This is a genomic window from Sphingomonas kaistensis (assembly GCF_036884275.1).
Lineage (GTDB): Bacteria > Pseudomonadota > Alphaproteobacteria > Sphingomonadales > Sphingomonadaceae > Sphingomicrobium > Sphingomicrobium kaistense_A.
In genome coordinates this window covers 2324702-2438343 of sequence record NZ_CP145607.1, presented here as the reverse complement: position 1 = coordinate 2438343, position 113642 = coordinate 2324702, and the positions used below count along the sequence as shown (strand labels likewise).

At 66.2% G+C, this 113642-nt stretch carries 106 protein-coding genes, 2 tRNA genes and 1 pseudogene (2 of these 109 running past the window's edge); 60 read left to right on the top strand and 49 right to left on the bottom strand.

Annotated elements, in window-relative coordinates; genetic code table 11:
* The 3 genes in view from guaB to V6R86_RS11890 are tightly spaced (at most 26 nt apart) and all read left to right on the top strand, a layout consistent with a single transcriptional unit that may run on beyond the window.
* Positions 1-1240, top strand: partial view of an IMP dehydrogenase gene (gene guaB, locus V6R86_RS11900; RefSeq protein WP_338504766.1) — the 3' portion only. It extends 239 nt beyond the left edge of the window; the window shows 1240 of its 1479 coding nt (coding positions 240-1479); its start codon lies beyond the left edge, outside the window; the stop codon is at positions 1238-1240.
* A gap of 3 nt (positions 1241-1243) precedes the next feature.
* Positions 1244-2398: an RsmB/NOP family class I SAM-dependent RNA methyltransferase gene (locus tag V6R86_RS11895; protein ID WP_338504765.1), complete on the top strand. Its 1155-nt coding sequence runs from the start codon at positions 1244-1246 to the stop codon at positions 2396-2398.
* A gap of 26 nt (positions 2399-2424) precedes the next feature.
* Positions 2425-2922: a tetratricopeptide repeat protein gene (locus V6R86_RS11890; RefSeq protein WP_338504764.1), complete on the top strand. Its 498-nt coding sequence runs from the start codon at positions 2425-2427 to the stop codon at positions 2920-2922.
* On the opposite strand, the gene rsmA is transcribed toward V6R86_RS11890, so the two are convergent.
* The 4 genes from rsmA to V6R86_RS11870 form a co-directional block, all read right to left on the bottom strand.
* The gene (rsmA, locus tag V6R86_RS11885; RefSeq protein WP_338504763.1) at positions 2909-3730 is read right to left on the bottom strand and encodes a 16S rRNA (adenine(1518)-N(6)/adenine(1519)-N(6))-dimethyltransferase RsmA; all 822 of its coding nucleotides are present in this window, start codon (positions 3728-3730) and stop codon (positions 2909-2911) included. The two genes, V6R86_RS11890 and rsmA, sit on opposite strands and share 14 nt — an antisense overlap.
* On the bottom strand, positions 3727-4728 hold the full coding sequence (gene pdxA / locus V6R86_RS11880; RefSeq protein WP_338504762.1) for a 4-hydroxythreonine-4-phosphate dehydrogenase PdxA: 1002 nt from the start codon (positions 4726-4728) through the stop codon (positions 3727-3729). Before pdxA ends, rsmA begins: the two co-directional genes overlap by 4 nt.
* Positions 4729-4766: 38 nt before the next feature.
* Positions 4767-6116 (bottom strand): peptidylprolyl isomerase, encoded by a 1350-nt coding sequence (locus tag V6R86_RS11875; protein ID WP_338504761.1) that lies wholly within the window; start codon positions 6114-6116, stop codon positions 4767-4769.
* A gap of 80 nt (positions 6117-6196) precedes the next feature.
* Positions 6197-8440 (bottom strand): LPS-assembly protein LptD, encoded by a 2244-nt coding sequence (locus tag V6R86_RS11870; RefSeq protein ID WP_338504760.1) that lies wholly within the window; start codon positions 8438-8440, stop codon positions 6197-6199.
* 150 nt (positions 8441-8590) lie between these two features.
* Here V6R86_RS11870 and V6R86_RS11865 point away from each other — a divergent pair, with 150 nt between their 5' ends.
* The 3 genes from V6R86_RS11865 to ndk all read left to right on the top strand — a co-directional run bounded on the left by V6R86_RS11865 (position 8591) and on the right by ndk (position 11000).
* Positions 8591-10066, top strand: coding sequence for a leucyl aminopeptidase (locus V6R86_RS11865; protein ID WP_338504759.1), 1476 nt, complete (start codon positions 8591-8593; stop codon positions 10064-10066).
* Positions 10063-10500, top strand: coding sequence for a DNA polymerase III subunit chi (locus V6R86_RS11860; protein WP_338504758.1), 438 nt, complete (start codon positions 10063-10065; stop codon positions 10498-10500). The genes V6R86_RS11865 and V6R86_RS11860 overlap by 4 nt, the downstream gene beginning before the upstream one ends.
* A gap of 77 nt (positions 10501-10577) precedes the next feature.
* Positions 10578-11000 carry a nucleoside-diphosphate kinase gene (gene ndk, locus V6R86_RS11855; RefSeq protein WP_338504757.1) on the top strand — a complete coding sequence of 141 codons (423 nt, stop codon included), beginning with the start codon at positions 10578-10580 and terminating at the stop codon, positions 10998-11000.
* A 120-nt stretch (positions 11001-11120) separates the two neighbouring features.
* On the opposite strand, the gene V6R86_RS11850 is transcribed toward ndk, so the two are convergent.
* The 3 genes from V6R86_RS11850 to purM are packed head-to-tail and all read right to left on the bottom strand — an operon-like array spanning position 11121 to position 13442.
* On the bottom strand, positions 11121-11402 hold the full coding sequence (locus tag V6R86_RS11850; RefSeq protein WP_338504756.1) for a DUF1294 domain-containing protein: 282 nt from the start codon (positions 11400-11402) through the stop codon (positions 11121-11123).
* The gene (purN, locus tag V6R86_RS11845) at positions 11399-12364 is read right to left on the bottom strand and encodes a phosphoribosylglycinamide formyltransferase (RefSeq protein ID WP_338504755.1); all 966 of its coding nucleotides are present in this window, start codon (positions 12362-12364) and stop codon (positions 11399-11401) included. The genes V6R86_RS11850 and purN overlap by 4 nt, the downstream gene beginning before the upstream one ends.
* Entirely contained in the window at positions 12357-13442 is a 1086-nt protein-coding gene (gene purM, locus V6R86_RS11840; RefSeq protein ID WP_338504754.1) for a phosphoribosylformylglycinamidine cyclo-ligase, read from the bottom strand. Before purM ends, purN begins: the two co-directional genes overlap by 8 nt.
* A gap of 64 nt (positions 13443-13506) precedes the next feature.
* On the opposite strand from purM, the gene V6R86_RS11835 reads away from it, so the two are divergent.
* From V6R86_RS11835 to V6R86_RS11820, 4 genes are read left to right on the top strand one after another with little or no spacing between them, the layout of a single operon-like run.
* A complete protein-coding gene (locus V6R86_RS11835) occupies positions 13507-14775 on the top strand; it encodes a heavy-metal-associated domain-containing protein (RefSeq protein ID WP_338504753.1) in 1269 nt (422 codons plus the stop codon).
* A 1-nt stretch (position 14776) separates the two neighbouring features.
* Positions 14777-15403, top strand: a complete 627-nt coding sequence (locus V6R86_RS11830; protein WP_338504752.1) for an HdaA/DnaA family protein — start codon at positions 14777-14779, stop codon at positions 15401-15403.
* A complete protein-coding gene (locus V6R86_RS11825; RefSeq protein ID WP_338504751.1) occupies positions 15400-17547 on the top strand; it encodes an RNA degradosome polyphosphate kinase in 2148 nt (715 codons plus the stop codon). The genes V6R86_RS11830 and V6R86_RS11825 overlap by 4 nt, the downstream gene beginning before the upstream one ends.
* Before the next feature lie 9 nt (positions 17548-17556).
* A complete protein-coding gene (locus tag V6R86_RS11820; protein WP_338504750.1) occupies positions 17557-19017 on the top strand; it encodes a Ppx/GppA family phosphatase in 1461 nt (486 codons plus the stop codon).
* A gap of 4 nt (positions 19018-19021) precedes the next feature.
* On the opposite strand, the gene V6R86_RS11815 is transcribed toward V6R86_RS11820, so the two are convergent.
* On the bottom strand, positions 19022-19306 hold the full coding sequence (locus V6R86_RS11815) for an I78 family peptidase inhibitor (protein WP_338504749.1): 285 nt from the start codon (positions 19304-19306) through the stop codon (positions 19022-19024).
* Complete coding sequence (locus V6R86_RS11810) at positions 19303-19980, bottom strand: HRDC domain-containing protein (protein WP_338504748.1); 678 nt, start codon at positions 19978-19980, stop codon at positions 19303-19305. Before V6R86_RS11810 ends, V6R86_RS11815 begins: the two co-directional genes overlap by 4 nt.
* A 63-nt stretch (positions 19981-20043) precedes the next feature.
* Between V6R86_RS11810 and V6R86_RS11805 the strand changes: the two genes are divergently transcribed.
* The 4 genes and pseudogenes from V6R86_RS11805 to V6R86_RS13885 form a co-directional block, all read left to right on the top strand.
* A tRNA-Asp gene (locus tag V6R86_RS11805) sits at positions 20044-20140 on the top strand.
* Positions 20141-20235: 95 nt separating this feature from the next.
* A complete protein-coding gene (locus V6R86_RS11800) occupies positions 20236-20427 on the top strand; it encodes a hypothetical protein (protein WP_338504747.1) in 192 nt (63 codons plus the stop codon).
* Between the two features lie 164 nt (positions 20428-20591).
* A complete protein-coding gene (gene aspS / locus V6R86_RS11795) occupies positions 20592-22376 on the top strand; it encodes an aspartate--tRNA ligase (RefSeq protein ID WP_338504746.1) in 1785 nt (594 codons plus the stop codon).
* Between the two features lie 802 nt (positions 22377-23178).
* Positions 23179-23292 (top strand): annotated as a pseudogene (locus V6R86_RS13885) (PEPxxWA-CTERM sorting domain-containing protein); the annotation flags it as partial.
* Between the two features lie 106 nt (positions 23293-23398).
* On the opposite strand, the gene greB reads toward V6R86_RS13885, so the two are convergent.
* The gene (gene greB / locus V6R86_RS11785; RefSeq protein ID WP_338504744.1) at positions 23399-23893 is read right to left on the bottom strand and encodes a transcription elongation factor GreB; all 495 of its coding nucleotides are present in this window, start codon (positions 23891-23893) and stop codon (positions 23399-23401) included.
* 9 nt (positions 23894-23902) lie between these two features.
* Complete coding sequence (locus V6R86_RS11780) at positions 23903-25843, bottom strand: lytic transglycosylase domain-containing protein (RefSeq protein ID WP_338504743.1); 1941 nt, start codon at positions 25841-25843, stop codon at positions 23903-23905.
* A 102-nt stretch (positions 25844-25945) separates the two neighbouring features.
* Between V6R86_RS11780 and dapA the strand changes: the two genes are divergently transcribed.
* On the top strand, positions 25946-26821 hold the full coding sequence (gene dapA / locus V6R86_RS11775) for a 4-hydroxy-tetrahydrodipicolinate synthase (protein ID WP_338504742.1): 876 nt from the start codon (positions 25946-25948) through the stop codon (positions 26819-26821).
* Here the strand turns inward: dapA and V6R86_RS11770 are convergent.
* The 9 genes from V6R86_RS11770 to fmt all read right to left on the bottom strand — a co-directional run bounded on the left by V6R86_RS11770 (position 26818) and on the right by fmt (position 37517).
* Positions 26818-28068, bottom strand: coding sequence for an N-succinylarginine dihydrolase (locus tag V6R86_RS11770; RefSeq protein ID WP_338504741.1), 1251 nt, complete (start codon positions 28066-28068; stop codon positions 26818-26820). The genes dapA and V6R86_RS11770 overlap by 4 nt on opposite strands.
* Positions 28065-29084 carry an arginine N-succinyltransferase gene (locus tag V6R86_RS11765; RefSeq protein WP_338504740.1) on the bottom strand — a complete coding sequence of 340 codons (1020 nt, stop codon included), beginning with the start codon at positions 29082-29084 and terminating at the stop codon, positions 28065-28067. The genes V6R86_RS11770 and V6R86_RS11765 overlap by 4 nt, the downstream gene beginning before the upstream one ends.
* Positions 29081-30289: a hydrolase gene (locus V6R86_RS11760; RefSeq protein ID WP_338504739.1), complete on the bottom strand. Its 1209-nt coding sequence runs from the start codon at positions 30287-30289 to the stop codon at positions 29081-29083. The genes V6R86_RS11765 and V6R86_RS11760 overlap by 4 nt, the downstream gene beginning before the upstream one ends.
* 110 nt (positions 30290-30399) lie before the next feature.
* Complete coding sequence (locus tag V6R86_RS11755; protein WP_338504738.1) at positions 30400-30813, bottom strand: hypothetical protein; 414 nt, start codon at positions 30811-30813, stop codon at positions 30400-30402.
* A gap of 71 nt (positions 30814-30884) precedes the next feature.
* Positions 30885-33491, bottom strand: a complete 2607-nt coding sequence (locus V6R86_RS11750; protein ID WP_338504737.1) for an EAL domain-containing protein — start codon at positions 33489-33491, stop codon at positions 30885-30887.
* Positions 33492-33650: 159 nt separating this feature from the next.
* Positions 33651-34583: a cysteine synthase A gene (gene cysK, locus V6R86_RS11745; protein ID WP_338504736.1), complete on the bottom strand. Its 933-nt coding sequence runs from the start codon at positions 34581-34583 to the stop codon at positions 33651-33653.
* Complete coding sequence (locus V6R86_RS11740) at positions 34580-35869, bottom strand: MFS transporter (protein WP_338504735.1); 1290 nt, start codon at positions 35867-35869, stop codon at positions 34580-34582. The genes cysK and V6R86_RS11740 overlap by 4 nt, the downstream gene beginning before the upstream one ends.
* Positions 35866-36618 (bottom strand): tRNA pseudouridine(38-40) synthase TruA, encoded by a 753-nt coding sequence (truA, locus tag V6R86_RS11735; protein WP_338504734.1) that lies wholly within the window; start codon positions 36616-36618, stop codon positions 35866-35868. The genes V6R86_RS11740 and truA overlap by 4 nt, the downstream gene beginning before the upstream one ends.
* Positions 36615-37517, bottom strand: coding sequence for a methionyl-tRNA formyltransferase (gene fmt, locus V6R86_RS11730; RefSeq protein WP_338504733.1), 903 nt, complete (start codon positions 37515-37517; stop codon positions 36615-36617). Before fmt ends, truA begins: the two co-directional genes overlap by 4 nt.
* Positions 37518-37564: 47 nt before the next feature.
* On the opposite strand from fmt, the gene recR reads away from it, so the two are divergent.
* The 4 genes from recR (at position 37565) to V6R86_RS11710 (ending at position 39788) form a co-directional block, all read left to right on the top strand.
* On the top strand, positions 37565-38161 hold the full coding sequence (gene recR, locus V6R86_RS11725; protein ID WP_338504732.1) for a recombination mediator RecR: 597 nt from the start codon (positions 37565-37567) through the stop codon (positions 38159-38161).
* A 9-nt stretch (positions 38162-38170) separates the two neighbouring features.
* The gene (locus V6R86_RS11720) at positions 38171-38755 is read left to right on the top strand and encodes a hypothetical protein (RefSeq protein ID WP_338504731.1); all 585 of its coding nucleotides are present in this window, start codon (positions 38171-38173) and stop codon (positions 38753-38755) included.
* Positions 38756-38816: 61 nt separating this feature from the next.
* The gene (locus V6R86_RS11715) at positions 38817-39275 is read left to right on the top strand and encodes an EF-hand domain-containing protein (RefSeq protein WP_338504730.1); all 459 of its coding nucleotides are present in this window, start codon (positions 38817-38819) and stop codon (positions 39273-39275) included.
* 96 nt (positions 39276-39371) lie between these two features.
* A complete protein-coding gene (locus V6R86_RS11710) occupies positions 39372-39788 on the top strand; it encodes a BLUF domain-containing protein (protein ID WP_338504729.1) in 417 nt (138 codons plus the stop codon).
* Here V6R86_RS11710 and trmFO read toward each other — a convergent pair.
* From trmFO to V6R86_RS11695, 3 genes are read right to left on the bottom strand one after another with little or no spacing between them, the layout of a single operon-like run.
* Positions 39785-41131, bottom strand: a complete 1347-nt coding sequence (gene trmFO, locus V6R86_RS11705; RefSeq protein WP_338504727.1) for a methylenetetrahydrofolate--tRNA-(uracil(54)-C(5))-methyltransferase (FADH(2)-oxidizing) TrmFO — start codon at positions 41129-41131, stop codon at positions 39785-39787. The two genes, V6R86_RS11710 and trmFO, sit on opposite strands and share 4 nt — an antisense overlap.
* Positions 41132-41166: 35 nt before the next feature.
* On the bottom strand, positions 41167-42453 hold the full coding sequence (locus V6R86_RS11700; protein ID WP_338504725.1) for a sugar transferase: 1287 nt from the start codon (positions 42451-42453) through the stop codon (positions 41167-41169).
* A gap of 25 nt (positions 42454-42478) precedes the next feature.
* The gene (locus tag V6R86_RS11695) at positions 42479-43750 is read right to left on the bottom strand and encodes a nucleotide sugar dehydrogenase (RefSeq protein ID WP_338504723.1); all 1272 of its coding nucleotides are present in this window, start codon (positions 43748-43750) and stop codon (positions 42479-42481) included.
* Positions 43751-43940: 190 nt separating this feature from the next.
* Between V6R86_RS11695 and V6R86_RS11690 the strand changes: the two genes are divergently transcribed.
* Positions 43941-44333, top strand: a complete 393-nt coding sequence (locus V6R86_RS11690; protein WP_338504721.1) for a hypothetical protein — start codon at positions 43941-43943, stop codon at positions 44331-44333.
* A 61-nt stretch (positions 44334-44394) separates the two neighbouring features.
* Here the strand turns inward: V6R86_RS11690 and V6R86_RS11685 are convergent, their stop codons facing one another.
* From V6R86_RS11685 to V6R86_RS11670, 4 genes are all read right to left on the bottom strand, one after another.
* The gene (locus V6R86_RS11685; protein ID WP_338504720.1) at positions 44395-45843 is read right to left on the bottom strand and encodes an AMP nucleosidase; all 1449 of its coding nucleotides are present in this window, start codon (positions 45841-45843) and stop codon (positions 44395-44397) included.
* A 35-nt stretch (positions 45844-45878) separates the two neighbouring features.
* Positions 45879-45952 (bottom strand) — tRNA-Gly (locus V6R86_RS11680).
* Between the two features lie 101 nt (positions 45953-46053).
* Positions 46054-48627: a TonB-dependent receptor gene (locus V6R86_RS11675; protein WP_338504718.1), complete on the bottom strand. Its 2574-nt coding sequence runs from the start codon at positions 48625-48627 to the stop codon at positions 46054-46056.
* A gap of 201 nt (positions 48628-48828) precedes the next feature.
* Positions 48829-49485 carry a queuosine precursor transporter gene (locus V6R86_RS11670; protein ID WP_338504716.1) on the bottom strand — a complete coding sequence of 219 codons (657 nt, stop codon included), beginning with the start codon at positions 49483-49485 and terminating at the stop codon, positions 48829-48831.
* A 109-nt stretch (positions 49486-49594) separates the two neighbouring features.
* Here V6R86_RS11670 and V6R86_RS11665 point away from each other — a divergent pair, with 109 nt between their 5' ends.
* From V6R86_RS11665 to V6R86_RS11645, 5 genes are all read left to right on the top strand, one after another.
* Entirely contained in the window at positions 49595-50359 is a 765-nt protein-coding gene (locus tag V6R86_RS11665; protein WP_338504715.1) for an SDR family oxidoreductase, read from the top strand.
* A 62-nt stretch (positions 50360-50421) separates the two neighbouring features.
* Positions 50422-51414, top strand: coding sequence for an adenosine kinase (locus V6R86_RS11660; protein WP_338504713.1), 993 nt, complete (start codon positions 50422-50424; stop codon positions 51412-51414).
* The gene (locus V6R86_RS11655) at positions 51411-51986 is read left to right on the top strand and encodes a TIGR00730 family Rossman fold protein (protein WP_338504712.1); all 576 of its coding nucleotides are present in this window, start codon (positions 51411-51413) and stop codon (positions 51984-51986) included. Before V6R86_RS11660 ends, V6R86_RS11655 begins: the two co-directional genes overlap by 4 nt.
* Positions 51987-52013: 27 nt before the next feature.
* Complete coding sequence (locus V6R86_RS11650; RefSeq protein WP_338504710.1) at positions 52014-53300, top strand: NupC/NupG family nucleoside CNT transporter; 1287 nt, start codon at positions 52014-52016, stop codon at positions 53298-53300.
* A gap of 42 nt (positions 53301-53342) precedes the next feature.
* Complete coding sequence (locus V6R86_RS11645; RefSeq protein ID WP_338504708.1) at positions 53343-54287, top strand: isopenicillin N synthase family dioxygenase; 945 nt, start codon at positions 53343-53345, stop codon at positions 54285-54287.
* A 295-nt stretch (positions 54288-54582) separates the two neighbouring features.
* Here the strand turns inward: V6R86_RS11645 and V6R86_RS11640 are convergent, their stop codons facing one another.
* Positions 54583-54957 (bottom strand): hypothetical protein, encoded by a 375-nt coding sequence (locus V6R86_RS11640; protein ID WP_338504706.1) that lies wholly within the window; start codon positions 54955-54957, stop codon positions 54583-54585.
* 6 nt (positions 54958-54963) lie between these two features.
* Between V6R86_RS11640 and V6R86_RS11635 the strand changes: the two genes are divergently transcribed.
* Positions 54964-55353, top strand: coding sequence for a hypothetical protein (locus tag V6R86_RS11635; protein WP_338504704.1), 390 nt, complete (start codon positions 54964-54966; stop codon positions 55351-55353).
* Here V6R86_RS11635 and V6R86_RS11630 read toward each other — a convergent pair.
* Together V6R86_RS11630 and V6R86_RS11625 are read right to left on the bottom strand one after the other, a co-directional pair.
* Positions 55345-55653, bottom strand: coding sequence for a hypothetical protein (locus tag V6R86_RS11630; RefSeq protein WP_338504702.1), 309 nt, complete (start codon positions 55651-55653; stop codon positions 55345-55347). The genes V6R86_RS11635 and V6R86_RS11630 overlap by 9 nt on opposite strands.
* A gap of 139 nt (positions 55654-55792) precedes the next feature.
* Positions 55793-56242, bottom strand: coding sequence for a cytidine deaminase (locus V6R86_RS11625; protein WP_338504701.1), 450 nt, complete (start codon positions 56240-56242; stop codon positions 55793-55795).
* Between the two features lie 290 nt (positions 56243-56532).
* Here V6R86_RS11625 and V6R86_RS11620 point away from each other — a divergent pair, with 290 nt between their 5' ends.
* Positions 56533-58218, top strand: coding sequence for a bifunctional metallophosphatase/5'-nucleotidase (locus tag V6R86_RS11620; RefSeq protein ID WP_338504699.1), 1686 nt, complete (start codon positions 56533-56535; stop codon positions 58216-58218).
* A 20-nt stretch (positions 58219-58238) separates the two neighbouring features.
* Here the strand turns inward: V6R86_RS11620 and V6R86_RS11615 are convergent, their stop codons facing one another.
* Positions 58239-59072 (bottom strand): methyltransferase, encoded by an 834-nt coding sequence (locus V6R86_RS11615; protein ID WP_338504698.1) that lies wholly within the window; start codon positions 59070-59072, stop codon positions 58239-58241.
* 149 nt (positions 59073-59221) lie between these two features.
* Between V6R86_RS11615 and V6R86_RS11610 the strand changes: the two genes are divergently transcribed.
* Positions 59222-60946, top strand: a complete 1725-nt coding sequence (locus tag V6R86_RS11610; protein WP_338504697.1) for a putative bifunctional diguanylate cyclase/phosphodiesterase — start codon at positions 59222-59224, stop codon at positions 60944-60946.
* On the opposite strand, the gene V6R86_RS11605 is transcribed toward V6R86_RS11610, so the two are convergent.
* Positions 60940-61866 carry an L-threonylcarbamoyladenylate synthase gene (locus tag V6R86_RS11605; RefSeq protein WP_338504695.1) on the bottom strand — a complete coding sequence of 309 codons (927 nt, stop codon included), beginning with the start codon at positions 61864-61866 and terminating at the stop codon, positions 60940-60942. The two genes, V6R86_RS11610 and V6R86_RS11605, sit on opposite strands and share 7 nt — an antisense overlap.
* A 49-nt stretch (positions 61867-61915) precedes the next feature.
* Here V6R86_RS11605 and V6R86_RS11600 point away from each other — a divergent pair, with 49 nt between their 5' ends.
* On the top strand, positions 61916-63592 hold the full coding sequence (locus V6R86_RS11600) for an acyl-CoA dehydrogenase (RefSeq protein WP_338504693.1): 1677 nt from the start codon (positions 61916-61918) through the stop codon (positions 63590-63592).
* Positions 63593-63670: 78 nt separating this feature from the next.
* Here V6R86_RS11600 and V6R86_RS11595 read toward each other — a convergent pair whose 3' ends face one another.
* Positions 63671-64024 (bottom strand): GntR family transcriptional regulator, encoded by a 354-nt coding sequence (locus V6R86_RS11595; protein ID WP_338504691.1) that lies wholly within the window; start codon positions 64022-64024, stop codon positions 63671-63673.
* Positions 64025-64063: 39 nt separating this feature from the next.
* Entirely contained in the window at positions 64064-64651 is a 588-nt protein-coding gene (locus tag V6R86_RS11590; protein ID WP_338504690.1) for a nitroreductase, read from the bottom strand.
* A gap of 105 nt (positions 64652-64756) precedes the next feature.
* Here V6R86_RS11590 and V6R86_RS11585 point away from each other — a divergent pair, with 105 nt between their 5' ends.
* From V6R86_RS11585 to V6R86_RS11520, 14 genes are all read left to right on the top strand, one after another.
* On the top strand, positions 64757-66406 hold the full coding sequence (locus V6R86_RS11585; RefSeq protein ID WP_338504688.1) for a peptide MFS transporter: 1650 nt from the start codon (positions 64757-64759) through the stop codon (positions 66404-66406).
* 16 nt (positions 66407-66422) lie between these two features.
* On the top strand, positions 66423-67814 hold the full coding sequence (locus V6R86_RS11580; RefSeq protein ID WP_338504686.1) for an amidohydrolase: 1392 nt from the start codon (positions 66423-66425) through the stop codon (positions 67812-67814).
* The gene (locus V6R86_RS11575; protein WP_338504684.1) at positions 67811-69202 is read left to right on the top strand and encodes an amidohydrolase family protein; all 1392 of its coding nucleotides are present in this window, start codon (positions 67811-67813) and stop codon (positions 69200-69202) included. The genes V6R86_RS11580 and V6R86_RS11575 overlap by 4 nt, the downstream gene beginning before the upstream one ends.
* Positions 69199-69861: an NnrU family protein gene (locus V6R86_RS11570; RefSeq protein WP_338504683.1), complete on the top strand. Its 663-nt coding sequence runs from the start codon at positions 69199-69201 to the stop codon at positions 69859-69861. Before V6R86_RS11575 ends, V6R86_RS11570 begins: the two co-directional genes overlap by 4 nt.
* Positions 69862-69882: 21 nt before the next feature.
* Positions 69883-71223, top strand: coding sequence for a phosphoglucosamine mutase (gene glmM, locus V6R86_RS11565; protein ID WP_338504682.1), 1341 nt, complete (start codon positions 69883-69885; stop codon positions 71221-71223).
* Positions 71223-71423, top strand: a complete 201-nt coding sequence (locus tag V6R86_RS11560) for a DUF1272 domain-containing protein (protein ID WP_338504681.1) — start codon at positions 71223-71225, stop codon at positions 71421-71423. The genes glmM and V6R86_RS11560 overlap by 1 nt, the downstream gene beginning before the upstream one ends.
* Positions 71424-71448: 25 nt before the next feature.
* On the top strand, positions 71449-72630 hold the full coding sequence (thiD, locus tag V6R86_RS11555) for a bifunctional hydroxymethylpyrimidine kinase/phosphomethylpyrimidine kinase (protein ID WP_338504680.1): 1182 nt from the start codon (positions 71449-71451) through the stop codon (positions 72628-72630).
* Positions 72631-72644: 14 nt separating this feature from the next.
* On the top strand, positions 72645-74879 hold the full coding sequence (gene parC / locus V6R86_RS11550; protein WP_338504678.1) for a DNA topoisomerase IV subunit A: 2235 nt from the start codon (positions 72645-72647) through the stop codon (positions 74877-74879).
* Positions 74880-74931: 52 nt separating this feature from the next.
* Positions 74932-76950, top strand: coding sequence for a S9 family peptidase (locus V6R86_RS11545; RefSeq protein WP_338504677.1), 2019 nt, complete (start codon positions 74932-74934; stop codon positions 76948-76950).
* A 90-nt stretch (positions 76951-77040) separates the two neighbouring features.
* Positions 77041-78114: an ionic transporter y4hA gene (locus V6R86_RS11540; RefSeq protein WP_338504675.1), complete on the top strand. Its 1074-nt coding sequence runs from the start codon at positions 77041-77043 to the stop codon at positions 78112-78114.
* 16 nt (positions 78115-78130) lie between these two features.
* Positions 78131-78913, top strand: coding sequence for a thioesterase family protein (locus V6R86_RS11535; protein WP_338504673.1), 783 nt, complete (start codon positions 78131-78133; stop codon positions 78911-78913).
* 78 nt (positions 78914-78991) lie between these two features.
* Positions 78992-79774 carry a phosphoribosylaminoimidazolesuccinocarboxamide synthase gene (purC, locus tag V6R86_RS11530; RefSeq protein WP_338504672.1) on the top strand — a complete coding sequence of 261 codons (783 nt, stop codon included), beginning with the start codon at positions 78992-78994 and terminating at the stop codon, positions 79772-79774.
* A 223-nt stretch (positions 79775-79997) separates the two neighbouring features.
* The gene (locus V6R86_RS11525) at positions 79998-80561 is read left to right on the top strand and encodes a porin family protein (RefSeq protein WP_338504671.1); all 564 of its coding nucleotides are present in this window, start codon (positions 79998-80000) and stop codon (positions 80559-80561) included.
* 120 nt (positions 80562-80681) lie between these two features.
* Positions 80682-80852, top strand: a complete 171-nt coding sequence (locus V6R86_RS11520; protein WP_338504670.1) for a hypothetical protein — start codon at positions 80682-80684, stop codon at positions 80850-80852.
* On the opposite strand, the gene ilvC is transcribed toward V6R86_RS11520, so the two are convergent.
* Positions 80849-81811 carry a ketol-acid reductoisomerase gene (gene ilvC / locus V6R86_RS11515; RefSeq protein WP_338504668.1) on the bottom strand — a complete coding sequence of 321 codons (963 nt, stop codon included), beginning with the start codon at positions 81809-81811 and terminating at the stop codon, positions 80849-80851. The genes V6R86_RS11520 and ilvC overlap by 4 nt on opposite strands.
* Positions 81805-82728: a tRNA (adenosine(37)-N6)-dimethylallyltransferase MiaA gene (miaA, locus tag V6R86_RS11510; protein WP_338504666.1), complete on the bottom strand. Its 924-nt coding sequence runs from the start codon at positions 82726-82728 to the stop codon at positions 81805-81807. Before miaA ends, ilvC begins: the two co-directional genes overlap by 7 nt.
* Between miaA and serB the strand changes: the two genes are divergently transcribed.
* Positions 82721-83593: a phosphoserine phosphatase SerB gene (gene serB, locus V6R86_RS11505; RefSeq protein WP_338504665.1), complete on the top strand. Its 873-nt coding sequence runs from the start codon at positions 82721-82723 to the stop codon at positions 83591-83593. The genes miaA and serB overlap by 8 nt on opposite strands.
* Here the strand turns inward: serB and V6R86_RS11500 are convergent.
* Complete coding sequence (locus V6R86_RS11500; protein WP_338504663.1) at positions 83590-84459, bottom strand: SPOR domain-containing protein; 870 nt, start codon at positions 84457-84459, stop codon at positions 83590-83592. The two genes, serB and V6R86_RS11500, sit on opposite strands and share 4 nt — an antisense overlap.
* A gap of 118 nt (positions 84460-84577) precedes the next feature.
* Between V6R86_RS11500 and V6R86_RS11495 the strand changes: the two genes are divergently transcribed.
* From V6R86_RS11495 to V6R86_RS11485, 3 genes are read left to right on the top strand one after another with little or no spacing between them, the layout of a single operon-like run.
* Positions 84578-85297: a ParA family protein gene (locus tag V6R86_RS11495; RefSeq protein ID WP_168068920.1), complete on the top strand. Its 720-nt coding sequence runs from the start codon at positions 84578-84580 to the stop codon at positions 85295-85297.
* A 15-nt stretch (positions 85298-85312) separates the two neighbouring features.
* The gene (locus V6R86_RS11490; RefSeq protein ID WP_338504660.1) at positions 85313-85984 is read left to right on the top strand and encodes a hypothetical protein; all 672 of its coding nucleotides are present in this window, start codon (positions 85313-85315) and stop codon (positions 85982-85984) included.
* Between the two features lie 12 nt (positions 85985-85996).
* A complete protein-coding gene (locus V6R86_RS11485; RefSeq protein ID WP_338504659.1) occupies positions 85997-87328 on the top strand; it encodes an SPOR domain-containing protein in 1332 nt (443 codons plus the stop codon).
* A gap of 10 nt (positions 87329-87338) precedes the next feature.
* On the opposite strand, the gene V6R86_RS11480 is transcribed toward V6R86_RS11485, so the two are convergent.
* Genes V6R86_RS11480 through V6R86_RS11470 form a run of 3 tightly spaced genes read right to left on the bottom strand, consistent with a single transcriptional unit; the run spans position 87339 to position 89838 of the window.
* Complete coding sequence (locus V6R86_RS11480) at positions 87339-88217, bottom strand: aspartate carbamoyltransferase catalytic subunit (RefSeq protein ID WP_338504658.1); 879 nt, start codon at positions 88215-88217, stop codon at positions 87339-87341.
* An 11-nt stretch (positions 88218-88228) separates the two neighbouring features.
* The gene (gene ruvX / locus V6R86_RS11475) at positions 88229-88702 is read right to left on the bottom strand and encodes a Holliday junction resolvase RuvX (RefSeq protein WP_338504656.1); all 474 of its coding nucleotides are present in this window, start codon (positions 88700-88702) and stop codon (positions 88229-88231) included.
* On the bottom strand, positions 88699-89838 hold the full coding sequence (locus V6R86_RS11470) for a DUF3089 domain-containing protein (protein WP_338504654.1): 1140 nt from the start codon (positions 89836-89838) through the stop codon (positions 88699-88701). The genes ruvX and V6R86_RS11470 overlap by 4 nt, the downstream gene beginning before the upstream one ends.
* Before the next feature lie 95 nt (positions 89839-89933).
* Between V6R86_RS11470 and V6R86_RS11465 the strand changes: the two genes are divergently transcribed.
* The 9 genes from V6R86_RS11465 (at position 89934) to V6R86_RS11425 (ending at position 101122) form a co-directional block, all read left to right on the top strand.
* On the top strand, positions 89934-91790 hold the full coding sequence (locus tag V6R86_RS11465; RefSeq protein WP_338504653.1) for a DUF885 domain-containing protein: 1857 nt from the start codon (positions 89934-89936) through the stop codon (positions 91788-91790).
* Positions 91791-91989: 199 nt separating this feature from the next.
* Complete coding sequence (locus V6R86_RS11460; RefSeq protein WP_338504651.1) at positions 91990-92721, top strand: alpha/beta hydrolase; 732 nt, start codon at positions 91990-91992, stop codon at positions 92719-92721.
* A gap of 74 nt (positions 92722-92795) precedes the next feature.
* Positions 92796-93401 (top strand): hypothetical protein, encoded by a 606-nt coding sequence (locus V6R86_RS11455; RefSeq protein ID WP_338504650.1) that lies wholly within the window; start codon positions 92796-92798, stop codon positions 93399-93401.
* A 54-nt stretch (positions 93402-93455) separates the two neighbouring features.
* Positions 93456-93758 (top strand): Asp-tRNA(Asn)/Glu-tRNA(Gln) amidotransferase subunit GatC, encoded by a 303-nt coding sequence (gatC, locus tag V6R86_RS11450; protein ID WP_338504648.1) that lies wholly within the window; start codon positions 93456-93458, stop codon positions 93756-93758.
* Complete coding sequence (gene gatA, locus V6R86_RS11445; RefSeq protein ID WP_338504647.1) at positions 93758-95239, top strand: Asp-tRNA(Asn)/Glu-tRNA(Gln) amidotransferase subunit GatA; 1482 nt, start codon at positions 93758-93760, stop codon at positions 95237-95239. The genes gatC and gatA overlap by 1 nt, the downstream gene beginning before the upstream one ends.
* Complete coding sequence (locus V6R86_RS11440; RefSeq protein WP_338504646.1) at positions 95236-95391, top strand: hypothetical protein; 156 nt, start codon at positions 95236-95238, stop codon at positions 95389-95391. The genes gatA and V6R86_RS11440 overlap by 4 nt, the downstream gene beginning before the upstream one ends.
* Positions 95384-96859: an Asp-tRNA(Asn)/Glu-tRNA(Gln) amidotransferase subunit GatB gene (gene gatB, locus V6R86_RS11435; RefSeq protein WP_338504644.1), complete on the top strand. Its 1476-nt coding sequence runs from the start codon at positions 95384-95386 to the stop codon at positions 96857-96859. The genes V6R86_RS11440 and gatB overlap by 8 nt, the downstream gene beginning before the upstream one ends.
* A gap of 2 nt (positions 96860-96861) precedes the next feature.
* Positions 96862-98511: an alkaline phosphatase family protein gene (locus tag V6R86_RS11430; protein WP_338504642.1), complete on the top strand. Its 1650-nt coding sequence runs from the start codon at positions 96862-96864 to the stop codon at positions 98509-98511.
* A gap of 694 nt (positions 98512-99205) precedes the next feature.
* Positions 99206-101122, top strand: a complete 1917-nt coding sequence (locus V6R86_RS11425; RefSeq protein ID WP_338504641.1) for a putative bifunctional diguanylate cyclase/phosphodiesterase — start codon at positions 99206-99208, stop codon at positions 101120-101122.
* A 61-nt stretch (positions 101123-101183) separates the two neighbouring features.
* Here the strand turns inward: V6R86_RS11425 and V6R86_RS11420 are convergent, their stop codons facing one another.
* The 4 genes from V6R86_RS11420 to V6R86_RS11405 are packed head-to-tail and all read right to left on the bottom strand — an operon-like array spanning position 101184 to position 105964.
* The gene (locus V6R86_RS11420; protein ID WP_338504639.1) at positions 101184-101585 is read right to left on the bottom strand and encodes a VOC family protein; all 402 of its coding nucleotides are present in this window, start codon (positions 101583-101585) and stop codon (positions 101184-101186) included.
* A 12-nt stretch (positions 101586-101597) separates the two neighbouring features.
* Positions 101598-103634 (bottom strand): RNA polymerase sigma factor RpoD, encoded by a 2037-nt coding sequence (gene rpoD, locus V6R86_RS11415; protein WP_338504637.1) that lies wholly within the window; start codon positions 103632-103634, stop codon positions 101598-101600.
* A gap of 14 nt (positions 103635-103648) precedes the next feature.
* On the bottom strand, positions 103649-105493 hold the full coding sequence (gene dnaG / locus V6R86_RS11410) for a DNA primase (protein WP_338504636.1): 1845 nt from the start codon (positions 105491-105493) through the stop codon (positions 103649-103651).
* 15 nt (positions 105494-105508) lie between these two features.
* Positions 105509-105964: a GatB/YqeY domain-containing protein gene (locus V6R86_RS11405; RefSeq protein ID WP_338504635.1), complete on the bottom strand. Its 456-nt coding sequence runs from the start codon at positions 105962-105964 to the stop codon at positions 105509-105511.
* A gap of 109 nt (positions 105965-106073) precedes the next feature.
* Between V6R86_RS11405 and carA the strand changes: the two genes are divergently transcribed.
* The 4 genes from carA (at position 106074) to V6R86_RS11385 (ending at position 112085) form a co-directional block, all read left to right on the top strand.
* Positions 106074-107237 carry a glutamine-hydrolyzing carbamoyl-phosphate synthase small subunit gene (carA, locus tag V6R86_RS11400; protein WP_425335961.1) on the top strand — a complete coding sequence of 388 codons (1164 nt, stop codon included), beginning with the start codon at positions 106074-106076 and terminating at the stop codon, positions 107235-107237.
* 319 nt (positions 107238-107556) lie between these two features.
* Entirely contained in the window at positions 107557-110892 is a 3336-nt protein-coding gene (gene carB, locus V6R86_RS11395; protein WP_338504631.1) for a carbamoyl-phosphate synthase large subunit, read from the top strand.
* 76 nt (positions 110893-110968) lie between these two features.
* Positions 110969-111442, top strand: coding sequence for a transcription elongation factor GreA (greA, locus tag V6R86_RS11390; protein ID WP_338504630.1), 474 nt, complete (start codon positions 110969-110971; stop codon positions 111440-111442).
* Positions 111443-111455: 13 nt separating this feature from the next.
* On the top strand, positions 111456-112085 hold the full coding sequence (locus V6R86_RS11385; protein ID WP_338504629.1) for a rhomboid family intramembrane serine protease: 630 nt from the start codon (positions 111456-111458) through the stop codon (positions 112083-112085).
* Between the two features lie 4 nt (positions 112086-112089).
* Here V6R86_RS11385 and V6R86_RS11380 read toward each other — a convergent pair whose 3' ends face one another.
* From V6R86_RS11380 to V6R86_RS11360, 5 genes are all read right to left on the bottom strand, one after another.
* Positions 112090-112302: a DUF4170 domain-containing protein gene (locus V6R86_RS11380; RefSeq protein ID WP_338504627.1), complete on the bottom strand. Its 213-nt coding sequence runs from the start codon at positions 112300-112302 to the stop codon at positions 112090-112092.
* Between the two features lie 110 nt (positions 112303-112412).
* Positions 112413-112730 (bottom strand): hypothetical protein, encoded by a 318-nt coding sequence (locus V6R86_RS11375; protein WP_338504626.1) that lies wholly within the window; start codon positions 112728-112730, stop codon positions 112413-112415.
* Positions 112723-113076: a hypothetical protein gene (locus V6R86_RS11370; RefSeq protein ID WP_338504624.1), complete on the bottom strand. Its 354-nt coding sequence runs from the start codon at positions 113074-113076 to the stop codon at positions 112723-112725. The genes V6R86_RS11375 and V6R86_RS11370 overlap by 8 nt, the downstream gene beginning before the upstream one ends.
* A complete protein-coding gene (locus V6R86_RS11365) occupies positions 113073-113477 on the bottom strand; it encodes a phage holin family protein (protein WP_338504622.1) in 405 nt (134 codons plus the stop codon). The genes V6R86_RS11370 and V6R86_RS11365 overlap by 4 nt, the downstream gene beginning before the upstream one ends.
* Positions 113431-113642, bottom strand: partial view of a hypothetical protein gene (locus V6R86_RS11360; RefSeq protein ID WP_338504621.1) — the end only. Its footprint extends 448 nt past the window's final position; the window shows 212 of its 660 coding nt (coding positions 449-660); its start codon lies beyond the right edge, outside the window; its stop codon occupies positions 113431-113433. Before V6R86_RS11360 ends, V6R86_RS11365 begins: the two co-directional genes overlap by 47 nt.

Sequence of the window (113642 nt, the reverse complement as noted above, 5' to 3'; positions counted from 1 at the left end):
CGTCGAGGAGCAGGCCGACGCGGTGCGCAGCGTCAAGCGGTTCGAGAGCGGGATGGTGGTCAATCCCTTCACCCTCGCCCCCGACCAGACGCTGGCCGAAGCGCTTGAGTTGATGAAGCGGCACAAGATCAGCGGCGTTCCGGTGGTCGAGGCTTCCGGGCGGTTGTGCGGCATCCTGACCAACCGCGACGTGCGTTTCGCCGGCAATCCCGCCCAGCCGGTCAGCGAACTGATGACCCGCGACAATCTTGCCACCGTTGCCCCCGGCACCAGCCGCGAGGAAGCGCAGCGGCTGCTTCACCAGCGGCGGATCGAAAAACTGATCGTGACCGATGAGGCAGGGCGCTGCGTCGGGCTGATCACCGTCAAGGATATCGAAAAGGCAGTGGCCTCACCCAACGCGACCAAGGATGCCGAGGGACGCCTGCGCGTCGCCGCTGCCTCTACGGTCGGGGACAAGGGCTGGGAGCGCTCGTCGGCGCTGATCGAGGCGGGGGTCGATTGCATCGTCATCGACACCGCGCATGGCCACAACATCGACGTTGCCCGCGCGGTCGAGCGGGTAAAGTCGGCGTCCAACAGCGTGCAGGTGATCGCCGGCAACGTTGCCACCGCCGAGGCCGCCAAGGCGCTGGTCGATGCGGGCGCGGACGCGATCAAGGTCGGGATTGGGCCGGGATCGATCTGCACCACGCGGATCGTCGCGGGCGTCGGGGTGCCGCAGCTTTCCGCCATCATGGCCGCGAGTTCGGCGGCGCGCGACGCGGGCGTGCCGGTGATCGCCGACGGCGGCATCCGCACTTCGGGCGACCTTGCCAAGGCGCTGGCGGCAGGCGCGTCGAGCGCGATGATCGGGTCGCTGCTGGCCGGCACCGACGAGACGCCGGGCGAGCAGTTCCTGTATCACGGCCGCGCTTACAAATCGTACCGCGGTATGGGCTCCTTGGGCGCGATGAGCCGGGGGTCGGCCGACCGCTATTTCCAGCAGGACATCAAGGATACGATGAAGCTGGTGCCCGAAGGTATCGAGGGGCAGGTGCCTTACAAGGGCCCGGTGCGCGACGTGGTTCACCAGCTGGTCGGCGGTGTAAAGGCGGCGATGGGCTACACCGGGTCGAGCACGATTCCCGAGATGCAGCGCCGTGCCAAGTTCGTCCGGATCACCGGCGCTGGCCTTAGCGAAAGCCATGTTCACGACGTGGCGATCACCCGGGAAGCCCCCAATTACCCGACGCGCTGACCCGTGACTCCGCAAGCACGGGTGCAGGCGGCGATCGAGATCGTCGACCAGGTGATCGCTTCGGCACGGGAGGATGGCCCGCCGGCCGATGCGATTGTGTCGGCCTATTTCAAGACGCGGCGCTACGCCGGGTCCAAGGACCGCCGCGCCGTGCGCGAGTGGGTATTCCGCGCGATCCGCCATTCCGCCGAAGTCCCTGCGAGCGGGCGAGCGGCGCTGTTGCCGATCGCCAGCGAGTGGTTCGGGGGCGAGGGGCATGGTCCTGCGCTAGCCGGCGACGACGAGCCGCGGGCAGGGGAGGGCGTGGTGCCACGCTGGGTGCAGCCGCTGCTGTCGCCTTTGGTCGAGCCCGATGAATGGCCCGCGCTGGTCGAGCGGGCGCCGGTCGATCTGCGAGCCAACCTTGCTCGCACGACCCGCGACGAGATGGCGGCACATTTCGGTGCGGCGCCGACGCCGCTCAGCCCGTGGGGGCTGCGCTTGCCCGCCGACAGTGCGGTCAGCACCGACGAGGCGTTTGCCGACGGCATGGTCGAGGTGCAGGACGAAGGCAGCCAGTTGATCGCACTCGCCTGCGATCCGGCTGCGCGGGAGGTCATGGTGGATCTGTGCGCAGGGGCGGGCGGCAAGGCGCTTGCGCTGGCGGCGGCCAATCCGGCCGCGCGGATCGTCGCGTGCGACACCAGCCGGGCGCGGCTGGCGAAACTGGCGCCGCGTGCCGAACGGGCAGGGGCGGCAATTGAGAACCGCCTGCTCGACCAGCCGCGCGAGGCCGAAGGGCTGGCCGATCTGTCCGGTGCCGCCGATCTGGTGCTGGTCGATGCGCCCTGCTCGGGCTCGGGCACGTGGCGGCGCAACCCGGAAGGACGCTGGCGGCTGACGCCCGACCGGCTCGATCGGCTGGCGGAACTGCAAATGCGCGTGCTCGATCTTGCAGCGCCGCTGGTGAGGCCGGGCGGGACACTTGTCTATGCGGTCTGCTCGCACCTAGCCCGCGAAGGCCGCGATCAGGCGCAGGCCTTCCTCAGCCGCCATTCAGGCTTCGAGCCCGAGGATACTCCCATGGACGTCGGGCGTTTGGACGGAATGGGCCGGCTTCTCACGCCGGGACATGATGGGACCGACGGCTTTTTCATCGCGCGGTTCCGTGCCACATGAGGGCGAACCCCGCCTGGGAGACGATGATGCGTTTGCTTCCGATTGTTGTTGCGCTTGGGGTGATGGGGGCGACGATCGCCAGTTCGGGCGAGACACAGGTCCCCGACGCGCAGATCAATGCGCAGTCGCTGCAATGGCAGAAAGCGGGCGAAGCGGCGTTGGCGGCCGGCCAATATCAGGCGGCCGACGATGCGCTGGAAACGGCGCTGATCATCGATCCACGTAACCGCGGCGCGTTCGTGTCGCTGGCGCGGGTAGCGCAGAAGCAGAAGCTTTATGGGCAGGCGATCCGCTTCACCAACAAGGCGCTGGCGCTGGAGCCCAACGATCCGGTCGCGCTTGGCGTTCAGGGCGAAGCGATGGTGGAGCTTGGCGCGGTCGGACGCGCCCAGCAGAACCTCGCCAAGATCAAGAGCCTGTGCGGTGCCAAACCCTGTGCGCCGGCGACCAGCCTGTCGGCGCTGATCCAGCGCGGGCCGGCAATGGCCAAGGCCGAACCGCCAGCAGCTCCTAAGAAGAACTGAGGACGCGGGCGAGGGCGACCCATTCGTCCACGCCGACCGTCTCCGCCCGCCGCTCGGCCGCGATGCCGAGCGCCGGCAGCGCGTCGAGGGCGTAGGGAACGCTCTTGAGGCTCTGGCGCAACATCTTGCGGCGTTGGCCGAAGGCGGCGGCGGTGAGGCATTCGAGGACGGGGTGGCTTACGCCCTCGGGCTCGGCGGCGGGCACGATATGGACTACCGCCGAGGCGACCTTGGGCGGTGGCACGAAGGCCGAACGGTGAACTGGAAGCGCAATGCGCGGGACCGCGCGCCATTGAGCCGCCACCGCGAGGCGTCCAAAGGCGTCGTCGCCGGGCTTGGCGACGATGCGATCGGCCACTTCCTTCTGGAACATGAGCGTCAGGCTCGACCACCAAGGCGCCCATTCGGCACCGAGCCAGCGCAGCAGCAGGGCGGTGCCGACGTTGTAGGGTAGGTTCGAGACGACATGCGCGCCGCGGCCGACCAGGGGCTCTTCGGCGATCTTGAGGGCGTCGTCCTCGATCAGGGTAAGCTTGCCGGGAAACAGCCCTCCAAGCTCGGCCAGCGCGGGAAGGCAGCGACGATCGCGTTCGACGGCGGTGACACGTGCGCCGGCATCGAGCAGCGCGCCCGTCAGGCCGCCGGGGCCGGGGCCGACTTCATAGACCGATGCGCCGTCGAGATCGCCGGGAATGGCGGCGATGCGGGCGAGAAGCTGACGGTCGAGGAGGAAGTTCTGGCCTAGCGCTTTCGACGCGGACAAGCCGTGGCGGGCGATCACCTCGCGCAGGGGCGGTAGCGTGGTCAACCGTGAAGGGCGCGGTGCTGCGCGCAGCTTGCGGCCATGCGGATCGCCGCCGCCATCGCACGCGGATCGGCACGGTCCTGGCCGGCGATGTCGAAGGCGGTGCCATGGTCGGGCGAGGTGCGGACGATCGGCAGGCCGAGCGTCATGTTGACGCCTTCCTCGAAGTGCAGCGCTTTCAAAGGGATCAGCGCCTGATCGTGATACATGCAGAGCGCGGCGTCGTAGCGGGCGCGGGCCGCGGTGTGGAACATGGTGTCGGCGGGGTGCGGGCCGGTGACGTCCCAGCCTTCGGCGCGCAACGCGGCGATGGCGGGTTCGATCACATCGCGTTCTTCGCTCCCCAAGGCACCATTCTCGCCCGCATGGGGATTGAAGCCGGCGACCGCGAGACGCGGGTTGGCAATGCCGAAGTTGCGTTGAAGGCCGCGCAGGGTCACCCGCCCGCGCGCTTCGATCAAGGCGCTGGTCAGCCGCTCGGGCACGTCCCGCAGCGGCAGGTGAGTGGTGACCGGCACGGTGCGCAATGTCGGTCCGGCGAGCATCATCGCGACATTGCCGGACGACACGCCGCAACGTTCGGCGACGAATTCGGTCTGGCCCGGGTGATTGAAGCCGATGGCGTAGAGCTGGTGCTTGGCGACCGGGCCGGTGACCACGCCGGCGCAGGTGCCCGAGCGGGTCAGGCCGACGGCGAGTTCGAGGCTGTCGAGACTGCAATGTGCGCCGGCCGTAGTGGGCTGGCCGGGCAGGCTTGCGGCAGCGGCGGGCACGGCGAGCAGCGGCAGGCCGTGCTCGAACGCGTCGATGGCTTCGGCCGGGTTGGACAGCACGACGACTGGGCCATCCCAGACTTCGGACAAGCTGCGCGGATCGCCGACGGCGACGAACGGCGGCAGGCCGAGCGCGTGGCGGCTGTCCCACGCCTTGGCTACGACTTCAGGGCCAATCCCCGCAGGATCGCCAAGCGAGACGGCAAGCAGGGGCGGAGGCAGGCTCATCGCCAGCCCCCTAACGCTTGCCGGCCGTCTCGGCCACCTTAGCGATAGTCGATGACGGCGTCGCGGCGGAGATCGCGAAGATAACGGCGGGCGCGGGCATTGACGCGCTCTTCCTGAAGCTGCGCGAACACCGCATCGGCATTAGGCGCATTGGCGCTCTGTTCTTCGTCGCGGCCGCAGATCACCAGCACGCGAACGCCATCGGCAATGCTGCCGAACGGGCGCGTTGCCTGACCGACCTGCATCGGCAGCATCATTTCCTGCAAGGCCGCCGGCAGGTCACGAAGCTTGACGCTGTCCGACTGGACCACATCGCCCCTGAAGTCGGCCGCGACCTTGTCGGCACCGCCGCACCCACCGATATTCTGGGTGGCGGCAGCGAAGCGCTCCAGTTGCGGATTGGCCGCCGCAGCGGTGGTGCCGGCCGGGAAGGTGATCGACACCTGCTTCAGCGACAGCACGGCATTGCGCGGATCGGCGGTCAGCACCTTGCGGGTGTCCTGCACGGCGATGATCGAGATGCCGCCCTGGACGGGGATCGGCTGGCTGAGCTGGCCGGGCTGCATCTGTGTCAGCGTCTGGGCGATCGGCTCGGGAAGCTGCTCGGGACGGATCCAGCCAAGGTCACCACCGACGGCGGCGGCGGAGGACTGGCCGAACTGGCGGGCGTAGCCGGCAAAGCTCGCGCCCTGGCGGAGTGCGGCAACGATCTGCTGCGCCTGCTGCGCGACCTGCGCCTGATTGGCGGTGGTCGCTTCGAGATAGATTTCGCCGACGCGGTATTCCTGCGTGCCCTTGGACGCATTCATGCGGTCGATGAAGGCCTTGACCTCGTCGTCACCGACGCTGACGCCGCTTTCGATCTTCTGGCGCTGGAGGCGCTGCCAGGCGATTTCGCCCTGGATCTGGCGGCGGATCGAGTTGATCGAACTGCCATTCTGCTTGAGATACCCAGCGAGCTCGTTGGGCTTGCGCTTGGTGTTCTCGGCGACGCGGGCGACGGTGCGGTCGATGTCGGTCGGACTGACCTTGATCCCGGCGGCATCGGCGGCCTGGATCTGAAGCGTTTCGTCGATGAGGTTGCTCAGCACCTGCACGCGCAGCCGCTCTTCCTCTTCCTTGGGAATCGGCTGGTTGTTCGCCAGCGCAAGGAGGGCGAGGCGCTGGTCGATATCGGTCTGAGTGATGACTTGCCCGTTGACGATGGCGCTTGCCTTGACCACCGAGGGAATCGGGCGGCCGAGCACGGTGACCGTCTGCGGCAGGTTGAGACCCGACGAGCTGTTACGCGCCGCAGGCTGCTGCTGCGCTTGCCCACTCTGCGCTGCCGCGACACTGGCGAGCGACGCCAGGAGAGCGGTCGTGAAAAGCGTCTTGGCCTTTGCCATAACGAGCCTTGTATCCCTTGTTATTTCAAGCAGTTCACGGCGCCTTGCCAGCCCCGCGCTGAACCGGCGATGAGCGCCGTTTAGCGGCTCAAGCCCTTCAAGGACAGGCGGAAACTGAAGGTGCTGCCCTCAGCCCGGTCGCCAAGCCGCTCATAATCGCGGCGCCAGCTGATGCCGAAAGACAGGCAGTCGTCTTCGTAATCGAGGCTCAGGCGATGGCGGACGGCGTTGACGCCGTCGGCGATGCTGAGCGGATCTTCGTCGGCGTTGGTGAGATCGAGCACGGTCGCGCCGAACACCGACCAGAAGCGATGGAATTTCCACCGGCCGGCAAGCCGCAGCTCTTCCTTGTCCTGCAAGTCCTCGATCGACTGATCGACATTGCGGTTGAGGCGCAGATAATCGATCCGCGCATAGGTTTCGGTGGTGCCGACGGTCAGATCGACCTCGTTGCGGCGGACCGCGAAATTGTCCTTGTCCAGCCGGAAGCGGTGGGTGAGGTCGACGAAACGGCCGACCTTGACCCGGGTGCGGCCGACGAAATCGGACCAGCGGTCGGTCAGGCCCGTACCGTTGGGAAAGATCTGCGCGTCGCGGTTGAGGCGGTAGGACTGGCCGATATTGCTCGACACCGCCCAGCCGGGCCGGTCGAGGGTCCAGTCGAGGCCGTAGGTGATGCGACTGCCGTCTTCCCAGCGGTCGTAGCCGGGGAAGCGGTTGAGCGCGAAAAGGTTGCTGTCTTCGAGGTCGACCGAGCGGCTGTCCTCGTTGGGAAGGCTGATGTTGGCGGTCGGCGGGGTTATCACCAGCTGGGCGCGGGGTGTGAGTCGCTGGATGCCGCCGAGCAATTCGCCGGTCAGCGGCCAGCGAACTTCGGCGGCGGCGGCGGCGATCTCGCGTCCGCGCCAGCCTTTCTCGCCGCGATAGATGGCGGCGCTGGTGAGCTCGTTGTCGTCGCTATGATAAAGGTCGCCGCGGGCATAGCCGGTCAGCAGGATCTCCTGCCCCATGGTGGTCAGGCGGCGCAAGTCCCAGCGGGCACCGGCAAAGGCGCGCTGGCTGTCCTGACCTTCGCGGCGGAACACGGCGAGGCTGTTAGCCTGAAGCTCGACCCGGCCGCCCAGCAGCGGGTCGGTCAGGCGGACGCGGGCGTCGATGGCGGGAAGGGCGAAGGGGATGGTGCTCTGAATGTCGTTCTGGCGAACACCCTGAAAGGCCCAGCCGGCAATGCTGATGTAGCTGTCGAGGTCGATCCGCTCGAGGTCGAGAAAGCTGCGATAGCGGTCGTCGCGATTGAGGTCGTAGAAGCGCGCCACGTCCTTGTCGGTGGCGGCGCGGACTTGGCCGGTCAGGCTCCACAGGGGCGAGAACTGAAACTTGCCGTTGCCCTCGATGTAGGCGCGGAGGCCGCGATTGGTGCGGCTGTCGTCATAGCTCGATTTGTCGCCGTAGGTGACGAAGGCGCCGAGCGAAAAGGCCCCGAGGCTGTTGAGTTCGCGGTAGCGCGCTTCGACCGCCGGATTGACCGAGGTGTAGAGGTGCGGCGTTACCGTGATGTCGCGGTTGGGCCCGAACCGGGTGAGATAGGGCAGCGACAATTCGCCGCCGAGCCGCCGGCTGTAGCGGAGTTCGGGGAGAAGAAAGCCCGAATAGCCTTCGCCCCCGCTGCTGGTGCCGAGGCTGAAGACCGGGAGCAGGGGCAGGGTAATGCCGAACAGTTCGAACCGGCCGCGCTCGAAGCGGATGCGCTCGGCAGCCTGGTCGTAGCGGACCCGGGCGGCGAGGATCCGCCAGCTGGGCTTGCGTGGGCAGCCGGCTTCGTTGTCGATCCGGCACGGGCTGTAGACCGCATTCTCGAGCGTGGTGACGTTACCGGTGCGGGTCGCCTTGTCGGCGGCGAGGCGTCCGCCGCTTTCCAAAACGACGAGCAGATTATCCACCGTGGCATCGCGCAGCGCGTCGTCGAGCACGACGCGTTCGGAGATCAGCCGGTCGCCCTGCGGCTGGACCACCACCACGTTGCCGGTCGCGACCACTTCGCCCGAGCGGCGGTCCCAGCGCACCTGGTCGGCGGCGACAAAGGTGCCTTCGCGATTGATCCGAACCTGGCCGGCGGCGGTGACGACCTCGTTCTCGCTGTCATAATCGACGCGATCGGCGGTGAAGGCGATTTCCTGGTCTGCCGCCGCGAGCGGCTGCGGCTCGGCAGGAGGCACCTCGGTTTCAACAGCCGGAGCGGCGATGTCCTGCGCCCAAGCGCGATCCGGCGCGGCAAGCGCGAGCACCAGCGGAAGCGCCGTCCAGGCCGTGACGCCGTATCGCACCCTTTATGTCTGCCTTGATCCGCTAGTGAGCCCGTGAAAGGCCAGCCTATTGCAGCCTTCGCCAGCCGGGGCAACGGGCTTGGCAGCGCGGGGGGCGCGGGCCTAAGGACACGGCAACCCTTCTTTTTCCCATTGCAGGTGTTCCTTCCCATGCAGATCCGCTTCGCCGACGCCGCTCCTTCCGGCAGCTATGCCCTGGTTCTTCCCGTCGCCGGCACCGAGCGCGGCAACCTCGCGTCGCTCGGCGAGCATCGCGCGGCGGCCGAAGCGGCGGCGCGCGGGCAGCGGTTCGAGGGCGAAGCGGGTGCGGCCGCGGAAACATGGATCGGCGGCGGCGGCGAAGCACAGGTCCGCCGGCTGGTGCTGATCGGGACCGGCACGGGATCGGACGGCGCGGCGGCCGAGAAGCTCGGCGGCACGGCGGTCGGTCGGCTGCTGACGTCGGGCGAAAAGACGCTGGTGATCGATCTTACCGGCGCCAAGTTCGATGCCGACGCCGCCGCGCGTCTGGCGCTGGGAGCGGCGGCGCGGGCGTGGCGCTACGACCGCTATCGCACTAAGCTCAAGGACAAGCAGAAGCCGAGCGTCGAGGAAGTCGTGATCGTCGGCGCGCCCGCCGACGCCGGGGAGCGCTGGAGCGAGCGGTACGAAGGCGTGCTGGCAGGCATCAAGCTGACCCGCGAACTCGTCACCGAACCCGCCAACATTATTTATGCCGAAACCTTCGTCGAGCGGGTGAAGAAGGCCGCCGAGGGTACCGGGCTTGAAATCGAGGCGCTGGGTCAGGCCGAGATGGAGAAGCTCGGCATGGGCTCGCTTCTGTGCGTCAATCAGGGGACCATTCGCGAGCCACGTTTGCTGGTAATGCGCTGGAACGGCGGCGGCCATCCGACCGACAAGCCGCTGGCGCTGATCGGCAAGGGCGTCACCTTCGACACCGGCGGCATCTCGATCAAGCCGGCCGCCGGCATGGAATCGATGAAGTGGGACATGGGGGGCGCCGGTGCGGTCGCTGGCGCGATGGTCGCGCTTGCCAGTCGCAAAGCCAAGGCCAATGTGATCGGCCTGTGCGGGCTCGTCGAGAACATGCCGTCGGGCAGCGCAACGCGTCCGGGCGACGTGGTCACCTCGATGAACGGGCAGACGATCGAGGTCATCAATACCGACGCCGAAGGCCGCCTCGTGCTGGCCGACGTCATGACCTATGCCCAGCGCGAGCTTGGCGCCAAGCGGCTGGTCGATCTCGCAACGCTGACCGGCGCGATGCTGATCGCACTCGGGTCCGAGCATGGCGGGTTGTTCTCGAACAACGACACGCTGGCGGGTGAGCTTGCCGCGGCGGGCACCGAGACCGGCGAGAAATTGTGGCGGATGCCGCTGGGCGACGCTTACGACCGCCTGATCGACAGCCCGATCGCCGACATCAAGAATGTCGGTCCGCGTGAAGGCGGCTCGATTACCGCCGCGCAGTTCCTGCAGCGCTTTGTCGAGAAAGGCGTCGAATGGGCGCATCTCGACATCGCCGGCATGGTCTGGAGCGACAAGCCCGGCACCACCTACGAAAAGGGCGCGACCGCGTTTGGCGTGCGCCTGCTCGATCGCTTCGTGGAGATGACGGCCGAGTGAGAGTCGATTTCTACCAGCTGGCCGGCGCGCCCGTCGACGAAGTGGTGGCGAGCATCGCCGCCAAGGTCGTCGAGGGCGGCGAGCGGCTGCTGGTGGTGATGGCCGACGAGGGCGCGCTCGCCCGGATGGACCGGCTGCTGTGGGATCAGGGGGAAACCGATTTCCTCGCCCACGGCATCGCCGGGGAAGGCGAGGATGCGCGGCAGCCGATCTTGCTATCGACCACGCCCGATCCCGCCAACGGCGCCCGCAATCTGCTGGTCGCCGACGGCGAATGGCGCGAAGCGGCGCTGACCTTCGACCGGGCTTTTTACCTGTTCGACGAAGCCAATCTCTTCGAAGCGCGGCAGGCGTGGAAGCTCCTGTCCGGGCGCGAAGGCGTAGAACGAAATTATTGGGCCCGCGAGGACGGGCGCTGGACACGCAAGGCCTGAACCTTGCCCTTCGCCCGGCCTCCGGCTAGGGGCGCGCGCAATCCTTCAACCCACCCAAACACGAACGGAGCTTTCCCGTGGCCGTCACGCGCACCTTTTCGATCATCAAGCCCGATGCCACCCGCCGCAATCTGACCGGCGCGGTCACCAAGATGCTGGAAGAAGCCGGCCTTCGTGTCGTTGCGTCCAAGCGCATCCACATGACCCGCGAGCAGGCCGAAGGCTTCTACGGCGTCCACCGCGAGCGTCCGTTCTTCAACGACCTCGTGTCGTTCATGATCTCGGGCCCGGTCGTCGTCCAGGTGCTGGAAGGCGAAGACGCCGTGAAGCGCAACCGCGACATCATGGGCGCGACCAACCCCGAGAACGCCGATGCCGGCACCATTCGCAAGGAACTGGCCGAATCGATCGAAGCCAATTCGGTGCATGGATCGGATTCGGACGAAAACGCCAAGATCGAGATCGACTATTTTTTCAAGCCGGAAGAGATCGTCGGCTGAGCCTGAGCTCTAAGCCGGAACAAGGGGCCCGCTGGAGCGATCCGGCGGGCTTTTTCTTAATGGCGCTAGATCTTTGGCGCAGCGTTGCGAAGGCGCAACGTCAGATGCTGCTGGCGCCGATCATATGAAGCTAGGCATCACTATCAAACCTGCCACGACCCCGACCTGTACCATCGCGATGAGGGTCAGGTAGGTCGAGAAGGGCTGCTTCCGGGTCTTGTGGCGAAGCAGGTGGCGGGCGGCGAAGGCGGCGGGGGTGCCGCCGATGAAGGCAAGGGCGAGGAGTTCGCTTTCGCTGACCCGCCATTGCCCGAATACAGCGCGCTGCTTGTCCTGGCGGAAGCGATAGAAGGTCCAGGCATTGATGAGGCCGAGCCAGCCGAGCGCCTCTAGCGAGGTCAAAACTCGTCCGCGGCGCGCATGAATCTGGTCAGGCGCGGCGGAGCGACGGTGCGCCAGCTGCGCTCGAGCCAGTCGCGCACGTCGTCCCAATCGGTGTCGGGCCGGTTGAGCTTGACCCCGAGCCAGCCGCTCGCGCCATAATATTTGGGCCAGTAATAGGTATCGGGGCGAGCTTCGATCAGGCCGGTCATCTCGTCCGCGCCGCTCGATTTGACGAGCAGGCCGATGGCGTCTTCGCCGTGATGGCGGTCGGCGAGGATGGCGAACAGCTTGGCGGATTTTTCGGTGCCTACCGCCCAGCCGGGGCTGCCGTGGCTGGTCTTGCGGCTGACTTCCGCGAGGGAGGCGGCGAGGGCATCGACCTCGGCCTCGATCCAGTTCGCATCCTGATGCCGCGAGACATAGGCGGACAGGGTGGCAGGATAGAGCTGGTGCTCGGCGAGGCGGACGCGCTGCGCCAGCGTGTCTGGTGTGTCGCCGGGGCGGATGGCGACCGCGACCTGACCAAGAATTTCGCCCGCATCGACGTCCTCGGTGACGAGGTGAACGGTGCAGCCGGCGTCGCTGTCGCCGGCCTCGAGCGCCCGGGCATAGGTGTCGAGGCCGCGATACTTGGGCAGCAGCGAGGGATGGATGTTGAGCAGGCGGCCGTGCCAGCGTTCGACGAACGTCGGGGTGAGGAGGCGCATGTAGCCGGCGAGGGCGACGGCGTCGGGTCGTGCGGCGGTGAGGGCGTCGTGCAGCGCTTGGTCGAAGGCTTCGCGGGACAAGCCCTTATGGCTTTGCGACCAGGTGGGGACGCCTTCGGCCTCGGCGAGCGCGAGGCCCGGGGCGTCGGGATTGTTGGACGCGACCAGCACGATCTCGAAGGCGGCTTGCGGCAGGCGGCTGGCGTAGAGCAGGGCGGCCATGTTGCTGCCTTCGCCCGAAATGACGACGGCGACGCGGGCGCGCTCAGCCATGATTGTGCGTGGCGCTCCAGGCGCCGCGGGCGCTCCAGCTTTCGTCGGGACCGCGAACGGTGCAGCCGCGAGAGCCAGCTTCGATGCGGCCGATGCGATGCACGGTTTCGCCGGCCTTGGTGAGCGCATCGGTGACCGCATCGGCTTGGTCCGCTGCCACCACCACGGCCATGCCAATCCCGCAGTTGAAGGTGCGGGCGAGCTCCTCGGGCTCGATCGACCCGCCGGCCTGAAGCCAGGCAAAGAGTGGCGGAAGCTCCCACGCGGACGCATCGACCATCGCGTGGCAATCGTCGGGCAGCACCCGCGGAATGTTCTCGAGCAGGCCGCCGCCGGTGATGTGAGCGAGGCCGTGGATTCGCCCGGCGCGAACCTCGGGCAGCAGGCTTTTCACATAGATCCGAGTCGGCTCGAGAAGCAGGTCGCCGAGCAATCGCTCGGGCATAAAGCGCGCGGGGCGATCGAGCTTCCAGCCGTTCACTTCGATCAGGCGGCGGACGAGGCTGAAGCCGTTGGAATGGACGCCGCTGCTGGCGAGGCCGAGGAGCACGTCGCCGGGGCGGATCGCCACGCCGGTCAATTGCTCGCCCCGCTCGACCGCGCCGACGCAGAATCCTGCGAGGTCGTAGTCGCCCGCCGCATACATGCCGGGCATCTCCGCCGTCTCGCCGCCGATCAGCGCGCAGCCGGACTGAAGACAACCTTGCGCGATCGACGCGACGACGGCTTCGGCGACGCCTCCGTCGAGCTTGCCGGTCGCGAAATAGTCGAGAAAGAACAGCGGCTCGGCGCCTTGAACGATGAGATCGTTGACGCACATGGCGACCAAGTCGATGCCGACCCCGTCGTGGCGCCCCAAGTCGATCGCCAGCTTGAGCTTGGTCCCGACGCCGTCATTGGCGGCGACCAGCAGCGGGTCGGTGAAGCCCGCGGCCTTGAGATCGAAGAAGCCCCCGAAGCCGCCGAGATCGGCGTCCGCCCCCGGCCGACGCGTGGCCTTGGCGAGCGGCCCGATGGCCTTCACGAGCGCGTTGCCGGCGGCGATGCTGACGCCCGCCTGTTCGTAAGTCAGCCCCATGGCGCCCCGCCTAGCCGAGAAGAGCCTTGGAAATCGAGTCTCAAGCTGCTTTGAGGGCGCAGACATGCCGCGACGCCCTTTGCGCCTTCTGGTTTTCACGCTTGGCCTTGCCGGGCTTGGCACCGCCGTGTTCGCCCAGCTCGAGAGCGGGGAACGCGGCATTCCGCCTATCGACAGCGCGAGCACGCTGGAGATCGGCGGGATCAAGGTCGATGTCGCGGGCAAGGATGCCGAAAGCGCGCGGCTGGCCGGGTGGCGGCTGGCGCAGCGACAGGGCTTTGCCGCCTTGTGGGCCAAGATGCACAGCCGGCCGATGAGCGAGGCGCCCAAGCTGCCCGATTCGACGCTCGACGGGATCGTCAGCTCGATCGCCATCGAAGAAGAGCGGATCGCACCCGGCCGTTATATCGCGACGCTGCAGGTGCTGTTCGACCGTTCGCGTTCGGCCGCGCTGCTCGGGGCCGAGGGGCCGGTGCAGCGTTCGGCGCCGATGCTGCTGATTCCGGTGCTGGTCAGCGGCGGCACGGCGACCACGGTGGAATTGCGCAATCCGTGGCAGCGGGCGTGGGCCGAATATCGCACCGCCAACAGCGCGATCGATTATGTCCGGGTGTCGGGGCAGGGGATCGATCCCTTGCTCGTGACCGCCGGCCAGGTGCGCCGCCCTGGCCGGGCGATGTGGCGCAATCTGGTCGATTTCTACGGTGCCGCCGACGTGCTGGTCGCGACCGCACACGTGCGGCGGCTATATCCGGGCGGGCCGTCGGTTGCGACGTTCACCGGCTCCTTCGGGGCGGATCGCCGTCCGCTCGGCAGCTTCACCTTGCGCGCCGACAGCAGCGCCGACCTGCCGCGGATGATGGCGGAAGGCGTCCAGCGGATGGACGCGCTGTACACCAGCTGGCTGGCATCGGGCGGGCTCACGCCCGACCAGAGCCTGCTTCCCCCACCACCGCCGCCGGTGACCGAAGAAATCGAGGAAGAAGCGCCCGCGGCGCCGGTCGACCAGATCATCCAGATCGCGGTGAGCTCGCCTTATTCGCCGGTCGGCTGGCTGCGTTCGATCCCCGGCGTGGGGTCGGTCCAGGAGATCGGCGCGCAGGTGCTGGTGGTGCGCTTCCGCGGTTCGCCCGGCCAGCTTGCCGCGGCGCTGAACGCGAGGGGCTGGCAGACCAGTTCGGCGAGCGGGGTGTTCACCATCACCGGCTATGCCCCGCCGCCCGCCGCGCCGGCGCCGCAGCCGGCCCAGCCCGCTCAACCCGCGCAGCCTCAGCCGCAGCGCCCGGCGCCCGAGCCGATCACGCCCGTTCCCACCAATCGCCCGGGGGAATGAGGTGAGGGGGCCCGACCAGATCGCGCTCCCGCTAGATTGGCCGCAAGGGAGCGACGACAGCCGCTTCATCGTCAGCACGGCGAATCAGGCAGCGTTCGACCATTTCCAGCGCTGGTCGAGCTGGCCGGTGCGGGCGACCATTCTCACCGGGCCGCGCCGCTCCGGTCGTTCACTGCTAGCGCGCAATTTCGTTGCGCGGGTCGGCGGACGATTGTTCGATCCGGCCGACCGGCATGACGAGGAAGCGCTGTTCCATGCTTGGAATCAGGCGCAGGAGACCGGACGCCCGCTGGTGATGGTTGCCGACCGCGCGCCGCCCGGCTGGGCCGTTTCCTTGCCCGATCTGCGCACCCGCCTGGCGATCACCCCAGTCATCGCCATCGAACAGCCCGACGATGCCTTGTTCGCTGCCCTCGTCCGCCGCCTGTTCGCCGATCGCGGCCTGCATCTTCCGGACGAAGCGTTGCGTTATGTGACCGAGCGGGTCACGCGCGATTACTGGACGGCGGAGCGGGTGGTGGATGCCATCGACCGCTTCGCCATTGCCGCCAGCGCGCGGCTGACCTTGCCGACCGTTCGCCGCGCGCTGATCGCCGGCGGGCTGATCGACGGAGGAGGAGACGAGTGAACGCGCCGGCCGAGATCAGGACCAACCGTCTGAAGGAAGGCGAAAGCCGCTACTTCAACCGTGAGACGTCGTGGCTGGCGTTCAACCGCCGGGTGCTCGAGGAAGCGGCCAATCCTGCGCATCCCCTGCTCGAGCGACTGCGATTCCTGTCGATCAGCGGCTCCAACCTCGACGAATTCTTCTCGGTTCGGGTCGCGGGCCTCAAGGAGCAGCAGCTCGAAGGGCTGGAGGAGCGCAGCTACGACGGGCAGACCCCGGCGGCGCAGCTCGAGAAGATCAGCGCCGAGGCCGATGCGTTGATCGCCGAGCAGCAGCGGACCTGGCTCGAGCTTGCCAAATTGCTCGGGCAATCGGGGGTCGAGGTGGTCACGCCCGACGCCCTCGCCCAGGAAGAAAAGCTGTGGCTGCGGACCTTCCTGACCGAACAGATCCTGCCGGTCCTGACCCCGCAGGCGGTCGATCCGTCGCACCCGTTCCCGTTCGTCCCCAACCTCGGCTTCGCTTTGGTGTTCGCGATGGTCGACAGCGCGGACAAGGAGCCGGTCAGCGAAGTGCTGATGATCCCGCCGTCGGTGCCGCGCTTCCTGCGCCTGCCGGGGACGGCGACGCGGTTCATCTCGATCGATGCGGCGATCGCGTCGCACCTCGACGTGCTGTTCCCCGGTTTCGAATTGATCGCCGCGGGGGCGTTCCGGGTGCTGCGCGATACAGATATCGAGATCGAGGAGGATGCCGAAGACCTGGTTCGGACCTTCCGCTCGGCGATCAAGCAGCGGCGACGGGGGCGGGTGATCCGGCTCGAATTCTCGCACGGCACGCCGGTCGCGTTGGAGAACCTCGTCCGCGAGGGCGTCGGGGCCGAGCACGCGCTGATCGCCGAAAGCTCCGGCGTGATCGGAATCGCCGACGTCCAGCAACTGGTCGAGATCGAGGGCCACCCCGACCTGCGCTTTGCGCCCTTCAAGCCGCGTTTCCCGGAACGCGTGAAGGAGCATGGCGGCGACTGTTTCGCGGCGATCCGCGACAAGGATTTCGTGGTCCACCACCCGTACGAAAGCTTCGACGTGGTGGTCGCGTTCTTACGCCAGGCGGCGAGCGATCCCGACGTGGTGGCGATCAAGCAGACGCTTTATCGCGCGGGCAAGCAGTCGGCGATCGTCGATGCGCTGGTCGCGGCTGCCGAAGCGGGCAAGTCGGTGACCGCGGTGGTGGAGCTCAAGGCGCGCTTCGACGAGGAGCAGAACCTGCTGTGGGCAAGCCGGCTGGAGCGGGCGGGCGTGCAGGTGGTCTATGGCTTCACCCAGTGGAAGACCCACGCCAAGGTGTCGATGGTGGTCAGGCGCGAGGGCGGCTCGTTCCGCACCTACTGCCATTTCGGGACCGGCAATTACCACCCGACCACCGCGCGCTTCTACACCGACCTTAGCTTCTTCACCGCGTCCAAGCGTGCCGCCCGCGATGCGGCCAAGCTGTTCAACTTCATCTCGGGCTACGTCACGCCCAAGGGCCTCGAGATCCTGGTGATGAGCCCGATCAGCCTGCGCGAGAGACTGACCGGCTGGATCGACTCCGAGATCGCCAATGCCAAGGCTGGCAAGCCTGCGGCGATCTGGGCCAAGATGAACAGCCTGGTCGACCCGCGGATCATCGAAAAGCTGTACGAGGCGAGCGAGGCAGGGGTGAAGATCGAGCTCGTCATTCGCGGCATCTGCTGCCTGCGCCCGGGTCTCGCCGGGCTGTCGAGCAACATCCGGGTCAAGTCGATCGTCGGCCGCTTCCTCGAGCATAGCCGGGTGTGGTGCTTCGCCAACGGGGCGCGGATACCGCACGGCAAGGCGCGGATATTCATCTCCTCGGCCGACTGGATGCCGCGCAACCTCGACCGCCGGGTGGAGGTTGCGGTGCCGCTGGAGAACAGCACCGTTCATGCCCAGGTGCTAGACCAAGTGATGGTCGCCAATTTGATCGACAATCAGCAGAGCTGGCTGCTCGACGGCAGCACCGGTCAATACCGGCGGGTGGCGGACACCAAGAAGCCGTTCAACCTCCACACCTATTTCATGACCAATCCGTCGCTATCCGGCCGCGGGCAGTCGCTGGAGGGCAAGAAAGTGCCGAAATTGAAGCTGGAACAGGGCGGGTAAAGAACGAACATGGCAAAACGCAGCTTCGGTCCGGTGGGAATCATCGACATCGGCTCCAACTCCATTCGCTTCGTGGCTTATGCCGGGTCGGAGCGGGTGCCTTCGACCCTGTTCAACGAGAAGGTCTCGGCCGGCCTTGGGCGCGAACTCGCCTCGACCGGGCGGCTGCCCGACAAGGCGATGGACCAGGCGATCGAGGCGCTGGCCCGTTTCCGCCTGCTCGCCCGCGAGATGAAGCTGAAGCGGCTCGACGTCGTCGCCACAGCGGCGGTGCGCGATGCGGAGAATGGCGATGAGTTCCTTGCCCGCGCGCGGCAGGCCGGGGTCGAGCCCACGGTAATCACCGGCGAGGAAGAAGCGCGGCTCGCGGCGCTTGGGGTTATCTCCGCCATTCCGCACGCCAAGGGCGTCGTGGCCGATCTTGGCGGCGGAAGCCTTGAGCTGACACCAGTTGCCAATGGCGAGGCAGGACCGGGCATCTCGCTCCCGCTTGGCGTCCTGCGGGTCGGTCCGGAGGCGAGTGCCAAGCAGTTGGCGGCGACGCTCAAGAAAGCGATCCCGCCCGCCATTCTTGCCGCCGGAGCCGAACGCACGCTGTATCTCGTCGGCGGCTCGTTCCGCGCTTTTGCGCAGCTCGACCAGCAGGAAGCAGGGTCGCCGCTTCACGTCGTCCACGGGCACGCTATCGAAGCGGACCGGGCGCGCGAATTGCGCGATATCATTCGCAAGACCTCGCCCGAGCAACTGAAGCAGCGCTTCGGCCTGTCCACCACGCGGGCGCAGAATGCGCGCCCGGCGGCTGCGGTGCTCGATGCCCTGTTCCGAGTGCTCGAACCGGCGAAGGCGGTCGCCAGCGCATACGGCCTGCGCGAAGGCCTGCTTTACGATCATCTGGCGGAGGCGCGCCGGGCGGAAGACCCTTTATTGGCGGCCGCCCTTGAGGCGGGCGAGAAACTGGGCCGCTTCGGCGATCACGGCGCCGAGCTCGACGGCTGGATCGCGCCCTTGTTTCCCGACGACGATGATGCCGCGCGGCGGCTGCGGCTGGCGGCCTGCCTCCTGGCCGATGTCGCTTGGGAAGCGCATCCCGACTTTCGCGCCTTGTGGGCGGTCGATATGGGCGTGCATGGCAATTGGGTCGGGATCGACGCCGAGGGACGGACGATTATCGGCCGCACCTTGTGGTCGGCGTTCGGCGGCGACGGGCCGTTCAACCGCACGCTGGCGCAGCTGGTGGAGCAGCGGGTGCTCGATCACGCGGGCCAGTGGGGCGCGGCGATCCGACTCGCGCAGCGGCTATCGGGCGGGACGGAGAAATTGCTCGAGCGTTGCCGGATCGGGCTGGAGGACAATGACGTCGTCCTGCGCCTCGCGAAAAAGGATGCGCGCCTTTACAGCGACATCGTCGCGCGGCGGCACCGCCAGCTGGCCAATCTCATGGGGCTGACGGCGCGGATGGAGCTGGCCTGATCGCTCAGCCGCAGCTGAGGCGCTCGACCTTGTTCTGCGCGTCGAGATAGACGCGGACGCGGTCGCCGCGGAAGTCCATCGTCACCATCGATCCGGCCGCTACCCACTGCAGCGTCTTCGCGCCCGACGTCGACTGGATGCGTGCGCCAAGGTCGGCGGTTGCCGATTGTCCGACAAATTGCTGCAGCTGCGCGTCGCTGCACATGCCGCCGGCGGGTTCGGCCGGGCCGACAGTGGCGCAGGCCGCGATCAGCGGGGCGGCGAGGTCGGAGACGATCAATTTCTTCACGCGACGTGCTCCTCCTGAGTGCGGGTCATCTTGAGCTTGCCGTTCATCGTCGCGAACGCCAGCCGACCCTCTACCAGGTCCAACGCATCGCGGCCGAATTCGTCGAACCGCCAGCCGCTGAGGATCGCAAGGTCCTTGCGTACTCCGGCGGCGAGGGCTTCCAGTTCATCCGAGCGGGCAATCAGCTTAGCCGCGACGCCGGTTTCCTTGGCCTTGATCTTGAGCAGGAGCTTCAGGAGATCGGCGACAAGCGCGCCATCCTTGGTCAGGCCGGGGCGGCTGGGACCGCGCTCTGGCAATTCGTCGGGGCCGAGTGGCTCCGCGCCATCGAGCGCCGCCATCAGCCGCGCGCCGATGTCGTTGTTGCGCCAGCCCGCCGACAGGCCGCGGACCTTGGCGAGATCGTCCTGCGTCTTGGGCGGATGGCCGGCGATGTCGGCCAGCGTGTCGTCCTTGACGATCCGGCCGCGCGGCAGGTTTTTGCCGCGTGCTTCCTTCTCGCGCCAGGCGGCGAGGACCTTGAGGCGGCCCAACACCTGCGGATTGCGGCTCGGCAGCTTCAAACGCTTCCACGCATCCTCGGGATCGAAGGCGAAGCTCGACGGGTCGGCCAACCGCTCCATCTCCTCGTCGAGCCACAGCCCGCGGCCGGTCTTGCGCAGCTTGGCGACCATCTTGGGAAAAATGGTCGCAAGGTGGGTGACGTCGCCGATGGCATAGTCGATCTGCCGCTTGTCGAGCGGGCGGCGGCTCCAGTCGGTGAAACGCGCGCCCTTGTCGAGGGCGTGGCCGAGCATGGATTCGATGAGGTTCGAGTAGCCGACCTGCTCACCATAGCCGAGCGCCATGGCCGCGATCTGCGTATCGAACAACGGCTGCGGCGTCTTGCCGGTGACGTTGTAGACGATCTCGAGGTCCTGGCCGCTGGCGTGGAAGACCTTGAGCACGTCCTCATTGTCGACCAGCAGATCCCACAGCGGCTGCAAGTCGATACCCTCGGCCATCGGATCGATCGCGGCGGCTTCGTCGACCGAGGCGATCTGGATCAGGCAGAGTTCGGGCCAGTAGGTGCTTTCGCGCATGAATTCAGTGTCCACGGCCACGAAGTCGTGGGTGGCTAGGCGCTCGACCAGGGCGGCAAGGGTGCCACTGTCGGTGATAAGGGGATGAATCTTCATGTTCCTGCGGCCTGTAGCGGGGCAACCCCAAGTTGACAAAAGGGGAGGGGTGGGGAAAGCGCCGCGCCATCCATTCACCGTCACGACGACTTTAGCGGACGACCAATATGCACGCCTATCGCACCCACCATTGCGGCCAGCTTCGCCAGACCGACGTCGGCAACGATGTCCGCATCTCGGGCTGGGTACATCGCAAGCGCGATCACGGCGGCGTGCTATTCGTCGACCTGCGCGATCATTACGGATTGACGCAGGTGGTGGTCGATGTCGACAGCCCGGCGCTGGCGGTGCTGGAAAAGCTGCGGGTGGAAAGCGTCGTCACCATCGATGGCACCGTCAAGACGCGCGCCGAAGGCACCACCAATGCCAACCTCCCGACCGGCGAGATCGAAGTCTACGCCCGCGGCGTCACCGTCCAGAGCAGCGCTGCCGAACTGCCGATGCCGGTGGCGGGCGAGCAGGAATATCCGGAGGATATCCGCCTTCGCTACCGCTATCTCGATCTGCGCCGCGAGCGGCTGCACTCGAACATCATGCTGCGCTCGAACGTCATCGCGTCGATCCGCCGCCGCATGGTCGAGCAGGGCTTCACCGAATTCCAGACCCCGATCCTGACCGCGTCGAGCCCCGAGGGCGCGCGCGATTATCTGGTCCCGAGCCGGGTTCACCCGGGCAAGTTCTACGCGCTTCCGCAGGCGCCGCAGATGTTCAAGCAGCTGCTGATGGTCGCGGGCTTCGACCGCTATTTCCAGATCGCGCCCTGCTTCCGCGACGAGGACGCCCGCGCCGACCGCAGCCCCGGCGAATTCTACCAGCTCGATTTCGAGATGAGCTTCGTCACGCAGGACGACGTGTTCAACGCGATCGAGCCGGTGCTGGCAGGCGTGTTCCGCGAGTTCGCGGGCAAGCGTCAGGTCACCGAGGGGGCGTTCCCGCGTATCCCGTACCGCGAATCGATGCTGAAGTACGGCAGCGACAAGCCAGACCTGCGCAACCCCATCGTCATCAGCGACGTCGGCAGCCACTTCGAAGGTTCGGGCTTTGGCCTGTTTTCGACCATCGTCGGCAAGGGCGGTTTCGTCCGCGCGATCCCGGCACCGAACACGGCCGACAAGAGCCGCAAGTTCTTCGACGATATGAACGAGTGGGCCCGCGGCGAGGGCTATGCCGGGCTCGGCTATGCCACCCGCAAGGGCGGTGAGTGGGGCGGCCCGATCGCCAAGAACCACGGCACCGAGGGCATGGACAAGCTCGCCAATGAGCTCGGCCTTGGGCCGGACGACGGCCTGTTCTTCGCCGCCAGTGGTAAGGAACTGGAAGCCGCCAAGCTTGCCGGTGCCGCGCGCACGCGGGTCGGCCAGCAGCTCGGCCTGATCGACGAGAACCGTTTCGACTTTTGCTGGATCGTCGATTTCCCGATGTTCGAATATGACGAGGACGCCAAGAAGGTCGATTTCAGCCACAACCCCTTCTCGATGCCGCAGGGCGAGCTGGAAGCGCTGGAGACCAAGGATCCGCTCGACATCCTGGCTTGGCAGTATGACATCGTCTGCAACGGGGTGGAACTGAGCTCCGGCGCGATCCGGAACCACCGCCCGGACATCATGTACAAGGCGTTCGAGATCGCCGGCTACACGCAGGAGCAGGTCGACACCAACTTCTCGGGCATGATCAATGCCTTCAAGTTCGGCGCGCCGCCGCATGGCGGATCGGCGCCGGGGATCGACCGGATCGTCATGCTGCTGGCGGGCGAGCCCAACATCCGCGAGGTCGTGGTCTTCCCGATGAACCAGAAGGCCGAGGATCTGATGATGAACGCGCCCGCCGAAGTCAGCGCGAAGCAGTTGAAAGAGCTGAGCATCAAGATCGTCGGCGACGGGCCGAAGAGCTGAGGCAGCACTCCGGGCGTCGACCCGGAGCCCTTCCTTCCTCAAGCGGGGAAGACTGAAATCGGCTTGCCGATTGTGCGGCGGTCGGTTGCCGTCCAAGCCCATATTCTGCTCGCCGGCGTCGCCATCGGTGAAAACTGTTAGCGACCTAACGCTTCCGGCAAGCATGGATGGGCATTCAGGGCCGAACCTTGAGCAAAATGCTGACCAAAAAGACACTGACTCCGCCAAATGTGCGGAAACAAGACAGCAGGACGATATTAACCACGCATCCTGAATTGAAACGGATTTAATGGAGATTTAACGGGGCGAGGAACTCAAAGGAAAGCTGTTCATGACCAAGCTCACCCTCTCTCTTGCTGCCGTTGCTACCCTTGCCATTGCCGCTCCGGCCTCGGCCACCGTGGAGGTCGGCAGCAGCACCGGCTGCGCCAGCGGACCGCTTGCCCCGACCGCCAACAAGTGCGCCGGCTATTTCTCGGGCAATACCATGAGCGGTCAGAGCGGGAGCGTCGCCCAGCAGCAGAATGCCATCAATCAGCTGATCGGCGCCGGCCAGTACACCGTGAACTGGAACGCCCTGCAGGCCGCTGGCAGGGTCGTGTCGGGTAGCGATCTCAACGCGCTGAACGCCCTGCTCGCCAATGCTGGCGGTCAGGTGATTCTCGGGTTCCACTGGGGCAACGCCCCGGGCCCGCAGGGCAACGTGTCGGCCATCTACCTGTGGGACAACGTCCGTGCGGGCGACATTCGCCTGACCGACACGCAGGGCTATTCGAATGCCGTCCTGTATCGCTCAGCGGCGGTCGCCGCGGTTCCCGAGCCGGGTACCTGGGCGCTGATGCTGGTCGGTTTTGGGGCAGCCGGTGCCTCGCTCCGCCGCCGTCGCAGCCACAAGGTCATCCCGCAGTTCGCCTGATCGGGACGGGCCGGCCGGTCCTTTACAGCCGTCCACCGGTCCAACCGCTGTATTACCTATCGGTCCGCGTCGCTCCCCCGAGCGCGCGGACCGAACTATTTCATGGCTATCGACGCTCCGACGCGGGGTAGTCGATCGCCATCACTTCCCAGCTCTTTTCGCCGGCCGGTAGACGCACGATGCGCTCGTCCCCGACCCGCGCGCCCACCAGCGCCCGGGCCATGGGACTCCCCCAGGCGATCCGCCCGGCGCCGGCGTCGGCTTCATCGTCGCCAACCAGAGTCAGGATGCGGCGCTCGTCCTCCTCGTCGGCAAGTTCCACCGTGGCGCCGAACCGCACCACGTCGCGGTCGGGCTGGCTCGCTGGGTCGACCACCTTGGCGTTCTTCATGACCTTGGAGAGATAGCCCAAGCGGCGGTCGATCTCGCGCAGGCGCTTGCGGCCGTAGATATAGTCGCCGTTTTCCGAGCGGTCGCCATTGCCCGCCGCCCAGCTGATCGTCTCGACCAGTTTGGGCCGCTCGGTCCCGAACAATTGTTCATATTCGCCGCGGATCCGGGCAAATCCTTCGGGGGTGATGAACCGGGGACGATCGCTCATCCCAGCGTCCTAGCCGAGGCGGGCCTTCCCGAGGAAGTGGCTGAGCTGACGCGGGGTGGTCGCGCGGGGATTCATCCGGTCGTAGACCACCGTATTTTCCAGCACGCGCTGCACGTAGCCGCGGGTTTCGGAGAAGGGGATGTCCTCTATCCACGCGACCACGTCGGCGCCGGGCGCACGCGGGTCGCCGTTGTTGCGCACCCACTTGCGGACGTTGCCGGCCCCGGCGTTGTAGCTCGCCACCGCCAGCACATAATTGCCGCCCCATTGGTCGAGCAGGCGGCGGAAATAGGACGAGCCCAGCATGACGTTGTAGCTGGGATCCGACGTCAGCCGCCCGAAGTCGTAACCTACACCGCGCTTGCCGGCCTGTTCCTGCGCGGTGGCGGGCATCAACTGCATCATTCCGCGTGCGCCCGCGCCGCTGACCGCGGTGCGGTCGAAGCTGCTTTCCTGGCGGGTGATGCCGTGGCTGATGCTCCATAGAGATTCTTCGCTGATCCCGCCCGGCAGGGTCGGAAAGGCGCCGCGAAAATAGAAGGGTGCACCGCCGTTGCGCGAAGAGCGGGCGGTCCAGACGGCAAGATCCTGGCGTCCGACCTGAGCGGCCAGCTCGGTCGCGAGCAAGCGATCGCTGTCGTTGGTCAGCGATTCGGAAAGCGCGCGGACGAACAGGGCTTGTTCGTCACGGCGACCTTGCGACCCGAGCAGCCGGACGGCACGGGTTAGCGGCCGAGCCTGAAAGGCCGAGCGCTGCGCCGCCGTAACCAGCATCTGGGGCGCGCCCAGTGGGGCGGCGATGGTGCGGCCAAGGCGTTCGTGGGCAAGCTGGCCATAAAAAAGGTCGGGATAAGCGGCGGCCTTGCTGAAATGCGCGGTCGCATTCTGCAGCTGCCCCGCCTGCGCGGCGGCGCGCCCGGCCCAATACGCACCCTTGGTTAGCACCTGCAGCGAGCGCCCGCCTTCGCTGTAGCGGTCGAACAGCGAAATCGCGTCGGCCGGACGGTTGAGCGCGCGGATGGCGACGGTCCCGGCAAGCCAGGTGAGATTGGTATATTCGTCGCGAACCTGAAGCGACTGATCGGTCAGGTTACTTCCGGCGGGCAGGGCATCGTCGACCTGCCGGGCGATGTCATAAGCGAGCGTATATTGCCGGTCGGCATAGGCTTCCTGCGCCACGATCCGCTTCAGTTCATACCATTTGCCGGGATCGATCGGCAGGACGGTGAAGCGGTGCGGGCGGGCAAGGAGCTGACGCGCGGCCGACTGCCAGTTGGCTTCGCGCAGATAGCGGGCGCGGTCCTGCATCAGCCCGGCGTCGAGCGTCACCTGGCTCATCACGGCATTGTAAAGCGCTTCGGTGTCGGGGGCGCGCTGTTGCATGGCGATACGGGCGGCGAAAGCCGGGCGGCGCGCGGCGCTGGTCGAGGCGAGCAGCCGGGCGGCGTCGGTGGAATCGCGATCGATCAGCAAGCGATCGACGCGGGCGTCGTGATCGGTGGTGGTGAAGCTGGCGCCAAACCGCTGATACAGGCCGATTTCGTCCGCGGCCGAGAGGCCCGACGCGCTCCATGCCTTGCGCGCGGCGGCCAGCGCTTCGGCCGGGCGCCCTTGCGCAGCATAGGCTTCGGCGAGGCGGGCATGGCCGGTGGCGCTGGTCGGCTGCTGGGACCGGAAAAAGGCGACCACGGTGGCCGGGTTTTCGTTCACCTGCATCGCCCGTTCGGCCGAGCGGCGCAGGCTGCTTTCGCCGGGCCAGCCGGGATTGGCGATGAGAAAGCGGGCGTAATCGGCAAACGCCCAATTGCCGCCTTGTCGCAATCGCCGCCAGTCGTTCAACGCGTAGCCGACGTCGTTCCCGGGCGCGACCGCGGGAGCGGGGCCGGCCGAGACCAGCTGCGCGCTGCCGGCGGTCGGGGCGATCAACGCCAGGGGCAAAAGGAGAGCCATTCGTCGCATGCTGGACATCTTCGCCGAATGGTCCTTATCAACCCCTGAACAAACGCCCTGCCAGTCTAAACGTCGTGGCGAGGGAGAATAGAGGAAACTCCCATGTTTTCAGGGTCGATCCCCGCACTCGTGACACCGTTCACCGCAGGCGAGGTCGATCTCCCCGCCTTGCGCGACTTCGTCGACTGGCAAGTGACGGAAGGATCGAGCGCGTTGGTGCCGTGCGGGACCACCGGCGAAGTGGCGACGCTGACCGCCGAAGAGCATGCCGCGGTGGTCAAGGCGACCATCGATGCGGCGGCGGGCCGGGTCCCGGTGATCGCCGGCTGCGGCAGCTATTCGACCGCCGAAAGCCTGCGCAAGATGAAGGTCGCCAAGGAACTCGGCGCCGATGCGGCGCTGGTTGTAATCCCTTATTACAACAAGCCGAGCCAGGCCGGGATCGCCGCGCATTTCCGGGCCTTGAGCGAGGGCTGCGACCTGCCGATCATCGTCTACAATGTGCCCTCGCGCACGGTGGCGGACATTTCGGTCGAAACTTTGGGCGAGGTCGCACGGCTGCGCAACGTGATCGGGATCAAGGATGCGACCGGTAATCTCGCCCGGGTAACGGCGCAGCGGCTCTATTGCGGTACCGATTTTTGCCAGCTGTCGGGTAACGACGACATGGCCTTGGGCTTCAACGCGCATGGCGGGGTGGGCTGCATCTCCGTGACGGCCAACGTCGCGCCGCGGCTGTGCGCGGAATTTCAGGCCGCGACCCTCGACGGTCGGTGGGAGGATGCAAGGGCGCTAGCCGACCGCCTCTACCTCCTGCACGATTCGATGTTTGCCGATGCTTCGCCCGGGCCGGCGAAATATGCGCTGGGGCGGGTTCGTCCGGGTTTCCCGCAGGCGCTTCGCTTGCCGCTCGTTGAGGCCAACGAAGCGGCGCGGGCGAAGGTCGATGCGGGGCTGAAGACGGCTGGGCTGGCCTAGGCGAGTTCCTCGAGCCCGCATGCTTCCAGCAGGGCGGCGCGGGCCCGTTCGATGTCGCGGATCAGGGCAGCTTGTCGGAGATCCTCGACCGCGATCTGTTCGGGCCAAGTGGCCGAGATGACGCCTGCCAACCGGTCGAGCTTTTCTTCGTCGACGAGAAACCGCGGATCGACCGTTGCGGGATCGCACACCACTCGTAGGCGCAGGCAGGCCGGGCCGCCGCCATTGGCCATCGACTGGCGCACATCGACCACCCGCACATCGCGGATCGCGCCGTTGCCGGCGAGGTGACGCTGAAGCCAGGTCCAAACACTGGGCGTCTCGCGGGCTTCTTCGGGTACGATCAGCGTGGTGCGACCGTCGGGGGGCGTCACGAGCTGTGCGTTGAAGAGGTAGGAGCGGATCGCGTCTTCGAGGCTGACCTCGGAGGCCGAGACCTCGACCAGATCGAGATCGGGAAACCTGCGCTCGAGATTGCCAAGGAATGTTTCGCGTTCGGCAAAGGCCTGTTCATGGGCGAACAGGACTCGTTCGTTGGCGACCGCGACGACATCGTTGTGAAAGGCGCCCGCGGCGATCGCTTCTTCGGACTGGGCGACGAACAGCGTGCGCTCGGGTTTAAGGCGGTGGCGGCGGGCGATCGCCTTGCACGCCTCGACATGTTGGCGGGCGGGAAAGGGGCCGCCGGAAAGGCCGTAGACGAAGATCTCGACCCCGGTTTGATCGTGCGCGGTGCACAGCCGCATGTGATTGGCCGCGCCCTCGTCGCCGAAAGTAGGGGGAACCGGGCCATGCACGGTGAACGCCTCATGCGCGAAGGCCAGACGTAGCTGCGCGAGGGTCGCGGGCCATTCGTGGCTGCGGTGGACCATGGTGCGCAGATTGGCGACGGTGAGGTGCGTGCGGCCATCGGCGGTGTCGCTGGCGGGGCTGACCGTCGCGGCGTTGGCGGCCCACATCGCGCTGGCGCTCATGGCGTTGGCGAGGAGGGCGGGCTCGGCCTCCTCGGGCTTGGTGCCAAGGTCGGCCAGCCAGGCGCGGGCGGGGCGGGGCTGAGGCACGAAGATGCCCTGTGTCAGGCCGAGCGCGAGGTTGGCGCGCATCTTTTCGAGCCCCTGCAGCGCAGCGGCGCGCGGATAGCTGACCTTGCCGAGATTGCGCGCCGAGGCGAGGTTGCCAAGGCTGAGGCCCCCGTAATTGTGGCTCGATCCAACGATGCCGTCGAAATTGATCTCGCGGGCGCTCATCGGGCGACCACCATGACCTTGGCGCCAGGCTCGATCTCAAGCAGATCGGCCGCGTCCTGGGTGATTGCGATGCCCTTTTTGCCGAGCCGCCGAATCTCCGCCCGTACGCAGCGGAAGTCGCGCAGGCGTCCAGCGGCCAGCATCACCTTGGTCTTGCCGGGGTCGCCGCCGATCTCGACCACCGTTTCCTCGGTTGCTTCCCGGATCGAGCGGACCTGATCGGTCGGAGCGGTCACGGTCGGGCCGCCGTCGAAGATGTCGATGTAGCGGTCGAAGGTCATGCCTTCTTCCTGCAGCATCCGCAACGCGGCGCGGCCGGTGGGGTGCGGCTGCCCCATCACCGCCTTGGCACTGTCGGGCAGCAGCGAAACGTAGATTGGGGTCTTGGGCATGAGGTCAGCGATGAAATGGGTTCCGTTCACCGCATTGAAGCCGTCGGCCTCGGGAAAGGTCATGTCGAAGAAGCGTCCAGCAAGCGCATCCCAGAAGGGGGAATTGCCTGCCTCGTCCATGACGCCGCGAAGCTCGGCCAGAAGCCGGTCGCCGAAGCGTTGTCGGTGCGCTTTGATGAACAGGTAGCGACTACGCGCCAGAAGCATGCCCCAGCCGCCGGCGCGGAGTTGGGGATGGAGGAACAGTCCGCCGACCTCGCTCGATCCTTCGAGGTCGGTGGTCAGCGTCAGCATCTGGTTGCGGAAGGTCTTGCCGAGCTCCGGGCTCCATTGGGTGAGCGTGGAGAGATGATAGGAGTAAAAGGCCTGGGACGTGCCGACCATGCCGAACACCTGGCAGGTCCCGCGGATGATCTTCTCGCGCGGGTCTTCAAGCACGAAGATGTAGCATTCGCTGCCTTGTGCTTCCTCGGTCTTGTCGAAGGCGGCTTCCGACTTGGCGAGCTTGGCGACGAGCGTGCCCTTGTCGGCCGGCAAATTGGTGAAGCCGCCGCCGGTCAGCTTGGCCATTTCGTAGATGGCGTCGAAATCGTTCGGAGTGGCCGGGCGAATACGAAAGGTCACAGGGCACCTTTTGCAAGACGGGCGAGGACGAGGGCTGACAGGCCCGCGCGCTCGCCGAGGGATTGAGGGATCAGATATTCGTCGGCGCTGTGGATGGCACCCCCGCGCACACCCATGGTGTCGACCACCGGCACGCCGCAGGCCGCGATGTTGTTGCCGTCGCAGACCCCGCCCGAATCCTTGTGCGTGATCTGCTGGCCAAGGTCGCGGCCGGCCTGCTCGACGAGCGCGAACAGGCGCAGGGCGGCGGCATCGAGGGGCTTGGGCCGACGACCGAAGCCGCCGTGACGGTGGATCTGTACGTCGCGTGCGGCAGCGACCTCCCGAACGGCAGCCTCGATACCCTTCCGCGCCGCCGCTTCGAGTTCGGGCGTGCGCGGGCGCAGGTTGACGCGAAGGATGGCGTGGTCTGGCACGACGTTGTTGGGCGAGCCGCCGTCGAGCCGGGCGACGTTGACGGTAAGACCGTCGCGGCGAAGCGCTTCAAGCCGAAGGGCGAGCTCCGCCGCGGCGGTCACGGCGTTGCGGCCGTCTTCCGGGTTGCGCCCGGCGTGGGCCGAGCGGCCTCGAATGTCGAACGAGAAATTGCCCGATCCGGGTCGCGCGCCGGCCAGCGTGCCGTCGGGAAGCGCGGAGGGCTCGTAGGTCAGCGCTGCCAGCTTGCCGCGCGCCGCCTCGGCGATCAGCGGGGCCGACGAGGCCGAGCCGACTTCCTCGTCGCTGTTGATGATGACCTCATAGCCGGTCCAGGCCGCACCGGGGTGCTGCTCGAACGCTTGCAGGGCGGCGATCATGACGGCGAGGCCGCCTTTCATGTCGGCGACGCCGGGGCCGTTGACCCGGCCATCGGCAAGATCGCGTACCTGCTGAAACGCGTGGTCGGCGGCGTAGACGGTGTCCATGTGGCCGGTCAGGAGCAGTTGTCGCGGGGCGTCGGGGCGGACGACCAGGTGAAGGTGCTTGCCATGGCTGACGTCGAGCGTACGCCCCGCCGGATCGAGCGCCGTGACAGGTCCCGGGTCGCGCAAATTGAGCGTGCCTGGAAGAACCGCCATTCGGGCGGCGAGCAGATCGGCCATCGTGGCGAGGCCCTGGAGATTGGCCGAACCACTGTTGACGGCCGCCCAGGCGCGCACCTCGTCGAGGCGGCAAGCGTCAGCCGCCCGCTCCACCAGCTGCCGTTCGATACTCGAGCATTCCCCCATGCCCGACGCTTAGCCAAGCGGCTTCGCGAAGGCGAGGGGCGGGCCGGCAAAAGAAAAGCCCCGGCGGCTAGGCCGGGGCTCTTCGTAGTCAGGTCGTGGCCGCTCGGGGCTTACGGGCTGATCGAGATCTGGGTCGTATTGTCGCCATTGCTGAGAAGCAGGGCGGCGAGGCCACCGAGCGCGGCGAGGCCGAGCAGCAGCGGGAGAACTCCCACACCGGCGCCGGCGCCGACGGCAGCCGGGGTCGCGAGCGGGGCCGTTTCGGCCACCGGCGCAGCAACCGGAGCATCGACGGTCGGGAAGACGCAGCCCGGCGTTCCAGCCTGCGCCGCAGCCGACGCGGCCGCCGAGGTAGCAGCCGCTCCACAGAGCGCCTGGCTCGATGCCGGCGACGCGAACGCCGCAAGCGACGCCCACGGGCTGTAATTCGCCGCCTGGGCGTTGGACGCTGCCGCGGCGGGGGCGCTGACCAGGAAAGTGGCGGCACTGGCCATGACGACCAAACGCGCGGCGAAACTCTTCATCTTAACCCAACTCCCAGATTCCATGCGGTGCATGCCTGCTTGCATCCAATTTGCCAAGCAATTTCGGTCCATTATTGCACATAAGCCGCCACCTGTGGCGGAGCGGCCGATGGCAGCATCACGGCTTGTTCCGGGTTCGGGGCTAGCCGATCGAGATCGAATTCTTCCTTGAACCGGATCCCGAAGCGGTCGCGCTGGGCCCAGCGGATGGTGCCGGTCACCGGGCCCGCGCCGACGATGTCCATGATGATATTGCGTCCCGGCGTCACCGGTTGAGTGCATTCGACCAGCGCCCCCATCGCCGAGATATTGCGCAAACGCACTTCGATGACCTCGCCATCGAGGCCGATCAGCGCGCGGCGCATCATCCGCTGTCGCGATTCACGTAGCGAGGGGCCGCTGTCGACTTCGAGGATCCGACCTTGCGCAAGCTGTTGCGCCTCGGCGGGCCTGACCGGTTGACCGAAGATATAGCCCTGGATCTCGCTGACCCCGAGGCTGCGCATCTGTTGCAGTTCCTCGTGGGTTTCCACGCCCTCGGCGACCGTATCCATGCCAAGGCTTTCAGCGAGGGTAACGATGGCGCGGATGATCGCCGCATTTCGCCTCTGGTCCAGCCCCGCGCCGCGAACGAAGCTGCGGTCGATCTTGATCTTGTCGAACGGCGCCTGCTTCAAGTAGCCGAGCGACGAATAGCCTGTTCCGAAATCATCGAGCACCAGCCGCACGCCAAGCTTCTTCAGGGCCGCAAAGGTCGCTTCGGTGGTATCGCATTCGGTCATGAATACGCCTTCGGTAATCTCAAGCTCGAGGCGCGACGGGTCAACGCCCGAAACGGTAAGCGCGGCGGCGACGAGGTCGACCAGCCGCGGATCGTTGAACTGGATCGGCGAGACGTTCACGGCAAGACGAAGGTGTCCCGGCCAATGGCGGACCGCTTCCAACGCTTCGATCAGGACCCATTCTCCCAGCTGACCGATCATGCCGCTTTCTTCGGCGATGGGAATGAATTCGGCGGGTGGGATCAGGCCGCGCTTGGGATGTTGCCAGCGGACCAGCGCTTCGAAACCGGCGACTTCCTCTCCTGCGGCACGGACGATCGGCTGGAATACCACTGACAGTTCGTCCCGCGTCACGGCACCGCGCAGATCATGTTCGAGCATCTGCCGATTGGCGGCATTGTTGTGCATGGAAGGTTCGAAGAAACGATGGCGGCCGCGCCCGGCGGCCTTGGCGGCATAGAGGGCTAGGTCGGCATTACGGATCATCGAATCCGCGCACGACCGCTCAGGCTCACCGACCGCGATGCCGACCGACGCTCCAATGGTCACGCGCTGGCCTTCGACCATGTAGGGCCGCGATACTTCGTCGATCAGCGAGCCGGCGATCCGATCGAGCAGATGAATGTCGGTCGTTCCCGGCAGCACCGCCTTGAATTCATCCCCTCCCAGCCGGCCGACCTGACCGTAATGGCCGATCACCTGCGTCAGGCGATGGGCGACCTGCTTCAGCAAGGCGTCGCCCGCTGGGTGGCCGTGGGTGTCGTTGACGAGCTTGAAGCGGTCGAGATCGATCAGCAGCAGGGCGCAGCCACGATGGCTGTGCTTGGCATTGCGCAGGCCTTCGTCGAGCGTGCGGCGCATCATCGCGCGGTTGGGCAGGCCTGTCAGCGAATCCGAACGGGCGAGGCGATTGATCTCCTGCTCGGTCCGGCGCTGTTCGGTAAGGTCGGTGCCGATCCCCCGAAAGCCGTAAAAGCGACCATGATCGTCGAACACTGGATTGCCCGATAGCGACCACTGCACATCGTCGTCACTCGCGGGGCGCACCACGACATCTGAAAAGGGAAAACGGGCCGAGAGATGGAAGCCGAGGGTGCGTTCTTCGCGCAAGCCCTGATTGTTGCCGTTGTCGACCGACAGGAGATCGGTGAACTGACGGCCGAGCAAAGCCTCGGGTGAGGTCTTGAAGTCGTCGGCGAGTTGCTGGCTGACGTAGGACAGCGTGCCGCTCGCATTGGTTTCCCAGAACCAGCCGCGCCCACTGTTCTCGAATTCCGCGATGAAATTGAGTGCTTTTTTTGCCTGCCAGTCGAGCGTCAGCCGGCGGCGGCTTCCGGCGAGCATCAGCTGGGTGATGATGATGGAATAGACCGCGGTCAGGAGGCCGAGCAGCGGAATGGCGGCACGGAGCAAGGGATCGTCGGAAAAGAGGTTGACCCCGATCGTGGCCATCAGGGCGTTCAGAATGGCTGCGGGAGGCGAGCCGATCGAGAGCATCGCCTTGACCGCCAGTCCGGCCCCAAGCGCCAGCGGAAGAAAGCTCTTGTCCTGCAGGCCGCTATAGGCCGCGCCGCCGAACAGCATCCACAGGATGCCAGACAGGCCGAACCAACCCATCAACAGTCGCACCGCGAACACCGGCGTCAGGCGGAGACGGGTGCGCAGATGAAGGCAAAGACCCGCGCCGCCGTCGAGCAGCAGCGCCAATGCGACCAGGGCGAGCGCCATGCCAAGCTGGTCGCCGTCCATGTTGCTCCTCTCGCGCACGAGGAGAATCAGGCCGACGATGAAGTGAGTGGCGGCCAGCAGGATGGGGGCATAGGCCCACATCGCCACGCGTTTGGACTGAAGCGTCAGATCGTTGTCGGTTCGCGGCGGCAGGACGTCGAACGTCATTGCCTCGCGCACCGAAGCGCGAGGCCGTCCGTCACCTGCCTTGTCCGCGAAATTCAGTCTGACTTGAGGCATCCTGGTTCCTGCCGGATGTGCGCCGAGCAGGACCAGTTATCGTGATGCCGGTTAATGCTTTGTCTAAAGCTGAGGATTGCGTTTCGATTAACCCTCTTCGGGCAAGAAATCAGGTACGGAAAGATAGCGTTCGCCGGTGTCGTAATTGAATCCAAGTACGCGCGGGTTGGGCCCAAGCTCGGGCAGTTTCTGCGCGATCGCGGCCAGCGTCGCGCCCGAACTGATGCCGACCAGCATGCCTTCCTCGCGGGCCGAGCGGCGAGCCATTTCCTTGGCGTCTTCGGGCGCGACCTGGATCACCCCGTCGAGTACGTCCATGTCGAGATTGGTCGGGATGAAGCCGGCGCCGATGCCCTGGATCGGGTGGGGTGCCGGCTGGCCGCCGGAGATGACCGGCGACAGGGTCGGCTCGACCGCGAACACCTTGAGCTTAGGCCAGCGTTTCTTCAGTTCGCGCCCGGCGGCCGTGATGTGCCCGCCCGTTCCGACGCCGGTGATCAGCGCGTCGAACCCGCGGTCGTCGTCGCCGAAGTCGGCGAGGATCTCGGGCACGGTGGTGCGCAGGTGGACGTCGATGTTGGCGGGGTTGTCGAATTGCTGCGGCATCCATGCGCCGGGGGTCGAGGCGACGATCTCCTCGGCGCGGGCGATCGCGCCCTTCATGCCTTTTTCGCGCGGCGTCAGGTCGAAGCTGGCGCCGTAGGCCAGCATCAGGCGGCGGCGCTCGATGCTCATGCTTTCGGGCATGACGAGGATCAGTTTGTAGCCCTTGACCGCCGCGACCATCGCCAGCCCGACGCCGGTGTTGCCGCTGGTCGGCTCGACGATGGTGCCGCCGGGCTTGAGCCGGCCGTCAGCCTCGGCCGCTTCGATCATCGAGACCGCGATGCGATCCTTGACCGAGCCGCCGGGGTTGGACCGCTCGGACTTGATCCACACTTCGGCGCCTTCCGGAAAGAGCCGATTGATGCGGACGTGGGGGGTATTGCCGATGGTGGCGAGGATGTTGTCGGCCTTCACGCAGGTTTCTCCTGTTCAACTGCTTGGGCGAGCACTTCGGGCGGCGGGTCGAAGGTCTTCGCCCGCCTGAGTTCGGGGAAGAGATAGGACCACAGTCCCGCGATACCAATGGCAGCGGCCCCGCCGGCGACCACGGCGCCGACCGGTCCGAGCAAGGCGGCGGCAACACCAGACTGCAATTCGCCAAGCTCGTTGGAAGCGCTGATCGCAAGCCCGCTGACCGCCGACACTCGCCCGCGCATCATGTCGGGGGTGTGGAGCTGAACTAGGCTGGAGCGGACATAGACGCTGAGCATGTCCGCGGCGCCGAGCAAGGCGAGAATGCCAAGGCTGAGGAGGAAGTTGGACGACAGGCCGAACGCAACGGTCAGGGCCCCGAAGGCCGCAACGCTCCACAGCATCTTGATCCCGACATTGTGGTGGAGCGGGCGAATTGCGAAGATGCCGGCGACCAGCGCCGCACCGATCGCGGGCGCGCCGCGCATCAGGCCGAGCCCTTCGGTCCCGACGTGGAGGATGTCGCGGGCAAACACCGGCAGCATCGCGGTCGCGCCGCCGAGCAGCACTGCGAACAGGTCGAGGGTGATCGCGCCGAACAGGAAGCGTCGGCGACGGACAAAGGTCAGTCCTTCGATCATCTGGCGGATCGGGTGGAGATTTGCCGTCATCGGCGGGGGCATGATCCGGCGAACCGGCGTCAGCAGCAGGATGGCGCATCCCATCAGCCCGGTCGCTGCCCAATAAGGCAGCGGCGCGCCGACTGCATAGAGGAAGCCGCCCAGCGCTGGCCCCGCGACCGAGGCCGATTGCCACGCGATGGAGGACATCGCGATTGCCTTGGGCAACAGTTCCGGCGGCACGATATTGGGCGCGATGGCCGACATCGACGGGCCGACGAACACCCGAGCGACACCGTGGAGTGCCGCCAATGTGAACAGCAGAGGCAGGTTCAGCACCTCGGCGTAGGTCACAAGGCCGAGGGTAAGCGCGACCAGCATGTCGACCGCATTGGCCATCCGGGCGACGGTGCGCCGCTCGAACCGGTCGGCGGTCCAGCCGGCGACGGGGGTGAGGAAGGCCAGCGGCACGAATTGCACCGCGCCGAGCAGACCCAGCATCAGCGAGGCCTGGCGGATGCTCATGCCGTAGTCGGCGCGGGCGGTGTCGTAGACCTGATAGCCGATGATCACCACCATCCCCATGGTCGCGAGCACGGCGAAAAATCGCGCCAGCCAGTAGAGGCGGAAATCGCGGATCTGGAGCGGGGAGGTGGGGGAAGTGTTCACGCGGTCGGCGTGTCGTAGAGCGCCCCGGCGAAGTAAAGCCCTTCGGCCGGGGCATTGAGGCCGAGGGCTGCGCGATCGCGGGCTTCAAGAGATTTTCGCATGTCGTCCGGCAACCATTGGCCGAGTCCAACCAGGCTGAGGCAACCGACCATCGAGCGCACCTGATGATGAAGAAAGGATCGGGCGGCAGCGTGGATGTGAATCTCTTCGCCCACGCGTTCGACCTCGAGGTGGTCCAGCGTCTTTACCGGGCTGTCTGACTGGCAATTGACCGAGCGAAAGGTGGTGAAGTCGTGATGGCCGACGAGATGCGCGGCGCCTTGCTGCATGGCGGCGGCATCGAGCGGCTTGGCGATGCGCCACGCGCGGCCTTTGTCGAGCGTCAGCGGGGCTCGGCGATTGGCGATGCGGTAGAGGTAGCGTCGTCCGAGGCAGGAAAAGCGGGCGTGCCAGTCATCAGCAACCGGCTCTGCCGACAGCACAGCGACCGGATTGGGGCGGAGCAGGGCGTTGAGGCCTTCGGCGAGGCGATGACCGTCGAGCGCCTTGTCTAGGTCAAGATGCACCGGCATGGCGAGCGCATGCACCCCGGCGTCGGTGCGACCGGAGGCGTGGGCCGTGACGGTCTCGCCGGTCATCTTGAGCACCGCTTGCTCCAGCGCGCCCTGCACCGAGGGTCCGTGATCCTGCCGCTGCCACCCCATGAACGGCGCGCCGTCCCATTCGAGGATCAGCTTCCAGCGTGTCACGGAAGGACGGTGCCAGGCGCAAGGGCGAAGCCGCGCAGCAACTCCGCGGTCGGCATGGCGCGTCCACCTGCGCGTTGAAGAAGGGCCGGGCGAACCGCGCCGGTGCCGCAGCCGATGGTGAGACGGTCGTCGAGGATGGTGGCCGGCGGTGCGACCACGTCTTCGACAAGATCGGCAGCAAGCAGCTTTATCCGTTCGCCATTGGCTTCGAACCACGCACCCGGCGCAGGCGCGAAGGCGCGCACCTGCCGTTCGATGGATTCAGCGGCTGCGGTCCAGTCGATGCGCGCCTCGGCCTTGGCGATCTTGGGCGCGTGGGTCACGCCTTGGTCGGGCTGGACGCGGGCCGGGGAGGGGTCGGCGAGTTCCTCGACCATCAAGCGCGCTCCCATCGTCGCCAGTTCGCCTGTCAGTTCGCTAACGGTCTTGCCGTCGATGGGGGTGCGACCGGCGCGCAGCATCGGGCCGGTGTCCAGCCCGGCTTCCATTTGCATGATGGTGACGCCGGTTTCCTCGTCCCCGGCAAGGATGGCGCGGTGGATCGGCGCCGCGCCGCGCCAGCGGGGAAGCAGGCTGGCATGGACGTTCAGGCAGCCGCGCTCCGGTGCGTCGAGGATCGGCTGAGGCAGCAGCAAACCATAAGCCGCGACCACTGCCGCCTCTGCGCCGAACGCGGCAAACGCCTCTTGCTCTTCCGCCGAGCGCAGACGCTCTGGCGTGCGAACGGTGAGACCCAACTCCTCCGCGCGCTGGTGTACGGCGGTCGGCTGCAGCTTCTTGCCGCGTTGCGCGGGACGCGGGGGCTGCGAATAAACGGCGGCGATCTCGTGCCCGGCCTCGATCAGTGCGTCGAGCGTCGGCACCGCAAAGGCCGGGGATCCCATGAAGATAAGCCGCATGGCGGGCCTATGGCGGAAACCGCCCGCTTTTCCTATCTGGATCGGTAATGGCCTCCCAGGAAATCGAAGCCCTCGCCAATGCGCTCGCCCGGTTGCCGGGCCTCGGGCCCCGTTCGGCCCGGCGTGCGGTGCTGCACCTGATGAAGCGGCGCGAGGGTGCCTTGCAGCCGTTACTGGCGGCGTTGCAAACCGTGTCCGAACGGCTGTCGACCTGCTCGATCTGCGGCAATGTCGATACCCGCGATCCCTGCACCATCTGCGCCGACCCGCGACGCGACGACAAGAGCCTGTGCGTGGTTGAGGAAGTATCGGACCTCTGGGCGCTCGACCGATCGCGGCTGTTTCCCGGACGCTACCATGTGCTTGGCGGCAAGCTGTCGGCGCTGGAGGGCGTGCGGCCCGAGGATCTGTCGATCGACAAGCTGCTTCAGCGGGTTGGTGCGGGCGGGATCGACGAAATCGTGCTGGCGATGAATGCGACGCTGGAGGGGCAGACCACCGCCCATTATCTGGCCGAGCGGCTCGAGACCTACCCGGTGCGGCTGACCCAGCTTGCCCATGGCCTGCCGGTTGGTGGCGAGCTCGACTATCTCGACGAAGGCACGCTGGCACAGGCGCTACGCGCCCGTCGCCCGGTCGCCTGAGCTCCGATCATGCGCGACCGCGATCTTGTCCGGCTGCACTGGCCGGAGGCGCGCCGAATGGCGTTCGATACGGCGCTGGCGCTCGATGACCGCCTGGCCGACGTGGCGCTCGGCGCGGCGCAGCCGGCGCTGGGCGCGATCAAGCTTGCCTGGTGGCGCGACCAACTCGCCGCGCTCGATACCCAGCCTCCGCCACCCGAGCCCTTGCTGTCACTGATCGTGTCGGACCTGATGGTGGTCGGCGTCAGCGGCGCCAATTGCGCGGCGCTGGCCGACGGCTGGCTGCAAGTGCTCGACGAGACGCCGGACCCCGCCCCGCGTGGAGAAGCCTTGTTCGCTTTGCTTGCGCGGGCTCTCGGCGGCGAGGGCGTGCAGGGCGGAGAAGCCTTTTCGCGGGCCGATCTGGCGCGGCGCTCGGGCGACGCCGAATGGTTGCGCAAGCTGCCAGCGGACCCCGCGCCGCGTCCGCTCCGACCGATCACGCTCCTCGATGCGCTCGGCCGCCGCGACGCGGCCCGCTTCTGGCCGCCTGAGCCCGAAGCGACGCCCGGGCGAAGCTGGACCCTGATCCGGCATCGTTTGACCGGACGTTGACGGACCCGAAATAAACGGAGACAAAGAGCCTGCCGGATCGCTGATTGCCAGGAGGTCGTTCATGACCCGCCTCGTCGCCGGCGCCATTGCTGCCCTGTTACTCTCCTCGGGCGCTTTTTTCATGTATTCCAGCAAATCCGCCGATGCCGCCGCCGCAGCGCCGGCCGCGCCTCCGGTGGCGCCCGCCGCGCCGCTGATCGCCGCCGCCACTCCGACCTTTGACGCCGTGCGCGCGCCGCCGCTCGCCAGCCCGAAGAGCCGCGAAGAAAAGAGGTTCGCGCGGGCGGACAAGGACGATGACGGGCGGATCACCTCGGCCGAATTGTTCGAGCCTCGGCGCAAGGCCTTCGCCAAACTCGACCGGGACGGCAATGGAACGCTGAGCTTCGACGAATGGGCGGTGAAAACGGTGACCAAATTTGCCTCCGCCGACCGCGACCGTTCGGGCTGGCTGACCGCAGCCGAATTCGCAACGACCGCGCCCAAGGCGCCTAAGCGCAAAAGCGTCTGCAGCTGCTGATCTATCTCGTAAAGCGTCTGAAAAGCGGCGTTATTTGGAAATTCAGAACCGCCGCCATACATAGCCTTCGGATCCTCCCGATCCGTAAGGAATTCGATGCAGCTCAAGAGCGTAACCTATACCAGTCTCGCAGCGCTGGACCTCGACGAAGAGCAGTTGCGGGAAATCCATGGCGCTGCGCGCGATCTCAATGGGATCGACGGGATCAGTGGTTTGCTGGTGTTCAACGGTACGCACTTCCTGCAGTGGATCGAGGGTCCGCCGGAGTCGGTCGATGAACTTATCGAACGGCTTCGCCGCGATCCGCGTCATAGCGGTTTCGAGATCCGCGACGAGCGTATGCTCGAGCGGCGGATGTTCGGCGATTGGACGATGAAGCTGGTGCGGGTGCGGTCCAACTTTCATCTCGCGCAGGACGACGTTGCGTTGCAACTTCCCGAGGAATTCCCTGATCACCTGCGCGCGCGGGTGATGGGCATGGTCGAGCGGATCAGCGAAGACGTCGAGCTTTAAGCGCTGACCGGCTCGGGCGCGGCTGGCTTCTCGGCCTTCTCGCCGAGCCATTCCGAAAAAGCGGCGCGGGCGCGATCGGTATAGGCTTTCTTGCGGTCGGCCTTGCGGAAGCGCTCGGGCAGCGGCGGCATCAGTCCGAAATTGACGTTCATCGGCTGAAACGTCGCGGCGTTGGCGTCGCCGGTGATGTGGCCGAGCAAAGCGCCGAGCGCGGTGGTGTTGGGCGGAGGCGCAAGTGTCTCACCCTTCGCCTCGGCCACGGCAAAGCGCGCGGCGATCAGGCCGATGGCGGCGCTTTCGACATAGCCTTCGCAGCCCGTGATCTGCCCGGCGAAGCGGATGTTCGGGCGGCTCTTTAACCGTAGCTGGCGATCCAGCAGGTCCGGCGAGCGAATGAAGCTGTTGCGGTGAATGCCGCCGAGCCGGGCGAATTCAGCATTTTCGAGCCCCGGGATGGTGCGGAAGATGTCGACCTGCGCGCCGTGGCGAAGCTTGGTCTGGAAGCCGACGATGTTCCACAAGGTGCCGCTGGCATTGTCCTGGCGGAGCTGGACGCAGGCATAGGGCCAGCGACCGGTCTTGGGATCGTCGAGGCCCACGCCCTTCAGCGGCCCGAACCGCAGCGTTTCGGGACCACGCTCGGCCATCACTTCGATCGGCATGCAGCCTTCGAAATAGGGCGTGTCCTTTTCCCACTCCTTGAATTCGGTCTTTTCGCCCGCGTTCAGGGCTTCGACGAAGGTCTGATACTGTTCCTTCGTCAGCGGGCAATTGATGTAATCGTCGCCCCCCTTGTTCCAGCGCGCGGCCTTCCAGGCGACCGACATGTCGATGCTGTCGCCGTGGACGATGGGGGCGATGGCGTCGAAGAAGGCGAGCGCATCCTTGCCGGTTTCGGCAGCGATGGCTTCGGCGAGCTTCGATCCCGTAAGTGGGCCGGTGGCGATGATGCAGGGGTGATCGGGGAGCGCATCGATCCGTTCGCGGACGATGGTGATGTTGGGGTGCGCTTCGAGCGCCGCCGTCACCTGTGCCGCAAAGCCTTCGCGATCAACGGCAAGGGCGGAGCCGGCCGGAACCTTGGTCGCGTCGGCGCAGCGCATGACGAGGCTGCCCATCCGCCGCATTTCCTGGTGCAGCAGGCCGACCGCATTGTTTTCCGGGTCGTCCGAGCGGAAGCTGTTGGAGCAGACCATTTCGGCCAACCGGTCGCTTTCATGCGCTGGGGTCATGTCTCCGCCGCCACGCATTTCGCTGAGGCGAACCGGAAGCCCGGCCTCAGCCAGCTGCCACGCCGCTTCCGATCCGGCGAGACCGCCGCCGATGATATGAATGTCCTGCATAAGGCGCCTTTAGCGCCGAATGCCGCTCATGCGAACTAGCGGGCGCCGAACCCGGTCAGCATCGTTTTCAGGGTCTTGAAGATGATCAGCACATCGAGAAACGGCGAGAAGTATTTGATGTAATAGAAATCGTACTGAAGCTTGCGGTGGATGTCGTTGACCTCTGCGACGTGGCCCTGGTTGGTCTGAGCCCAGCCCGTAATGCCGGGCTTCACCACGTGACGGTAGCGATAGAAGGGGATTTCACCGACATACCAGTGGCTCAGCACCTCGGCTTCCGGGCGGGGGCCGATCCAGCTCATTTCGGCGCGCAGGATGTTGAAGACCTGCGGCAGCTCGTCGATGCGGCTTTTGCGCAGAAACGCGCCGACGCGGGTGATGCGGGGATCGAGATCGCCGGTCATCGCCGCCTTTCGCAGGTCGTGACCGGCACGCGGTTTTTCCGCTCGCATTGTGCGAAATTTGACCACTCGAAATGGTGTGCCGCGGTGCCCGATGCGGCGCTGGCGGAAGAAGACCGGGCCGCCGTCGTCGAGCAGAATGGCGAGCGCGGCGACGGCCATGACCGGAAGCAGCAGCGGCAGGGCGACAACCACGGCGAGAAAGTCGATCACGGTCTTTAGATGGAAATAACCGCGGGCCGGGACCAGCGATCCGAAGCTGTTCTCGGACAGATGATCGATCTCAACCCGGCCAGTGAGGGATTCGGCGAGCGGCTTGACCTGGTAGACGATGAGCCCGGCAAGCGCGGCATCGGCCAAAAAGGCTTCCCATTTCGGGGACAGGTCGGCCGAGAAGTCCGCCACGATGGCATCGCAGCGCGAGGCGAGGTCGAGACGCGGCTCCTCGAGCTTGATCCAGCTGATGCCGTTGAGATCGACAAGCTGCGACCAGGCGCCGAGCGGGACGACCCCGATCTGCAGGAAGGTCCGCCGCTGCACCGCGAAATAGATGAGGTAGAACCAGGCGACGTGAAGCAGGAAGCCGGCGATGAACGCTACGCGGTCGTAGGGTAGGCGGGTGAAGAAGAAAAAAGCCAGCACCGCGGCGTGGGCGGCGGCGCAGGTCGGGAGGATGACAAGGCTCGACCGGATGCCGGGGTAGGGTTCGACGCTGAGCCGCAGCCAGAGGGCGAGGCACACCGCGAACAGATTGGCCCAGAACGCGTTGAAGCTTGAAACGAACAAGGATTCCGGAACGAAGATCAACCGGTAGGCAAGCGGCAGCACGGCGGCGAGCAGCATCGCGCCAAGCAATTGTACCCGCCTCCGGCCGAGCCATGTGTCGCGCCGGACGTGGGAGACGGGAGTCAAAGCCAGCATGGACCTATGTCTTTGCGAACAGGACCTAAAGGGTCCAGGCGGACGCTATCGACCCTTGCGTCCACTTCCACAAGCGCTTGAGGTCGGCGACCTGGCCGCCGTCATTGAGCAAGGACTCGACGCGGCCTTCGTCCCACTCCTTGTATGCCGCGTGGGCAACGGCGCCGAGCACGAGGTCGACCTTCTCGGACAGCGCCGCGGGATCGACCAACTCCAGCCCATATTCGTGGCGCGCTTCGGCGGGGTCGGCAAGCGGATCGGCGACCATTACCTCGTGGCCAAGCCAGCGCAGCCGCTCGACGACGTCGATCACCCGGCTGTTGCGCAGGTCGGGCACGTTCTCCTTGAAGGTGAGGCCGAGCACCAGCACGCGCCCCGCACGATTACCCAGCCGTTCGTGAAGGCGGTCGGCGACCCAGGCGCCCATCCCGTCGTTGATCTCGCGCCCGGCGAGGATCACGCGCGGTTCGTGGCCGAGTTCACGGGCGCGGTGGGCGAGATAATAGGGATCGACCCCGATGCAGTGGCCGCCGACGAGTCCGGGCTCGAACGGCAGGAAGTTCCACTTGGTGCGGGCCGCTTCCAGCACGTCCCAGGTGCTGAGGCCGAGCTTCGCGAAAATCTGCGTAATCTCGTTGATAAAAGCGATGTTGATGTCACGCTGGGCATTCTCGATCACCTTGGCGGCCTCCGCTGCCTTGATCGACGCCGCGCGGAAGATCTGCCCGCCGTTCATCGTGCCATAGAGGTCGGACAGCAGCGCGGTCGTCTCCGCATCCTCGCCCGCGACGACTTTGACGATGCGGTCCACCGTATGTTCGCGGTCGCCGGGATTGATCCGTTCCGGACTATAGCCGAGGCGGAAATCGGTTCCGCGCTTGAGGCCGGACACGCGCTCGAGTTCCGGGCCGCAAATGTCTTCGGTGACCCCCGGATAGACCGTGCTTTCATAGACGATAACGGCGGGACGCCCATGATCGAGCATGCCGGCAACGCTCCGGGTCGCGGACAGGAGCGGGGCGAGGTCGGGTTGGTTCGAACCATCGACCGGGGTCGGCACAGTGACGATGTAGACATCCGCGCCGCGAGTCTCTGCCGCGTCGGCGGTCAGTGCGAGCGAGGTGGCAGCGAGGCGATCGGGCTCGATCTCATGCGTCCGGTCCTCGTGCCGCCCAAGTTCCTCAATCCGGCTGAAATCGATGTCGAAGCCGGTCACGCGCATGTGATCGGCGAGGGCAACCGCCAGCGGCAGGCCGACATAGCCAAGACCCACCACCACTACATGCCGATCCTTCACTCACCGTCCCTCGCGCCATCCAATCCGCGACGTCATAGGGGGCGCAAGCGATGCCGCAAACGCTCAAGTCCGCTGACGACTTATAAAAAAGCCTTGCAACTTCGGTCCGTAATGGAGAGTTTGTTCGCAGGTATTCGTCTCCCGACCGGAGGGCGGGTCCAACGTCTTTCAACAGGTGGGGATTGCCGCCATGACCAAGTTGTCCATTCTAGCCGGTATCGCCGGTGCGACACTGTTCGCCAGCGGAGCCGCCGCCCAATATGTTCCGGGCTCGGAAATCGTCGGTCAGACCGTGCAGGTCGAAACCAACGGTGTCGTCAACAACGTGACCTTCGAGCCGGGCGGCACCGCCCGTATCGCGACCCCGAGCGGCAATATCGTTCCGGCCAGCTGGACCGCCAGTGCCGGGCAGCTCTGCGTGGCCACCGGTGCTGCGCGCGAGTGCTTTCCGTACAACCAGCCGTTCCAGGCTGGCCAGACGGTGACCGCGACCTCGAGCTGCGGCGCGACCAGCCGGTGGCTCGCCAACGCGACCAATCAGCCGGCCGCCCCGCAACAGCAGCAAGCCGGCGAGCGCGGCTAAGCCGCACGCCCGATCAAAAAAAAGGGGGTCCGGCAGCGATGCCGGGCCCTTTTTTTGTCGATCAGCGGAAGGGCGGCTCGTCGAAGCTGCGAAGCTTGCGGCTGTGAAGGGCGTCGCCTTCCTCGCGCAGCAGGTTCAAAGTCTCGATCCCGATCCGCAGGTGCTGGCTGATTGCCCGCTCGTAAAAGGCGTTGGCCTGACCCGGCAGCTTCAATTCGCCGTGAAGCGGCTTGTCGGACACGCAAAGCAGCGTGCCGTAAGGTACCCGGAAACGATAGCCTTGCGCGGCGACCGTCGCGCTTTCCATGTCGATCGCGACCGCGCGGCTTTGATTGAAGCGCAGCGCGCTGGCGGTGTAGCGAAGCTCCCAGTTGCGGTCGTCGGTGGTGACCACCGTACCCGTGCGCAGCCGTTTCTTGAGGCTGTCTTCATCCTCGCCGGTGACCTTGGCCGCCGCATCGAACAGGGCGGTCTGGACCTCGGCGATGGGCGGGACCGGGATTTCGACCGGCAGGATGCCGTCCAGCACATGATCGTCGCGCAGATAGGCGTGCGCCAGGACATAGTCGCCGATCGTCTGGCTCGGCCGCAAGCCGCCGCAGTGGCCGATCATCAGCCACACCTCGGGCCGGAGAACGGCGATGTGATCGCAGATCGTCTTGGCGTTTGACGGACCGACGCCGATGTTGACGAGGGTGATGCCATCGTCGCCATTCGGGCCGACGAGGTGATACGCCGGCATCTGAAAGCGCCGCCAGGAACCGCTCGCGATTTCTGCCTCAGCATTGTCCAGCATGTCGCGGTCGTAGCGGCCGCCGGGCACGCTCAACGCCTGATACTGGCTTCCTTCTTCGCGCAGCGCGTCGGCGGCGAAGCGCACGAATTCATCCACATAGCGGACGTAGTTGGTGAACAGGATGAAGCGTTGGAAATGCTCAGTCGGAGTGCCCGTGTAGTGACGCAGGCGCGCAAGGCTGAAGTCGGTGCGCGGGCCGTCGAACAGCGCCAGCGGCCGCGCCGAATGACGGCTCATGTCCCAGTCGCCGTCGGCGATTTCGTCGCCGATGTGGACGAGCTCGGTGGTCGGGAACCAGCGTGCGAGCTCGGCCGACTGGATGCCGCCGAGCTTCAGGTCATCGGCGGGGTCGAGGACGTAGGGGTAGGGTATTTCGCTGGCCGAGCGGCCGACGCTGATCTTTACCTCATAGTCGGCGACCAGATGCTCCAGTTGCGTGCGGAGGTAATCGCGGAACAGCTGCGGCCGCGCGATGCTGGCGGTATAGATGCCCGGCTGGTTCAAACGCGCAAAGGCACGCGCCGGAAGCGGGGCGGGGCCGTCCGGATCATAGTCGATCCGCAATTCGGGATAAGCAAAGCACCCGTCGGCCCGCGCCTGCGCGCCGGGCTTGGTCCCGTCTTCGACATAGTCGGTAAGCGCGCGGCGAAGGTTCTGGACGGAGCGGTCGAAAATGGTTTCGAGCTCGTCGAGGATCGTCTCGATGTCTTGCATGATGCCGTGTAGCGCATTGGCGGCGCGGGGCAAGGTGGAGCGGGTAGCGGGAATCGAACCCGCGCGTTCAGCTTGGGAAGCTGACAGGCTACCATTACATCATACCCGCTCGAAGGGCATGTGCGGGCAGTTGCCACAGCTTGGGCTCCAAGAAAAGAGGCGCCGCGGTTTCCCGCGACGCCTCATGATCTTTTGCAAAAGTCGGGCGACTTAGAAGTCGAGACCGATCGTCGCCTGGAAGGTGCGCGGGGCACCGACCGAGAAGCGCGGACCGCCGGCAAGGTTGTTGGTCGTGTTGATGTTGCCGAAGTAATAACGGTCGAACAGGTTGATCACGCTGGCGCGCAGATAAAGGCCCGGGCGGACCATATCCAGCTTCGCGAGCACGTCGCCGTCGACCAGGAAGTAGTCGTCGGTGCGACCGTTGGTGGCGATCGGCAGATTGCCGACCGTCGGAAGCGCGCCGACGCGACCATTGTCGTCGGTCGAGTAACGCTTGCCGGTCCACTTGCCCTGCGCGCTGAACGACAGGAAGCTGATGTCCTGCTGGACACGACCGCCGAAGCTCCAGCGCGGGGTTTCGACGAACTCCGCGCCGGCGGTCAGGACCACCGCGCAGGTGGTGCCAACCGTGGTGCCGGCGATGCAGCCCGAACCACCAGCCGCGCCGAGGACATTGTCCTTGATCTTCGAATTGATGTGCGAGCCGTAGACGTACAGCGTGGTGCCACGCGCAACGCGGTAGCTGAGCTGGCCGTCCAGACCGTAGGCCCGGGCGTCGCCGACGTTGCGGTCAAGCGTCGCACCAAAGGTCTGGCTGTTGGGATCGAGATCCTGCGCCGTGACGATGCGGTTCTTGTAATCGACGTAGTAAGACGCAAGCTGCGCCTGCAGCGGACCCGAGCGGTAGCGATAGCCGAACTCGTAGCTGTTGGTCGTCTCCGGCTTCACGTCGATGCCGACCGAGCGATACAGGTTGTCGGTCGACGGCGACGAGAAGTTCTTGCCGTAGCTGACGTAGAGCTGGTGACCACCGGCGAAGTCGTACGACAGGCCACCCGACGGAAGCAGCGGGCTGTACTTCACCGTGCGCGAGAAGGGCGCATAGATGGCGTTGGCCGGGATCGGGGAGGTCGGGCTGCGCGGGGTGTTGGGATCGATGATCACCAAGCCCGCCGGCACCGCCTCGGTGGTGCAGCGAGGATTGCCGGTCGACACCTGGGTGAAGCAATACTGGTTAAGTTCGCGGCGGAACCACGGCGCACGCAGACCGACGGTGGCGGTCAGGCGATTGTCGAGGAAGCGACCGAAATATTCGAAGCTGAGCTGCTGCAGCTGGGCGATCGACTTGCGGTCGCGGTTCTGAAGCGTGTTGTTGTCCGCAGTGTAGATGCGGGCGGTGGTATCATACTTCCCGCCGAACACGTCGAGGGTGTCGCCATTCAATGCCACCTTGCCGAATTCGCCGGTCTGCCGATGGCGGCCACGATCAAAGGTGTAAGCGACACGAACGCGCTGGCTGTCGGTCACTTCGTACACCAGCGACGAGAGCAGCGTGTAGCGGTTGGTGCGGGTGTTGCTCGGCTGATAAACGCGAACGGTGTCGCGCACGTCGCCGTCGCCGTTCAGATCGACACCGGGGTTCGCAGTCGGATTGCGGCCACGCAGGCGGCTGTCATTCTCCTGAAGCGTGGTGGTGCCGCCGCCGTTCGCGATGACGTGCTGGTAGCCGGGGTCGGCAGTGAAGATCAGGCCCGGCGCAATCGTGTAGCGGAACTGGCCGCGGAAGTTCCCAGTGTCCGACGGATTGATGCGCAGGTTGAAATAGTTGGTGCAGGTCGACGGCGCGAGACCGGCGACGGTCGGATCAAAGACCGTGGTCGCGTTGCTGACCGGGGTGGCCGACGACGAATTGTCATTGTCGATGAAGCCCGCCGTCGGCGTATCGCGCGAGCACTGCGCGATGTTATCGAAATAGCGATTGTTGAGGTAATCGCTGACCAGACCGTTGTTGTAGCTGTTGTTGCGGTTGGTGTTGTAGTGCCACGCAAGGCTAGCGAAGTCGCCATTGGTGCCGAGCGGCTGATAGATGCGGGCGTTGGCCTGCTGCTTCTCGAGATCGCCGGGGCCCCTGAACTTGTCATACTTCTGGGTCGATCCGGCGATGAACGCGCGGGTGCCCGAGCTGGTCAGTTCGCCGGTTTCGAGCATGCCGAAAAAGCGGGTGTAGTCGAAGCTGCCGATCGCCGCCTTGGCGAGACCGCCGAGTTCCTTTCCGGGCACGCGGGTGCGGTAGCTGACGACGCCGCCGGCAGCCGACGGGGTCGGCGAGTCGACGTCGGTGGTGCCGAGGTTCACCGACACCTGGTCGATGATTTCCTGGTCCATCTGCTGGTTCGAGAAGATGGCATAGTTGCCGGTGTCGTTCAGCGGCAGGCCGTCGAACAGCAGGGCGACGCGATTGCCCGGGAAGCCGCGGATACGCAGGTTGCCGCCCGACGAACCGTAGGGATCGCTGTTGGTGAAGTTGACGCCCGGGATGAGGTTGATCGACTGCAGAATCGACTGACCTTCGGACTGGCGGACCAGCACTTCGTTGGTGAGAACCGAGCGGGTCTTGGGAACGTCGGGAACCACCACGCCGCCAACGCCGCGGGTGCGAGTGCCGGTCACGATCACCGCCTCGGCGGTGTTTTCGGTGGCATCAGTACCGGTCGACTGGGCGAAGGCAGCAGTCGGCAGGAATGCGGCCGCTGTCGAGCAGAGCAGAAGGAGCTTCTTCACGTGGGGTTCCCCGAAGTAATGGTGTGAAAGACTGACGCGTGTTCGTGCAGTTCACCGGGGCGGCTAGAGCCGGATTAAGACAAAAAGGTGACAGCCCATGGGCTGCCACCAACTGCCTGTAATGGTGTTGTTGCGATGCAACATCCGACCCGTCGCCACCCCGCGACTCGGGCGAGGCAAGAGCAGGTTAAGCGCTTTTTTTCAAGCCGCGGGGCGGTCCGTCGAGCGTCCGAGCTTCACGAACATCAGGATGAGTGGCGGAACGAACACAATCGACAGCACGACCTTGGACAGCATCTGCCCGGCGAGCAGCGCGCCGATCGGGAACACGCCGTAGAAAGCAACGGTGATGAAGATCAGCGTGTCGACGATCTGGCTCAGCGCCGAGGCGACGGCCGAACGGAAGAACAACAAGCGCGAGCCTTCGCGGCCTTTTAGCGCCGAGAAGATGGTGACGTTCAACACCTGGCTGGTGCCGTAGGCGACGAGGCCGGCGAGCCAGATCCTGAGGTTCGAGCCCATGATCGTCTCGAACGAAGCGAGCCGTTCGGCTTCCATCTTGTCCGACGCGGGGAGCGCCAGCACCAGAACCGTCAGCGCGGCCGACATAAGCAAGGGGACGAAGCCCCACACGACCAGCTTGTTGGCGATCGCGCGGCCGTGAACCTCGGCCACTGCGCTCGAGGTCACGACCAGCAGCAGGAAGGCGAAGATGCCCGCTTCCACCGCCAGCGGCCCGAGTGCCACCTGCTTGTTGCCGAGCACGCCGGCGATGCAGACCATGCCGCCGTAGAAGATGCCAAACGCAAACAGCGAGGGCGAGATGAGGCGGCTGGACGGCGCGGTGTCTTTATTCATGGGGCGGGAGGGGTAGCGGTTCGGACGGGAAGTGCAACTGGTGGCCTTGCGGGAGGGCAGGGGGAGGGCCACTTGCGCGCTTTCACGCAGAGCCCAAGGACGCATAGCCATGAAGACCAGCGGCAACACCATTCTTCTGACCGGCGGCGGTTCGGGCATCGGGCGGGCGCTGGCGCAGCGCTGGCATGATGCCGGCAACAAGGTCGTTGTCGCAGGCCGGCGTACGGACACGTTGCAGGCGACGGCGGACGGGCGTGAGGGCATTGCGGTCGAGCAGCTCGACGTCGACGACGTGAATGGCCTCAGAAACAATGTCGCGGGGATTCTCGAGCGGCATCCCGAGATCAACGTGCTGGTCAACAATGCGGGGATCATGCGGTTCGAAAAGCTCGACGGCGCTCGCGATCTTGCCGACGCGGAATCGACCATCGCGACGAATCTGCTCGGGCCGATCCGGCTGATCGATGCGCTGATCGACCATCTGCTTGGCCGGCAGGACGCGGCTATCGTCAACGTGACCTCGGGTCTTGCGTTTGTCCCGCTGGTGACGACGCCGACCTACAGCGCGACCAAGGCCGGCATGCACAGCTATACGGTGGCGCTGCGCGAAGCGCTGCGCGGGCGGGTCGAAGTGATCGAGTTGGCGCCGCCCGGCGTGCAGACCGATCTGACCCCTGGCCAGTCGACTCGGCCAGGCTATCAGCCGCTTGACGACTTCGCGGACGAGGTGATGACGCTGTTCGCGACAGCCCCGACGCCCGAGGAAATCTTGGTCAAGAATGTGCAGGGCTTCCGCCATGCCGAGCGCGACGGGAAGATCGCCGAACTGGTCACCATGCTGGCCGAGCGGTCGCGGGCGAACGGCGCAGAGTGACGGCGCACGCGGCGGGCGGCGAGGTTGACCCCGCCCGCGCGGGTCCTTAACCGCCCGCCCTCGTGACTTCCCCGCCCCACGCCACCGACATCCTCGCCATGGGCGACGCGCTGGTCGACGTCATCGCGACCTGCGACGACGACTTCCTGACCCGCTTCGACTTGCCCAAGGGCGCGATGCAATTGCTCGATCCGGCCGAGGCGCTGGTGCTGTACGACGCGATGGGCAGCGCGCGCGAGACGAGCGGCGGGTCGGCCGCGAACAGCATGGCGGGTGCGGCGGCGTGCGGCGCCAGCGTAGCCTTCGTCGGGCAGGTCGCGAAGGACCAGCTCGGCACGATTTTCACCCACGACATGCGCGCACTGGGCGTGCGGTTCGAGACACCGCCACTCGAGGACGGGCCACCGACCGGGCGCTGCCTGATCCTCGTCACGCCCGACGGCGAGCGGACCATGAACACCTCGCCCGGCGCGGCGCATTGTCTGGCCGCGGGGGCCGTCGACGAGGAAGCGATCCGCGCTGCCTCGATCCTGTATCTCGAAGGCTATCTGTTCGGGCCGGAGCTCTGCCGCCAGGCGATGTTCCGCGCGATCGACATCGCCCACGCCGCCGAGCGGACGGTGGCGTTCACCCTGTCGGAAAGCGTTTGTCTGCCGGGCCGCAAGGAGCCGCTCCAGAAGTTGATCGCGGCGGGCGGTATCGACCTCATTTTCGCCAACGAAAGCGAAGCGCTGCAACTGGCCGGCGCGCCCAACCTCGACAGCGCGATCGAGCGCCTGTCCTCGCAGGTGAAGACCTTGGTATTCACGCGCGGGCCGGCCGGCGCGGTCGCTTACGAAGGGGGCGTCCTGACCGAAGTTCCCGCGATCTCCGTTCCCCAGGTAGTCGACACCACCGGGGCGGGCGACCTGTTCGCCGCCGGTTTCCTCGCCGCGCGGTGCAAGGGGCATCCGATCGATCGCCAGCTGATGACTGGCGGCATCGCGGCGGCCGAAGTTATCTCCCACTTTGGCGCGCGCCCGGTCGCCGACCTTGCTGAACTGGTAAAGCTATGAGCATTCGCCGCATCGCCGTTTATTGCGGCTCCGCGCCAGGCAACGATCCGGTGTTCGCCGAGGCCGCTGTGGCGCTGGTCCGCGAAATGGCGGCGCGCAAGATCGACCTCGTTTATGGCGGCGGGCGGCTCGGCCTGATGGGCTTAATCGCCGACACCATGCTCGAAGCCGGCGGCGAGGTGCATGGCGTGATCCCCGCCGCGTTGGTCGATAAGGAAGTCGCGCATCTCGGGCTGACCGAATTGCATCAGGTCGCGGGCATGCACGAGCGCAAGGCCAAGATGACCGAGCTGTGCGACGCGTTCGTCTGCCTGCCGGGCGGCATCGGCACGCTGGATGAATTGTTCGAAGCTTGGACATGGAATGCGCTTGGCTATCACGCCAAGCCGTTCTGCCTGCTCAATGTTCAGGGTTTCTGGACCGGCCTCGGCGACTTCATGGATCATGTCTCGGCCTCAGGCTTCCTCAGCGAAGGCCGCCGCCGACAGTTGCTGATGGCCGACAGCCCGGCGCAAGCCATCGACAGGCTGGACGAAGCCGCTGCAAACGCTACGCAAGGCATGGTCTGGTAATTCGCCGGGGGGCGGGAAAGCATCACGATGAATCAGTTTTTCGGCCTGCTCGGCATCGCCGCCATTCTTCTGTTCGCTTTCCTGCTGTCGAGCGACAAGCACGCGATCCGGCCTCGCGTGGTGATCGCCTCCTTCGCGCTTCAAGCTTTGATTGCCTATCTGGTGCTCAATAACAGCGTCGGCCGGGCGGTGATCCAGGGCATGGCGACCGGCGTCTCCAACCTGCTCGGCTATGCGGGCGAGGGGACCGCGTTCCTGTTCGGGCCGAAGGACAATAATCCGGCGCTGTACAACACCTTCGCGCTGGGCGCGTTGCCGGTGATCATCTTCTTCGCCGCGCTGGTATCGATCCTGTATTACCTTGGCATCATGCAGCGCGTGGTGCGGTGGGTCGGCGGGGCGATCGGCTGGGCGACGGGCATTGGTCGGGTCGAGGCGCTGGGCTCGGCCGCAAACATCTTCGTCGGTCAGTCGGAAAGCCCGCTGGTGGTGCGCCCGTATCTCGCCGCCTTGCCGCCGGCCAAGCTGTTCACGCTGATGGTGGTCGGCATGGCGGGTGTCGCCGGAACCATCCTTGCGGCTTACGCCAGCCTGCTGGGCGACCGCTATCTGCCGTTCCTCCTTGCCGCCGCCTTCATGAGCGCGCCGGGCGGGATCCTGATGGCGAAGCTCTTGATGCCCGACCCGGTCGAGCCGGTTGCCTCGCCGACGAGCGGCGAAGCGCTGGCCGAAGCCGGACCGCCGGCCGAAACGGTGCAGATCGCCGAAACCTTTGAAGAGGGCGAAAAGCCCGCCAACATCATCATGGCCGCCGCGCAGGGCGCGCAGACCGGGGTCAAGCTGGCGGTCGCGGTCGGCGCGATGGTGCTGGCCTTCGTGGCGCTGGTCGCGCTGGCCAACGGCATCCTCGGCGGGATCGGCGGCTGGTTCGGGCTCGAAGGCCTGAGCTTCCAGCGGCTGGTCGGCTATCTCTTCCAGCCGATTATGTATCTGATCGGCGTGCCGTGGAACGAGGCGGGGATCGCGGGCGGGCTGTTCGGGACCAAGATTGTGCTGAACGAGTTCGTCGCTTTCATCGACCTCGGCAACGCGCAGGGCGCCGCCGCGGGGCTTAGCGATCGTAGCCGCGCCATTGTGACATTTGCGCTGTGCGGATTCGCCAATTTCTCGTCCATCGCGATCCAGATGGCGGTGACCGGCGGCCTCGCGCCTAATCAGCGGCCGGTGATCGCGCGGCTTGGCCTGAAGGCTTTGCTCGCCGGCAGCCTTGCCAATCTGATGAGCGCGGCGCTGGCCGGGATCATGCTGCCGTAGACATCTTGGCGGCTCAATCACTTCGGCGTAAGGGCGCGGGTTATGAGCATCGATACGATCGACAATATCGCTTCCGTTTCCCTCAAGGAAGCCGAGGCCGACCGCGACTCCTTTGCCCAGCAGCTGGGCAAGAGCTTCGAGGAATATGGCTTTGCCGTGCTGGCCGACCACGGCATTCCTGACGAGCTGATCGGGCGGGCCGAGGAGAAGGCGAAGGAGTTCTTCGCACTGCCCGAAGAGACCAAGCGCAAATATGCGCTGGGGAGCGGCGGAGCCCGGGGCTACACGCCGTTCGGGATCGAAACCGCCAAGGGTGCCAAGGCCCACGACCTCAAGGAATTCTGGCACGTCGGCCGCGAACTGTCGGAAGGGCACAGCTTCCGCGAGGTGATGGCCGACAACGTCTGGCCGTCCGAAGTGCCGGGATTCAAGGAGACGTTCCTCGAGCTCTACGACACTTTCGACCGGACCGGCGTGACGGTCCTGAAGGCGATCGCGCGCTATCTCGGGATCGACGAGGATTATTTCACCGACACCGTGCGCGACGGCAATTCGGTGCTGCGCCTGCTTCATTATCCGCCGCAGCAGGAAGCGACCGGCGAGCATATTCGCGCCGGGGCGCATGAGGACATCAACACCATCACCCTGCTGCTGGGCGCCGAGGAAGCGGGGCTGGAGCTCAAGACCCGCGACGGGCGGTGGATTCCCGTGTCACCCAAGCCGGGTGAGCTGGTCATCAACATCGGCGACATGCTGCAGCGGCTGACCAACGGGAAGCTTCGCTCGACCCCGCACCGGGTGGTCAATCCGGCCCCGGACCGCGCCAGCAACGCGCGTTATTCGATGCCCTTCTTCCTCCACTTCCGGCCCGACTTCACCATCGAGGCGCTGCCCGGCACCGTCGCCGAAGGTGAGGAGCCGAAGTGGCCGCCGATCAGCAGCCATGATTATCTCATGGAGCGGCTGCGCGAGATCAAGCTCGCCTGATTTCTTGCCGATTGGGTTCGCGCTGTGCTTCCGAAGACACGGCGCGAACCTGAACAAGGTCACAAAGGTCACCGGTGGCGGGGGTATTTCGCGCGGGTGGTGAGACCTTTGCGAAACATCGACTCGAGGCTGACAAAGAACGTAACGGCGAACCGCTGCGGTACGTAGATCAGGTGAAATCCTACTTTGCAACATGATGCTAGAGTACGGGTGATCGGCCTGCTTGCGCAGTCGGTCGCGTCGCAGCGATGTCATGAAGCCGGTGTAAATGTCCGCATTCGGTGGAAAGCGGACATCAGTGGGCAGCGGCCAAGCGGCTGCGCGCACCCTCTACGTCGATGTGCGTGAGGGGCCTGCTTTCGTCGGATAGAAAGAAGAGAGTTTCGGCTACAGCTTCATCGTCCCATTCGAAATCGTCACTCATGATAAGAGCGTCGGCAATGTAGGCTGCCGCTTCCAAAGGCAGCTTCTCTTGCGCGAGCGCGGCTAAGAGCTTGTCCACATGCTGGCGCAAGACCAGCGTGTTTGGCCCATCAGTGAGGATGACGTGTCCTGAGCCGCCCTTGGCGCAAGCGGCAAGACAAGCGGTGACCTCGGCCTCGATTTCAGTCCAAAGCTCGTCCGGTCGGAGCGCTCCGTTCAAGAAGGCTGTCAAGGAAAAGTGGCGCATCGTCGCATGTTAGGGCACGCCTTCCGACGTCCGCAATGGGTGGAAAGCGGACATCGGCTGCACTGGTTACAATGCCTTCAGCCGCCGTTTTGCTTATTCGAGCGCGGCGATGAGGGCGTCCAAGTCAACTGTGCGTCTGTCTTGCTTGCGTTAGTATGCGAAGTCGTCATCGTCTTCCGGAAAAAGGAAAAGCGAGACCTTGAACTCGCCTACGGTCTCGTCGCTCACGACGAAGCCGATTTTGCCCTCAATCTCACCTTCCGCAACAAGCCGATTCCATTCGGAGCTGAACCCACGCGCAGTTTCATTTGCCGCTCCATGCCCGAGGTCGCGATAAAGCTCGTTCCGCTAATGTCCGCAAAGGGTGGAAAGCAGACATTGGGCTGGTCAGTCTAAGTCCCACTTGAGCCGGGAGGCCTCAACCACGTCAGCGCCCATGTGACGGATGAATGCTGCCACCAATCCATCTTTGTGGCTCTGCCACTTCTCAGGCTCCTCATTCGGATTCACCCCATCAGCCAAGAACAACCAATCAAAAAACTGCACAGCGGAAACGGTGCCGGTCGCGGGAATGAAATCGTCAACGTGCGAAGGCTTTTCATCCACGATGCCGCCGCACCAGCCACGCTCCACGCAGACTTCGTGCATAAGAGAGTCGTAGTTCTTCGAGCCACTCATGGCGGTAAGTTCGCTCATCAGCCAAATGTCCGCAATGGGTCGAAAGCGGACATTTACCCTGGGACTTGGCAATGGGTGGCAAGTAATCATCAAAGGTCGTGCGAAACGACCGTTCCTCGACCGAACGGCGTCCTTTCTTCCATTTTAGCCGCGCGACCTAGTATTTAGCGGCGTCGCTGAGGCTCGCCGGGCCGAAGCCGTGGGGGATGAGGGTCGAGAGGGTCAGGCGCTCGATCTTGGTGCCGTCGCCGCTGGCGCAGAGGATTTCGAAGTCGCGGCCGGCGAGGTGGCTTGCTTCGAGGAGGGCCTGGCGGCAGCCGCCGCAGGGCGTGACGCTCTGGTCGCCGGTCAGCGTGTCGCCTGAGCCGTTGCCGCCGGCGACCGCGATGCGGGCGATGTTGTGGAGGCCGAAGGCGTGCTGGGCGGTGGTGAGCGCGCTTTGTTCGGCGCAGATGCCGAGGCGATAGCAGGCGTTTTCCATGTTGGCGCCGGTGACGAGCTGGCCGTCCGAGCTGAGGATCGCGCAGCCGACCGAATAGCCGGAATAGGGGGCGTAGGCCTTGAGTGCGGCGGCGCGGGCGGCTTCGATGAGGTCGGCGTCGGTCATGCCGGGTCTGTTAGCGTTGCACCCTCGGTTCGTCACCTTGAGCTTGATTTATATGGGCAGGAGCGGGACCCCGGATCAGGTCCGGGGTGACGGGGGGGCGTTAGTCGCTCGTCGGTCAGGGTGCGGACAGTTTGATTCTCTATCGGGGCGCCGCGGAATGGACGAATGATCTCGTCTTCTATGGGCTTCTGACGCAAGGGGCGCTGAGGAGGCGTGGAAGGCGATTCTCTGGCTTGTCACTGACGCCGTGGTAGGGGCGCCCAATCGCCGCGAGGGAGTGGATGGTTTTGATGCAGGCACGAATTCAACGCCTTTTGCTGCTCGCGTCCAGCGCGGGGCTGGCCGCGTGCGCAACGGTGGAGCGACCGGCGGCTCCGGTGAGGGCTGCGGCGCCGGTCGAGGTGCAGATCCTCGGGCTCAACGACTTTCACGGCAATCTCGAAACGCCGCGCGATCCGGTGCCGCTGCGCAGGGCCGACGGAACGACCGCGAAGATCCGCGCCGGCGGGGCGGCGCAACTGGCGGCGACGCTGAAGCGGCTGCGGACGGGGCAGGCCGAGACGGTGACGGTGGCGGCGGGCGACCTGATCGGGGCGACGCCATTGGTGTCGGCTTATTTCCTCGACGAGCCGACGATCAAGGCGCTGAGCATGGCCGGGCTCGATTATGCCGCGGTCGGTAATCACGAGTTCGACAAGGGCGGCGCGGAGCTGCTGCGGATGCAGCGCGGCGGGTGCGACAAGCTGACCACGCGGGTGCCCTGCGCGGTCGAGCCGCATGCCGCGGCGGGTTTTCGTTATCTTGCCGCCAACGTCATTACCGGGGGCGGGAACACGCTGTTTCCTGGCACCGCCATCCGGCAGATGGGGCCGGTCAAGGTCGGCTTTATCGGCATGACGCTGAAGGACACCGCGACGCTGGTGACGCCGGCGGGGGTGGCGGGCCTCACCTTTGCCGACGAAGCGGCGACGGCGAATGCGCTGGTCCCTGCTCTCAAGGCCGAGGGCGCGGATACGATCGTGCTGCTCGTCCATCAGGGCGGGCGGGTACCGCCGGTGTATGATGCGCTGGGCTGCGACGGGCTGTCGGGCGAGATCGTGCCGATCCTCGGCAAGCTCGATCCCGCGATCAGCGTGGTAGTGAGTGGGCATACCCACAATGCCTACACTTGCGAGGTGGGCGAGGGCGCGACGCGGCGCTTGCTGACCAGCGCGGGCAAGAACGGCTATCTGGTGAGCGACATCCGGCTGCGATTCGATCCGTCGACGCGGCGTCTTCTTGCAGCCAAGGCCGAAAACGTACCGGTGGTCGCGGAAGCCGATCCCGCGGTGCAGGCGCTGGTCGATCGTTATGTCGCCGCGGCGCGTCCGGCGGCGGAGCGGGTGGTCGGGCGGCTGTCGCGGCCTGCGCTCAAGGATGCCGAGGATGGCGACAGTTCGGCGGGCGAGTTGATCGCCGACGCGCAGCTTGCCGCGACCCGCGGAGGCGACAGGGGCGGGGCCGAGATCGCGTTTATCAATTCGGGCGGGGTGCGGACGGATATCGTGCCGCGGGCCGATGGCAGCGTCACGTTCGGGCAAGTGTTCGCGACCCAGCCGTTCGGCAACAGCCTGGTGGTGAAGACGCTGACCGGGGCCGAACTGAAGGCGCTGCTCGAGCAGGGCTTTCGCGAGGTGAACGGCAAGGTTCAGGCGAGCAGCCTGCTGATCCCGTCGGCGGGCTTTGCGTATCGGTACGACACGGCGCGCCCGGCGGGGCAGCGGATCGTGGCCATGACGCTGAACGGACGGCCGATCGATCCGGCGCGAAGCTATCGCATCACGGTGAATAATTTTCTCGCCAGCGGCGGGGATGGGTACACCGTTCTGGCGCAGGGCCGCGACCCGCGTGACGCAGGGCTCGATCTGGATGCGCTCGAAGCCTGGCTGGCGACCAATCCGGGCGTACCGGCGGGCAAGCGGATCAGCGGCAACTGATCCGCTTGGACCGCGTCGGCCTAGCGCGGCTTGACGAAGCGCAGGGTCATGCGGTCGCTTTCGCCGATCGCGAGATATTTCGCGCGGTCCTTGTCGCCGAGGCGGAGCGTCGGGGGGAGGGTCCAGACGCCGTCGGGCCAATCGGCCGTGTCCCTGGGATTGGCGTTGATCTCGCTCGATCCGGCGTAGCGGAAGCCGGCTTGTTCGGCGAGGCGGCGGACGGTCGAGACCTTGAGGTAGCCGCTCGATTTCTCGCGGGCGCTGTCGGCCGTCTCGGGGAGACGATGCTCTTCGATGCCGAGCACGCCGCCGGGCTTCAGCATCGCGTACATCTGTTGAAACGCGAGGTCGGCGTAGGGCTGGTCGCCCATCGCCCAGTTGTGGACGTTGCGGAAGGTGAGGACGACGTCGGCGGTGCCGGCGGGCACACCGGTGGCCGCCGCGTCGCGGACCGGGAAGGTGACCTGGCGGGCGCGGCCGTAAAGGGCGGCGTCCTTTTCAACGAGACGTTTGAAACCGCCTAGGCCGCGCTCGTTGGGAGCGGCGACGTAATAGGTGCCGCCGCCGTTCAGGACGTAGGGCGCGACGATCTCGCTGTACCAGCCGCCGCCGGGAAAGATTTCGACCACGGTCTGTCCGGGGCGGACGCCGAAAAAGGCAAGCGTGGCGGCGGGGTTGCGATATTGGTCGCGGGCGCGATTGGCGGCGCTGCGGGCGGGATTGGCGACCGCGGCGGCGAGTGCGCTTTCTTCTGAAGCGGTAAGGCCCGGTGCTTCGCCCGGAAGCGCGGTGGTGCAGGCGGCGGTGGCGACAAGCGCGGCACTGGCGGCGAGCAGGAAGTGGCGGCGGCGCATCGAAGGGGGTCTCCTTGAAAGGATTGGCAACAGGCGTGTGGCCTTGTTGCCGCGTGTCACGGCCGGCGGCAAGGCGAGGGGCCTAAAGGGCCGTAATGCCAGCGCAGTGAAACAGATGTTTAACGCCTTGCGGTTCATAGGCTTGGGCCATGTCGGCGTCGACCCGCAGCGCAATCAGGCAAGCGCCGTCCCCATGGGCGGACGGCGCCCTTTTGCTCGACGCCTTGCCGATCCCCGCCGCGATCATCGAAAGCCACGCCGGCACGCTCAGTATTTCGGCGCATAATAGCCGTTTCCTCGACGCGGTCGCGATCTCGACCGCGGGGAATCTCGACGGGTTGAGCGCTCAATGTCTGACGGGGGAAGGCCTCGTTTCGCGCTTTCTTGCGTCCTGGTTCGCTTGTCCCGACTTGGCCGATTGCGATCTCGACATGCGGGATGGATCGGGGGTCTCGGCGCGTTTCTATCAGTTGAAGCTCGCGCCGCTGCCGACCGAGGGTGGCACCCGCCGGGCCTTGCTGTCGGTGGTCGACCGGACCGCCGAGGTGCAGGCCGAGCGGTCGCTCCGCGCCGAAATGCTGCGCGACAGCCTGACGGGTCTGCCCAACCGGCTCGCCTTTACCGAGGTGATCGAAGCGGCGGCGCGAGAACCGACCGACAAGCCGGGTCATGCGGTGCTGGTGGTGGACATGCTCCGCTTCAGCCGGATCAACGAAAGCATGGGTGGGCTCGCTGGCGACGAACTGCTGATCACCTTTGCCCGCCGCCTGATTTCGGCGTTGCGGGCCGGTGACAGTCTGGCCCGGACGGGCGGCAACGAGTTCGGAATCGTGGTCGCGGTGCGCGGGACCGACGATGCGCTGAAGGCCGCGAACCGGATCCAGGACGCGATGAACGCGCCGTTCCGGTTGAGCGAACTGGAGATCAAGGTCGATTGCGCGATCGGCCTTGCGCTGATGCAGCCCGAGCAGGACGCCGAGGAGCTGTTCCGCAACGCCCAGTTCGCGGTCAAGCAGGCCAAGGCGAGCGGACGGCCCGAAGTCTACGAGCCCAAGGAAGCGAGCCTTGCCCGGCGTCGTTTCTCGATCGAAACCGAGCTTCGCCGCGCGCTCGAACGCAATCAGCTGAGCCTGAACTATCAGCCTTTGGTCGACCTCAAGACCGGAGAAGTGTCGGGTTTCGAAGCGCTGGCGCGCTGGAAGCATCCGGATCGCGGCGAGATTAGCCCGACCGAGTTCATTCCGGTCGCTGAGGAAAGCGGGCTGATCCTGCACCTTGGCCGCTGGGCGATGGACAGTGCGGCGACCACGCTCGCCGGGTGGGACGCGGAAGCGGGGCAGCGGCTGCCGTTCAATGTCGCGGTGAACCTGTCGGCGATCCAGGTCGCGCGCGACGACATCACCGCGATGGTCGGCGGGGCGCTGCGCTCAAGCGGGCTGACGGGCGACCGGCTGACGTTGGAATTGACCGAAAGTGCGATTGTCCAGGACCCACGCCGCGCGACGCGGGTGTTCGATGCGCTGAAGGCGCTCGACGCAAGAGTGGCGATGGACGATTTCGGCACCGGTTATTCGAGCCTCGCCTATCTTCAGCGGTTGCCGATCGACGTGCTGAAGATCGATCGCAGCTTCGTTTCGGGCATGATGATTGACCCCGACAGCGTCTCCATCGTGCGCGCGGTGCTGAGCCTTGCCGAAGCGCTTGGCATGTCGACCACGGCGGAGGGGGTCGAAAGCCGCGAACTGGCGACGACGCTGGCGGCGCTCGGCTGCGTGTCGGGGCAGGGGTTCTTCTTTGCCCGGCCGCTGGCGATGGCCGATGCGCTGCCCTTCTGGCGCAGCCGGCTGCGGTCGGCGGAGCGGCGCGCTTACTGACGCGGCGCGGCGGCGCGGGCTAGGCGGTCGTTGATCGCGCGGCCGATGCCATGATCGGGAATGGGTGCGACGGCGATGGCGGGGGCGCCGTTCGCGTCGGCGTCGTGAAGCAGATCGAACAGGCGCGCGGCGGCTTCAGCGAGGTCGCCTGACGGGCTGAGGCTGACGTCGCCGGCGACCGGGCCGAAGCCGATCAGCCATTCGCCTGGCGCGGCGTCGATCGCGTTCAGGCGAAGCGGTTTGGCCGGGGCATAGTGGCTGGCGAGCATGCCGGGCGCTTCGACCTTGTCACTGACCGTGGCGACGGCAGAAGCGATGTCGATCGGGCCGGGGCGGAGCAGGCGCGGGGGGCCGCCGGTCATGGCGACGATGGTGCTTTCGAGGCCGTGCGCGGTCTGCCCACCGTCGATCACCAGAGGGATTCGGCCGTTGAGCGAGGCGAGAACGTGGGCGGTTCTGGTTGGGCTGATCCGGCCGCTGGCATTGGCGCTGGGTGCGGCGAGGGGGCGGCCGCTGGCCTCGAGCAAAGCGCGCATGGCGGGATGGGCGGGGACACGCAGTGCGACGGTGGGTAGGCCGGCGGTGACGAGGCTGGCGATCGGGCTATTCTCCGCAAGCGGCACCACCAGGGTCAACGGGCCGGGCCAATGCTGCTCGGCCAACGCGCGGGCATCGGCGCTGAAGGTGCCGAGGTGTTCGGCGGACGCGAGATCGAGGACGTGGACGATCAGCGGATTGAAGCTCGGCCGGCCCTTGGCTTCGTAGATGCGGGCGACGGCGGCTGCGTTGGTCGCGTCGGCGGCGAGACCGTAAACCGTCTCGGTCGGGACCGCGACCGGTTGGCCGTCGCGGATCAGCGCAGCGGCCGCGGCAATCGTGTCGGGGCCGAAGGGCCGTATCTCGGTGCTCTTGCCCGGCATGGCGTCGCCGCTATGGCAATCATCGAGGCTTCACAAGGGAATGACGATTATGCCGCTTCGCTGCCCGGTCGAGGAACAGCGCTTCGTGCTTGAGCATGTGGTGGGGATCCACGAGCTCACCAACGATGTGGATATCGTCGACGCGCTGCTCGAAGGCGCGGCGCAATATGCGGAAGGGGAGGTCGAGCCGCTGAACCGCATCGGCGACACGGTCGGTGCCAAATGGTCGCCCGAGGGTGTCGCCATGCCGCAGGGCTTCCACGAGGCATATCGCCAGTTCGTCGAGGGCGGCTGGGGCACGATCAGCGCGCCGGAGGAAGCGGGCGGGCAGGGCCTGCCGCTCAGTCTCGGCGCGGCGGTGATGGAGGATCTGAATGCCGCCAATCTGGCGTTCGCTTTGTGCCCGATGCTGACCATGGGCGCGATCGAGGCGATTGGGGCGCACGGGTCGGAGAGCCAAAAGCGCGATTATCTGCCCAGGATCGTCAGCGGCGAATGGCCCGCGACGATGAATCTGACCGAGCCGCAGGCGGGGTCGGACGTCGGTGCGCTGCGGACCAAGGCTGTGCCGAACGGTGACGGCAGCTGGGTGATCACCGGGTCCAAGATCTACATCACTTATGGCGAGCATGATCTGGCCGACAACATCATCCACCTGGTGCTGGCGCGCACGCCCGATGCGCCGGCGGGGACGCGGGGGATCTCGCTGTTCCTGGTGCCCAAGGTATTGCCCGATGGCAGCTGCAACGATCTTCGCTGCGCGTCGATCGAGCATAAGCTCGGCATTCATGCCAGCCCGACCTGCACCATGGCGTTCGGCGACGGTGGCGGGGCGACCGGTTGGCTGATCGGGCCCGAGCATGGCGGCATGCGGGCGATGTTCACGATGATGAACAATGCGCGGCTGAATGTCGGTCTGCAGGGCGTCGGGATCGCCGAGGCCGCGACCCAGCGGGCGGTGGCCTATGCGCTGGGCCGGGTGCAGTCGGCGCGAGCCGGCGGGGTCAGCAAGGATGCGGTCGCGATCGAGCAGCATCCGGACGTCCGCCGCATGCTGCTGCGGATGAAGGCGCTGACCATGGGCGCGCGGGCGCTGGCTTATTACGCCTTCGGGCAGATCGACCGCGGGCATCGGGGCGACAAGGCGGCGGCGATGCGCGGCGACGTGCTGACCCCGCTGGTCAAGGCGTGGGGCACCGACGTCGGCTGTGAAGTGGCGAGCATCGGGATTCAGGTGCATGGTGGCATGGGCTTCGTCGAGGAAACCGGCGCGGCGCAGCACCTGCGCGATGCGCGGATCGCGCCGATCTACGAAGGCACCAACGGCATTCAGGCCGCTGATCTCGTCGGCCGCAAGCTGGGGCTCGACGGGGGGCTCGCGTTCGATGGGTTGATTGCCGACATCCGCGCCGAAATTGAAGCGCCGGCGCTGGTCGCGCTGGCCGATGCGGTGGAGATGGTCGCGACCACTCTGCGCGCGGCAGACCACGACGATCGCTTGGCAGGCAGCTATCCGTTTCTCACCATGTGTTCGGTGCTGACGGCGGGCTGGCTGCTCGAACGCCAGGCGCGGGCGGCGAGCGGGGATAGCCCGTTTCACCAGACCAAGCGCGCGGCGGCGGGGTTCTTTATCGCCGTGGTGGTGCCCGAAGCACTGGGCCTTGCGGCGGGCGCGGAAGCAGGCGCGGAGCTGCTCTATAGCGTGGACGCCGAAGCGCTGGCGTAACGTCATCCCGGCGTAGGCCGGGATCTCAGGCGGTCTGGCGTAACAGCGAAGTAGGTCCCGGCCTTCGCCGGGACGACGTCAGCTCCGCTCGAGCAGTTCGGCGGGGTCGATGCCGAGCTGCTCCATGCGGGCGCGGACGGCGGGCCATTCGCGGGCGATGAATTGTTCGCGCTCGCTGTTCGACAAGCGGTCGCGGGCGCCGTCGGCGACGAACATGCCGACCCCACGGCGGACCACGATCAGCCCTTCGTCCTGAAAACCCTGATAGGCCTTGGCAACAGTCAGCGGATTGGCGCCCTGTTCGGCCGCGAAGGCACGGACGGAGGGGAGGGGATCGCCGTCGGCGAACTGACCGGACAGGATGGCTTCGGCGATGATGTCGCGCAGCCGGACATAGACCGGCTTGGATTCGTGGCGGCTGCTGAGCGTCATGCTGTCCTAATACGGTGCGGCGCGAGCAAATGCAACAGGTTAGAGCGGCGGCGTCCAGCGACGGACGACGGTTGTCATGACAGGACGAGGTCTTTCTTCGAGCTCGCGGCCAGGCGAGCCGATGAAGAAGAAGCCGGCGATGCGCTCCTGCTCGCCGGTGCAGAAGGCGGCGCGCACCAGCGGGTCGTAGGCCGCCCAGCCGGTCAGCCAGCTGCCGACGAAGCCGTGCGCGTGAACCGCGTGCAGCAGGTTCATCGCTGCCGCGCCGACCGACAGTTCCTGTTCCCACATCGGGATCTTGTGAGGAATGACGGGCGCGGAGAGCAGCACTACCAAGGCTTCGCCGTGGCGGGCGAACTCGTCGGCCTTGAGACGATGCGCGGCGCCGGCTTGGGGGTCGTTGGCGTCGAGCGCGCGGGCGAGCAGGGCCGCAAATTCGTCGCGCTGGTCGGGGCCGACCACGACGAAGCGCCACGGCGCGAGCTTGCCGTGGTCGGGAGTCCGCGCGGCGAGCGCGATGATGGCGCCGAGTTCGGCCTCGTCGGGGCCCGGACCGACCATCTCCCGAGCGCGGCCCGAGCGGCGGCTGGCGAGGTAGGAGAGCGGGCTGGAGAGGTCGTTGAACATGGCCGCTCGCGAGATAGGGCCGCACAGCGATTGTCACAATGCGCTTGGCAGCGGCAATTTCACGCTTAAGGTGCCGCAACTTTTGGGAAGTCACGGGAACAGTACATGAAGCCTATGGAACTCTGGCAGGAAGGTGACTGGATCACCGCCATCGCCGTCGTCCTTTTGATCATCTTCCTGGCGATCGGCGGCAAGGTCGCCGTCCAGAAGGAGCCAGAGTTCGCAGGCCATCCCAAGGGCCTGTACATGCTGTTCTTCGCCGAAATGTGGGAGCGCTTCTCCTACTACGGCATGCGCGCGCTGCTGATCTTCTACCTGACCAAGCACTGGCTGTTCAGCGACGGCAAGGCGACGCTGATCTACGGCGCCTACACCAGCCTCGTGTACATCACCCCGGTGCTCGGCGGCTATCTTGCCGACCGTTATCTTGGTCAGCGCAAGGCCGTGTTGTTCGGCGGCCTGCTGCTGGCGGCCGGACACAGCCTGATGGCGGTCGAAGGTGTCGGCGGACAGAGCGATCCCACGATCAACGTGTTCTGGGCAGCGCTTGCCTTCATCATCGTCGGCTCGGGTTTCCTGAAAGCCAACATCTCGGTGATGGTGGGCCAGCTCTACAAGCTGACCGACGTTCGCCGCGACGGCGCGTACACGGTGTTCTACATGGGCATCAACGTCGGCGCGGCGATCGGTACGATCCTCGTCGGCTATCTCGGCGAAACCATCGGTTGGGGCTACGGCTTCGGGCTTGCCGGTATCGGCATGCTCGCCGGCCTGGTCGTGTTCGTCCTCGGCAAGAAGGCGTTGAACGGCGCCGGCGAAGCGCCGCGGCCGCTCGGCAAGAATGCCGAATTCACGATCTACGGAGTCGGTTTCCTCGCCGTCGCGGTGTGCTGGGCGCTGGTCCAGTATCAGGACGTTATTCAGGGCCTGCTGATCGTGTCGGGCGTCGCGCTGCTCGGCTACGTTCTCTACGAAAGCTTCAAGCTGCCCAAGGAACCGCGCGAACGGATGTTCGCCATTCTGTTCCTGATCAGCCTCAATCCGCTGTTCTGGGGCTTGTTCGAACAGGCCGGCGGATCGATGAGCCTGTTCACCGATCAGTTCGTCGATCGCGGCGGCGTTCCGGCGTCGATCTTCCAGTCGATCAATCCCATCTTCATCATGATCATGGCGCCGATCTTTGCGGGCCTGTGGGTGGCGCTTGGCCGGCGCAATGCAGAGCCGTCGGCACCGGCCAAGTTCGGCCTGGCACTGGCGCAGATGGGTCTTGCGAATCTCGTCCTCGTATGGGGCGCCGAGGCGTGGGGCATCGCGGTCATGACCCCGGTCATCCTGGTGTTCGCTTATTATTTCTTCGCCACTACCGCCGAGCTTTGCCTGTCGCCGGTCGGCCTCAGCGCGATGAACCGGCTGGCGCCCAAGTTCCTTGCCAGCCTGATCATGGGCGCGTGGTTCTACATGACCGCGGTCGGCAACTTCGTCGCGGGCAAGATCGGCGAAGCGACTGGCGGCCATGATGGCGACATCACCAAGCAGGGCCTGCTCGACGTGTATCAGCTGTTCGGCTGGATCTCGATCGGCGCGGGTGTCGCCGTGCTACTGGTCTCGCCGGTGGTGAAGAAGTGGATGCACCTCGACACGCTTGGCCGCGAGGACGAGCTTGCGGGCCGCGCCGAAATGGGCGGCGACCGAGGGCAGGATGCCGGCATGTATCCGCAGGACGAGACCGCGCCGAACGCGCCGCGTCAGGCATAAAGGGAAGAACAGGGGCATGAAGCAGGCGCTGATCGGGGTATCACTGGCGGCGCTTGCGCTTGCCGGCTGTGCCACCACGGGTGGTGGCGACAAGGACGACGGGGAGAGGATCCGGATCGCTGCCGATCCCTTCCCGTCGACCTACCAGCGCTATGGAGGAGCGCCGGTGGTGATCACCGGCGTCACCATTCTCGATGGCGAGGGCGGGCGGATCAACAATGGGCAGGTCGCTCTTGCCGACGGCAAGATCCAGGCGGTCGGCCAAACCGTCGCGGCTCCCGCCGGCGCGCAGGTCATCGATGGCACGGGCAAATATGTGACGCCCGGCATCATCGATGTGCACAGCCACCTGGGCGATTATCCTTCGCCGGGTGTCGAATCGCACGAAGACGGCAACGAGGCGACCGGGCCGTCGCGTCCCGAAGTCTGGGCCGAGCATAGCGTCTGGCCGCAGGACCCGGGCTTCAGCCGCGCGCTTGCCAATGGCGGGGTCACCGCGCTGCAGATCCTGCCGGGATCGGCCAACCTGTTCGGCGGGCGTTCGGTAACACTCAAGAATGTGCCCGCGCGGACGGTGCAGGGGATGAAGTTCCCGGGCGCGCCCTATGGCCTCAAGATGGCCTGCGGCGAGAACCCCAAGCGGGTGTACGGCGACAAGGGTGGTCCGGCGACGCGGATGGGCAATATCGCCGTCACCCGTCAGACCTGGATCGAAGCCAAGGCCTACAAGCGCAAATGGGACGCCTACGAGGCCGACGGCGGCGAGGCACCTGAGCAGGATCTGGCGATGGACACGCTGAAAGGCGTGCTCGACGGCAAGATCCTGGTCCACAACCATTGCTACCGCGCGGACGAAATGGCGCAGATGATCGATCTGTCCAAGGAAGCGGGCTACAAGATCAACACCTTCCACCACGCGGTGGAAAGCTACAAGATCGCCGACATCCTCGCCCGCGAAGGCATTTGTTCGGCGATGTGGGCGGACTGGTACGGCTTCAAGATGGAAGCCTATGATGCGATCCGCGAAAACATCCCGTTCGTCGACCGCGCCGGGGCCTGCGCCATCGTCCATTCGGACGACGCCAACGGCATTCAGCGGCTTAACCAGGAGGCCGCCAAGGCAATGGCCGCAGGCCGCCGCGCCGGGATCAACATCACCGAGGAATATGCCTGGCGCTGGCTGGGGATGAACCCGGCAAAAGCGCTCGGCATCTTCGACCAGACAGGCAGCCTCAAGGCGGGCAAGAATGCCGATGTGGTGCTGTGGAACGGCAATCCGTTCAGCACCTATACCCGTCCCGAGCGCGTGTGGATCGACGGGGCGCTGATGTATGACGCCAATAATCCGCGGATGCGGCCGGTGAGCGATTTCGAGCTTGGCCAGCCAGGCGAAGGGGACGTGAAATGATCCGCCTCACTCTTGCTGCCCTGCTCGGCGCGAGTGCGCTCGGGGTTGCCGTGCCGGCTGCCGCGCAGACCATTGCGGTGACGGGCGGCACGGTTGCGCTGGGTGACGGATCGGCGCCGATCTCCGGCGGTACCGTCGTCATTCGCGACGGCCGCGTCGTCGCTGCGGGGCAAGGCGTCGCGGTGCCCGCGGGCGCGCAGGTCATCGACGCCACCGGCAAATGGGTCACGCCGGGCATCGTCGCGGGCTTTTCGCGTCTGGGTCTTGCCGACGTCGATGCGGTGGCGGCCGCGAACGACCAGCGGTCGGACGGCCCGTTCAGCGCGGCGCTCGATGTCGCGCCGTCGATCAATCCCAATGCCGCCCCGGTCGCGATCAACCGCGCCGAGGGCGTCACCCGCGCGATCGTCGCACCGAGCACGGGCAAGAGCATCTTCGCGGGCCAAGGCGCGCTGATCGACACTGGGGCCGACGGCCAGCCGATCACCCGCGGCCGCTTGTTCCAGTTCGTCGAATTGGGCGAGGACGGGGCGGAAACCGCCGGTGGCAGCCGCAGCGCGGCGCACGCTTTGCTGCGCAATGCGCTGCGCGAAGCCGGTCAGGTCGCCGGTGGGCGAGCGCCTGCCCGCGATACGTCAGGGCAAACGGCCGACGATCCCGGCGAAGGGCCGGTGGTCGCCAATCCGAACGAAAGCCGCTCCTACGACGCGCGTCGCAACCAGGACGTGCTGCTGACCCGCTTCGATGCGGTTGCGCTGGTCCCGGTGGTGCAGGGGCGGCAAACGCTGCTGATCCACGCCGAGCGCGCGGCTGATCTCAGGCAGGTGATCGCCCTCAAGCGCGAATTTCCGCGGATCCGGATGGCGATCGTCGGGGCCAACGAGGGCTGGACCATTGCTCCCGAATTGGCGGCGTCGGGCATTCCCGTCATCGCCTCGGCGCTGACCTCGCTGCCCGGCACGTTCGAGAGCGTCGCGTCGACCATGAGCAATATCGGCCGGATGCGCGCCGCCGGGGTCAAGGTGTCGATCGGGACCATCAACGACGACGAGCAGCGCATGGCGTTTCGCGCGCGTTGGTATGCCGGCAATCTGGTCGGCCTGTCGCGCCTGCCGGGCGCCGCGGGCCTGAGCTGGGGGCAGGCGTTGGCCGCGATCACTTCCGGCCCGGCCGAGGCGATGGGGCTTGGCGGCGAGGTCGGCAGCCTGGCGCCCGGACGCCGCGGCGACATGGTGATCTGGTCGGGCGATCCGCTCGATAACCTCAGCACCGCCGAAGCCGTCTTCATCGATGGCGTGCAGCAGCCGCTGGAGACGCGTCAGACCAAGCTTCGCGACCGCTACCGGACGCTGGAGCGGGGCGCGCTGCCGGAGGCCTACCGGCGGTGAGTGCGGCGGCGACGACGGCGCTGTTCGCAGGCCTGTTTGTCGCCACCCACCTTCTGATGTCGCACCCGCTACGGGCGCCGCTGGTCGCACGGCTCGGACCCAAGGGCTTCTTAGCGGCTTATTCGGCAGTGTCGTTCGCTTGCTTCGTGCCAATGGTCATGGCCCGGCGCGCCGTGGGTGCGGAAGGCTTGCTGTGGCCGGTGCCAGGCTGGGCGTGGGGGGCGGCATTGCCGATCATGTGGCTGGCCAGCGTGCTGCTGGCGGGGTCATTCGTGCGCAATCCGGCAATGGAGACCATGCAGAGCCATGATGCGGTGATCGGACGGCCCGCAGGCGTGTTCCGCTGGACCCGTCACCCGATGATGTGGAGCTTCGCGCTGTGGGGGCTGGTGCATCTGCTGGTGAACCCGGAGCCGAGCGCGGTGGCCATTGCGCTTGCGATCCTGGTGCTCGCTCTGGTGGGCGCAAAGGCGCAGGACGCCAAGAAGCGGGAACAGGTTGGTGAGCGCTGGGCGGAATGGGAGCGGCAGACGAGCTTCGTTCCATTTGCTCGCGGCCTCGCGCTGCCCGGCTGGACCGCGTTCGTGGGCGGCACCCTCCTTTTCCTGCTGGCGACTTGGCTCCATCCGTTGCCGGTCGGGGTCTGGGCCTTGCGCTGAGCCCGCGCTAAGGGGCTGGTCATGGCACGCAAATTCTTTGGTACCGACGGAATCCGGGGTCTCACCAACAAGGCCCCGATGACGGCCGATATCGCGCTCAAGGTGGGGCAGGCCGCGGGCGCTCATTTCCTGCGCGGCGATCATCGGCACCGGGTGGTGATCGGCAAGGACACGCGGCTGTCGGGCTACATGATGGAAAGCGCGCTGGTGGCGGGGTTCACCAGCGTGGGCATGGATGTGGTACTGCTTGGGCCGATGCCGACCCCGGCGGTGGCGATGCTGACCCGTTCGATGCGCGCGGACCTGGGCGTGATGATCTCGGCCAGCCACAATCCGTTCCACGACAATGGCATCAAGCTGTTCGGTCCCGACGGGTTCAAGCTCAGCGACGAGGACGAGCTGGCGATCGAGGCATTGCTTGAGCAGGAGGTCGAATTGGTCGAGGCCAATCGCATCGGCCGGGCCAAGCGGATCGAGGATGCGCGCGGGCGCTATGTCCATTTCGCCAAGGCGACCTTTCCCGACAAGCTGCGGCTCGACGGGCTCAAGATCGTGGTCGATTGCGCCAATGGCGCGGCCTATCATGTCGCGCCCGACGCGCTGTGGGAACTTGGCGCGGAGGTGGTCCAGCTCGGCGTTCAGCCCAACGGCACCAACATCAACGACCAATGCGGATCGACCCATCCCAAGCTGTTGCAGGAAACGGTGGTGGCGACTGGGGCGGACATCGGGCTGGCGCTCGACGGCGATGCGGATCGACTGATCGTAATCGACGATACGGGCAAGGTGATCGACGGCGACCAATTGATGGCGCTGATCGCGCTCGACCAGCAGCGGCAGGGCTTGCTGCGAGGCGGCGGCGTCGTGGCGACGGTGATGAGCAATCTCGGGCTCGAGCGGCATCTGGGTGAGGCGGGGCTTCAGCTCCATCGCACCAAGGTCGGCGACCGCTATGTTCTTGAAGCGATGCGCGAGAAGGGCTGCAACGTCGGGGGTGAGCAATCGGGGCATATCATCCTTACCGATCATGCGACCACCGGTGATGGGCTGGTTGCGGGCTTGCAGATCCTTGCCGCGATGGTCGGGCAGGACCGCCGGGCGAGCGATCTGCTTGCGCAGTTCGAGCCCGTCCCGCAGCTGCTCCGCAACGTCCGCTTCAAGGCTGGTGCCCCGCTGGAAGACGCGGCGGTGAAGGCATGCATCGCCGATGCCGAAAAGCAGCTCGACGGGCGCGGGCGGCTGGTGATCCGCAAGTCGGGGACCGAGCCGCTGATCCGGGTCATGGCCGAGGGCGACGACGGACAGGAGGTCGAAACCGTGGTGGCGCGGATTTGCGCCGCGGTGGAAAAGGCGGCGGCCTGATGCTGGCGATGAAGGAGCAGTGCGAGCGCTGCGCCGAGGCGCTCCCCGCGCATCTGCCGGGCGCCTTCATCTGCAGCTTCGAATGCACCTTCTGCGCGCCGTGCGCCGAGGAACTGGACGAGCATTGTCCCAATTGCCGGGGTGAACTGCTCGACCGGCCGACGCGTTCGAAAGCAGCGGCGGCTAAGGCAAAATCTTAACTCGCGCGGCCCACGCAGGATCTGAATGACCGCCAAGAGCATCCCTCGTATTTTGATCATCGCCGGTTCCGACAGCGGGGGCGGGGCGGGGATTCAGGCGGACATCAAGGCCGTGACGATGCTTGGCGGCCACGCGATGACGGCGATCACCGCCGTGACCGCGCAGAACAGCCTTGGCGTCGATGCGGTGCATCCCGTGCCTGCCGAAATTGTGCTGGCGCAGATCGATTCGGTAGTTCGCGACTTCGGGGTGGATGCGATCAAGATCGGGATGATCGGCTCGGCCTTTACCGCGCGGATGGTGGCGGAGCGACTGGCGGCGATGGAGCCGCGGGTGCCGTTGGTCTTCGACCCCGTCATGATCGCGACCAGCGGCGCGGCGTTGGCCGACGATGCGACGATCGAGGCGTTCGGCGCGCTGATGGATCTGGCGACGGTGACGACTCCCAATCTCCCCGAGCTCACGCGGCTGACCAGCAAGGAGGACCCGATCGAGGGCGCGCTCGGACTCGTTTCCAGGCATCGCTGTGCGGTGCTGGTGAAGGGCGGGCATGACGAGGGCGAAGCCGTCGCCGATGCGCTGATCGAGGAGGACAATCTTACCAGCTGGCAGGGCACGCGGATCGACACGCCGCACAGTCACGGGACGGGCTGCACGCTGGCGAGCGCGATCGCTTTCGGCCTTGGCGAAGGTCGCCGTCTGGCCGAGGCGGTGGCGCAGGCGCGCGATCTCGTCCGCATCGCGCTGCTGGAAGCGCCGGGGCTGGGCGGGGGGCATGGGCCGATGGGGCAGGGGCAGGTCCGGCTCGACGTCGGGGGCAGCCCACGGCTGAACCAGGTCACGGTGACCGGAAAGGATTACGCCAAGCAAGTCGCTTTCTATACCAAGCTCGGGCTGACGCAGATCGTCGACAGCCCGGAGAATGGCTATGCCCGGTTCGAGGCGTGGGGCGGGGTGACTTTCTCGGTGCAGATCGATCCCGAGGAAGCGATCGCGCCGACCACCGCCGTCTATTTCGAATGCGACGACCTCGATGCCCGCGTCGAGGCGCTGGCCCGCGGCGGCATGGTGTTCGAGCATGGCCCGCGCGACCAGCCGTGGTTGTGGCGCGAAGCCCGGCTGCGCGATCCCGCCGGCAACATCATCTTCCTCTATCGCGCCGGCGAAGCGCGGCGCTTTCCCCCGTGGCGGATGACCGAGGGCTAGGCTAACACCGGGCCATGCAGCCCAGCGATACCGAGATCGAGGTTCCTTTCGACGCCGCGCTTTCCGAGCGTTACCTCGTCTATGCCCTGTCGACGATCACCGCGCGCTCGCTTCCCGACGTCCGGGACGGGCTGAAACCGGTTCATCGCCGCCTGCTGTGGGCGATGCGATTGCTGCGGCTCGATCCGGCCGGCGCCTACAAGAAGTCGGCGCGGGTCGTCGGCGACGTCATCGGCAAATATCACCCGCACGGCGACCAGTCGGTGTATGACGCGATGGTGCGCTTGGCGCAGAGCTTTGCCCTGAGATACCCGCTGGTCGACGGGCAGGGCAATTTCGGCAACATCGACGGCGATAACGCCGCTGCCTATCGCTATACCGAAGCCAAGCTGACCGCGATCGCGGCGCAGCTGATGAACGGCCTCGACGAAGGCACGGTCGGCTTCCGGCCCACCTATAACGGCGAGGAGGAAGAGCCCGAGGTCTTTCCCGGCCTGTTCCCCAACCTTCTCGCCAACGGCGCCAGCGGCATTGCGGTCGGCATGGCGACCAGCATCCCGCCGCACAACGTCACCGAGCTGATCGATGCGGCGATGCATCTGATCGACAATCCCGCCGCCGAAACGCGCGACCTGATGGACTTCGTATCCGGGCCGGACTTCCCCACCGGCGGACTGGTGGTCGATGCGCGCGAGACGATCTTGGCGGCGTACGAAAGCGGGCGGGGCAGTTTCCGCCTCCGGGCGCGGGCGGCGCAGGAGAAGGAAAAGGGCGGGGGCTGGGACCTGGTCGTCACCGAGATTCCGTACGGCGTGCAGAAGGCCAAGCTGATCGAACAGATCGCCGAGCTGATCGCCAACAAGAAGCTGCCGATCCTCGCCGATGTGCGCGACGAAAGCGCCGAGGATTTGCGCATCGTGCTCGAACCGCGCAGTCGCACGGTCGATCCCGCGCTGCTGTTGGAAAGCCTGTACCGGCTGACCGACCTCGAGATCCGTTTCCCGCTGAACCTTAATGTCCTCGACCAGCATCGCACGCCGGGCGTGATGGGGTTGAAGAGTTGCCTGACCGCCTGGCTGTCGTTCCAGATCGAGGTGCTGCTCAACCGCTCGCGCACGCGGGTCGGCAAGATCGAGGACCGGCTGGAACTGCTCGACGGCTTCCTGATCGCCTACCTCAACCTCGACCGGGTGATCGAGATCATCCGCACCGAGGATGAGCCCAAGGCGGTGATGATGGCCGAGTTCGGGCTTTCCGACCGGCAGGCCGAGGCGATCCTCAACATGCGGCTGCGGAGTTTGCGGCGCTTGGAGGAAATGGAGATCGCCAAGGAGCGGACCGCGCTGGCCAAGGAGCGCGAGGACCTGCTCGGTCTGATCGAAAGCCCGCGGCGTCAGCGCAATCGGCTCAAGAAAGACCTCGAAGGGGTCAAGGCCAAGTTCGGCGATCCGCGTCGTACGACCATCGAGGAGAAGCCGCTCGCCGCGCGGGCCGAGATCGACTGGTCGGCGATGATCGAGAAGGAGCCGATCACCGTCATCCTGTCCGCGCGGGGCTGGATTCGGGCGATGAAGGGGCATCTGGATCCGCAAGAGTTCGCCACGCTCAAGTTCCGCGAAGGCGACGAATTGTGGGGCAAGCCGCTGCATGCGCAGACCACCGACAAGATCCTGATCGCGGGCGAGAATGGGCGGGTCTACACGCTTGGCGGCGACAAGCTGCCGGGCGGGCGCGGGTTCGGCGAGCCGGTGCGCTTGTCACTGGATTTGCCGGCGGAGGTCGAGATCGCCGCGATACTGGTGGTCAAGCCGAGTGAGCGGCTGCTGACCGCCAGCAGCGATGGGCGCGGGTTCCTGACCAGCGGCGAAGCGGTGCTTGCCGAGACCCGCAAGGGCAAGCAGCTGATGAACCTGCGCCCCGGCGCCAAGCTGCAAGTGCTGCGCCCGGTGCCGCCCAATGCCGAAACGGTCGCGGTGGTCGGCGATAATCGCAAGCTGCTGGTCTTCAACCTCAGCGAATTGCCCGAAATGGGCCGCGGGTCGGGGGTTCAGCTGCAGCGTTATCGCGACGGCGGACTAGCCGATATTGCGGTGCTGAAGGCTGGCGAGGGTTTAAGCTGGAGCATGGGCGGCGACAGCGGGCGGACCCGGACCGAGAGCGACCTGACGCCGTGGAAGGCGATCCGGGGAGCCAGCGGCCGGATGGCGCCATTGGGCTTCCCGCGCAGCAACCGCTTTCAGGATGATTGATTCGGGTTAAACTCCTGCATTCGACTCGGGGTCGAACAGGGGAGAAAATTCGATGCGCAATCTGCTTCTTGCTGCCACCGCGGCCGCCACTCTTATCGCTGGAGCCGCCGTGGCACAGACAAGCCTTCCACTGATCCCCCGTGACGTTCTGTTCGGCAATCCCGAAAAGGCAAATGCGCGGATCTCACCCGACGGCAAATGGCTGAGTTGGACCGCGCCGGTCGATGGCGTGATGAACATCTGGGTCGCGCCCGCGGCCAATCCCGCCGACGCCAAGGCCGTCACGGCCGAAAAGACCCGACCGATCCGCAGCTATTTCTGGGCGCCGGACAGCTCGTCGGTGTTGTATGTCAATGACAAGGGCGGCGACGAGGATTTCCTGCTGTACGCTACCAGCCCAACCGGCGGCGAAACGCGGCTGCTGACGCCCTATACCAAGACCACCGTGCAGCTGGTCAGCATTTCGCCAACGATCAAGGACCGGGTGCTGATCGGCCTCAATAATCGCGACCAGAAGTGGCATGACGTCCACAGCCTCGATCTCAAGACCGGAAAGATCACACCGGTGATGATCAACGAGGGCCAATTCGCAGGCTTCGTAGCCGATGCCGGGCTGAACATTCGCATGGCGTCCAAACCGCGCAAGGATGGCGGCACCGACTTCTACATGGTCGATAACAACAAGGCGGCGGCAACCCCGTTCGCCAGCGTCGGCTTGGAGGATTCGCAGACAACGGCGCCCGCCGGTTTCACCGCTGACGGCAAGACGCTTTACTGGGTCGACAGCCGCGGCCGCGACACGGCGGCGCTGGTCGCGCAGGACGTGGCCACTGGCAAGACTCGCGTGCTGGCCGAGGACGCGCGCGCCGATATCGGGGGCGGTATCGCCAATCCGCGCACCGGTGAACTCGAGGCTTATTCTGTCAATTACCTGCGCAACGACTGGAAGCCCGTCGGCAATGCCATCGCCGCCGATCTTGCTTTCCTCAAGACGCAACTGAAGGGAGACTTCGGTATTGCGTCGCGGTCTACCGATGACCGCCTGTGGGTAGTGGGAGCCGCCGACGCCGATCGACCGAGCTCGACCTATCTCTACGACCGTCAGGCCAAAAAGCTCACCAAGCTGTTCGACAGCCGGCCTGCGCTGGCCGGCCTGCCACTGAGCCCGATGCAGACGCTGGAGATCAAGAGCCGCGATGGCCTGACGCTGCCGAGCTACCTTACCTTGCCGCCGGGAAGCGACAGCAATGGCGACGGACGTCCCGACCAGGCGGTGCCGATGGTGCTGCTCGTTCATGGCGGACCGTGGGGTCGCGATGGGTACGGCTTCAACGGCTACCACCAGTGGCTGGCGAACCGCGGCTATGCGGTGATGAGCGTTAATTTCCGCGCCTCCACTGGTTTCGGCAAGAAGTTCCTTGCGGCCGGCAACGGCGCCTGGGGCCGAGAGATGCAGAACGATCTGCTGGACGCGGTCGACTGGGCGGTAAAGAATGGCATCACCACCGACGACAAGGTGGCGATCATGGGCGGTAGCTACGGCGGCTATGCAACGCTGGCCGGCATGGCCTTCACCCCGACCGAATTCGCCTGCGGGGTCGCGATCGTCGCGCCGTCCAACCTCAACACGTTGCTGGCCTCGATCCCGGCCTATTGGGAAGCCGGTCGTGCCCAGCTTTACGGGCGGATGGCCGATCCCGGCACCGACGCCGGCAAGGCCTGGCTGCGCGAACGCTCACCGCTTTATGCGGCGGACAAGATCCAGCGGCCGCTACTGATCGGACAGGGGGCCAACGACCCGCGGGTCAAGCAGGCCGAGGCCGATCAGATCGTCGAGGCGATGCGCAGCCGCAATATCCCGGTGACCTATGTTCTGTTCCCCGACGAAGGCCACGGTTTCGCCCGGCCGGTGAACAATATCGCCTTCAACGCCGTAACCGAGAATTTCCTGTCCAAGTGCCTCGGCGGCCGGGCCGAGCCGATCGGCGACACGCTGGCGAAATCGACGGCCAAGGTCCCGCACGGCGCCCAATTCGCGCCCGGGCTGCAGGAAGCCATGGGCGGCAAATAGGGTCGCGCGACACCGGGCGCGGCGGGTTCGCCGCGTCCGGTTTGCCGTGACAAGGGTCGACAGAGGGCTCTCCATTCCACATGGAGGGGCATGGCCAATCTTGGAATTTGGGCTGCGCTGCTCGGCCCCTTGCTGGGCTGGGCGGTGATCCTTGCTGGATCAGCCATCCACCTATCGCCGCTGATTATTGGAGCGGTGCTGATCGGGGTCGTGATTGCCGCGGTGCATCACGCCGAAATCGTCGCGCACCGGGTGGGGGAGCCGTTCGGCACGCTGATACTGGCGGTCGCTGTGACGATCATCGAAGTGGGCCTGATTCTGTCGCTGATGCTGACCAACCGCGAGGCGGCCAGCACGCTTGCCCGCGACACGGTGTTCGCAGCGGCGATGATCATCCTCAACCTGCTGCTCGGCCTGTGTCTGGTGGCGGCGGCACGGCATCAAAAGGAAGCACGGTTCACTCGCACGGGCGCTACCGCGGCTCTGAGCACACTGGCGACGCTGATGGTGCTGACCCTGGTGCTGCCGAACTTCACCACCAGCGTGGCGGGGCCGATTTATAGCGGGACGCAACTCGCCTTCGTGGCCGCCTTTTCGCTCGTCCTCTACCTCGTCTTCGTATTCGTGCAGACGGTCGGCAACCGCGATTATTTCCTGCCCAAGGGCGATCTGGCGCGGCTGCCCGCAGTGCATGCCGAGAAACCGGACTTGCGGACCAGCTGGATCTCGTTCGGCGCGCTGCTGGTTAGCCTCGGCGCGGTGATCCTGCTGGCCAAATCACTGTCGGGACCGCTCGAGCAGGCGGTGGCTGCGGCCGGGGCCCCGCTGTCGCTGGTCGGTATCGCGATTGCCGGCATCGTGCTGCTGCCCGAAAGCGTGGCCGCCGTTCGCGCGGCGCGGGCCAATCGGCTGCAGACCAGCCTCAACCTGGCGCTCGGCTCGGCGCTGGCGACGATCGGGCTCACCATCCCGGCGGTCACCGTTGCTTCCTTTTTCCTCGGCCTGCCGCTGTCGCTCGGCCTCGATACCAAGAGCATCACCCTGCTTGCGCTGACCCTGTTCATCGCGAGCCTGTCGATCGCCCGTGGCCGCACGACGCTGCTGCACGGGTCGGTGCACCTCACCGTCTTCGCGGCCTATCTGCTGACGACCATCCTTCCCTGAATTGAGCTGCACCCCGATGGACCACCCTTCGCTCGCCGCCGTGATCGCCTCGCTTGCCGGCGATCCCCTGTCGCTCGTTGCGCCGCCGAGCTGGAGCCAGGGGCGGACGCTGTATGGCGGAATGACCGCCGCGCTGTCGTGGGCGGCGGCCGCGAAGACCTTTCGCGATCTGCCGCCGCTGCGCTCGGTCCAGGCGGCTTTTATCGGCCCGGCGAGTGGGCGGCTGACGCTGGAGCCCGCGATCCTGCGCCGGGGTAAATCGGCGACAACGGTCGGAGTCGATGTTCACGGGGACGCGGGACTGGCGGCGCGGCTTACCTTTTTCTGCGGGGCGGCGCGGCCCTCCAAGGTCGCGCATGAGCGGGTCACGGCTCCCGCGGCCCCCGTCCCGGGCGATCTTCCGGCGGTGCTGAAGGCAGGGCAGGGACCGACCTTTGCCGCCAATTACGAGATACGCCATGTATCCGGCGGGCTGCCGTTCAGCGGCGGCGAGCCCGAATTCGTGATGTGGGCCCGGCTGCGCGAGGCCGAGGGGGCTGACCCCTTGGTGTCGCTGATCGCGCTGGCCGACGTGCTTCCGCCCGCATCCATGCCGGTGTTTCCCGAATTCGGCGTGATCAGCAGCCTGTCGTGGAGCTTCGATCTCGATCGCCGGCCGGACGATGCCGCCGCCTGGTATCTTTGCCGCGCGGTCAGCGAGAGCACCGCCGACGGTTATTCGCGGCAGGCGATGGACGTGTGGGATGCTTCCGGTCGCCGGGTTCTGGCGGGACGACAAACGGTCGCCATCTTCGTCTAGACCGGCTGTCGCGTTGCGTGTCGGCTACGCGGCATCTATGGCGCTCGCAACTCATCCACCATTTGAAAGCGCATGCGTATGGCTCGCCGCCGCCAGATCTACGAAGGCAAGGCCAAGATCCTTTATGAGGGTCCGGAGCCGGGCACGCTGATCCAGTATTTCAAGGACGATGCGACCGCCTTCAACGCGCAGAAGCGCGGCACGATCAGCGGCAAGGGCGTGATCAACAACCGCATCTCGGAGCATATCTTCACCTCGCTCGCGACCATCGGCGTGCCGACTCACTTCATCCGCCGCGTGAACATGCGTGAGCAACTGATCCGCCAGTGCGAGATCGTGCCGATCGAGGTGGTGGTCCGCAACGTGGCGGCGGGGTCGCTGTCGAAGCGGCTCGGGATCGAGGAAGGGACGCAGCTCCCCCGCACGATCATCGAGTACTATCTGAAAGACGATGCCCTGGGCGATCCGATGGTCGCGGATGAGCATATCGCCTGCTTCGGCTGGGCCACGCAGGAAGAAATGAACGACATCGCAGACATGGCGATCCGCGTGAACGATTTCATGGCCGGCCTGTTCGCGGCGATCGGCATTCGCCTGGTCGACTTCAAGCTCGAGTTCGGCCGGGTGTGGGAGAATGATTTCGCGCGCATCATCTTGGCGGACGAGATCAGCCCCGACGGCTGCCGCCTGTGGGACATGCGGTCGGGCGAGAAGCTCGACAAGGATCGCTTCCGGCAGGGTCTGGGCGGCGAGGCGGAGGCCTATCAGGAGGTTGCGCGCCGGCTCGGCCTGCTCGAAGGGCAGGAAGGCGAAAACAGCGTTCTCGATTTCGACAGTCATCGAAAGAAGCGCGGCAAGTAACATTGCTGTTACTAGGTACACCAAACCTAGATCAACTTCTCGATCCACGTAAATGAACCGCCGTTCATCATCATGGCAGAGGCAAGGTATTTGCCTTTCGCTTTGATGAACGGGGCAACTTCTTCCCGTCTTCTCCTTTCATTCGGGCAAGCGGCGACACATGTCGTCGTTTGAGCGGCGAGTTGCTTTGTGCCGCTCCAATGAAAAGATCAGGAGAAGTTTTGTGAAAAAGTTTGTTGCGCTGACCGCCGTCGCTACCGCCGCTCTTGCCGCCACTCCGGCGCTGGCGCAGGCGCCGCAGGGTCCGCGCGTCGAAGCGCTGGTCGGCTATGACGCCCCGCGCGTGAAGGTCAACGACAGCGGCATCAACGGCACCTTCAAGGACGAAGGCGTCGTCTACGGCGTGGGCGCGGGGTACGATTTCGCGCTGAGCAACGGCGCCTCGCTGGGTGTCGATATCGAAGCGAGCGATTCGACGGTGAAGGAGAGCAATATCGCCGGGACGCTAAAGGCCGAGCGTGACCTTTACGCCGGTGGCCGCGTCAGCTTCCCGCTGGGTGCCGACGGCAGCAACGTGTATCTGAAGGGCGGCTACACCAACGCCCGCTTCAGCGCTGAAAGCGGTACGCTGCGTGCCAAGGATAACCTCGACGGCTACCGCATCGGCGGCGGCGCGCAGTTCGCGCTGGCCGGCAAGGCCTATATCGGCGGCGAGTATCGCTTCAGCGATTACGAGAACAACGTCCGCCGCCACCAGCTCGTCGCGACGGTCGGCACCCGCTTCTAAGCGGCATCCGATCCCGCAAGGGCGTGAAACGAGGGGCGTCCGGCTGGTCCGGGCGCCCCTTTTCCTAAATGGCGCAAATCTGCTATCAAGGGCGTGCTGCAACCAGGTGGGAGGCGGGCCATGATCGAAGACAGTCGTATCTATTTTGCCCGCCGCGCCGCCGAAGAACAGGAGCGCGCGGAACAGGCCAAGGACCCGGTCGCCGCCGGTGTGCATCGCCGCTTGCAGCGCGTGTATGTCGAGCGGGCCAGTGTCGGCGACCGCTGGCAGGCTTCGGAGATCGTGGGCTAAAGGAGCGACCGGCGCGCGGCTTCGAGCGCGGAGGCGGCGGCCTTGCGGCGTTCGGCGCGGAGGCGCGGATAGTCGGCGGCGGCTTCGTCGGACAGCGCCCTGGCGAAGCGATCGCTGCGCAGGTCATCGAGGACGTCGCGCATTCGCTGCCGGGTGCCGTCGTCGACCAGGCGCGGACCGCCGAGACTGGCGCCGAGCTCGGCGGTGTTGCTGATCGCCTCGCGCATGCCGGCGATGCCGCGCGCTTCGACGAGATCGGCGAGGAGCTTCAATTCGGACACGCATTCGAGATAGGCGAGCTGCGGGTCAATCCCGGCCTCGACCAGTGTCTGGAACCCGGCTTCGAGCAGCGCCGGCACCGCGCCCCACACGACGGCGCCTTCGTTGAAGAGGTCGGAGAGTGTTTCCTGCTCGAAGGTCGAGCGCAGGACACCGGCGCCGGCGCGCCCGCTGCCGAGCGCGTGGGCGTAGGTGAGGGCGAGGGGCCAGGCGTTGCCGGTCGCGTCCTGTGCGACGGCCGCCAAGGCCACCATGCCCTTGCCCTCGGTATAAAGGCGGCGAAGCGCGGCGCCGGGACCTTTGGGGGCGACCATGATTATGTCGAGGTCGGGGCGCGGCGTGATCAGGCCGTAGTGGATGCAGAGGCCATGCGCGAAGCCGAGTGCGGCTCCGGGCTTCAGCGACGGTTCGATTTCGGTGTAGATGGCGGGCAAATGCTCGTCGGGGGCGAGCAGGACCACGATGTCGGCGTCGCGGGCGGCTTCGGCCGGTGGCAGGAGAGTAAGGCCTTCGTCGCGAACCTCGTCCGCCCGGCTGCTACCAGGTCGAAGCCCGACGCGGACGGCGATCCCGCCGTCACGCAGGTTGAGGGCCTGCGCGCGGCCCTGATTGCCGTAGCCGATGATGGCGACGGTGCGGCCGTGAAGCGGCGCGGGGTCGAGGTCGGCGTCGGTCAGCATGCCTGTTCCTTGGCGGCGGCGAGAAGGGTCTGCAAGGCGGCTTGGGCGTCGCTCTCGCGCTGAAGGCCGAGTTCCTGGCCGCGAAACCAGGTGCGTTGGCGCTTGGCATATTGGCGCGTAGCGAGCTGCCCGGCGGCGATCATGTCGGCGCGGCTCGTCTCACCGTGCAGATGGGCGGCGATTTCGGGCACCCCGATGGCGCGCATCACGGGAAGGGAGGGAGAGAGCTGGCGGTCGACGAGGCAGCGGACCTCATCGAGAGCGCCGGTCTCGATCATTTCGGCAAAGCGGTGATCGATACGCGGCGAAAGCATGGCGGCGTCGGGCAGCAGGACGGCGCCGAACAGCTTGACGTCACTTCGGATGCCGCCGCTCGTGCGTCCCTGCCAGCTTTTCAGAGGCGCGCCGGTCGACAGGACCACTTCGAGCGCACGGGCGATGCGGGTGGTGTCGTTGGCATGGAGCCGGGCGGCGGCTTCGGGGTCTAGCTCGGTCAGGCGTCGATGATTGTCGGCCACGGATGCCGCGCGGATCTCGGCGCGGATGGCGGGATCGATGGGCGGCACTTCGGCGATGCCGTCCAGCAGGGTGCGAAGGTAGAGGCCGGTTCCGCCGACGATGACCGGCAGCTGGCCGCGCCCGTGGACTTCGGCGATGACCGTTTTCGCCTCCGCGGCCCAGTCGGCGGCGCTGCACGGCCGGGCGCCGTCGCGATGGCCAAACAGGCGATGTTCGACCCCGCCCATCTCCGCCTCCGACGGGCGCGCGCTCACGATCTGGAGGTCGGCATAGACCTGCGCGCTGTCGGCGTTGACGATCACGCCGTTCGTGCGTTGGGCAAAAGTCACGGAGAGAGCCGACTTGCCGCTGGCGGTCGGCCCTGCGATGACGGCCAGAGGAGGAGCGCCCTTGATCATTGCGACGCTGATAGCAGCAGGAAGGCTCCGCGACAGCGACCTTGCCCGTGCGGTGGAAATTGCCGGCGGGGGCGAGGCCCGATGGATCGACGAAGGCGACGCCGCCGACCTGTTGCTGGGACCGGTCGAAGAATGGCGCGATCTGCGCGACCGGCTGGAAGACGGATTGCCGGGGATCGACGTGATCGTGCAGCCGGTCGAAAGCCGCGAAAAGAAACTGCTCGTCGCCGACATGGATTCGACCATGATCGGGCAGGAATGCATCGACGAGCTCGCCGATTTCGCCGGAAAGAAGGCCGAGATCGCCGCGGTGACCGAGCGGGCAATGCAGGGCGAGATGGATTTTGCCGACGCGCTTCACGCCCGGGTGGCGGAGCTGAACGGCCTCGGCGTCGGCTGCATCGAGCGCTGCCGGACCGAGCGGGTGACGCACAACGCGGGCGCGCGAACGCTGGTCCAGACCATGCGCCGGCGCGGCGCGGCGACCTTGCTGGTGACCGGCGGCTTTCACGATTTCGCCGATCCATTGGCGTCCGAACTCGGCTTTCAGGAGGTCCGGGCCAACCATCTCGAAAGCATGTACGGGCACCTGACGGGCAAGGTGACGGGCGCAATCGTCGATGCGGCCGCCAAGGCGAAGGCGCTGACCGACCGGCGCGACCAGCTCGGCATCGCACCGGGCGAGGTGCTGGCGGTCGGCGACGGCGCCAATGATGCGCCGATGATTAAGGAAGCTGGGCTCGGCATCAGCTATCGCGGCAAGCCCAAGCTTGAAGCCATCGCCGGCGCGCGAATCCGGCATAACGACCTGACGGCCCTTTTGTGGGCGCAGGGCATTCCGAAGGCGGAGTGGGCGAAAGGCTAGTTCGCCGCGACCGGAAAGCAGGCCTGCGGTTTCAACGCCGCGCAAGCCGCGGCGGCGGCGGCGCGGGTCGGGTAGGGGCCGACCTGAAGCCGGGTCATCGTTCCCGACGGCACCAAGGTCATCCGCGCGCCATTCAGGCGGTTCTCGAGTGAAGCAAAAAGCCGCTGCGCCGAGGCCGTATCACGAAACGCGCCCAGCTGTATCCGGAACGCACCGGCGGCGGGCGGCGGCGTCGCCGGACGCGGGGTGGTCGGTACGGATGCCGTCTTTACCGGTGACGATTTTACGGGCTTTGCAGCGGACGATGCCGGCGCGGACGCCAGCTGCTGGGCCAGCGCAACGCCCTTTTGCCGCTCCGCCAGCGGGATGATCTGGTCCATCTCGCCGAGCGTCGTGCGGGCGGGGGCGAGACCCTGCGCGGCCGAGCGGCTGACCAGCGCGTAGGCGCGGACGCGGTCTTCGGGCACGCCATCGCCATTGAACAGGGCGGTCCCGTAAACCAGCATCGCGCGCGGTTCGCCGGCGTCGCTGGCCTGTTTGAGCCAGCGCAGGGCTGCCGTGCGGTTATTGTTCTGGAACAGCAGCAGCCCGAGACTGGTCTGCGCTTCGAGATGACCGGCCTTTGCCGCCTGCTCGTAGAAGCGCTGCGCCGCGGCGAGATCGGCAGGCACGCCGCGACCGAGCTTGTAGGCTTGGCCGAGATTATAGGCGGCGTCGGCTGAGCCCCTGGCGGCGAGCGGGCGCCAGATCGCCACCGCCTGCTCGGGCTTGCCGGCGCCCCAGGCGTCGATCCCCGCCCGTACGCTCTGCGCGGAAGCGGGCACCGCCATCACCATTGCCGCCGCGAATAGACCGATCAAACGCATGACACCCCTCCGTTCGCCCGCAGCCTAATCGAGCCGCCCCCCGACGTTAACCTGATTTTAGGCCTGCCACGGCATTCCAGTCGAACAAGATTGAAGCACCTTACCCGAGGGGATCGGAATGCGCGTTCTGGCTATGGCATCGCAGAAGGGGGGATCGGGCAAGACCACGCTCTCCGGCCACCTTGCGGTGCAGGCGCAATTGGCGGGCGCTGGCCCGGTCTGCCTGATCGATATCGATCCGCAGGGCTCACTGGCCGACTGGTGGAACGAGCGCGAAACGGAAATGCCCGCGTTCGCGCAGACCACCGTGGCGCGCCTGGCGAGCGATCTGGAAGTTCTTCGCCAGCAGGGTTTCCGCCTCGCGGTGATCGACACCCCGCCGGCCATCACCATGGCGATCCAGAGCGTGATCGCGGTGGCCGAGCTGATCGTTATCCCGACCCGCCCGAGCCCGCACGATCTGCGCGCCGTGGGCGCCACGGTCGATCTGTGCGAACGCGCCGGCAAGCCGCTGATCTTCGTCGTCAATGCCGCGACGCCCAAGGCCAAGATCACCTACGAGGCCGCGGTCGCGCTGTCGCAGCACGGCACGGTGGCTCCGGTGACGCTTCACCATCGCACCGATTTCGCCGCCTCGATGATCGACGGCCGGACGGTCATGGAAGTCGATCCCAAGGGCAAGTCGGCCGGCGAAGTCACCGCGCTGTGGGAGTATATCTCCGACCGGCTCGAAAAGAATTTCCGCCGCACCGTGTTCGCGGCTCCGGGTGCGTCGCCTGGTGTCGGAGCGGCCGCGCCGCGTCCCGTCGGTGGCTTCGGCCGCCGCGTGGTTGGCTAAGGGAGCGTATTTCCCATGATGAAGAGCGAACCCAAGCCCTTCGCGTCGCTGTCCTCGGGGCTGCTTGCCCGCAAGGGTGCGGCACGTCCGGCGATGCGGCCGCAAGGCTTTGGCCAGATGGGCAGCGGCCTTGAGGACCTCGGCTGGAACGACATGGGCTTCGAGCCGCCGCGTCCAACGCTGGCGCCGGTCCCGGTCGGCGAGGAACCGCATCCCGCCGTCCGGTCGAACCCGGCGCTCGGCCTGACCCCGGCGAGCCCGGTCCATGCGGTGCAGGAAGAGATCGTCCATCGCTTCGTCAACGAGCCCGCCGACGACGTTCCCGACGAAACGGCCGAACCGATTCCCGACGATGCGGCCCCGCTGGCGGAGCTGCTGGCCGAGCCGGTCGCCGAAATGCCGCCGCCCGCACCGGTCGCCGAGGTATCGCAGCTCCACGCCGAGCGCGTGGCCCCGGTCGCACCGGCCCCCGTCCGGGCGCCGCGCAGCCGGGCTGCGGCAGGAAAGGCCAAGGCCGCGTTCACGCTGCGCCTCGACCAGGATCGTCACCTCAAGCTTCGCCTCGCCTGCGCCGTCACCGGCGTGTCGGCCCAGCAACTTGTCACCCGTGCGCTCGACGAGCTGCTGGCGACCATGCCCGAGCTCGATGCCATGGCCAGCCGCGCCCCCGAGCGCCAGTCAGTTTAAGGGATACGCATCATGACCAAGCCCAGGAACGCTCTTTTCGCCGCTTCGAGCATCGTCATGGCGGTTGCGCTGACGGGATGTGCGCTTGGCGGCGGCTCGACCAAGCGCTTCGGTGGGATGGTCGAGAACAGCAATATCGGTGTGGCGATGCGCGCGCATCTCGCGCTTCAGCAGGGCGATGTCGCTGGCGCCATCGCGCTGGCTGAAAAAGCGGTGGAAAAGAGCCCGACCGACGCGGCATTCCGGACGTTGCTCGGCAATGCCTATCTTGCCGGTGGCCGCTTCCGCTCGGCCGAAGCCGCCTTTGCCGATGCGCTGGCGATGTATCCCGATCAGACGGGAGTGCCGCTGAAGCTTGTACTGACGCAGGTCGCGCAGGGCAAGGCCGACGCCGCGGCCCAGACGCTCGACACTTACGCCCAGGTCATCAGCCCCGCCGACGCGGGCCTGGCGATGGCGCTTGCCGGCCGTCCCGGCGCTGCGATCGAGATGCTCGACGTTGCCGCGCGGGGGGCGGGTGCCGATGCGCGTGTGCGCCAGAACCTGGCGCTCGCCCACGCCATCGCAGGCGATTGGGCCCGGGCCCGTCAGGTCGCGGCGCAGGATCTTGCGGGCGATCAGCTCGAAGTGCGAATGAGCGAATGGGCGGCGTTTGCCCGCCCCGGCACCGCGCCCGCCTCGCAGGTCGCGTCGCTGATCGGGGTCAAGGCACCCTCTTCGGTCGATGCCGGGATGCCGGTGCGCCTGGCGCGCAAGGTCGAGACCAAGAACGACGACATTCTCTTCGCCGAAGCAGCCCCGGTGCCCCAGGCCCCGGTGCCTGCCGCAAGCGAGCCGGTGGCCGTCGCCGCGGCGCGGGTCGAGGAGGCCGCTCCGGTCGCCTACGCTGAGGCCGAGGCGCCCGCTCCCGTCGCCGTTGCGCAGGCCGATTTGCCGGCCCCGGTCGCGGCTCCAGCGCCCGATGTGGTCGCCATGGTCGACAGCCTGCGTGCCGAGCGGATCAAGCCGAACGGCAGCCTGCCCAAGGTCGCCGAGCTTCGCCGCGCAGCCGCCAAGCGGTTCGGCGCCAGCAAGGCGGTAGTCCAGCTGGGCGCTTATTCGACCCCGTCGGGCCTCAAGGCCGGGTGGGAAACGCTGTCCCGCCGTCATGGCGGACTGAGCGCTTATGTGCCGGCCAGCGCGCGGTTCAACGATGCGCGCGGCTCGGTCTATAGGTTGAGCCTCAAGGGGTTCGCCAGCGACGGCGAAGCGCGCGCGCTGTGCATGAAGCTGAAGGCTAGCGGCGCGACCTGTTTCGTGCGCAATGCCGCGGGCGACGCGCCGGTCCGTTTCGCTAGCAAGTAAGCGCTCGGGCTCAGCTCGCGACCAGCAGGTCGAGTACCGCCATGCGCATCGCGACGCCGTTCGCCACCTGACGCAGGATGAGCGAGCGGTTCGCGAGGTCCGCGACCTCGTCGGCGATCTCGACACCGCGGTTCATCGGGCCGGGATGCAAGACGACCGCATCGGGCTTGGCGAGCGCCAATCGCTCCGGCGTCAGCCCGAATTGACGGAGATATTCGCCGGGCAGGTCGCCCAGATCCTCGTCGAGCCGCTCGCGCTGCACGCGCAGCATCATTACCGCATCGGCGCCCGCAATGGCCTCGTCGATCGAGTGCGTTTCCACGTCGCCGGGCATTAGCGCCGGTGGGCCGGCGAGGCGCACGGTGGCGCCGAGCCGGGGAAGGAGTGCGGCGTTGGAATGGGCGACGCGGCTGTGCAGGATGTCGCCGCAGATCGCGACGGTGCGGCCTTCGAGGCTGCCGAAATGCTGTCGGAGCGTCAGGGCGTCGAGCAGGGCTTGGGTCGGGTGCTCGTTGGTGCCGTCGCCCGCATTGATCACCGGGCAATCGATCAGCGCCGCGACTTCTTCCGCGGCGCCGTTCTGGCGATGGCGGAGGACTAGTGCGTCGGGCTGCATCGCGCCCAAGGTCCGGGCGGTGTCGGCGAGGGTTTCGCCTTTCTTGACGCTGCTATGTTCGACCGACAGCGTGATCGCCTGCGCGCCAAGACGGGCGGCAGCCTGCGCGAAGCTCATCGCGGTGCGGGTGCTGTTTTCGTAGAAGCAGTTGAAGACGGTTCGTCCCGCCAGCCGGTCGCGGCCACTGCGCGGATCGTCGGCGAAACCTTGCGCCGTGGCGAACAGGGCGGTGAGCTGCGAGTCGCTTAGCGACGAGATGGAAATGAGGTGCACAAGCGCGTCTGCTAGCTTGGCCGCGGCAACATGCAAAGGGCGTCGAGCGCGCCCTGGAGGATGTGCGCGGCGGCAAGTTTGTCGACGGCTTCGGCGCGCTTGGCGCGGCTGACGTCGGCGGCGATCATCGCGCGCTCGACGGCTTGGGTCGACCAGCGCTCGTCCCACAGGAGCACGGGAAGAGCGAGGGGCGCGAGGTTGCGGGCGAAGGCGCGGGTCGATTGGGTGCGGGGCGAGTCGGTGCCGTCCATGTTGAGGGGCAGGCCGACCACCAGCCCCTTGACCGCGTGGCGCTCGATGAAGGTGCGCAGCTGGGCGAGATCGGCGGTGAACTTTGTGCGGCGGATGGTCTCGGCCGGGCCGGCGAAGCTCCAGCCGGAGTCGCACAGCGCGAGACCGATGGTCTTGGTCCCGACGTCGAGCCCGGCGAGCACGCCGCCACCCGGCAGCGCGGCGAGGAAGTCGGAGGCGGCGGCGGTGATCACGGCTTGAACGCGTTCACACGCCCGCGCGCATCGGCGCGGATGTTGGCCCAGAACAGGGCATAGTCGTAGACGTGATAGTTGTTGCCGGGCAGCACATAGGGGCCGAGGTCGGGCAGCTTGTCGTCGACCCCGGCGATGATCAGGAAATGATCGCGGCACATTGCCCCCACCGCACCCTGGACGAGGTTGGCGTCGCGCAGGTTCGAGTCGGTCGGGACCAGCGTCCCGTCGTTGCGGGCGAAATTGGTGATCTCGCCCGGTACGCCGTCATCGTTGGAGCCCGACAGCGGGTTGTAGCAGATAATATCCTGCCGCCGCCGCTTCTGGCCGTTGAACCCGGTGGTGCCTTCGAAGGCTGAGGTGATGAGATCGGTGTTGGCCGGCTGCGCATAGGTTTGCCACGAGACTAGGCAGCGCGCGTCGAGATTGTTCTGGCAGGCGGCAAGGCCCATCGCGGGTAGATCGGCCGCGCGGCTGACGGGCCAGCCGACGACGTAGGCGGCGACGATCCGCTTTTGCAGCGCGGGATCCTTGGCCACCTTGTCGCGCAGCAGGCGGGTGAGGTGCAGCGCGCCCTGGCTATGCCCGGCAAGAATAATCGGGGCGGTCGCCTCCTGCATCAGGAACCGGTCGAAGGCGCGCGCCACGTCCGAATAAGCGAGATCGAGCGCGGCGGTGGCGTCGTCCCCCGTGTCGAGAAACGCGCCGAATGCCGCTTGCCGGTATTTGGGCGCATAGACCCGTGAGAAGTTGAAGGCGCTGGCCTGGCTGCGGACGAACAGCTGCGCGCGGGACTGGCTTTCGCTGTCGCCGAGGAGGGCGTTCCAGCGATCGCGCTGAAGATAGGTCGTCGGGTGAATGTAGAAGGTCGCCGCCTCGACCTTGCCGGCGGGCTCGGCGCCGATTCCTTGCGGCTTCCATTCGGCCGGGCCGGGCGGGACCGTGTCGGGCAGGTTGAGCCAATTCTCCGTCTGCACATAGTCGGGACCGCTGGCGGGCGGCGGCGCTTCGTAAGGAACGGTCGGCAGCGCCTGCTTGCGCAGGACCGAGCCGCCGAACTGGAACACGGCAAAGGCGCCGGCGACGATCAGCAGGGTCAGGAGGAAGATGACGACGAGGAAGCGGCGGGCGCACATGGGGGCGCAGGTAGGGCGGCGGCGCGCCAAAGCCAAGTTGACTTGAAGGCCGGGCGGGGCTTGGCTGCGACCAGCCATGTGAAAGGGTATCCGTCTTGAAGATCAAGCTCTCCGCGCTTCTGCTGCTCACCACCGCCGCTTGTGCAACGGTTCCTGCCGACGAGGGGACGCCGGTTGCCGCCGCGGCGAGCGCGCCCGTTGGTCCGGTCGAGCCTGTCGTCGATCCGCTGGCGGAGGATCAGCGCCTGACGACCTTCCTCGACGCCGCGTTCGAGGAGCAGGTCGCGCGCTCGCCGCAGGGGCTGACGAGCCTTGGCCGCAAGGACCGCTATGGCGAATTGAACAGCTACACCGACGCCAATGCCGCCGAGGATCTGGCGCTGTCGCAGCGGCAGCTTGCCGCGATGCGGGCGCAGTTCAATCCGGAGCGGTTGAGCCCCAGCGGCCGCCTGAGCTACCGCCTCTTCGAAAACGAAGTGCAGCAGGACGTCGAAAACTTCCGCTGGCGCCGCCACGGCTTCATCGCCAGCACCAACGGCAGCCCGGCCGGCTCGCTTCCGGTGTTCCTGATCAACAATCACAAGATCGACACGGTCGCCGACGCCGAAGCCTATATCTTGCGCCTGAACGCGATCGAGCGGGTGATGAACGAGATCACCGCCAACATGCGCGCGCAGACGGCGGCGGGGATCGTGCCGTCGACCTTCAATTTCGCGCCGGTTCGCCGCGACGCCGAAAAGGTGCTGGCCGGCGCGCCTTTCGCCGCTGGCCCCGACACACCGGTCTATGCCGACTTCAAGGCCAAGGTCGGCAAGTTGAATGTGCCGCAGGCCGAGAAGGATCGCCTGCTTGCCGCGGCCAGCGCGGCGATGACCGGGCCGATGCAGCGCGGCTATCGTACCTTCCTCGCGACCTGGGCCGACACCGAACGCCAAGCCAAGGGTAATCGCGGCGCCTGGTCGCTGCCCGACGGCGCGGCTTTCTATGCCAACCGCCTCAAGAACTCGACCACCACCACCATGAACGCCGAGCAGATCCACCAGCTCGGTCTCAACCAGGTCGCGGCGATCCATGCCCGGATGGAGGTCATCAAGAACCAGGTTGGGTTCAAGGGCACGCTGCGCCAGTTCTTCGACGAGCTGCGCACCAATCCCAAGTATCGCTATCCCGACACCGACGCCGGCCGCGCCGCCTACATCAAGGATGCCGAAGGCTTTGTCGCGCAGGTGATGGCGAAGTCGCCCGAGTGGTTCCGCCGCTTGCCCAAAGCCCCGCTGGAAGTGCGCGCGGTCGAGAAGTGGCGCGAGGGAACGGCGTCGATCGCCTTCTATAATTCGCCGAGCGAGGACGGCACGCGCCCCGGCATCTATTATTCCAACCTCGCCAACATGGCCGATGTGTCCAAGCCGCAGCTCGAGGCGCGCAGCTATCACGAAGGGGCGCCGGGGCATCACTTCCAGATCGCGCTGGCGCAGGAGCTGCCCAACGTGCCCAAGTTCCGGCGGTTCGGCGGCTATGGCGCTTATGCCGAAGGCTGGGGCCTGTATGCCGAGGGCCTCGGCAAGGAGATGGGTTTCTACCAGGATCCGATCAGCGAATTCGGCATGCTGTCGACCCAGGTCTGGCGCGCGGTGCGGCTGGTTGTCGACAGCGGCATCCACGACAAGCGCTGGACCCGCGAACAGGCGATCGATTATTTCATGGAGAACGCTCCGCTGTCGCGCGCCGATGCCGTCCGTGAGGTCGAGCGCTATTTCAACAACCCGGGCCAGGCGACCAGCTACATGGTCGGGCAGCTCAAGATTCTCGAGCTGCGCGACCGCGCGAGGAAAGAGCTCGGCGACCGCTTCGATATCCGCGATTTCCACGCCGCGGTGCTCGAGAACGGATCGTTGCCGCTTGACGTGCTCGAAGAGCAGGTGAACGCTTACATCTCGGCCAAGAAAGGCTGATCGGAGACGAATCGAATCAGGCAGGGGGGGATTAGGGACATGCGCTTCGACGAGCCTTCTCATCGCGGCGGCCGGCCTTTTGGCGGCAGGCGCTTCGGCCAGTCCCTATCCCCCGCTTGAAGCCGCCAAGAAGACAGTCTCCAAGCCCGTGCTCGTCGAGCGTTATGGCAAGGACAGGCTGCAGTTCGGCGAGCTTCGCTTGCCCGCCGGCAAGGGCCCGTTTCCAGTGGTCGCTGTGATTCACGGCGGCTGCTGGACCCGCAGCTTTGAGGGCGTCTCGGGCACGGCGCCGCTCGCCGACATGCTGACAAGGCGCGGCATCGCGACCTGGAACATCGAATATCGCGCCGTCGGCGATGCTGGTGGTGGGTATCCGGGGACGTTCCAGGATGTCGGCGCAGGGGTTGATCACCTCCGCTCGCTTGCGAAACGCTATCCTCTCGATTTGAAGCGCAGCGCCTTCGTTGGGCACTCTGCGGGTGCTCATCTCGCCCTTTATGCGGCCAGCCGCCCGCGTCTTGCCGGGCCGCTCGGCAAGAATGCGATCACGCCGATAAGCGTCGCAGCCATTGATGGGCCGGGGTCGGTGCGCGAGTTCGTGGGCTTAGACAAAGAGATATGCGGCAAACCCGTCATCGTTCCTTTGCTCGGCGGCACCCCGGAACAAACGCCCCAAGCCTATCGCGACGCAAGTCCGATCGACCACCTTCCGCTTGGCATGCGCACCTTGCTGGTCAAGGGCGCTCTCGGCTTTGGAATGGAAGCCTATGAGGCGAAGGCCAAGGCAGCCGGCGACGACGTCCGGGTGATTACGACAAACCCCAAGGATCATTTCGACATGATCACCCCGGGATTGCCGAATGCCGAGAAAACTGCGGATTGGCTGGCCGCCAATCTCTTTGCGCCAAAGGTTGTTTCCACCAAGCGGTAAGACCCTAATTCACCTCCCGTTCAAGCGGCGGCGCCAAGGCTGGATCAAGGCCGGGGGGCTGTAGGAGCGTCGCCATGTCCCTTGTCCGCAATCTTGCCGTTGCCGCGATCGGTGCCGTTGGTCTGTCCGGCTGTGCCACCCTTGATCCTTATTCCGGCGTCTCGATCGGCGTCGGTTCGGGTTATTACGACCCTTATTACGGCGGCGGCTACGGCTATAACCGCGGCTACGCGCCTTATGGGACGTACGGGAGCTATGGCACTTATGGGTCGCCTTATGGCGGTTATGGCTCGCCCTATGGCAGCTACGGTTCGCCTTATGGCGGCTGGAACGGCGGCTATTATTACCCGGGCACCGGTGCCTACGTCTACGACCAGCAGCGCCGCCGGTATCCGATCAGCACCGCCCAGCGCCGTTATTGGGAGCAGCAGCGGATCGCGCGTAGCCGCAATCCTGCGATTCGTGAGAACTATCGCGAATATCGCGGCGAGCGCCGTGGCGACCGTCGGGAATACCGGGTCGAGCGCCGCGAGGATCGTGCCGCGCGTGACGCCGGCACCGTGACCCGCGAGCAGTATCGGACCGACCGCCAGCAGGATCGCCGCGAATATCGCCGTGACCAGCGCCAGGACGTCCGCGAACTGCGCCGCGAGAACCGCCGGGATCGCCGCCCGCGCTAAGGCGAAGCCGAGGGGGAGTTGAAGGCTCGGCTCCCCCTCGCTAACGCGCCGAACATGTCCGTCGATACCGCCACCGTGCGGCACATCGCCAAGCTTGCGCGCCTCCAGATGAGCGACGCGGAAGTTGAGGCTTTGGTGCCCGAACTCAACAACATCCTCGGCTGGGTCGAGCAGCTCGGCGAGGTCGATACGTCGGGCGTCGAGCCGCTGGCGACGGTCGTCGACCAGAAGCTGCGCCTGCGCGATGACGTCATCGATGCCGATCCGCTTACCGGCGGCAACGTCCGCGACAAGGTGCTGCTGAACGCGCCCGAAGCGCAGCACGGCTTCTTCGCCGTGCCCAAGGTGATCGAATAATGGCCGAGCTAAATAGCCTGACGCTGACGGAGCTTCGCGACGGCTTCCGTGGCGGCGAGTTTTCGGCGCGGGAGATTGCCGAGAGCTTCAACGCTGCGGTGGCAGCTGCGCGGGCGCTCAACGCCTATACGGTGGAAACGCCGGAGGACGCCTTGGCCTGCGCCGATGCCGCCGATGCCGCGCGGCAGTCGGGCGAGCTGAAGCCGCTGTCAGGCCTTCCGCTCGGCATCAAGGATCTGTTCGCGACCGTTGGGGTCGACACGACCTCGGGCAGCAAGATCCTCGGCGGGTTCAAGCCGCCTTACGAGAGCACCGTTAGCGCCAAGCTGCGCGAAGCGGGCGCTGGGATGCTGGGCAAGCTCAACATGGACGAGTTCGCGATGGGCTCGTCCAACGAGACCAGCGCTTATGGGCCGGTCATCAGCCCGTGGAAGCGCAACGATGGCGGCAATGCTGCGCTGACCCCGGGCGGAAGCTCGGGCGGGTCGGCGGCGGCGGTCGCGGCGGGTCTCGCGCCGGGAGTCACCGGCACCGACACCGGCGGCTCGATCCGTCAGCCGGCGGCCTTCACCGGCATCACTGGGATAAAACCGACCTACGGCCGCTGTTCACGCTGGGGCATCGTGTCCTTTGCCTCTTCGCTGGACCAGGCCGGGCCGATGGCGCGTACGGTGCGGGATTGCGCGATCCTGCTGGAAGCGATGAGCGGGTTCGACCCCAAGGACGCCACCTCGCTCGACGCGCCGGTGCCGGCGTGGGAGCAGGGATTGTCGAGCGATCTCAAGGGCAAGCGCGTCGGTATTCCCAAGGAATATCGGATCGACGGCGTACCGGATGAGATCAACGCGCTGTGGGACCAGGGCATCGCCTGGCTTAAGGATGCGGGCGCTGAGGTGGTCGAGATCAGCCTGCCGCACACCAAATATGCGCTGCCGACCTATTACATCATCGCGCCGGCCGAAGCCTCGTCCAACCTCGCCCGCTATGACGGGGTCCGCTACGGACTGCGCGAGGTGCCGGAAGGCGGCAATCTCGACGCCATGTATGCGGCGACCCGCGCGGCGGGCTTCGGCGCCGAGGTCAAGCGCCGGATCATGATCGGCACTTATGTGTTGAGCGCCGGCTTCTACGACGCTTACTTCACCAAGGCGCAGCGGGTTCGGGCTCTGATCAAGCAGGATTTCGCGCGGGCGTTCGAGCAGTGCGATGTCATCCTCACCCCGACCGCGCCGAGCGCCGCGTTCGGGATCGGGGAGAAGATGAGCGATCCCCTGGCGATGTATCTGAACGACGTGTTCGCGGTGCCGGCCAGCCTTGCCGGCCTGCCGGCGATGAGCGTGCCGGGCGGGCTCGATGCGCAGGGGCTGCCGCTCGGGTTGCACCTGATCGGGCGGGAAATGGACGAGGCTGGCGTGCTCAATGCCGGCCTTGCGATCGAGGAACGCGCGGGCTTCACCGCCCGTCCGGGGAAGTGGTGGTGAGCTGGAAGGAATGGTGGAAGCGCTTCGACGCTTTCGGCCGCGATTTTATAAGCAGCACCAACCCCATTCTGGGCTCGTCCAGGACCGAGCGTGAACTGCTGGAGAAGGCCGCAAGCGAGCGAGCCCTCAAGGACAAGAAGCACAATGGCTGACGCTAACGCACCCTATCGCATCAAGGGCGAAACCGGCGAGTGGGAGGTCGTGATCGGCCTCGAGGTCCACGCGCAGGTGACCTCCAACGCCAAGCTGTTCAGCGGCGCGGCGACGGCGTTTGGGGCCGAGCCGAACACGCAGGTCAGCCTGGTCGATGCGGCGATGCCGGGCATGCTCCCGATCCCGAACCGCGAGTGCATCCGGCAGGCGGTTCGCACCGGCCTGGCGATCGATGCCCAGATCAACAAATGGTCGCGGTTCGATCGCAAGAACTATTTCTACGCCGACCTGCCGCAGGGCTATCAGATCAGCCAGCTCTACTATCCGCTGGTGGGCGAGGGCTCGATCACCGTTCTTACCGACGAGAAGGACGATAGCAGCGCGCGGACCATCGGGGTCGAGCGCATCCACGTCGAGCAGGATGCGGGTAAGCTGATGCACGATCAGCATCCGACCATGAGTTACGTCGATCTCAACCGGTCGGGCGTGGCGCTGATGGAGATCGTGTCGCGGCCCGACCTCCGTTCGCCGGCGGAAGCGGGAGCGTACCTGCGCAAGCTGCGCGCGATCCTGCGCTATGTCGGTTCTTGCGACGGCAACATGGAAGAAGGCTCCATGCGCGCCGACGTCAATGTCTCGGTGCGCAAGCCCGGCGACGAGTTCGGGACGCGCACGGAGACCAAGAACGTCAATTCGGTCCGCTTCGTGCAGCAGGTGATCGAGCTGGAAGCCCGCCGCCAGGTCGAGATTCTCGAGGAGGGCGGCTCGATCGTCCAGGAAACGCGGCTTTACGATCCGGACAAGGGCGAGACGCGGTCACTGCGTTCGAAGGAAGATGCGCACGATTATCGCTACTTCCCCGATCCCGACTTGCTGCCGCTGGAGCTGGACGACCAGTTCATCGAGGATTGCCGCGCGTCGCTGCCCGAGCTGCCGGACGCCAAGCGCAAGCGGTACGAGGCGGCGGGGATCACCGCGTACAACGCAAGCGTGCTGACCGCAGAGGTCGAGACGGCGCGGTGGTTCGATGCGCTGCTGGAGGCGGGTGCGGAGCCGGTGCGTGCGGCGAACTGGGTGGTGGCCGAGCTGTTTGGCGCGCTGAACCGTCTCGGCAAGGACATTGCCGATTGTCCGGTCACGCCGACCCAAGCCGCCGAGCTGCTCGGCCTGGTCGCCGACGGCACGATCAGCGGGTCGATCGCCAAAACGGTGTTCGAGAAGATGCTCGAGACCGGCGACGGCGCTAACGCCATCGTCGAGCGCGAGGGGCTCCGCCAAAACAGCGACACCGGCGCGATCGATGCCGAGATCGACAAGATCCTCGCCGCCAATGCCGACAAGGTTGCGCAGTACAAGGACGGCAAGGTGCAGCTGTTCGGTTTCTTCGTCGGGCAGACGATGAAGGCGATGGCGGGCAAGGCCAATCCGGGCGTGGTGAACGAGCGGCTCAAGGCCAAGCTCGGCTAGTCATGGCGGCGACGCATCGGCGCTGCTACATGGCGGCGATGCGTCACCTGTTCCTTGCCGCCGCCGCGGCCCTCGTCGCCGCTCCCGCTGTCGCTCAGGCTCCGGCCAAGCCGCCCAAGCTGGTCATCGCCATCTCGATCGACCAGTTTTCGAGCGACCTTTTCGAAGCCTATCGGCCGCATTTCACCGGGGGGCTTCGGCGTCTCGCGACGGGCGGCGTGACGTTCGCCAACGGCTATCAAAGCCATGCCGCGACCGAGACCTGTCCGGGGCACTCGACCCTGCTGACCGGGCGCCATCCGGCCGCGACGGGGATCGTCGCGAACGACTGGATCGACCAGAATGCGGCCCGCGCCGACAAGACGGTCTATTGCGCCGAGGACGAGCGCGTCGCGGGCAGCACGTCGTCCAATTATACTGTCGGCCCGGCGCACCTGCGCGCCACGACCTTCGGCGAGCGGCTGAAGGCGGTCAGCCCGCGTAGCCGCAACGTCGCGGTGGCCGGCAAGGACCGGGCCGCGGTGATGATGGGGGGGCAGGCGCCCGACCAGCGTTGGTATTGGGATGGGAAGGCCTGGAACACCGATCTCAAAGCGGCGCCGGTGCCGCGGACCATTGCCGCGTTCCGCCCGGCGTTCGCCGCGGCGCTTGCCCAGCCTCGCGCCGGGCTGGAGCCGACGGCGTTGTGCCAGGCGCGGGCGACGCCTTACCAGATCACGCCGACGCTGACGGTGGGCAACGGCACGCTGGCCCGCGGCGCGGGGGACACCCGCAACTTCCGCGCCAGCCCCGAGATCGACGGCGCGACGCTGGCGATCGCGCTGGGGCTGGTCGGCGAGATGGGGCTCGGCAAGGGCGCGGCGACCGATGTGCTGAGCGTCGGGCTGTCGGGGACCGATTATGTCGGGCACAGCTATGGCTCGGGCGGGCAGGAGATGTGCCTGCAGATGCTCGGGCTCGACCGCGAGCTCGACGGCTTCTTTGCCGCACTCGATGCCGCCAGGATCGATTATGCGGTGGTGCTGAGCGCGGATCATGGCGGGCTGGACCTGGTCGAGCGGCTGCGGGCGGGGGGCGTGAGCGACGCGCAGCGGCTCGATCCCGAGTTCACGGTCGAGAAGATCGGCAGGCAGCTTGCCGGGCGGATCGGGCGGAGTGCGCCGGTGCTGCTGGGCGGGTCGGTCGGGGACGTGTGGATCGACAAGAGCCTGTCGCCTGCCGACCGCCGCACCGTCGAGGCTGGCGCCATCGCCATCGCCAGGGCCCACCCGCAGGTGGAAACGGTGTTCACCGCCGCCGAAATGGCCGCGACCCCGATGCCGAGCGGCGATCCGTCCCGGTGGACGCTCCGCCAGCGCTATCGCGCGAGCTTCGATCCGGCGCGGTCGGGCGACCTGCTGATCGTCCTCAAGAGCCATGTGGCGGCGATCTCCAAGCCCGGCGTCGGCTATGTCGCGAGCCACGGATCGCCGTGGGATTACGACCGCCGCGTGCCAATCATCTTCTGGCGCCCGGGATTGAAGCCCGCGAGCCCCGCCGCCGCCGCCGACACGGTGGACATCCTGCCGACGCTGGCGAGCTGGGTCGGCTTGCCGCTGGCGACGGGCAGCGTCGACGGGGTGTGCCGCCGCGAGGTCGCCGCCTGCCGGTAAGGCGGAGCGCCGGGCTTGCGGCGGTCGGTCGGTAGTTGCGCGGGAGAGGGCGACAGGGGATCGCCCGGCGCGGGCGCGACGCTGAATAAGGTCACAAAGGTCACCGGTGACGGGGGTGCGCTCGCCGTGCCCGTGGTCCCATTTTTCCCTCTCGCGGGGACAAGATGAACAAGGTCACACGGTGTGACCCTGAGCGCAGGGATGGCGGCAGCGGGGCGGCGGCGGTGGTGCCGGCCGGTGCACAGGCTGCGGAAGCGGGGCGCGTGGTCCCCGGCGGCACGCCGCGAGCGCGCCAGCGCGAGGCCGGTCCGGGGTGGCTGGGAGAGGGGAGGGTGCCCACCAATCAGGGTAGATCAGACGAGATCCTACATTGCAATTGCGGGCGTAGGGTTGCGTCAGCAACACGAGAGCGCTGCGTCGAGGCTGCCGCGCCGCAGAGCCGGGCGATGCGGATTGGCGGCCCGGAGACGGGTCGGACCGGTCGGTCGATCAATAAGCGACCATGGTCGGCAATCAAGGCTTGGCAATCCGCGCTAAACCTACGCTGTGGCAATCAAGTTGCATGGCGCTACACCAGTGTCCGATGCCTGGCCGCGACCATAAACAAAAGTTAAGTCTCCCGCGCTACGCCGGCGCGGCCATGTTTGTAAGCCGGTTGCGTCATCATCTCGCCGTTGGGGAGATCGACACCCCGATGGGCCGAGCGCTCGTTGAGGAACGCTACGCGGCGCTTCGTCGGCAGGTGCCGATCCTTTACGTGCTTGCAACGACAAATGTCCTTGCCCTGCAGATCACCACCAGGGGTTCGATCTCGCTGGGGCTCGAGGTCACGACCATCATGCTGGCATGCGCGATCGCGAGGTCATGGCTGTGGCTGCGGTCGACATCCGATCCAGATCATCGGCTGATGTTCTCGCGAATTCGCCAGGCCTGTGGGGTCAATGCTTTCATGTGCGCCTTGCTGTCCTGGTGGTGCTGGCACCTGCTCGGGACAGCGCCGTCGGACACGCATATGGCGATCTTCCTGCTCGGCGGCTTCACAGCGGTCGGCATTGCTTTCGGCCTGAGCGCGGTGCCGCTTGCGGCTTATCTAACGTTGCTCCTGCTCGGGCTTCCGCTCGCCGTCATCGGCCTACAGTCGCCCAATCCCAAATATGTCGGTGCCGCGGTCAGTCTTGGCGTGGTGATGTTTCTGGTCGTGCAGTTGATCGCCCGGCAAAGCGCCCAGTTCACCACCATCGTTCGTTCGCGCTGGGCGATCGGCCAGCAGCAGGAACTGGCTGAGACGGCGCGGCAGGAGGCGATCACCGCCGCGACCACCGATTTCCTGACCGGTCTTCCCAACCGCCGCGCCTTTGTAGCGGCAGTCGCCGACTGCGCAGCCAGCGGTCGGCCGTTCGCCGTCGCAGTGACTGATATCGACCGTTTCAAGGTCGTCAACGACACCTACGGACACAGCTATGGCGACGCGCTGCTGAAGGTCGTCGCCAAGCGATTGGCGCGGGCCGCGCCGGCGCAGTGTCTGGTGGCGCGGATGGGCGGAGACGAATTCGGAATCCTGTTTCCATCAATGACGTCGCCAAGCGATGCGCGCGAAGCCGGCAAGCGCCTGCTGAAAAAGGTCAATCGGCCGGCGATCGTCGAGCGCCGCAAGTTTCCGCTGTTCGTCAGCTGCGGCATCGCCCTGTCGCGTGACGGCGTCGAGGCCACGCCCTCTCGGGTGCTGACCGACGCTGACATCGCCCTGTACGATGCCAAGGCGCAGACAGGAAGCGACGTTGCGGTGTTCGAGCCCGCCATGGATGTGCCGCGCCAGCGCCGGGCGAAGATCGAACATGCGTTGCAGGCCGCCGACGTCACCCAACGCATCGCAGTCTTCTTTCAGCCCATCATCGACCTGACGACCGGGCGACCCGTAGCGAACGAGGCCTTGGCCCGGTGGACCGATCCGGAGCTCGGCAATGTTCCGCCTTCGGAGTTCGTGAGCATCGCCGAGCAGCTGAACGTCATTGGCAATTTAGGCGATCACCTGATGAAGCTCGCGATTGGCGAAGTCGCGCTCTGGGATCCGAGCATTCGCCTGTCGCTGAACCTTAGTGCGGTTCAGCTTTGTTCGGCCGACCTTTCGGAAAAGGTGCTGGATGCGCTCACGGAAGCGGGTCTCGGGCCGGACCGGTTGCAGGTCGAGGTGACCGAAACTGCGCTGTTTGCCGATTTCGCTACGGCCAAGCGCAATCTTGCCAGCCTTCGCGCGGCCGGGGTCATGGTGGTGCTCGACGACTTCGGCGCCGGCTATGCCTCGATCGGCTATCTACGCGAGTTCCAGTTCGACCAGATCAAATTGGATGGCGCTCTGGTCACCGCGGCCCTGGACAATGCGGACGGTGAGCGGCTGCTAGGCGCGGTGATCTCGCTCTGCCGCGGGATCGGCGTGCCCATCGTCGCCGAGCATATCGAGAGCGAGCGACACCTCACCTTGATGCTCAAGCTCGGCTGCACCCTGGGCCAAGGCTATTGGTTGCAACCGCCGGTTCCTGGCGCGGAATTGCTGCAGCAGCCGTTCCCGCCGAGCGATCCTGTGCAAACGGAGTTGACGCGCTCGGCGGCCTAAGGGTGGGCCTTGCATCTTGCGTGGCTCGAGCTTGGCTCTCTGTCACGAAGGGCGCGCGGCTTCAGGCTCCCGCGAAGGTCACGGCTTCGATCTTGTTGCCGTCGGGGTCGCGGACGAAGGCGGCGTAATAGTGAGGTTCGTATTCGGGGCGCAGGCCGGGCGGGCCGTCGTCGGTGCCGCCGTGGGCCAGCGCCACGCGATGGAAGGCGTCGACCGCGGCGCGGTGTTCGACTTCGAAGGCGACATGGACGCCGTTGCCGGGTGAGGCGGGCTTGCCGTCAGCCGGCGAGTTTAGGCTAAACGCGGTGATGCCCGCGCCGTAGCCGACCGCCTCCGCGACATCGAGCGTTCGGCGCAGGCCAAGCTCGGCCATCACCGGATCGTAGAAGGCGCGGGCGTGGTCGATGTCTGCGGTGCCGAGCGAGAGGTGGTGGAGCATGGCGGGGCAACCTGCCTCCGCCACGCCCGGTTCCGCTTACTGGTCGAGGAAGCTACGCATCTTGCGGCTGCGCGACGGGTGCTTGAGCTTGCGCAGTGCCTTGGCTTCGATCTGGCGAATACGCTCACGCGTCACGCTGAACTGCTGGCCGACTTCCTCGAGGGTGTGGTCGGTGTTCATGCCGATTCCGAAGCGCATGCGCAGCACGCGTTCTTCGCGCGGGGTGAGCGACGCCAGCACCCGCGTCACCGTTTCCTTGAGGTTGGCCTGGATCGCGGCGTCGACCGGGATGACGGCGTTCTTGTCCTCGATGAAGTCGCCGAGGTGGCTGTCTTCCTCGTCGCCGATCGGGGTTTCGAGGCTGATCGGCTCCTTGGCGATCTTCATCACCTTGCGAACCTTCTCCAGCGGCATGGAGAGGCGCTCGGCCAGTTCTTCCGGAGTCGGCTCGCGGCCGGTTTCGTGAAGGAACTGGCGGCTGGTGCGAACCAGCTTGTTGATCGTCTCGATCATGTGGACCGGGATGCGGATGGTCCGCGCCTGGTCGGCGATCGAGCGGGTGATCGCCTGGCGGATCCACCAGGTCGCGTAGGTCGAGAACTTGTAGCCGCGGCGATATTCGAACTTATCGACTGCCTTCATCAGGCCGATGTTGCCTTCCTGGATCAAGTCCAGGAACTGCAGACCGCGATTGGTGTATTTCTTGGCGATGGAGATGACGAGGCGCAGATTCGCTTCGACCATTTCCTTTTTGGCGATGCGGGCTTCGCGCTCGGCCTTCTGGACCTGATTGACGATGCGGCGGAATTCGCTGAGCGCCATGCCGGTCGACTGGGCGATTTCGCCGATTTCGGTGCGGATGCGGTCCACGGTGTCGGCTTCGGTCGCGGCAAAGGCGGCGAACTTCTTGTCGATCTTGGCCGCGCGTTCGAGCCAGCTGTCGTCGAGCTCGTGGCCCATGTAGCTGTCGAGAAACGCCTTGCGCGGCACGCGGTGGCGTTCGGCGAGGCGCAGCATCTGGCCGCCGAGCGCGGTCAGGCGGCGGTTGTAAGCGTAGAGCTGCTCGACCAGATATTCGATCTTGGCGTTGTGAAACTGGACGCTTTCGACCTCGGCCGTCAGCGTCTCGCGCAGCTTCTGATAGTCCTTCTCCTTGGCGGGCGAGAAGGGGGTGCCGGCCGCCATGCAGGCGAGGCGGGCGTCCTGAAGCTTGGCGAATTTCCGATAATGGTCGGTGATCGCCGCGAATTTTTCGAGCGCGCTGGGCTTTAGCGTCTCTTCCATCTGCGCAAGGGAAAGAGTGTTGTCCTCTTCCTCTTCCTCGGCGGGTTTGGGCGCGCGGTTTTCGCGCAGCTCGTCCTCGTCGTCGTCGGCGGGGGCCGATTCGGGCTCTTCTTCTTCCTTGATCGACGGGCCGGCGGCGGCGGCGGTGACTTCGCCTTCGCCGTCTTCGTCATTCTCGGCGGCATTGAGCTGCTCGGCCGACGGGCCCTTGGACAGCATGGCTTCAAGATCGAGGATCTCGCGCAGCTGCATGCGACCTTCATTGAGGGCGGTCGACCATTCGATGATGGCGTTAAAGGTGATCGGGCTTTCGCAAAGCCCCCAGATCATGGTGTCGCGGCCGGCCTCGATGCGCTTGGCGATCGCGATTTCGCCTTCGCGGGAGAGCAGTTCCACCGCGCCCATTTCGCGCAGGTACATGCGGACGGGATCGTCGGTGCGATCGACCGTCTCTTTCTTGACCGCGGCGGCCGGGCGCGGGCCGCCGTCGTCGAGCGGGTCGACTTCGTCTTCGGACGCGGTTTCGGAGTCCTGCTCCTCCTCGTCGTCGCCGCCTTCTTCCTTTTCGACGATCTGCACGCCCATGTCGTTGAGCGCGGACATGACGTCCTCGATCTGCTCGGAACTCATCTGGTCCTGAGGCAGCGCTTCGTTCAGTTCGTCGATGGTGATCGTGCCACGCTTTTTGGCGCGCGCGATCAGCTTCTTCACCGAAGCGTCATTGAGATCGATGAGGGGGGCGTCGCCGCCGTCCTGATCGTCGGTGTCCTGGGTTTCAACTTTGGCCATGGTTGCGGGTTCGCTTAGTCGCTGGCGCTGTAATCTGCCAGTCTCTTGGTTGTTTCCTGATTCGCAAGCAGCAGACGGTGCTGTTCGGCCACAGCTTGCGGGTCGTCCATCACCCGCGCCGACACTTCGGCCAGGCCCTGCGCAATCTCATGGCGGTCGCCGAGCAGCTCGATCACTGCCCGGAGGTCCGCCCGCGCCTGAGCCGGTTCGGTATCGGTGCGGTTGAAGGAAAAACCTTTGCCGAACCCGCCCAGCGTTCCTTCGAGCCACTGCGCGGTTCCGGCTTCCGCCAAGATGGGCGCGAGTGCGACCGAATCAAGATGTCCGGTCCTAAGTGCTTGATCGAGCATGCGATGCTTGAGTTTTTCGGCGGCCGGATCGGCGAAGGGAAGGGCGGCGAGGATGCCGGCTTCTTCGATCACGACGTCGGGGAAGCGGGTGAGGCCGGCGACCAGCGCGCGGGCGGTGAAGCGGTCGACGCCGGTGGCGCCGATCTCCCGCGCCTCAGCGCTGGCGGGCGGTTCGGGGGGCACGAAGCCGCGGCCTTTGATCCAGTTTCCGCGGCGCTGGCCGGGCGCATTGGGGGTAAAGGCCGGGCGTTCGCGGCGGCCCAGCGCGAAGAATCGGTTCATCCATTCGTCGCGATACAGCTGCGACAAGCTGCGATCGGCGATGGACGCGGCGTGGTCGAGGAGGCGTTGTTTGAGGCCGGCGCGCTGTTCGGGGGTGGTGAGCGGCCCCGAGTCGCGCTCGTGCCGCCATAGGCGGTCGACGAGGGGTTCGGGGGCTTGCAGCAAGGCTTCGACCGCATCGCGCCCGCCCGTGTTGACGAGGTCGTCGGGGTCCTGGCCTTCGGGCAGGGTGACGAAGGAGAGGGTGCGTTCGGGGCCGAGCAGGGGAAGCGCGCGGGTGGCGGCGCGGATCGCGGCCTTGGTCCCGGCCGCGTCGCCATCGAAGCAGAGGATCGGCGAGGGGTCGAGCCGCCACAGCAGTTCGAGCTGACGTTCGGTGAGCGCGGTGCCGTTGGGGGCGACCACTTCGCCAATCCCGCCGCGGTCGAGGCCGATCACGTCCATATAGCCTTCGACCACGATCAGCCTTTTGGCCTGGCGCGAGGCGGGCGAGGCGCGGTCGAGGTTGTAGAGGCTGGAGCCCTTGTCGAAGAGCGGGGTTTCCGGGGAGTTGAGATATTTGGGCTCGCCGGCTCCGAGGATGCGGCCACCGAAGCCGATGACGCGGCCGCGCGCGTCGCGGATGGGGATCATCAGGCGCCCGCGGAAGCGGTCGTAGGGCTCCTTGTCCTCGACCTGGATGAGGAGGCCGCCTTCGATCAGCTTTTCGTCGGTGTGGACGGCGAGCGCCTTGCGCAGGCCCTGACGGCGGTCGGGGGCGAAGCCGATCCCGAACCGCTTGATCGCGCCGGCGCCGATGCCGCGCTTCTGGCAATAAGCGCGGGCTTCGGCGCCTTCGATCCCGTCGAGTTGCTCGGCGAACCACGCCTGCGCTGCCGCCATGACGTCATGCAGCGTCGCCTGCCGCTCTGCCCGGGCGCGGCTGCGCGGATCGGGGGCGGGGACTTCCATCCCAGCGGAGGCGGCGAGCTCCTTGACCGCGTCCATGAAGGGCAGACCGCGATTATCGGTCAGGAAGCGGATCGCATCGCCATGCGCACCGCAGCCGAAGCAATGGTAGAAATGCTTCTCGTCATTGACGGTGAAGCTGGGGGTCTTTTCGTTGTGGAACGGGCAGCAGGCCTTCCACTCGCGGCCCGCACGGGTGAGTTTGACGTGCGGCGCGATGACGCTGGACAGCGTGACGCGGGCGCGCAGTTCGTCGAGGAAGGCGGGGGAGAGGGTCATGGCCGGCCGCTACGGCTAGCCCGCCAGCGCACCCTTGACGAGGGCGCTCGCGCGGGCCGGTTCGATGCTGGTGCCGAGGCGCTCCTTCACCGCGGCCATGACGCGGCCCATGTCCTTCATGCTGCTTGCGCCGAGTTCGGTGACAATCTCGTCGATCTTCGCGCTGGCTTCCTCGTCCGACAGCTGCGCCGGGAGGAAGCGTTCGATCACCGCGATTTCGCTTTCTTCCTGCTGCGCCAGCTCCTCGCGGTTGCCCTGGCGGTACATGGTGACCGATTCGCGGCGCTGCTTGATCATCTTCTGCAGCACTTCGGTGACCAGGGCATCGTCGTCGGCCGGCGCGGTGCCGGTGCGCAGCTCGATGTCGCGGTTCTTGATCGCGCTCTGGATCAGGCGAATGGTGCTGGTCGAGGCCTTGTCGCCGCTTTTCATGGCGGACACGAGGGCGGTCTTGATGTCATCACGGATCATGCAGACGCGCTTATTCGTATGCAGCGCGGTTGACCAGCGGGACGTGACGGCCTAGCGGCGACGGCTTAGCGACATCGCCGGTTTTCAACTTCACGGAGCCCTCCATCCGATGGCCAGTCCTGCGCCCACGCCCATGCCGAAGGGAGCTACCGGCGCCCTCGTCTTTGCCGATGGCCGGGTGGTCTGGGGACAGGGATTCGGGGCCGAGGGCGCGGCGGTGGCGGAGCTGTGCTTCCACACCGCGATGACCGGTTACCAGGAGGTGATGACCGATCCCTCCTTCGCCAAGCAGGCGATCTGTTTCACCTTTCCGCACATCGGCAACGTCGGCACCAATGACGAGGACGTCGAGGCGGACGATCCCCATGCGGTGGGCGCGATCGTGCGCGAGCCGGTGACCAGCCCGAGCAATTTCCGTTCGAAGATCGATTTTCCCGAGTGGATGAAGCGCAACGGGCGGATCGGGCTGGCCGGGGTCGACACGCGCGCGCTGACCAAGCTGGTCCGGCGCGAAGGGCCGCCGACGGTGGTGATCGCGCATTCGGCGGCGGGCGAGTTCGACCTGCCCGCGCTGGTCGAGCAGGCGCGGGCGTGGCCAGGGCTGGAGGGCATGGACCTTGCGAAAGAGGTGTCGTGCGAGCAGCTTCGGGTGTGGAGCGGCGGCAAGTGGGAGATCGCGCTCGGCTATGCCGGGGGCGGTGACGAGAGCGAGCGGCCGCATGTCGTCGCCATCGACTATGGCTCCAAGCGCAACATCTTCCGCAACCTGGTCGAGGCCGGAGCGCGGGTGACGATCCTGCCGGCGACCGCCACTTTCGACGAGGTGATGGCGCATGAGCCTGATGGCTTCTTCCTGTCGAACGGCCCAGGCGATCCGGCGGCGACGGGGGAATATGCCATTCCGGTGATCCGGCAGATGCTGGAGACGGGCAAGCCGCTGTTCGGCATCTGCCTCGGCCACCAGCTGCTCGCGCTGGCGGTCGGCGGACGGACGAGCAAGATGTTCCAGGGCCACCGCGGCGCCAACCACCCGGTCAAGCGGCTGGCCGACGGGCAGGTCGAGATCACCAGCATGAACCACGGCTTCGCGGTCGAGCGGGAGGGTCTGCCGAACAACGTGCGCGAGACGCATGTATCGCTGTTCGATGGGTCCAATTGCGGGATTGAGCTGGAGGATCGGCCGGCGTTCAGCGTGCAGTATCACCCCGAGGCCAGCCCGGGGCCGCAGGACAGTTTCTATCTGTTCGAACGGTTTGTGGGGATGATGCGGTGAGTCAGGCTGAAGTCGATTGGTCGCTGCCGGCAACGACTAAGCTAACGCGAGAGGAAAGTTCGCGTCTGGTCGGTGCTCTTGATGCTTTGCTCACTGCGCTGACGAGCAAAGATATAAGATCTTACTTCAATGAAGCTGACGATATCGCATGTGAGCTTCGAGCAGCCAGACTGTTAGCTGAGTTTGGTGCTTACCGGTACGACACCATGAGTGCTCTCGTAGCCAAACAGATGCTGCACATTGGAAACCTTGATCACGCCGCCCAGTTAAAGTCGCTCGCGGGCGACGTTCTAAAAGCACATCTAAACGTGAGGCCCTAATGCCGCGCCGCACCGACATCTCCTCCATTCTCATCATCGGCGCCGGCCCGATCGTCATCGGGCAGGCGGCGGAGTTCGATTATTCGGGCAGCCAGGCGGTCAAGGCGCTCAAGGAAGAGGGCTATCGCGTCATCGTGGTCAATTCGAACCCGGCGACGATCATGACCGATCCGGAGCTGTGCGACGCGACCTATATCGAGCCGATCACGCCCGAGGTGGTGGCCAAAATCATCGAGGCGGAGAAGCCAGACGCGCTGCTGCCGACGATGGGCGGGCAGACCGCGCTCAACACCGCGCTGGCCTTGTTCAAGGACGGTACGCTGGACCGGCTGGGCGTCGAGCTGATCGGCGCCAATGCCGAGGCGATCGAAAAGGCCGAGGACCGCCAGAAATTCCGCGATGCGATGGACCGGATCGGGCTAGAAAGTCCCAAATCCGCAATCGCGCACACCGAGGCCGAGGCGATGGCGGCGTTGGAGACGGTTGGCCTGCCCGCGGTTATCCGACCGAGTTTCACGCTTGGTGGAACCGGCGGGGGAATCGCCTACAACCGCGACGAATATCTCCACTTCATCCGCACCGGCCTCGAAGCCTCGCCGACCACCGAAGTTCTGATCGACGAGAGCCTGGTCGGGTGGAAGGAATATGAGATGGAGGTGGTCCGCGACCGGGCGGACAATGCCATCATCATCTGTTCGATCGAGAATGTGGACCCGATGGGGATCCACACCGGCGATTCGATCACGGTCGCCCCGGCGCTGACGCTGACCGACAAGGAATATCAAAGGATGCGCTCGGCGAGCATCGCCGTGCTGCGCGAAATCGGTGTTGAAACAGGCGGTTCCAACGTCCAGTTCGCAGTGGATCCCAAGACCGGGCGGATGATCGTAATCGAGATGAACCCGCGCGTGTCGCGATCCTCGGCGCTGGCGTCCAAGGCCACCGGCTTTCCGATCGCCAAGGTCGCGGCCAAGTTGGCGGTCGGCTATACGCTCGACGAGATCGCCAACGACATCACCGGCGGCGCGACCCCGGCGAGCTTCGAGCCGACGATCGATTATGTCGTGACCAAGATCCCGCGCTTCACCTTCGAGAAGTTCGCGGGTTCGCCGGCCGAGCTGTCGACTGCGATGAAGTCGGTCGGCGAGGTAATGGCGATCGGACGCTCCTTCGCCGAAAGCCTGCAAAAGGCGCTGCGGGGCCTCGAGATCGGACTGTGCGGACTCGATCGCGTGCGGCATCTCGAAACGGCGAACTGTGAGGAAGTGGAGGCCGCGCTGGCGGTGCCGACACCCGACCGTCTGCTGGTCGCCGCCGAGGCGCTTCGCCACGGCATCACGGTGGAGCGGATCCACCAGATCGCGGGCTTCGATCCCTGGTTCCTCGAGCGACTGGCCGAGATCGTTCGTGCCGAGGGGCAGGTGCGCGCCTATGGCTTGCCCAACGACGAGGCCGAGATGCGGCGGCTGAAGGCGATGGGCTTCAGCGACGCGCGCCTGGCGCAATTGTCGCTGCGCTCGACCGGCATGAAGCGGGGGATGAGCGAGTTGCAAGCCCGCGGCGGCGGGATCGTTCACGAAGCGATGCGGGCGATGACCGGCGGCGTGACAGAGGCTGAGGTGCGCAAGCACCGGCTGAAGCTGGGCATCCGGCCGGTCTACAAGCGCATCGACAGCTGCGCGGCGGAGTTCGATGCCTCGACGCCTTATCTTTACTCGACCTACGAGGCGCCGTTGTTCGGTGAAGCGGAGGACGAGGCCGAGGTCAGCGAACGCCGCAAGATCGTGATCCTGGGCGGTGGTCCCAACCGGATCGGCCAGGGCATCGAATTCGATTATTGCTGCTGCCACGCCGCCTTCGCGCTGCGCGATGCCGGGTTCGAGACGGTGATGGTGAATTGCAATCCGGAGACGGTGTCGACCGATCCGGACACGTCGGACCGGCTGTATTTCGAGCCGCTGAGCCACGAGGACGTGCTCGAGATCCTGACCCGCGAGGCGGAGAAGGGTGAGCTGGTCGGGGTGATCGTGCAGCTTGGCGGGCAAACCCCGCTGAAGCTTGCCGCGAGCCTGCAGAAGGCGGGCATTCCCATCCTCGGCACCAGCCCGGATTCGATCGACCTGGCCGAGGACCGCGAGCGCTTCTCGGCGCTGGTCACGCGGCTTGGCCTCAAGCAGCCCGAGAACGGCATCGCCCGCAGCCGCGACGAAGCGCTCAAGGTCGCCGAGCGGATCGGTTATCCGGTGCTGTTGCGGCCGAGCTATGTGCTGGGCGGGCGGGCGATGGAGATCGTCGATGGGCCGGCGCAGCTCGACCATTATATCGCGACGGCGGTGCAGGTGTCGGGCGAGAGCCCGGTGCTGGTCGACCGCTATCTGCGCGATGCGACCGAGGTCGATGTGGATGCGATCTGCGACGGCGAGACGGTGGTGGTCGCGGGCGTGCTCGAGCATATCGAGGAGGCCGGTGTGCACAGCGGTGACAGCGCCTGCTCGATCCCGCCGCACAGCCTGTCGTCCGAGATGATCGCGTGGATCGAAGAGCAGACGAAGGCGCTCGCGCTGGAGCTCAAGGTTCGGGGTCTGATGAACGTCCAATATGCGGTCAAGGACGGCGAACTCTACCTGATCGAGGTCAATCCGCGCGCCAGCCGGACCGTGCCGTTCACCGCCAAGGCGATCGGCATTCCGGTCGCCAAGATCGCGGCGCGGGTGATGGCGGGCGAAAGCCTTGCCAATCTGCCGACCATCGACCGGGCCATTGCCCATGTCGCGGTCAAGGAAAGCGTGTTTCCCTTCGCCCGCTTCCCCGGGACCGATCCCGTGCTCGGACCGGAAATGAAGAGCACCGGCGAAGTCATGGGAATCGCGGACGATTTCGAGATGGCTTTTGCCAAGAGCCAGATCGGGGCGGGGACCGCGATGCCCGAGGGCGGGACTTTGTTCGTGTCGGTCAAGGATAGCGACAAGGACGGCATCGTGCCCGCCATCGAAGCGATGCTGGCGCTCGGCTTCGAGGTAATCGCGACCGGTGGTACGCACGATCATCTGGTCGCCCGCGGTTTGCCGGTGACCAAGGTCAATAAGGTGGCGCAGGGGCGGCCGCATATCGTCGACCGGATCGTCGATGGCGAGGTGCAGATCATCTTCAACACCACCGAAGGCTGGCAGAGCCTCAAGGACAGCCAGTCGATCCGCGCCACCGCGCTTAATCGCAAGGTGCCTTACGTCACCACGGTCGCGGCGGCGCAGGCGATGGCGCGGGCGATCCGCGCCTCCACGGGCCGGTCGCTTGAAGTCCGGTCCTTGCAGACCTATTATTCCGCCCGCGTATAAAGCTCCCCGAACAAGGTGAACGCAGGCAAAGCGGCGGCGCCGCGGGGACAGCTATTGAGAAGGACAAGGGGCGTTCATGGCGAGTGAAAAGGTGCCGATGCTGGCCGAAGGCTATCGGCTGCTCGAAGAAGAATTGAAGCGGCTCAAGATCGAGCGGCCCGAGATCGTCGATGCGATCGAGGAAGCGCGCGCGCACGGCGACCTGTCGGAAAATGCCGAATATCATGCCGCCAAGGAGCGCCAGGGCCAGGTCGAAGCGCAGATCGGCGATATCGAGGACCGCCTTGCCCGCGCGCTGGTGATCGATCCGACGACGCTGTCGGGCGACAAGGTGGTGTTCGGCGCGACGGTCAATCTCGTCGACGAGGACGACAAGCCGGTGCGCTATCAGCTGGTCGGTCAGCAGGAAGCCAACGCCAAGGACGGCCGGATCAGCTACAACAGCCCGCTTGGCCGCGCGCTGATCGGGCGCCAGATCGGCGACGAGGTCGAAGTCACGACCCCGAGCGGCGACCGTTATTACGAGATCGCGGGAATCGAATTTATCTGATGGCGCGCGCCTGATGCCCGCCGTCACCCGCACCGCGACCTTCTGGATCGCGGCGATCACGGCGCTGGTCAGCATCTTTACCGGGCTGGGGACGGTCGGCGTGCATGCGCCGCTGACCCTCGGCTTCGTGCCGGCGCGGGTGTCGGGGCTCGGCTTTCCGTTCGGCGGGGTGCCGGTGTTCCTGACCCCGCTGACGGCGACCTTGGTGCATGGCGGTACGCTGCATCTCGCCTTCAACCTGCTCATGCTGGTGTGGTGCGGCCTTGCGGTCGAGCGGGTGCTCGGGCGCGGCGGGCTGGTCTTTCTGTATGTCGTCGGCGCTTATGCCGCGATGGTTGCACAATGGGCGTCCGACCCGATGGGCACCGGCCCGGTGATAGGCGCCAGCGGTGCAATCGGCGCGCTGATCGGGGCTTACGCCTTGAGCTTCGGGCGGCCCAAACTGGTCAGCCGGAACATGCGCCTCAACCGCTGGATCCACATTGCCTGGCTGGCGGCGGCGTGGACCGTGCTGCAGGTGATCGTCGGCTGGTCGGCGGGGCAGCAGGGCATGCTGCTGGCGACCCCGGCGCATATCGGCGGGTTTCTCGCCGGGCTGCTGTTGCAGCGACCGCTATTGCTGTGGCGCTACCGCCGGGCCTGACGGCTCAGGCCTCGGGCTCGAGCAGGCGGTGCAGGTGCACCACCACATATTTCATCTCGGCATCGTCGACGGTGCGCTGCGCCTTGTCGCGCCAGGCTTCTTCGGCGTCGGCATAATTGTCGAACAGGCCGACGATATCGATCGCCTGGAGGTCCGTGAAATCGGTGCCTCGCGGATCCTTCACGCGGCCGCCAAAAACGAGATGAAGCTTGCTCATGCGCGGGCGCCTAGCATGGGGCCGGCCACGAAAAAACCCTCCCGCGTGGGGCGGGAGGGTCGGTCCGCCAGCGACGGACGGATGATCGCCGTCGCTGAAGAGTGGGTCGCTCAGGCGTTCGAGCTGCTGCTGCCGAGGAAGTCGCGCAGCTTGTCGCCGGCCATTTCGTCGAATTTCTGCTTGGCGATGCCCCGGCCGCGATCGATGGCGCCGGTGCCGGCGTCGTTGAGCTTCTTACCGTAGGGGCCGAGCAGCTCGCGTTCCTTGTCGCTCGCCGGGAGCACCGCGCCGAGCACGGCACCGAGCGCGAGGCCGGCGCCGAGCGCGATCAGGGGCGCACTGTCGATCTGGCTCGATGCGCTCGAACCGAGGTCCGAAAAGCGGCTGCCGGTGTCGGCCGTGCTGTCGTAGGTGTCGTTCTTAGCCATGATGTTTCTCCAGCTCGTCCGCCGTGAGGCCGGACGCATTGTCATGAGTGTCGGTGGAAGAACCGCGCCAGGCGCCGCGGACTGCCGAGAACAGGGGTTTGCGGGCGATGTAGAGCGCGGCGGCGGTAGCGATTCCGGCGGCGAGGCCGGGTCGTTCCTTGATTGCCGCGACCGCTTCGTCCGCCGCCACGATGCTCTTGTCCTTGGCGGTCTGGACGGCGTTGGACGCGAGCGTGCCGGGCGCGAGCCGAGCCTTGGCTTCGTCCACCGTCGCCATCAGCCGTGCCTTGGCCGCATCGGCTTCGCCGCGGGCCCGGGCGATCCGGATGTGTGCCGCGCCGCTCATTTGGCGTCCTCCAGACCCTTGGTCGCCTTTGAATAAGCGAGCGCGCCGAGGCCGCCCGCCGCAACAAGACAGATCACTAGGGTCAACAGCCCGGCCAGCGTATCGCTCATCAGCGAAGCAAGCCCGACGAAGATCGTGGCGATCAGGACCAGAAAAGCGGCGTGCGCGAACAGGATTGCCAGCAGCCCAAGCACGATCGGCACCTTGAGCGCGCCGACCTTTTCCGTGCCGATCGCCTTGTAATAGCCGACTTCGGCCGTGGCGTAGGCCTTGGCATCGTCGATCAGGCGATGGACGAGATCACCGATCCCGTCCTGTTCGCCTTTGATCGTCTCGGTCTGCTTCAGCATCGGATTACCGGGTAGTGACGGTGCGGTCGCCCTGACGGTCACGGTTTCCATTGCTGCTCTCCTCCGGCATCCCGGCCTTCAGAAGGCGAACAAGGCCAAAGCCGAGGATCGCCGCGCCGGTGATCGCGACCGCCGGGCTCTTGCGGATCAGCGCACGGGCGTCGTCGACGAGTTCGTCCGGATCCTTGTTCTCGAGGGTCGAGGCATAACGCTGGA

Coding starts and splice junctions, on each gene's coding strand:
- V6R86_RS11890 (WP_338504764.1), top strand. CDS start 2,425: ATGCGTTTGCTTCCGATTGTTGTTGCGCTTGGGGTGATGGGGGCGACG.
- pdxA (WP_338504762.1), bottom strand. CDS start 4,728: ATGAGCCTGCCTCCGCCCCTGCTTGCCGTCTCGCTTGGCGATCCTGCG.
- V6R86_RS11875 (WP_338504761.1), bottom strand. CDS start 6,116: ATGGCAAAGGCCAAGACGCTTTTCACGACCGCTCTCCTGGCGTCGCTC.
- V6R86_RS11865 (WP_338504759.1), top strand. CDS start 8,591: ATGCAGATCCGCTTCGCCGACGCCGCTCCTTCCGGCAGCTATGCCCTG.
- purN (WP_338504755.1), bottom strand. CDS start 12,364: ATGGCTGAGCGCGCCCGCGTCGCCGTCGTCATTTCGGGCGAAGGCAGC.
- purM (WP_338504754.1), bottom strand. CDS start 13,442: ATGGGGCTGACTTACGAACAGGCGGGCGTCAGCATCGCCGCCGGCAAC.
- V6R86_RS11835 (WP_338504753.1), top strand. CDS start 13,507: ATGCCGCGACGCCCTTTGCGCCTTCTGGTTTTCACGCTTGGCCTTGCC.
- V6R86_RS11820 (WP_338504750.1), top strand. CDS start 17,557: ATGGCAAAACGCAGCTTCGGTCCGGTGGGAATCATCGACATCGGCTCC.
- V6R86_RS11810 (WP_338504748.1), bottom strand. CDS start 19,980: ATGGTCGCCAAGCTGCGCAAGACCGGCCGCGGGCTGTGGCTCGACGAG.
- aspS (WP_338504746.1), top strand. CDS start 20,592: ATGCACGCCTATCGCACCCACCATTGCGGCCAGCTTCGCCAGACCGAC.
- greB (WP_338504744.1), bottom strand. CDS start 23,893: ATGAGCGATCGTCCCCGGTTCATCACCCCCGAAGGATTTGCCCGGATC.
- V6R86_RS11780 (WP_338504743.1), bottom strand. CDS start 25,843: ATGGCTCTCCTTTTGCCCCTGGCGTTGATCGCCCCGACCGCCGGCAGC.
- dapA (WP_338504742.1), top strand. CDS start 25,946: ATGTTTTCAGGGTCGATCCCCGCACTCGTGACACCGTTCACCGCAGGC.
- V6R86_RS11770 (WP_338504741.1), bottom strand. CDS start 28,068: ATGAGCGCCCGCGAGATCAATTTCGACGGCATCGTTGGATCGAGCCAC.
- V6R86_RS11760 (WP_338504739.1), bottom strand. CDS start 30,289: ATGGGGGAATGCTCGAGTATCGAACGGCAGCTGGTGGAGCGGGCGGCT.
- V6R86_RS11755 (WP_338504738.1), bottom strand. CDS start 30,813: ATGAAGAGTTTCGCCGCGCGTTTGGTCGTCATGGCCAGTGCCGCCACT.
- V6R86_RS11750 (WP_338504737.1), bottom strand. CDS start 33,491: ATGACGTTCGACGTCCTGCCGCCGCGAACCGACAACGATCTGACGCTT.
- fmt (WP_338504733.1), bottom strand. CDS start 37,517: ATGCGGCTTATCTTCATGGGATCCCCGGCCTTTGCGGTGCCGACGCTC.
- recR (WP_338504732.1), top strand. CDS start 37,565: ATGGCCTCCCAGGAAATCGAAGCCCTCGCCAATGCGCTCGCCCGGTTG.
- V6R86_RS11720 (WP_338504731.1), top strand. CDS start 38,171: ATGCGCGACCGCGATCTTGTCCGGCTGCACTGGCCGGAGGCGCGCCGA.
- V6R86_RS11715 (WP_338504730.1), top strand. CDS start 38,817: ATGACCCGCCTCGTCGCCGGCGCCATTGCTGCCCTGTTACTCTCCTCG.
- V6R86_RS11710 (WP_338504729.1), top strand. CDS start 39,372: ATGCAGCTCAAGAGCGTAACCTATACCAGTCTCGCAGCGCTGGACCTC.
- trmFO (WP_338504727.1), bottom strand. CDS start 41,131: ATGCAGGACATTCATATCATCGGCGGCGGTCTCGCCGGATCGGAAGCG.
- V6R86_RS11700 (WP_338504725.1), bottom strand. CDS start 42,453: ATGCTGGCTTTGACTCCCGTCTCCCACGTCCGGCGCGACACATGGCTC.
- V6R86_RS11690 (WP_338504721.1), top strand. CDS start 43,941: ATGACCAAGTTGTCCATTCTAGCCGGTATCGCCGGTGCGACACTGTTC.
- V6R86_RS11685 (WP_338504720.1), bottom strand. CDS start 45,843: ATGCAAGACATCGAGACGATCCTCGACGAGCTCGAAACCATTTTCGAC.
- V6R86_RS11670 (WP_338504716.1), bottom strand. CDS start 49,485: ATGAATAAAGACACCGCGCCGTCCAGCCGCCTCATCTCGCCCTCGCTG.
- V6R86_RS11665 (WP_338504715.1), top strand. CDS start 49,595: ATGAAGACCAGCGGCAACACCATTCTTCTGACCGGCGGCGGTTCGGGC.
- V6R86_RS11655 (WP_338504712.1), top strand. CDS start 51,411: ATGAGCATTCGCCGCATCGCCGTTTATTGCGGCTCCGCGCCAGGCAAC.
- V6R86_RS11650 (WP_338504710.1), top strand. CDS start 52,014: ATGAATCAGTTTTTCGGCCTGCTCGGCATCGCCGCCATTCTTCTGTTC.
- V6R86_RS11645 (WP_338504708.1), top strand. CDS start 53,343: ATGAGCATCGATACGATCGACAATATCGCTTCCGTTTCCCTCAAGGAA.
- V6R86_RS11640 (WP_338504706.1), bottom strand. CDS start 54,957: ATGCGCCACTTTTCCTTGACAGCCTTCTTGAACGGAGCGCTCCGACCG.
- V6R86_RS11635 (WP_338504704.1), top strand. CDS start 54,964: ATGTTAGGGCACGCCTTCCGACGTCCGCAATGGGTGGAAAGCGGACAT.
- V6R86_RS11630 (WP_338504702.1), bottom strand. CDS start 55,653: ATGAGCGAACTTACCGCCATGAGTGGCTCGAAGAACTACGACTCTCTT.
- V6R86_RS11625 (WP_338504701.1), bottom strand. CDS start 56,242: ATGACCGACGCCGACCTCATCGAAGCCGCCCGCGCCGCCGCACTCAAG.
- V6R86_RS11620 (WP_338504699.1), top strand. CDS start 56,533: ATGCAGGCACGAATTCAACGCCTTTTGCTGCTCGCGTCCAGCGCGGGG.
- V6R86_RS11615 (WP_338504698.1), bottom strand. CDS start 59,072: ATGCGCCGCCGCCACTTCCTGCTCGCCGCCAGTGCCGCGCTTGTCGCC.
- V6R86_RS11610 (WP_338504697.1), top strand. CDS start 59,222: ATGTCGGCGTCGACCCGCAGCGCAATCAGGCAAGCGCCGTCCCCATGG.
- V6R86_RS11605 (WP_338504695.1), bottom strand. CDS start 61,866: ATGCCGGGCAAGAGCACCGAGATACGGCCCTTCGGCCCCGACACGATT.
- V6R86_RS11600 (WP_338504693.1), top strand. CDS start 61,916: ATGCCGCTTCGCTGCCCGGTCGAGGAACAGCGCTTCGTGCTTGAGCAT.
- V6R86_RS11595 (WP_338504691.1), bottom strand. CDS start 64,024: ATGACGCTCAGCAGCCGCCACGAATCCAAGCCGGTCTATGTCCGGCTG.
- V6R86_RS11590 (WP_338504690.1), bottom strand. CDS start 64,651: ATGTTCAACGACCTCTCCAGCCCGCTCTCCTACCTCGCCAGCCGCCGC.
- V6R86_RS11585 (WP_338504688.1), top strand. CDS start 64,757: ATGAAGCCTATGGAACTCTGGCAGGAAGGTGACTGGATCACCGCCATC.
- V6R86_RS11580 (WP_338504686.1), top strand. CDS start 66,423: ATGAAGCAGGCGCTGATCGGGGTATCACTGGCGGCGCTTGCGCTTGCC.
- V6R86_RS11575 (WP_338504684.1), top strand. CDS start 67,811: ATGATCCGCCTCACTCTTGCTGCCCTGCTCGGCGCGAGTGCGCTCGGG.
- glmM (WP_338504682.1), top strand. CDS start 69,883: ATGGCACGCAAATTCTTTGGTACCGACGGAATCCGGGGTCTCACCAAC.
- V6R86_RS11560 (WP_338504681.1), top strand. CDS start 71,223: ATGCTGGCGATGAAGGAGCAGTGCGAGCGCTGCGCCGAGGCGCTCCCC.
- thiD (WP_338504680.1), top strand. CDS start 71,449: ATGACCGCCAAGAGCATCCCTCGTATTTTGATCATCGCCGGTTCCGAC.
- parC (WP_338504678.1), top strand. CDS start 72,645: ATGCAGCCCAGCGATACCGAGATCGAGGTTCCTTTCGACGCCGCGCTT.
- V6R86_RS11545 (WP_338504677.1), top strand. CDS start 74,932: ATGCGCAATCTGCTTCTTGCTGCCACCGCGGCCGCCACTCTTATCGCT.
- V6R86_RS11540 (WP_338504675.1), top strand. CDS start 77,041: ATGGCCAATCTTGGAATTTGGGCTGCGCTGCTCGGCCCCTTGCTGGGC.
- V6R86_RS11535 (WP_338504673.1), top strand. CDS start 78,131: ATGGACCACCCTTCGCTCGCCGCCGTGATCGCCTCGCTTGCCGGCGAT.
- purC (WP_338504672.1), top strand. CDS start 78,992: ATGGCTCGCCGCCGCCAGATCTACGAAGGCAAGGCCAAGATCCTTTAT.
- V6R86_RS11520 (WP_338504670.1), top strand. CDS start 80,682: ATGATCGAAGACAGTCGTATCTATTTTGCCCGCCGCGCCGCCGAAGAA.
- ilvC (WP_338504668.1), bottom strand. CDS start 81,811: ATGCTGACCGACGCCGACCTCGACCCCGCGCCGCTTCACGGCCGCACC.
- miaA (WP_338504666.1), bottom strand. CDS start 82,728: ATGATCAAGGGCGCTCCTCCTCTGGCCGTCATCGCAGGGCCGACCGCC.
- V6R86_RS11500 (WP_338504663.1), bottom strand. CDS start 84,459: ATGCGTTTGATCGGTCTATTCGCGGCGGCAATGGTGATGGCGGTGCCC.
- V6R86_RS11495 (WP_168068920.1), top strand. CDS start 84,578: ATGCGCGTTCTGGCTATGGCATCGCAGAAGGGGGGATCGGGCAAGACC.
- V6R86_RS11490 (WP_338504660.1), top strand. CDS start 85,313: ATGATGAAGAGCGAACCCAAGCCCTTCGCGTCGCTGTCCTCGGGGCTG.
- V6R86_RS11485 (WP_338504659.1), top strand. CDS start 85,997: ATGACCAAGCCCAGGAACGCTCTTTTCGCCGCTTCGAGCATCGTCATG.
- V6R86_RS11470 (WP_338504654.1), bottom strand. CDS start 89,838: ATGTGCGCCCGCCGCTTCCTCGTCGTCATCTTCCTCCTGACCCTGCTG.
- V6R86_RS11455 (WP_338504650.1), top strand. CDS start 92,796: ATGTCCCTTGTCCGCAATCTTGCCGTTGCCGCGATCGGTGCCGTTGGT.
- gatC (WP_338504648.1), top strand. CDS start 93,456: ATGTCCGTCGATACCGCCACCGTGCGGCACATCGCCAAGCTTGCGCGC.
- gatA (WP_338504647.1), top strand. CDS start 93,758: ATGGCCGAGCTAAATAGCCTGACGCTGACGGAGCTTCGCGACGGCTTC.
- gatB (WP_338504644.1), top strand. CDS start 95,384: ATGGCTGACGCTAACGCACCCTATCGCATCAAGGGCGAAACCGGCGAG.
- V6R86_RS11430 (WP_338504642.1), top strand. CDS start 96,862: ATGGCGGCGACGCATCGGCGCTGCTACATGGCGGCGATGCGTCACCTG.
- V6R86_RS11425 (WP_338504641.1), top strand. CDS start 99,206: ATGGGCCGAGCGCTCGTTGAGGAACGCTACGCGGCGCTTCGTCGGCAG.
- rpoD (WP_338504637.1), bottom strand. CDS start 103,634: ATGGCCAAAGTTGAAACCCAGGACACCGACGATCAGGACGGCGGCGAC.
- dnaG (WP_338504636.1), bottom strand. CDS start 105,493: ATGACCCTCTCCCCCGCCTTCCTCGACGAACTGCGCGCCCGCGTCACG.
- V6R86_RS11405 (WP_338504635.1), bottom strand. CDS start 105,964: ATGATCCGTGATGACATCAAGACCGCCCTCGTGTCCGCCATGAAAAGC.
- carA (WP_425335961.1), top strand. CDS start 106,074: ATGGCCAGTCCTGCGCCCACGCCCATGCCGAAGGGAGCTACCGGCGCC.
- carB (WP_338504631.1), top strand. CDS start 107,557: ATGCCGCGCCGCACCGACATCTCCTCCATTCTCATCATCGGCGCCGGC.
- greA (WP_338504630.1), top strand. CDS start 110,969: ATGGCGAGTGAAAAGGTGCCGATGCTGGCCGAAGGCTATCGGCTGCTC.
- V6R86_RS11385 (WP_338504629.1), top strand. CDS start 111,456: ATGCCCGCCGTCACCCGCACCGCGACCTTCTGGATCGCGGCGATCACG.
- V6R86_RS11380 (WP_338504627.1), bottom strand. CDS start 112,302: ATGAGCAAGCTTCATCTCGTTTTTGGCGGCCGCGTGAAGGATCCGCGA.
- V6R86_RS11375 (WP_338504626.1), bottom strand. CDS start 112,730: ATGGCTAAGAACGACACCTACGACAGCACGGCCGACACCGGCAGCCGC.
- V6R86_RS11370 (WP_338504624.1), bottom strand. CDS start 113,076: ATGAGCGGCGCGGCACACATCCGGATCGCCCGGGCCCGCGGCGAAGCC.
- V6R86_RS11365 (WP_338504622.1), bottom strand. CDS start 113,477: ATGGAAACCGTGACCGTCAGGGCGACCGCACCGTCACTACCCGGTAAT.